This window comes from Rufibacter latericius (assembly GCF_003721515.1).
Taxonomy (GTDB): Bacteria; Bacteroidota; Bacteroidia; order Cytophagales; family Hymenobacteraceae; genus Nibribacter; species Nibribacter latericius.
On record NZ_RJJD01000023.1, the window covers coordinates 55,735 to 171,077 of the forward strand.

Consider the following 115,343-nt stretch of genomic DNA (forward strand, 5'->3'; position numbering starts at 1 on the left):
TAACACCAACAACGGAGGCGGGGCAGCACCTCGCCCTATAAGGGTTGTTTTGAGGCTGTCGCCTCACTGAAGTTGCAAACTTCAGATCAAGGTAGGTCCAAGTCACAGACTTGAACCATGGAAAAAGGATCAGCAGAAGCAATCATCCCCCACCCCTACAAGGGGACTTGAAAAGCCTGCTAACCTTTCCTAAACAAAGCTTAAATTCAAAATAAGCCTTGGCAAATCTCTTTATCCTTTCCTTTTTCCTTCCCCCGTCAACTTCTCCAATTCCTTCCCGCGTTTAAACTCCATTTTCCCGAAACGGTAGTTAAAACTCACCCGCACAATGCGGTTGTAGTTATTGCTGAGGTTGTAATTGTTGGAATTGGCGTTGTTGAAGGTCGTCCGGATGGAATTGTTGCTGAACAGGAAGTTCTCCACGTTGACGCTAATACCCGCTTTGCGCTGCCAGAACTCTTTGCGCAAACCAAGGCTGTAAGAGTAATTGTACGTGCTTCGGCTTTGCAAGGAGAGGCGGGGCGAGGTGAAGGAACCGGCGGTCTGCACGCTGAAATCGTTCACGAACCGGTAAGAGGCGTTGCCGCTCAGGTTGTACATAAACCCCGACCGATGGATGGCGTTCTGGCCCACAAAGCTGCGGAGGTCATTGTAGAACAGGTTCAGGTTAAGGCCGATTTGCCCTTTCTGCTTGAACCGCGTGGTGGCCGAGAGGCTGGTGCCGTACGTAGCGTTTTCGCCCAGATTTCGGAAAGTGGTGTGTAACGTGTCGTTGTTTGGGGAGATAGGGAACTGGTACTGCGAGATGTCATTATTGGTTTGCCGCCAGTACATAGAGGCGTTGAAACTGGTGGATTTCAGAAGCCAGCTGTAGTTCAGTTCAGTGTTGTGGGTGAGCTCGGCTTCCAGATTCGGGTTTCCGTAGCGGATGTTGAGTTGGTTGCTCTCGTTGCGGTACGGGTTCAGTTGGTTCATGCCCGGCCGCTGGATGCGGGTGGAGTAGCTCAGCCGCAGGCGCTGGTCGTTCTTAAACCGTTTCATCACCATGAGGTTGGGCATGAAGTTGTGGAACGGTTTTGCAAGGTTGGTCTCTATCTGGCCGGTGGCCAAATCACCGGAAACAAAGGTGTATTCATAGCGGCCCCCAACCCTGAACGTATAGGTTTTCTGTAACCGCAGGGTGTACGAGAAGTAAGACGAATACACATCCTGCGCGTAATGAAATTGGTTAGAGCGAGCCGGGTCCTGTGCCAGCGGTACCAAGGGAGTTTTGGTGAACAGGAAATCATAGTCGCTCCCGGCATCGCGAAGCACCGCTTTCAGGCCTACTTCAAAATTCCCCAGTTTCTCCAGCGGATGGGCGTAATCGGCTTGGAAGGTGAGCTCACGGTTGGTGCCCAGGTTGCTGCTCTGTTCCAGGCGGGTAATGACATCCTCCCCGTTCTCCTCGGTGAGGGCATAATCACTTTCGCTGGTGTTGCGGTTGTAGATGGCGATGAGGTCCAGTTCCTGGTCCTTGCGGCCGAAGCGCTTCTTGTAGTGCAGGTTGGTTTCAAACCCTTGGTTGCGGTTGAGGTTGTCAATGTCCCGGAAACGGAAGCCTTCTGGTTGCTCCTCGCCCGACGGGGTGAACTGCGACGTGGTGAGGGTTCGGTCACTCAGGTTGCGGGAACGGTTTACCCGTATGCTGGCACTCAGGTTGTTCTGTTCGTTAAAGTCATAGTCGCCGCCCAATTGGGTGAAAAGCGAGCGGCCGTTGTTCTCAAAGGCACTGCTTTGCCTGATCAGTTTGGTAGGTGATTGAATCAGGTTCTCTTCCCGGAAATACACCTGGTCTGACTCTGAATCGCCGAGGCGGTCATTGAAGTTTCCGCCCATGCTGGCGCGAAGGCCAAGTTTGTTTTTGCGCAGGTTCAGGTTGGAGTTGAGGTTGTTCGTGCGATTTCCGGCGGTGGCGGTCACCTGGCCCGTCATGCCTTCCATGGTGCTTTGCTTGGTGATGATGTTGATGACCCCAGCGGTACCTTCAGAGTCGTACTTGGCCGAGGGGCTCGTAATCACTTCCACCGACTTGATCATGTCCGCAGGGATTTGTTGCAGGGCCTCGGCCAGGTTATCAGCGAGCAGGGTAGAGGGCTTGCCGTTGATCAGGACCTTAATCTTGGTGCTGCCGCGCATTTCCACGTTGCCGTCTATGTCCACGGCTAAGGAAGGTACTTTCTTTAGAACATCGGCGGCAGTTCCGCCAATATTGGTGATGTCGTTTTCGGCATTGTACACCAAGCCATCATCGGTTTCCTGGATCAGGTTTTTCTCGCCGGTCACTACTACTTCCTCCAAGGCCTTGCTGTCAGACTCCAGTGGAATCTGGCCCACCTGCAGGGAAGCAGTTCCCTCTGGCACTGTGATAGAATGGCGTTTGGTTTTGTATCCTATGAAGGAGATAACCAGATCATAGGTGCCAGGCGCAACCTGGGGTAAGGTGAATTTCCCCTGAGCGTCACAGGGCGCACCGGTCAGGGTATAGCCGCCTTTGTCTTGCAGGGCTACCGTTGCAAAGTCTACAGGGGCTTTGGAGACCGCGTCTATCACCGTTCCAGTGACCGAAACGCCCGTGGTTTGCCACAGAATAATCTCTGTTGTCAAAGGTGCAGCTTTCAAGGGAATACCGCCCAAGGCAGAACCCATCCACAGGAAGAGGATTCCTGCTACCTTCAGAAAAGAAAGCTGTTTTACGTTAGCCATACAGACAAGATCCGCCAAGGGTGTGCACAATCAAAGGTGAGGCCCCTGGGCAGAAGTCGCGGTATACACGTTCTTCCACCTTAATAAAGGGCGGTTCTTTGACAAAGGCACTCCCTAAAAGTTTAATGCCTGACGAGGGTAAATCTTTTAAGGCCATTTTAATGAAAACAGCCCCAAATCAATTCCCTGGAAAAGGCCCGTATTTAGGTTGGGTTTTAGGTTAGAATTGCCAGAGCTTTTGAGGTGAATTACTTTACCCTGTAACTGGATGTAAGGATTTTCAGTACCTTCAAAGCCATAACTAACAATATTTGCCGTGCCACAATACCTAATCACCGCCTTAGATTACACCGATGCCCAAGCCCTGGACCGCCGGATGGCCACCCGCCCCGCTCACCTGGAGATGGCGAAGCAACTGAAAGCCTCCGGCAACTTCATCTTAGGAGGCGCCATGCTCAGCCCCGAGGAGAAGATGATCGGGTCTACGCTGGTCCTGGAGTTTGAAAACGATGCCGCCCTGCAGCAGTGGATGGACCAGGAGCCGTATCTGCTTCAGAAAGTGTGGGAAAAAGTAGACATCAAACCATTCAGAGTAGCCAACCTTTAGCCGTTTCCCTCAGGCATTCTTTGCTTGATGCGGAAGCTTTAGACTTTTAAAAATTCTTTGCGAAACGTTTCTGATGAGGCGTTCTGGGCCTGTTTTACCAAAACAGGTCCAGAACGCCTTTTGCTTTTTTGGTTCAATTGTGATTAGGCATTCAGATTAGGTAGAAGAAAGCCATTTCACAGAAGCCAGACTTTTTCGGGAGGAAGGGAAACGTGGACGGTATCTCCCTGGGAGAACTTGCCCAGCCCGATTCTTACCAGGATGTCTCCGGAGGGCAGCAGCACCTGCAGTTCATAATGGCTCCCGTAGAAGGTTGCCTTTTTCACTTCGCCGGCAACGGTATTCTGCCCGTCACTTTCCAGGTGAAAGCTCTCTGGCCGCACCATCACCGATTTGCCGTTCAGGTTAGTCTCGGCCCATCCGGGGAAGCTCTGCAGCAGAGCCGGGGAAAGTAGGTTGTATTTCCCGAACAGTCCTGCCACGTACTCATTGGCGGGTTGGTGGTAAATCTGCTCTGGTAAACCTTGCTGCACCAGGTTCCCTTCCTTCATTACCAGAATCTGATCGGCCCAGGAAAGGCTGTCCATCGGGTCGTGGGAGATGAGCAGGCAGGTGATTTCCAGGTGTTCGCTGATGTCTTGGATGATGGTTTTAAGCAGGCTTTTATGGACGGTGTCCAGGTTTGAGAAGGGCTCATCCAGCAACAGCAGTTTAGGGGAAGTTAGGAGCAGCCGGGCCAAAGCAATCCGCTGGCGCTCGCCGCCTGACAATTGATCTGTGCGGCGCTTGAGCAGGTGATTGATGTGGCAAACGGAATAGAGCGCATCGGCTTCTTCCTGTGGGAGGGTGTTGGCGTACCGCAGTACCTGTTCTACCCGCAGAAACTCGGGCAGTTCATACTGCTGGGAAAGGTACGCGATACCGGGGTGTCCGGCTACCAGTTTTTCGGCGGGCCCTTTCACCCGCTCGTCCTCAAAGTTGACGGTACCGGCATCGGGCTGGATTAATCCGGCGATGATTTTCAATAAAGTACTCTTGCCCGATCCCGTTTCGCCGGCAATGGCAATCTTCTGGAACTCCTGTTGGGTGAAGCTGATGTCCTGCAGAATGGGTTCTTTCTCTCCCTGTTTGGATATTCCGGCTACTTGTAAAAATGTCATGGGCTGAAAACGAAGGCCAACCACACCCATACCTTTCTAAGGCGTACTCGGGTAAAAGGTTCTCCTCCGCATTAATAATCCCCGAAAGTAGGCAAATCATCAGGAATTCCGATTAACTCGGGGTTTGTTCGGCCTCTTTTAGAGTGATGGTAGGGAAGAAGGGGCTAATTATCTGACACGTTGGTGGTTTTCACTTTCAGTTAATCTTGATAACGAAAGCCTTTAATTCGGCCATCTTTCCATCGCGAAAACGCCAGACGTCACAATAGGAGTAGTCAGCCATCTTTCCATCACCGTCTTTTAAGCTGATTGTGCCGAGGACTGTAACAAAATCACTTTCAGCGATTAGGGTTTCCACCATAAACTTAGGTGGCTCAACGTATGCCGTGGCCATGTACTGTCTAACGGCTTCCTTTCCTCGCAGGATCTGTTCACCTACAAAAGTCCATTCTGTGTCGTCGGTACAGAAAGACAGAAATCCTTCATTGTCCCCTTTAGTAATAGCTTCGTTTGCCTTTATTAGAATTGCTTTATTATCCTCTACCATAAATATCCTATTTTATATTCTAGTTAATGCTATTAGTAGGGTAAAATGATTTTCTAAACGATTTAAGCCGCTCTTATAAGCCCTTATTAGGGTTTATTTAAATGTTAATTTGGGAGATGATTACAAGATGTTGCTCAACGGTATCATGTATGAAACGGGGTTGGGTTTCAAAGGATTATCCTGTCCTGTGTGGCCAACAGTATTGTGGAAAGTAAAATTAAAATACCTAAAGAATCCCAGCTATGTTTTATACACTTTGTTATGCAATAGGCTTTACTCACTTTTCCAAATAATTACTTTCCCATTATCATCACCTGTAATAATGAATTGTCCACTAGGCGAGAACCCGATACTATTAATTTTACTGAACAATCGGATCTTTTCCCCTCGAAATGTCATCATCTCATTCCTGTCTTTACCGAAAGTTGAAAGCAGGCCTCCATTTTCATTTATAATACGAACAAGCCCATCAACTCCAAGCAATGCAAGTTTGTCATTTGAGCGAGTACCGGTTATTGTGTAAAAATTATTTAAATCGAGTTCCTTTGAATGGGATGTTGCCAAATTGTAAAGCTTTTCCTGCCTACTGTCATTATTATAATTGAAATGAAAATAGATTGCTGACTTAAATGGGATGCTGGAATATCTCTCGTATCCCTTGATTATTTGCGCACTGCTATCTCTGATATTGAGGATAATGTTTGGTTCAATGAAAATCGTAGAATCGGTAGCAAAGTAGATTTTAGTGTCCTTCTTGTTGTTGAGTATTTTAAAAGAGCTCTGAATTTCGTGATTCTGATTCCACGTCTTGAGGATATTAAACTTGTCAATAGATGCGATTGTCTTTTTGTCGGGTGAAACTGAAATTGACTGTACCAGTTCAATATGTGATATTTCCTTACTTACCTGAGGTGCTTCCAAATCTTTCTTTATGTTCATTTCAGGAAATGTAGATTTAATAGAACCAATAGCATTGCGAACACCTGTGACATTTTTCTCAAAAGAAATATTTACAAAATCTTGAACTAGCCTTCTATCTATGAATTCATATTCTATTTTTCCTAAGCTGTTTAAGCATTTTATTGCATATCGATATATATCCTTATTATTCATTTCTGTAACCCCAACTAACAGCGAATTAGAATTTGGGATAAACGATATGGAATTTATTTTTCCTTCGGCTATCTTGTAACTGTAAATGATTTTACCAGTATAGTCCCAAACGTTAACTGACCTGTCATAACTACTAGTAGCAAAAAGAGAATCCGTTGTAGCTATTGAAATTATTTTGTCTTTATGCCTATTCTTTAATTCATGTTTTTTAAAGTCCTGCCCATGAGTATAAGAACAGGTAAAAAGCATCATCAATAGTACTAATATTCTACTCATCTTTTTTTGAGCTTTTGCATAACTACTGTGTATAAAGAATACTACCGGCTATCAGATTGATATTTAAAATTACCTTGGTAAGAAGCCTCCGAGGAAACAGGGGTTAATTGGAGTTCTTCGGCGTGGGGTTGCAGGGCCTGTATGATGAAATCAATATGGGCACCTAAGTCTACCTGGAGCAGCTCAGCTCCTAATCTTACCTCGCCGCGATCAACGGAGGCGGCAAAGCTAGCCTGTTTAAGTTTCTTCAGCACCGATTTGGCTTCCAGACCAGACAGGCGTTGCGGACGTACCTGGGCGCAGGCGACCACAAACCCGGTAATTTCATCGCAGCCCAACAGTGCTTTATCCAGGAGGCTATTATGCGGGACACCCCAGTGGCTGTAGTGGCCCGAGATGGCGTGGGCCATTTCTTCTTCGCCTCGTTCGCGCAGCAGTTCCACTACAACGTGCGGGTGTCGGTCTGGAAAGGCTTCGTAATCGGCGTCATGGAGGAGGCCGGTGTTGCCCCAGAGTTCCGGGTCTTGGTTCAGTTTGTGGGCATAGGCGCGCATCACCAGCTCAACGGTGCGGGCGTGGCGTAATAGGCTTTCGCTTTTAGTATATTGGTGTAGTATCTGGGAAGCTTCTTCTCTGGTCATAAAACTTAGATTTAAACCAGTAAGATAGGCTCCCTGCCGCAGATGCACAAGCCACCAATTGGGGCTTCGCGGTTTTACTTGCCTTTTCCGGAAAACAGCCCCGAAGCAGGGCTTTAATGGGGGAGTAGGTAGGTGTACCGCCGTACCCGGGGAGGCTACGCAAAGAAAAGGGTAGAAGAAGAAAGCGATCAAAGGGATGGGAAGGCCTTAGTTTGGGGTGGAGTGACAGACCTCAGGCAAGGCACTTATTTTTTTACTCTTGTTCAGGAAGTTCTGCTTCTGCTAATGGTGGTGGTGGTGATCATCGTCTTCTGGTTTATGCCGCAGGTTCTGGATAGACCCGAAAACAAAGAGTACTCCCCAGCAAACATACAGGTAATTAAAAGACTCCACTTCTTTGCCCCACAGGTGCAGCAGGAAATGCGCTAATCCCGACATCAGGATTCCGGTGACGGCAATGAACTGGAAGGAGTTCATTGCTTTGGGATTATAGATCTTAAACCATTCCATAGGCTGCGTGTTTTGCCGTTCTAACTGAATTGTCAGAGAGAACGGGTAATGTATTCCTGTATATACGTATAAATGCGCCTAAAGCGATAACTGACTAGGAGTCTTCACCAGCCTAAAAGCACTTTCAGAGTCTTTGGGCCGGAGAAGAATCCTTTATTGGCAGCCTGCCGCATAAGAAAAAAGCATTTCCGCAACGGAACTGCAACTGACCTGAAGGCTTCCGTCCGTCTATTTTTTGCAAAGGTAGGGGTTTTGTTCTGCACATTCGGGTTAGTTAAACGGCAGATCCTCTTTGGGGCTGTTTTTGGAAAATCAAGGGTAAAACGGCTGCTTTGATATGGACACCTATTCGTTAAGTTAGGAACATGGAGAGGTGCATTTACTACCTTGAAGAATGTCGGCTTACTTAGCAAGGTTAACTACGTCTTAACACGGGTATTTTACCATTTCTACAAAGCATATCATCGTTGAGGCCATTTCCTTTTGCTGTTTTTTATATGGAGAAGCTTTGGGCCTACTTTTAAGAAAACGCCATGAGAGCAAAAATCCTAAATTATATAATTAACATAATATTAAAGATAATTGGCAAGCATTCAAAGAGCCCTCCTGATCATAAAGCCTCCTACAACAGAAGAGGACCCCATTACCGAGGTCCTCTTCTGTTGTAGGAGATATAAGTAAATTATCGTTTTTTCTTTGACTTGGGGGATACCTGTTGAACCAGAGACAGAAAGTTTCCCTCGGGCTTCAACTTGAATTCGGCGTAAGCTTCCAACTGGCGGTTAGAGAGAATCCTGAAAAGCTTGGTTTCAAACTCCTCATCAATTTCCCGCAGCGCCGTCTCCAGGCTGGAAGGATCATTGTCGTAAGTTCTGCTGGCTTGGGCAGCTTTCTGCAGGCGCTCCTGGTTCAGGTTGCGTACCTGAATAAAATCCACCTCATTCAAACCCATCTCTTGTACCATCCTTCTGCTGATGGAAACGGATGTCTTCTCAACGGCATCATTCTTCGGAGCTTCCTGGGCCGATGCCGAAAAGGCTAGGGCTAAAAATAAGCAGGTGCTAAACAAAATGGTTTTCATGGGTTTCCAAAATTGAGGTAAGAAGCGTCTTTTAAATTGGAGTCATTCTTGTAAATGTCTAATCGGGTTGTTTGTAGTAGGTACGAGTGAATCTTAGGGGAGTTTTATGAAAACAGCCTTTGTGAGATGAAAACGTTTGAAAATAAAGTAATTACAATAAAAAAATGCAATAATGAAAAATGCTAATGCAGTAGATATGAATCCTGTAATCTGAAAAATATTATATATCTTAAGTAGAATGTTTGTGTAAAGTGATAGAATGACTCTAAAGGCTTGGGGGATGCCGAAACAGGAGGAGACTTAGGAGCAGAGAAAGTGCCTGGGGTGTAAGAAGGCAGAAGAAACATCTCGCTTGAGAAAAGTGCCTTTCTTACCCCAGGAAAGCAGGGCCAAGAATATGAATAAGATAAGGCAAGTTGGCCAAAAAACCAAGGTGCCTTAAAAAGAAAATGCCCGTTTTGCGCTCCTTTTTAGAAAGGAAGGGCAAAACGGGCATTTTGAAAGTGAGTAGAGCTTTATGTTACCAGAGCCACTCAGGGCATAGCATGCGGGCTTTGTTTCTGAGTTTAATCCCCACAATCAGCTCATGGCTTCCGGCGCTGGCGCTGTTCAGGCCAGAGGTCGTCAGGTCGTAGGAGTAACCTACATCCAACACGTGGTTCACGTTCATGCCTGCCAAGGCAGCCACGGCGTCCCCGTGCCGGTAAGACATGCCTGCCCAGACGCGGTTGGCGTACATGGCCTTAAAGTTCACATCCACCGACAACGGACTTGGGCTCGCATATTTCAGCATCACTGAAGGGTCAATGGTGAAATCGTACCTGATCCTGATGCGGTAGCCTCCGGTCATGAAGAAATGGGGCTGTAGTTTCTGCTGGGGTCCCATGCTTCCTTCTTTGTTCGCCACCACGGTGGTAAGTAGCTGGGCGGCCGATGCCCCTACGTAGAAATTGTCTGAGTAAATCCAGGTGCCCAGGCCCAGGTCGAAGTTGGTTTTGCCCATCATGCCCGGCCGGATCGTTGGGTCGTTCTCATTCAACAGATGCAGCTCGTTCGTGTTCAGGCGGGTCTGAATCATGCCCCCGGCCAAACCCACTGACATATTAATGCGGCGGGTAATGGGGTGGTGGTAGGCATAGGTCACATTCAGGTTGGTGGTGCTCAGCGGACCGGTTCTGTCTACCTGCGCCATCGCCCCAAACCCGTGGTGTGGCCGCGACTTGTGGTACTTGGTAGAACGCGGGTTCTTTGACGGGAGCCTGGGGATAAACCCTTTGCCTGCGCCAGGCCCCACAGGGGCGTTCCGGTCACTCATCCCAAAGGAGGAGTGTCCGCTGATGTAGTACGTCACCGGCGCGCCGTCCACGCCCACCCACTGGCGGCGAGTACCCATCCGGACATCGGTGTAACTTTCAATCCCCGAAAGGGCGGGGTTCAGCAGGAAGTTGTTGAACAGGTACTGGCTGTACTGTGCTTTCTGCTGGGCCATGGCCGGAGAAAACATCCCCAAAAATAAGAGAATAGTGGCAAGCTTCTTCATATGGGCTTACTTGATAATGGTGACGTTTCCGGTGATAGGACTCTCTTTCCCGCCCAGGCGGATGATGTAATAATAGGTGGCAGCAGGCAGCGGCTGTCCGTTCATGCGGCCTTCCCACGCTTGTTGGTAACCTCTTGACTCAAACACCTTGTTGCCCCAGCGGTTGAACACTTCCACTTGGCAGTCTGGGTAGCTTTTTAGGTTAGGGAGATCCCACACATCGTTGATACCGTCGCCGTTCGGGGTGAAGCCGTTAGGTACTTCAATAGGCTGCAACACATTGATCGTTACCTGGTCTGAAGAAGTACAGCCGTCCTGCGTGGTCACCGTCACAGTGTAGGTGGTAGTCACGGTTGGCTTTGCCACCGGATTAGGAATCTGGCTGTTATTCAGACCTGTGGCCGGAGACCAGCGGTACGTCAAGCCACCCGTTGCTTCCAGCGTAGCGAAGTTGCCCAGCACGATGTTCTGGTCTGGACCGGCATTAGCGGTTGGCGCCGGAATGTTCACTTTCACCGGAATGCGTACACTGGCGCAGTTCTGCGTCACTGACCGCACGTAAAACGTGGTAGTCTCTTTCAATACCAGAGTGGTGAAAGACAAGCCGGAGCCCAGCATTCTTCCGCCTTCGGGTTGGTCAAACCATTCCACCACGGTACCAGTGATAGCTGGAACGGCGGTTAAGGTGGCGGTAAAGCCGGCGCAAATAGAGGCTTCCTGCACGCTTGGCGGCTGCGGAGCCGTCACCGTTACCTGAATTGCGTTGCTGACATTATCAGCACAGCTACCTGAAACCACTTTTCTGCGGAACCACGTGGTGCGCTGTAAAGCCCCCGGCAAGTAGTTCTGCTCGGTGCTGTTCCCGAAAGCGGTGCCAAACCCGGAGGTAGGACCGCTGGTGCTGCTTTCCCAAACGTATGCATAGGTACCGCTTCCGCCGGTTGGCAAGGTCCCGCTCAAAAGGGCAGGGGCGGTGTTGATACAAATTGTTTGGTTTGTAGAGATGGTGTTTCTGGTTACTGCTGAGAAAACCGTCACCTTCACCACATTAGACACCAGCGTGATGGTGCCAGAGCTAACTTTTCTTCTGAACCAGGTAGTCTGGGTCAAAGCAGGTGAGTTATAGTTTTTAGTAGTGGAAGTACCGCTGGCCGTCACGAACCCTGAAATTGGTCCGCTGGTGCTCATCTCCCAGACATAGCTGAAGGTTCCGTCGCCGCCAATCGGGTCAGTGCCTGACAAGGTCATAGGAGCGGTGCCGGTGCAGATGTTCTGATCCTCGTAAATGGTGTTCTGCGAGATCTCCGCGTTAACGGTCACTTTCACCACGTTGCTGATTACCAGGCATCCGCCAGATTCTACCACTCGTCTGAACCAGGTGGTTTGACTCAACGCTCCCGAAGCATAGGTTTTACTGGTTGCTCCAGAAATGGCGGTGAACGTCACTCCATCCTGGCTGCTTTCCCACTGGTAACGGTAGGTTTTGGTGCCTCCGGTTGGCGTGGTGCCGGTGAAAGCCGCCGGAACCGTGTTAATGAAGATCACCTGGTTGTCCTGGATGAAGTTGTTGATGATGGACTCACTCACGGTCACCTTGATAGGCGCACTTACCTGCGGCACGCACGTCCCTGATTTTACCACCCGTCTGAACCAAGTGGTCTGGAACATGATGCCCGGTGTGTAGTTCTCAGATTGGCTTGCTCCCTGGATGGTGTAGAAAGAAACGCCGTCGGTGCTGCTTTCCCACTGGTAAGTGTAAGTACCGGTTCCGCCCGTAGGCAAGGTGCCGGTGAGGGTAGTGGTGCCGGTGCCCGCGCACACTTCCTGTGCTCCGGAAAGCACATTGTTCGCGATTGGGTCTTGTACGGTCACTAAAACGGCAGTTCTTGGTCCGGCGCAGCCGCCGGTTAAAGCCTGCACATAGAAAGTAGTGCTTTGGGTGAGGGCGGCAGTGGTGAAGGAAGGTCCTCTGAAAAGAGCCGTTCCGCCGGTGTTTGCGGCAAACCACTCATACGTAATATCCGCCTTCGGATTGTTCACCCGGATGATGGATTTTTCTGAGTGGCAAACCGTAGCTGCAATGGCTTCAGGTGCAGCCGGAAGAGGCGTAACCGTTACTTTTACTTCTACCCGGGCCGGGGCAAGACAACCGTTGGTGGTCAAGGCTTGGGCGTAATAAGAAGTATTGGCCTGCAACACCGGTGTGGTGAAAGTAGTCCCTTCGGCCAGTAGGTTGCCACCGGTAGCGGCATCAAACCACTGAATTTTTTGGTTTGTAGTAGACGGAACAGCTGTCAACGTAGCGGTGGCATTCTGGCACGTAGCTACGTCTTTAACAATAGGAGCCGAAGGCAATGGCAACACTGTCACTTTCACGGCGGAACTCACCAGTTGGCAACTTCCTGAGAAGGTGATTCTCCTGAACCAGGTGGTGCTGTGCAGGATGCCCGGGGCATACGTCTCGTTTGTAAAAACGCCATCGGCTGAGGTGAAACCGGCAGTGGCGCTGGTCACGCTTTTCTCCCATTTGTAGGTATAAGTTCCGTTTCCGCCAGTGGCGGCAGGAGCCTGGATGATAGGAGAAGAAGTGTTGTCACACACAACCATATCAGGAGGCATGGCCACCTGGGTGAGAACAGGAGTCACGTCTACTTTGATGGCGTTGGTAATCTCCTCGCAAGGACCCATGCTCACTTTGCGGCGGAACCAGGTAGGCTGGGTTAAGGCAGCAGGAGCGTAGTTCTGGTTTGTGCGGGTGCCAGCGGCAGGGGCAAAGTTCACCCCGTCTACGCTGCTTTCCCAGGTATATACCGGAGTATCGTTTCCGCCAGCCGGTTTAGAGCCAATCAACTGGGAAGGAACACTGCCGGAGCAAACCACTTGGTTTCCAGTGATGGAGTTGTTCGTAATGGCTGGTAGTACCGTCACTTTCACTTCGGTACGGGTCTCAGAACAGTTCCCAATGGCTCTGCTTTGCACGAAATAGGTGGCATTGGCAGTAAGGGCGGGGGTAGTAAAGCTGTCACCGGTGAAGAAAGGCGTGCCGCCGGTGGCGCTGGTATACCACTCATAGGGTCCGCCCGGCGCGGTGGCTGTCAGGGTAGCGGTGCCGCCGCTGCAGATAGTAGCGTTGGCTACGGTTGGAGGAAACGAAAACGTATTGATGGTCACCAATACTGCCGGAGAGGCCTGGGAACATCCGTCAATCGTCACTTTCCGGCGGAACCAGGTGTTGACCATCAAATTACCCGACACATACGACTGGCCGGTGTTTGCACCGTCTGCGGCTTTGAAGCCTGCGGTCGCGCTGGTAGTACTCATTTCCCACAAATAGGTAGGTGCGCCGCCGTTTCCGCCCGCCGGAACGGAGCCGGTGAAGGTGGTGGTTTGTCCGTAGCAAACTACCTGAGGATCCACGGTGAAAAGGTTGTTCGTGATTACTGGAACCACCGTAACCTGTACCGGTTCTGAGATATTGGTACAGCTACCGGAGGTAACCACGCGACGGAACCAGGTGGTTTGGGTAAGGGCGCCTGGAGCATAGGTGGCAGAGGTGCTGGAGCCAGCGGCTTTCTTGAACTCGGTGCCTTCGGTTCTGCTTTCCCACACATAAGTATAGGTGCCAGATCCGCCTTTAGGCGCGGTTCCGTTCAAGGTAGCGGCTGTTTCACCCAGGCATAGGGTCTGCGGGGCGCTGATGGTATTCTCAGTAACCAAAGGCTGAACCGTCACTTTCACCGCTTTGCGGGTAGCCGAGAAACAGCCTTGCGGAGAAAGGGTGGAAACGTAATAGGTAGTGGTGGCAGTCAAGGCCGGAGTGGTAAAACTAGGTCCGGTAGCTAAAGTGTCGGTGCTGGTGGCGGTGGCAAACCAGTACACCTTGCCCGCAGAAGTGCTGGCGTTCAACGTAGCTCTGCTTCCGAAACAGGCCAATACATCTGGGGCGGTAGGAACGGCTGGCAGCGGCGCTACCGTCACGGTCACAGGAGTACGGGTGGGGTTAAAGCAACCCCCGCTGTTCAAAGCAGCCTCTACATAATAAGTGGTGGTGGCTTTCAGAACAGGGGTAGTAAACGTGGCGCCAGTGGCTAACGGAGTAGTGGCAGTAGCCGAGGCGTACCATTTAAAAAGAGGCGCGTCTCCTTCGGCTTTCAAGGTGGCGGTGGTTCCATTACAAATGGTGACCGGCAAAGCCGAAGGTGCCAAGGGTACATCCTGAACCACTACGTTTTTGATGATAGAGTCACCCAAACAGGTGGTGCTGGTGCCCGATGGGGTCACCGCTAACGTGATTTTATAAGTACCTTTCTCCTTGAAGAGAATAGATGGACTCACCGACGAGGCATTGGTGGCGTTGGTGAACTCCCAGCCCACACTAGGGCTGATGCTCCAAAGCCGGCGGTACCCGCTGGTGTTTCCTCCAATGTTGTTTCCGTTGAATCCACCGGTGGTTTGGTCGTTCAGTTTTACTACCTGGCCCGGGCAAAAAGGGCTTTCCGGAGTCATGCTGAAGGCCGGAATGGGTTTGGTGGAAATGATGATCCCGCTTACCTCGGCTTGTTTAGGAATACAGCCATACGCCACCGCGTACATGGTGAACCCTTTGGTTTTTCCCTGTGAAGATTTGGTGAACGCGTGGGTGATGGTAGCCGGAATAGTGGCCTGGGTAAAGCGGAGGGTGTCAGTGCCGTCGTCAAACCAGATGGCGTAGGTGGTGTTGGGGGCATTGCTCTGGGTACCGGTAATCCCGAAGGTAAAGGCCGCCGGAGCGCACTCAGAAGTGTTGTTAGGGCTTTGGATACCTATACCCGGGGTACTGCCATTAAAAACAGAGTACGTTCTGCTGTCAGAGCAGCCGTTCTGGCTTGTGATGGTGTACTTCAGGGTGAAACTGCCCTGGGTTTTGTACGTGTGGCTGGCCGAATTGAAATTTGCCGGGTACGTGTTAGAGGTGCCGTCTCCCCACTCAATGGTGTAGTCCTTGTTTTTGGAGGACGTGGTGGAGATGTTCGCTACCACCAACGTGTACTCAGTAGACCCACCTACCGACGAACAACGGGTGAAGTTTTCCTCATTGGCATCGGCCAGGGAAACATCGGGTTTGTCAGGGCAGTTCTGAGCATAGGAGGCAAAGCTCAACAGGAACAGGATGCCCAATGATTGAAAGAACTTTTGTAAAGGCGACATGGTGCCGGAAAAGAAAAAGTTGGTTACAAGAAGAAGGAAGAAAATGCAAACGCAGGCGCCTTCCCAGATGGGCAGGTAGCGGGCATTTGCTCAATCGGGTGGTTAGGCCTGAGGGTATGTCTGGCCAATAACTACCGAAGAGAAATTCTCTGGAAAACCAATGTTTCTTTTTTGAAGTTGTTTCCTGCTAGTTGAAGAGAAGAAGGAAAAGGAAGGGGAGTATTTTCTTTTCATATATAGTGTTTTTGAATTGTACTAAAGAAATTAATTAAGCTTTGATTCCAGCCGATTCTCTCTTATGTTAAGGTGAAAAAGTGATGTTATAAATAGGCTTTCGAGAGCGGCAACAACCTTATTGTAACCTTTAGTTCAATAATTTCGTTAAAGGTACAATTTTTATGAATTTATAGTAAATATCAATTTTCTTATAAATTCGTAGGAGATAACTTAGGATGTATTTTTAATTGCTAAATTGACGATGTTTTCCGCCGAAGATGTTGGCGGGGTGCCTTGGAAAAGCAACTGGAGATTGGGGAGAAAATAGCCGGGATTGGCCCTTGCCGAAAATCATTCGGCTTAGAAAAGGAAAGGTTCATCCGGTAAAACGGGGTATTAACCGAATACCACTGGCAGGTAGAAAAATACCTATTACCTTTGACACAGTTAAAACAACAAAGACAGTTTGTTGCTCACAACATAGAAGATATAAAGGGGCGGCGGAACACTTCTGCTTGCAGAGGCGTCAAAAGTTCTGGTGCTTATTGGGGGATATGCTACAGATACCCATGACATTGAGCCGCCTGCCCCTTCTTTTTCAGCCTCTTCTTCTTTTGGGAAGGAGAGGCTTTTTTATTTATTCCCTTTTCAGAAGAAATCCTGTGAGTCTCGCTCAGCTTTCGTGCGCACAGGTCTCGGGGCAAGGAAACAGTGGGTTGTTTGGGTTTCCGGCCCTCATCCGTTTTTACCTTGGTTTCTTAAAAACGTACCCAAACCCCTTCTATTGTCTTTCTTTCTCTGATAAGCCTGTTTTTAAGGTGTTTTGCGGAAAACTGGCGGAAAGAACCTCTATCAAAAATATTAGATTACCGCTATGAGAGCCCGGCAGGAGGAAAGCGGCAGGCTGCCCCGGTCCCGAAGCTTTTTCGTATCTTTGGTAAAAAAGGAGTAGCGATCACATGAAGCAGCATATCACCGAAAACGAGAGAGAAGTCATCAAGCTTATCACCTTCTTTAAAAAGCGTGGGGAGCGTTTGGCTGCGGAGGGCACCCTTACCCAGGAGCATGAGGAGTTGAATGCCGCCTGTGAGCGCCTCACTGAGAAAATCTACAGCCACGCCGATTTCCGGCAGCAGGTGCTGGACAAGCACGAAACCCTCAAGGGGATCATTGAAGACCACGCCCAATGCCCTACCTGCGGGAAAGCTGACCTGCTTAAAAAGACCGGCGTGGCCACCAACGAACTGGGCTGGAAATCGAACCGATACAAATGCCGCCGCTGCAACATTGAGTTCACCTGGAACCGGCCCAACAATCCCTGGGACATGATCCCGTTTCTGGAGGTCTGCCTGCAGGAACTGGACAATAACATTACCTCTGAAGGAGTAGAGGAGGAACTGCGCGAACGCGCCCGCGAAGCCCGCGAGCACATGGCCATCAGCCTGGAACAGCTCCGCACCGCCATCCACTCCGCCGATAATGAGAAACACCAGATGGAAGAGCAGGACAAGGAAATGGCCCGCATGCTGCACGAGTTCAAGAAATACCTCATGATTGAGAAAATCAAGATGGAGCCCTTCAGTGAAAACTAGAACACAGTTGAAGTATTTTTGGGAATCCCGCTTTGGGGCTGTTTTCATAAAAACGGCCCCAAAGCGGGATTCTTCATTATTTGGTAACAAACATTTTTGGTTGGGTGCGTACAAATACCATAGAAGCGGCCGCTGTGGCTGTTTTCTTTACTGCCCAAACCTATGCCTATCGAGAACGATAACATCACCAATTCTGACGAGAGCAAGCGCTTGCCAGATGAAAACCCTACCCCCTTCAAGGGAGCCAAGACGGAGTATGACGAAGCGGCCAAGCCAGACCTGGGCGGCTCCCGCCTACAGGCTATTGAAGCCGACTTCCTGGACCAGGAGCCCGAAGGCAGATTTTCTGAGGGAAACGTGGCCGCCGAGGACGAGGAAGATACCACCAACCTGGACGGAAGCAACGCCAATAACCTGCGCACAAAATAACGGGTTTCCTTGAGGGCCTTGCGGTTTTGAGCCTGCTTTCAGAAAGCGGCCTTAAAACCGCAAGGCCTTTCTTGTCGTTAAGAGAAGCTGTTTGTTACACCAAAAGTCTAACACCATGAACAGAAACCAGAGACCAGATGACCACGGTCGTCACCATTCAGATAACCGGCGTGCCGATGAAGACCAATACCGCGGTGCCTACCGCCAGGACCGGGACCATGGCCGGGAATACGAAAACCTAGACCGACGGAACAACTTTAACGACCGCGACATCAGCAACGATTACCGTAGCGGCCAGTACCAGGGTTCCAACGAAGATTTCCGCCGCGAGCGGGATCGTGAGTTGCCGCGTGACTATGGCCGCGACCCTAACCGCCGCGGTGAGCGTTTCGATAACATGGGTGCCCATGAAGACAACAACGGGTTGGAACACTCTACCCGCAACTTCGGGAACATGGGCAGCTACGGCGGAGCCCAGGGCTTTGGCTCTTCCAGGGGCGGGTCGCACAACCAGAGCTCAGGAGATGGTTCCCGCTGGAGCAGTGGCCACGGCCGTGAAGAAGACCGCCACGTGAACCGTCAGGTGTATGGCGCGTACCGCGACCACAACAGCTTTGCCCCCGGCGAACGCGAGCAATATGACGGCTCAGGCCGGGCGGGAAGCCGCGGCGCTGACAACACCAGAGGCTGGGAGCCCGCTGACCGGGCAGGTACCAGAGGCCGCAACATCGGAACCAATGACATTTCCCGCCGCGACGATGACAGCCGTTACGAGATCTATGACGATGCCCAGTCGCACTATACCCGGGGCGAATATGAGCGGGGTCGTCAGTTAGGCAATCTGAGCAGCGGCTTCGACCGCAGAACCCGCGCCGAGGGCGGTGCCAACTTTGATTACAACCAGCCGCATCGGGAACACCACAACCAGCAGGGCGAAGGCGCCAGAAGTGAAAACTACGGAAACATGGCCGGCTCCCTAAGTTGGGGCAATGACCGTGATTATCGCTCAGAAGAAGGGCAGAACCGCCGCTTTGACCCGAGTACCGGGCACGTGAGAGGCCAGGGAACACAACCCCCTTCCCGCGAGGACTTCAGCTGGTAAAAAGGTTGAGCATACTTTGAATATACATAAAGAGCGGCTGCCCAAAAGGTAGCCGTTTTTTTATGCTCAGAGAAGTAATTTGGCTGTTTGCCTGTTTTAGGTTCCTTTTCCTAAAACCAGCTTGTAAGCAGAGTTTCGGTAAACTTTCATCTGCCTCTGCATTTATGAAGAATTGGCTCTAATCTCATCGTTTTTAAATGAGGGGCTGTCCTTTTGGTTGCCCAGAAAAGTCTTCTGCCCCAAGGGCAACTACAAGGGTTTACCCTTGCTTTTCAGAAAGGAGACCCAAAGCGGGATGGTCTCGGAACAGAACTTGTGATAATCTCTCAGAAAGGAGTGCGTTCTAAGGACGTAGGCTCTACCTTTGCACCTGAAAATAAATTCCTATATGAAGACTTCGTGGCTTCCAGTGCTTTCTTTGATGACCTGGTGCTCGGCCTGCGTGCCGTCGCCTGAGAAGAAGGTGGAGGTATTGCAACAGGAGGTGTTGGCGCTCCATGACTCGGCTATGGCCAAAATGGGGGTGCTGTACTCCCGCCGGAAAGAATTGACCTACCTCAAAGATTCAGTGGTGGTGCAGGATTCATCGGCTCAAAAAAGCCTTCGTGGTGGTATCTCTGACCTGGTGCGTGCCGATGAGCGCATGATGCAGTGGATGCGGGCGTACCGTTCTCCCGAGGGCAAAGCCCCGCAGGAAGCCCTTGATTACCTGCAGCAGGAGAAAATCAAAATAGAGGAGGTGCGCCAGGCTATTGCCCAGAGTCTGCAGGCCGCTGATTCCCTGAATTCCCTTTACCGAACCCAATCGAAATGAAGAATACTTTATTAAGTCTCTGTGTGGGCGTGGCGCTGGCAACGGCGTGTACTTCGGCACCAGGGGAGAAAGAATTGCCAATACTGGGGCCACGCGAACCCCAGGTCACTACCGTAGATGGAAAACCGTCTATTGACACGCTCTATCATTCCATCCCAGATTTTGCTTTTCTGGACCAGGACAGCCAAATGGTGACCCAGCAGACAGTGGCCGGTAAAATCTACGTAGCCGATTTCTTTTTCACCTCGTGTCCGTCTATCTGCCCCAAAATGAAAAGCCAGATGCTACGGGTGTACGAGAAGTACAAAGACAACCCAAAAGTGGCTTTGCTGTCTCATTCCATTGACCCCACGCATGACACCGTAGCCGTGCTCCGCGACTACGCCGAGCGCTTGGGAGTGAACAGTAAAACCTGGCATTTCCTGACGGGCAACCGCGACACCATCTTAGACATGGCCCAGAAGCATTATTTTACCAGTGCCATGGTAGACAACGCCGTGCCCGGTGGATTTGAGCACAGCGGCGCCTTTTTGCTGGTAGACGAGCAGCGCCGTTTACGCGGACACTACGATGGCACCAATGCCCAGGATGTAGATAAGCTCCTGCAGGACATGGACGTGTTACTGGCCGCAAAGAAGAAGTAAGGGTATGTCTTCTCTTGTTAAGAAGCTCTTTTTTTTGCTCTGGATGGGAGTTGCGCTTTCGGGCTGTTTTACGGAAAGAGGGGATGAAGGGGAGTTGCTCTACGGCCGGCATTGCGCCAGTTGCCACCTGGAAAACGGCGAGGGGCTCAGGGGGGTGATTCCACCTTTGGTCAACTCAGACTACTCAGAGAAAAACCGCGATATACTGGCTTGTCTCCTGCGGCAGGGAATCAAAGGGCCGATCACGGTGAATGGGCGCGAGTACAACCAAGCCATGCCCGGCAACCCCAACCTGTCTGAGGCCGACCTCACCAACATTATTAATTATCTGCAGAAAGAGTTTAAATCTCCAAGCCGGCGGGTGTCATTTGGAGAAATAAGGGAGCAAGTGAAAAACTGTCCCTGATACAGGAGAGAAGATTAAAGCAAAAGAGCAGCTGGTTTACCGGCTGCTCTTTTGCTTTATAAGAAATCTGTAAAGAAACTAGGCAGAATGCTTAGCGGGAGGTAGTGCCACCTCCGGTTGTGCCGCCAGTAGTTCCAGTAGTTCCGGTGGTGCCACCTGTAGTTCCAGTGGTGCCTGTTGTGGTTCCGGTAGTGCCGGTTGTTCCTGTGGTACCAGTAGTGCCCGTAGTTCCGGTGGTACCTGTTGTTCCAGTTGTACCGGTAGTGCCAGTAGTACCCGTTGTTCCGGTTGTGCCACCTGTAGTACCGGTAGTTCCGGTTGTGCCAGTGGTGCCGGTAGTACCTGTGGTAGTTCCGGTAGTGGTGCCCATGGTGTCTGATCCCATATCAGTAGTGGTGCTGGTGCCATCGTCCATGGTGCCGCTGTCTACTGTGGTGTTGTCAGTTGTTGTGCCATTGGCCTGATCTTCTTTGCTGCCACCACACGATGAGAATGCTATCATGGCCGCAAGAGCGCAAGCAGCGCCCCAATTTAATCCGTTAATTTTCATAGCTAAAGTGAAAGGTTAAGGTTGAATATTGTTCACATGACTCTTCCTACGTGATTGCAATTTATTTAGTCTCACTCCGTTGGAAATATTCTTATAAAGTTTAGAAAAATACGTATTTACCCGTATGGAGGCCTTCGGGAAAACCCGTAGGCGGTGTAGTCTCTCCTTTGCTTTGTAGAAAACCGAAGACGTTTAAATAGCAGAAATCCTAAGCTCCCCTTCAGAAGTAACCTTGAATCTTATAAACTAATAATTTTAGTATTATTTGTGATTGAGGTGAAAAGCTAATAATTTTAGCTATGGAAAAAGACAGTTCAATAGGTGGAAAAGGAGCCCGGCCTTTCCAGGATCAGGGTCTTGCCAAAGGCCGAGGGGCCCAGTATAACCCCACCAATCCCTACCTGAAAAACGAGTATGTGGTAGAGCATCAAGAAGGGTTGGATGAACCTTGGGAGCGGCAAACCGCTACTCAGTTTTTCAAGGAGTTTCCCAAAACCATCGTGAATGAAATCACCTCGCCCGACCTTGGGTTGAGCTATTCCATGAACCCTTACCAAGGGTGCGAGCACGGCTGCATCTATTGTTATGCCCGCAATACCCACGCCTATTGGGGCCTTGGGGCCGGGCTGGATTTTGAGCAGAAGATCATCGTCAAAGAGAACGCCCCCGAAGTTTTGCAGGCCCAATTGGAGCACCCCAAATGGGAGGTTCGCCCCATTATGTTGGCCGGCAACACCGACTGTTATCAGCCCATCGAAGCCAAAAAGAAGATCACCCGCCGCCTGCTGGAAGTGCTCCTGCAGTACCGCCACCCGGTAAGTCTCATCACCAAGAATGCCCTCATTTTACGGGACCTTGATTTACTCACGGAGCTCCACAGCCGCCGCTTGTTACACGTGAATATCTCCATCACCACCCTGGACGAAGACCTCCGGCAGAAGCTGGAACCCCGCACTTCTACTGGGGCAAAACGGTTGCAGGTGGTCAAGAGTTTGTCAGAGGCGGGCCTCCCGGTGAACGTCATGGTAGCCCCCATTATCCCCGGTTTAAACGACCACGAAGTGCCCGCCATCTTGGAAGCTTCTGCGGCGGCGGGTGCCTTGTCGGCGGCCTATACCATCGTGCGGTTGAACGGAGCCGTAGGGGAAACCTTTGAGGATTGGGTCCATAAAGCGTACCCAGATCGGGCCAGTAAAGTGCTGAATCAGATCAAATCCTGCCATGGCGGAACCCTTAATGATAGCCAATTCGGGAGGAGAATGGCAGGGGAGGGGAGATGGGCCGAGACCATTAAAGCGCTTTTCAAGGTCTCCCTGAACAAGCATTTCAAGGGCAGGAGCATGCCTCCTTATGACATGACGGCCTTCACTCCCCGGGGCGGAAAGCAGCTCAACCTTTTCTAGTTCCTTTTTAATATCTGTCTTTGTCGTTTATGACTTCCTCCCGAACAAGATGTGCACTTTATGCTTAAAGCATTACTTTGGGAAAGTGTGCCTAAAATACTGGTAAACAAATTTAGTGTGGTGTAGGTGTGACAGCCTGTCAGTGTGTGGTAAAAGGCCAGAAAGCCCAAATTATCTGAATTTAGCCTAGTACTCAGGGGAAGGGAGGGAATGCTGTTCTTCTAGATCTGCCTCTTATTAGCAAAGCTGCCCAAAAGGCCACTCGTTTACCTGGTTCCCAAGCCACCTTTTGGGTAAAATGGATGTTCCACGGTTTATGTGGCGAGTGAGATGGCGCAGGATATGTAAATAAAAACCAGGTTCTTCGAAGGTCTTATCTGTATTGTGGGTTGAAGTAGGGCTGAAAGAGCCTGTGGGAAAGAATATCTGGGGGTGGGAAAGAAATTCAGGTATGATACGTTACACTAGGTGAACGTGTTACGGGTGACACTTTTCAGGGTTGTTCAAAATTGGTTCTTTCTGAATATAACTATTTCTAAAAAGGGAGGGTCTTTGTATCTTTAGGCATGGGGAATACCCTTACTCAAGCAGGTAAAGTGGCAGGGAAGAAAATCAGGAGAAGCTTCTTGTTTAAACTCATTGTGTTTTTGAACATCGGCGCCGCGGTCCTGTTGATCCTTTCCCATGTGGCCTCTTACATCAGCCCTAGTAGTCTCTGGGTGGCTAGCCTGGTGGCCCTGGCATATCCGGGGTTGCTCCTCCTCAACCTGCTCTTTATTCTGTACTGGCTTCTGGTGAAAAGCAGGGCTTTGTTCATTTCCCTTTTCGCCCTATTGGTGGGCTTCGATAACCTCCGAAACCAGATCCAATTGAACCTGTTTCAGACTGAAGTTCCGGCCAACGCCCAGAGGCTGCGGGTGCTCAGTTTCAACGCCCGGTTGTTTGACCTCTATGAGTGGACGGGGAACCCCAAAACCCGGGACAAGATCTTCAAGATGGTGCAGGACCAAGAGCCCGATATCCTTTGCTTCCAGGAGTTCTATACCTCTTCTAAAACTGGCCGAAATAACCTGGACACGTTGCTGCTCCTGCAGAAAGCGAAAAACCACCATGTGGCCTATACCGAGACCCTGCGCAACAGCGATCACTGGGGTATTGCCACCTTCAGCACGTACCCGGTGGTGGGCCGGGGGAACATCCTTTTTCACGAAGCCACTAACAACCTCTGCATTTTCACCGACCTTAAAATAGGAGAGGACACCGTGCGAGTGTACAACGTCCATTTCCAGTCGAACCGGTTTAAGCGGGAAGACTATGAGTTCCTGGGCAACCCCAATGCCAAGCCCTCTAATGACGAGAAGTTGACCGCTTCCCGCAACATCATCCGGCGGCTGCAGGTAGGGGCCGTAAAGCGCGCGCAACAGGTGAAAGTAGTGGCTGAGCACATCTCCGCCTCTCCCTTTCCGGTCATCGTCTGCGGCGACTTCAATGATCCTCCGGCTTCGTTCACGTATAATAAAATTAGCAAGGGTTTGGAAGATGCCTTCGGGGAAAGTGGCTGGGGCTTGGGCAATACCTACAACGGGTTGTTCTCCGTTCTTCGCATCGATTATCTGCTTCATGATCCGCGCATGGTAGGCACCGGCTACAAAACCATCCGCCAGAACCTCTCCGATCACTACCCCATCGTGAGTGATTTATGGTTGAAGAAGGAGCGGGCTCCTGGGAAGGAATAGTATATTCCTGGGGAATTGCCGTTTACGGAATTTAATATTTTGCCTTTTAGATTCTTTTTGGAATACAATTGAGGAGAGGAAGGGTTTGGTGCTTTTCTTCTTTCGTTCTCCTTTTCAAGCAGGATGCTTCCGGAAATATTTCGGTCTGTAGGTAATTGCTTCTTCAGTGCGGAAGTTACTTCCAAGAGAATGTCTTTTCTGGTAGTTGATGCAGTTCTCACCATCGACTAGAATAGCGTTTCTAAACTGGAGGTCTTCCCTTGTAGGGGGAGGGGGAGGGCTCTTCTGCCAGCCGGGGTGTTCCCATTCATATTGACCTTGTAGAGAAAAGGCACCGACTTGTCTCCTGCGTGTCCTTTGCAATTAACAGTCATTTTCTGAAACGGTACCAAAGGGGCGCACCCACATTTCCCTTTCCTCTCTCCCTAACCCATAACGCCGTTGTTGGTGTTCTCACCAACGACCATAACTGCGTTTTCATTTAGCCTTTACCTTTTACCTTCCATTTCTTTCCAACCAAGCCTCAGGGCTGCAGTTACGCCCTGCCCACGTTTGTCAGGTTGATCCTTGATGCTCAACTTAACCAAAAGAATCAAGAAGAAAAGAAACTTGCTGACGCCCAGACAGTCTTTTCTTCACCTCTTCGTACCACCCCGCTGAGGCCCTCTGTTTCATAGTTGACGTAGGCCATTGCCGTTGGAAAAGCTATTGCTTACAGGTAAATAGGAGCAGGGTACGCAAGCGCCCAGCTCCTATTTAGCTGTAAGAGAAGTAATGGTGTTTGAGCCGTTATAAAGGCCTTCTAAGCTTCGCAGGAACAAGAATTCTTCACTGCTTTAAGGGTGAGCTTTAAATCCTGAGATGCAGATGCACTGGGAGTTTAAGGTTTTTTCTTCAAAGAGGATTTAAAACACTTTATCTAAGCACGATCATATGGCTCAGTTGAGAGGAGTAAAGCTTAGGCTTGACATCCTAAACAGCAACTTACAAGTATGTACAGCCGACTTTCAAGTGAGAAATTTTTTTTAGGGAGAACCCTTAAGCTACCCTTGAGGCAAGGTGCCACCTACGTAGGCTGTTTTAAGGCCGTTTTTGGAGAAGAGAGCATAAAACAGGCAATCCCCTGACTTAACTGAAACAGTTGTTTAAAGCGGTTCGAAACAGCCTTGCAGGGGTACAAGGCGGGTGCTGATTCTTATAAGGCGTGCTTCTCGTTTTCGCTGACGTTGGCGAGGGTCCACTCTACGCGGGAGACGAATTCGTGTTCGCGGACGTGGCAGTCAGATTTGGTGCAGAGGCGGCAACTGGCGGGCGGAAGGCAGGGGTCCAGGTGCACGAAGAGTTCTACCACATCGCCCATTTCGTCGGAGATCATGTCCTGGAGCATTTCCACTTCTTTGTGGGCTTCCTGCAGGTTGAAATACCAGGGTAAGGTCAGGTGGCTGTCTATGTGCAGTTGGCTGCCGTACTTGATTACGCGCATGTTATGGAGGTCAATCCAGTTCTCGCGGCGGCGTTGGTTCAGGACGGTAATAATGCGTTCCATGAGCTCATGGTCGGCCTCGTCCATGACGCCAGAGATGGAATTGCGCACGATGCCGTAGCCGGTGTAGGTGATGAATGACCCGAAGATGATGGCCACCACGGAGTCCAGCCACAGAATCTGCGTGAAATAGATGCAACCCAGGCCAATCACCAGACCCAGACTGGAGTAGGCATCTGAGAGCAGGTGTTTGCCATTGGCGATGATGGTAAGGGAATGGTGGTCGGTGCCTCTCCTGATGAGGTAACGCCCCGCCAGGAAATTGACCAGTCCGGTGGCCAAGGTCAGGAAGATACCCACGTCCATTTTGTGGATAGGCTGGGGGTACAGCAGGTTGTACACCGACTTGAAGATGATTGCCACGCCCGCCAGGGAAATAAGGGAACCCTCCAGGCCCGAGGAAATGAATTCTATTTTGCCGTGGCCATAGGGGTGGTCTTTGTCTTTGGGTTTGGCCGCCAGGTAAACACTGTACAGGGCCACACCCCCGGTCACAAAATTAATGATAGACTCCAGGGCATCGGTGAGGATGGCGTTGGAATTGGTAAGGAAAAAAGCCCCAAACTTTACACTGAGCAGCACCAAAGCCAGCACTAGCATAAGAGCCATGACGCGAATAGAATCCGCCGATGAGGTGGAAGGCATAGCATTGCGGGTTAAAGATACTTTCGCCTTTCAAACGAGTAGAGAGGTAAAAGGGGGTGCAAAAGTACGGCTTTTTTTAACCCGCCGAAAATAATATACAGAAAGAACTGCTACCCAATGGAACATAGGGTAGACCAGAAAGGAAGAGCTGCTTAGAAAAGTTTACCCGAAGAGCAGGGTCAGGGCCCAAGAGATCAGAGAGGCAAGCAGACCCAAAAAGAAAAACAGAAAACCCAAAATTGGTTGCATAAGCAGGAGCATTAACTGAAGTAAAGTTAATTATTTAAAATTAATGCAACAAATACATGGGAGGATTCATATAAGTCTATTGTGGGTCACTTGGGAAAGCTATAATTTAGCTGTCTGTACATGAATTGAAATTAACGTTTGGTGAGACTTTTATGAACTCCTCTGTGAAAAAGGCGGTACCCGGTAAACCAATTGAAAAGTTATTGAAAAACAGTCTGCTCCTGCAAGCAGATCCTACCAGTATAAATGATTCGTTGGCCCGGTTACAGGACTTGCGCCAAAAATACATACAGACCCCTGTAGCCGGTAAAAACGTGCTTAAGTTGCCTGCCTTGAAAAAATAAACTTTCTTTCCACAGAAGGTTCCCCATTTTATTCTAAGTCTTTACCTCAGGCTTTGCTGTTCAACGGCAAGGCCTTTTTTGCTTGTTGAGAAGAGTGGGCGGGCAAATGTACAGGAGTGGGAAATGCCCGTTATATAATGCATTTTTAGGCAGGGAAAAGGGTTTCAGCACGGAGTCCTTACTAGGAACGAAGCCAAGCCACCTTCCCTAGATTTCTGTTATCCCCATCAATCATTCAATCAATCAAGGAAAATGAAAACGGGCACTTTCGTTTTAGGGGCTCTTTTTGAAAAGAAGCCTTTAAACGAAAGTGCCCGTTTTGAGGGGTGTGCTGGCCTTAGTCTATCAATCCTTCCTGGATGGCATACTTGATGAGCGTGGCGGTGTTACGGGCCTTGGTTTTCTCAATCAGGTGCTGCCGATGCGATTCAATGGTCCGTTTGCTGGCGAAGAGTTTGTCAGCGATCTCTGCGTTGGTGTAGCCCTCGGCAATGAGTTTCAGGACCTCCATCTCGCGTTTGGAGAGTTCCGGATTGTTTTTGGAACCGGCGCTTTGGGTAGCCCCCTCGGGGTTGTTGGCTTTGTTGAGTAGGTTAAGGGCTACCTCAGAGGAGATAAAGGAGTTGTCATTGGCCACGGTCTTAATGGCGTGTACCAGTTCATCACGGCCAGCCGTCTTCAAGACGTAGCCCATAGCCCCGGCAGAGCGAACTTTGTGCACGTAGCTTTCTTGGTCCAGCATGGTCAGAATCAGCACCTTTACGTTGGGGTACTTTTGTTGCAGGTGTTGCAGGGTTTCAAAACCATCCATCACAGGCATGTTCAAGTCTAGCATGATCACGTCAGGGGTGGTTGTTTCCAATAGGTCCAAAAGTTGTTGTCCGTTCTCTGCTTCCCCAATGATTTGAATGGTTCTTTCAGATTTCAGTAAAGACTTCAACCCATCTCTGATCAATGTATGATCATCTACTAGAATTACTTTTATCATCGCTTGCTATGGTTAAAGACTGAAAGGGTAAATAAATCAAGAAATTCTTATTAAATCTAATTTCTGGGAGGATTCAATTGGCTACCTTATCAAAGTATAGTATTAGTACGGATAATACTTTATAGGGTACTATGGATAGCCCGTATTGTTTCAGTTTTTTACAAAACTCCGTATTTATACTCAATTAGAAATGGGGTATTAATGACCTTTCTTTGGGAATTGCACCTGCCTAAATTTGGTAAGTTTTGCCTCTAATAGGTTCTCTTACATAAGAATAGGGCTAAATAAAAGCCAATGGAAATCTCTACCCAAATAACGAGTGCCGGATTATTGGTTTTTCTCAAGGGAGCATTGGATAGTCTTGCAGAGGAAAAGGCAAAGCTTCAGTTAAAGGCTCTGTTTCAGTTCAATAGAAAATACCTGTTCCTTGATTTCTCTGGCGTGACCGAGGTGACACCTACCGGGTTACGCAACCTCCTTCCTTATGTGCAACAGGTGCAGCAGCAAAAAAAGGAGCTTATTCTCTTTAATATACAGGAGAATATGCATGCCTTAATAACGTCCTCTGGTTTTGACTCCTTGGTGAAAGTAGTAGATTCTTTAGATTCTGCAATTAAGTATGTAGACAGGAAAAAGGGAGGTGGCAATTAACATAAATTTAATCTGCATTATTGGAAATAATTTACTTACTTTATAAAAAAAGACCATGAACATAACCATAGAAGAAGAAACTTATGCTTATATTCTGCGTCTGAGTGGAGAACTAGATGCCTCTACCTGTTTGGAGGTAGATAATGAAATAGAACGGGCTCTGGGTAAATCTATTGAGCAGTTATGGATTGACTGCGAGGACCTAAGCTACATCTCTTCCGCTGGCCTGGGCGTTCTTATTTCCCATTTGGGTACCTTAGAAGAACGGAATATCAACCTGGTGCTGTACGGAATGAGCGCCCATGTGCGGAACGTGTTTGAGCTGTTAGGCCTTCACCTGATCATGAACATAGTTCCCTCCAAAAAAGAAGCCATTCTGCAGGAAAAATAGTCCTTTTTAAATAAGTCCTTACCAAAACAGAGTAGGTTAACGGTTTGGATTTCCTGCTAAAATAGCATCTTTGAAGTTCTCCCCCTCAGAAAGAATAAGCCGGCCGGTTGCCTTTTGCTGCCCGCCTCAGAACCCTCCTAAAGAAAACGCACCAGAGACAATCCCCCTCTGTTTGGGTTTCCTACTTGCTCCTACAAACATTTTCGTGTAGTAAAACCAGGGCTGCCCTTGTGGCATTCTGGCTGATAACCCTTTCATGGGGTGGTTTTCTGAACGGGAATTCCTGCCAGGTAGAGCCCTGTTCCTTGTGATTCAGACAAAAAGAGCGTGGCGTTTAGGGGCTGTTTCTTAAGAAACAGCCCCTAAACGCCACGCTCTTCTATTCCAATACCTTAATGCGGAATGTCAATGGTAATGCAGGTGCCTTCACCGGGGGCGGAGTCAATGGAGATGGTGCCCTGTAGGAGCTTTACCCGGTTCCGGATGGTGGTGATCCCCATTCCCTTTGAAACCATTTTTTCAGACCAGGTCTGGGGCATGCCTTTGCCATTGTCCTGCACGCGCACGCGTACCGCTGAGCCCTTGTCAACCACCTGCACCAAAGCCTCGGTGGCTTCGGCGTGTTTCATAACGTTGTTGAGCAGTTCCTGCACAAACCGGAACAGGTGGGTCTCCAGGCCATAGTCGGTGGGGCGGTCAAAACCCGTGATGACGCACTGTACGCAGAAGGCGGGGGTAGATAGGCGGGTGGCCATGTCGCGCAGGGCATATTTGAGCCCGAAATCCACCAGGGCCCTGGGAATAAGCTCATGGGCCAGGGTGCGGGTTTCCTTGATGGCCTCTTCCAGAAAGCCCGTGACTTTTTTAAGCCGTTGCTTTTCCTCACCCAGGTCAACTGATTCCAGTTCCTCCAGGTTCAGTTTGGCGGCGTACAGAAGCTGGGCCAGGCTATTGTGAAGGGCCTCGGCAATGCGCTTGCGTTCTTCGTTCTGGGTGGTGAGAATAGCATCCATCACGGCCTTTTGCTGGGTTAGCCGATTCTGGGTTTCCTCTTTTTGGCGTTCCTTCTGGGTGGTAGTGTCCCGCACAAACCCCAGGATGCCTGTTACTTCGCGGGCAGCATTGTACAGCGGCGATAAGGTAATTTCAAAGGATCGCTCCTGGGGCAGGAAGGGGAGGTTGGTAAGGGTAACCTGCTCTCCGTTTAGTACCTGGCTCAGCCGTTTCTGTAACTTTGACTTCGCTCTGATAGGTAAAATGGAAAAGATGGGCTCGCCTATGACTTGCTTGCGGTTAATGCTGGTGATCTGCTCAATGGCCCGGTTCCAGACGTTGATCTGCAGGTCCTGGTTGATGGCCATGATGCCGTGCAGGTGGGTTTCCAGCAGGTTCTCAGAAAACTCTTTTTCCAGCATCAGCTGGTTTTGGGCCTCTTTTAGGTTAGTGACGTCAAAAGCGAAGGAAATGGCAGATTTGCTCTGCTGGTCAAAGAACCCGTAATGGCGCAGGTACACCTCCCGGCCCTGGTGAACAAAGGGGACGGTAACCGTGTCGGGGTGACCTTTCAAGACATCCGCCAGAAAATCTTTCAGGGCCGGGAAGGTCTCAAAGAAGTTTTTCCCGGTGAGTTCATCGTCCTCTTTGCCTATTTTCCTCAGGCCTTTGCCCTTGCTCTCCAGAATGGTGCCGAGCTGGTCTACCATGGTTAATATCAGAGGCAAATGCTCCAGAAGTTGGTCTAACAGCATTTTCTGGTGCTGCGCCATGGCTTCGGCCTGCTTTTGTTCAGTGATGTCAAGGCAGAAGCCAATGGCCTCGCTGGTTTGGGGGTCCTGGAAGAGGTACACCTGCTTATGCACCTCCTCGCCGTCTACCTCAAACCTGATCTGGCTGGTGATTTTATGCCCTTCCAGAGCCTTCCTAATCTGGCGGTCTAACTCGGGGAGAACGGCGGCAAAGGTGTTGCCAATGAGTGAGGCGTGGTCATGCTGCCGATGGGGGGTTAAGTGCGCCCCCTTTGATTCCAGCACCCGGCCATCTTTGCCTACGCGCCAAAGGGTCACCGGCAGGTTGTGCAGAATGGCGGTAACGGTTTCATGTAGTTGCAGGAGTTCCTGTTCTGAGCGCAGGCGCTGGGTGATGTCCTGAGCGATACCCACCAACTGGATGGGTCTGCCGGAGGTGCCGCGTTTGAAAATAGTCTCCCTGAACAGGATGTCACGCCAGGTACCGTCTTTGGCTTTGATGCGCACCTGTGATTTCAAAAAATGGCCGTCTTTCACCTCGCTGAACCGGTTGGCCCGGTCTTGGAGCAGGTGCGCATCTTCTGGGTGGTAGAGGGTGTCCAGTAACTCACGGGGGTGGCCTTTGATGTCAGCAGGGGTGTAGCCCAGGAAAGCGAGAAAGTCACGGTTGTTGTACACGTTGCGGCCCAGAATCAGGTCTTCTACGTAGAGGAAATCAGGCATGGCCTCAGCGGTTTTCTTGATGAGGAGCTGGCTTTCCTGTAATTTCTCATTGGCAATGCGCTGCTGGGTGACGTCTTCAAAAGTAAGCACAAAGCCATCATCTAGTTTCACGGCCACGCAGTTAAGCCACCGTTCGGTCTTGTTTTCTATAAAATGGGCCGTAAACGTAGCGGGTTGTCCATTCTCCACTACATGAACGAACGTGAAAAAGTGGCCGTCTGTAAGAAAACTGGGCAGCAGCTCGGTGAGGCGATGGCGGCGCAACTGTTCCAGGGTATGGTCCAGGAACAGCTCAGCGGTTCTATTGAGCAACACCCACTCAAAGTCAATGAGGGTGCCGTTGCTGTCGCGCACGGCCCTGAATACCTGAATGGCGTTAAGCGAAGAGTTGATAATGGTAGAAAGCAGCGCCTCTTTACTGACCAGTTCAAGGTGCGCCGTTTTGCGTTCGGTGACGTCTATAAAGGCAATGCGGCACTGGTCGGTGTCATTCTCGCGGCGCAGCAGCATGCCTTCCAGTTGGGCATAGAAAACGGTACCTTCATGGGAGACCACCTGCAACTCAACGGTTTGGGTTCTGTCTGAGAGAAGCACCCTTTTGAAGAAACCGTAAAAGGCATCAAGGCTCTCAGTGTGCACAAACTGGCTGAAGCGGCGGGCAATCAGCTCCTTTTTGGTAGAGGCCAGCAGTTCCACTCCTTTAGCGTTGGCCTCTTCAATGACACCGTGTTCATCAAGGGTCACGTAGCCGAACGGCGAGTGCTGGTATAAGTCAAGGTACTTGGCCCGGGCTATTTCCAGTTCCTGGGTGGCCAGTTGGAGCTGGTGATTCTGCATCTCCAGCTCTGTCTGGTGTATTTGGAGCTCCTGTATAAGCAGGCGCACCTCATGGGGCGTCATTTTCTGAACGTCAGTGACACTCACAGGCTTTTGTAATTTCTCTGCCCGTTGCCGCAGCAGGGAGAAATCATGGGCCATTCCAATCGGGCTACTCTTCTCGTCACTCATATGCCAATCAATTCAGTGTCAAAGGAAGGGGGCTTGATAAAGTTGTTATTTCTCAAACACTTCCATGGCCAGCAGTACCTTAAACGGTTTATTTTCTGTTTGTTCTACCCGCCGGGTGTTTAGAATCATTCTGCGGTACCCAATCACGGGAAACTCGTGCTCCAGCGCTACGTTCTTTATTTCCGCTTCGTTTGTCATGAGCTGGGTCATAAGCTTTCGTAGCTCTGGAATGTCCCACTGGCCGTTGCCCAGGTGGTAGAGCCACTGGCCCTTTAACAGCTCTGGAATAAGCTGGAACGTTTGGGCAAAGGCATTGCTGGCGCATTCTACCCGCAGTTGCCCGTCCAGTACTAGCAGCGGTTGCTGAATAATGTCTATGATGTTGGCGGCGTACAGGCTGGTGGCGGCTACGCTGGCCTCCAGGTTTTTGAAATTGGTGATGTTGGTGAACGTAACCACCGCGCCGTCTATGAAGTTGTCTGCCGTACGGTAGGGGAGCACCCGCATAGAGTACCAGTGCTGCTCATCTTTGGTTTGCAGGTGCACTTCTTTGCTGCGCAGGCGGTCCAAGACTTCTTTAATGTCCTCTTCTATGTTCTGGTATTTGAGGTTAGAGGCAATGTGCGTGATGGAGCGCCCTACGTCTGACCTGATGACGTTGAAAATCTGGGTGGCCTGCGGCGTAAAGTTTTTGATGTTGAGCTGGTTGTCCAGGAAGATGGTGGCTATCTCGGTGCTGTCCAACAGGTTCTTCATGTCATTGTTGGAATTGGTCAGCTCCTCGGTTTTGATCTGGTACTGGAGGTTGATGGTCATAAGTTCCTCGTTCAGAGACTGCGTCTCCTCTTTGTTGGTCATGGCCTCCTCGTTGGTGCTTTGTAATTCCTCGTTCGCAGACTGCAGTTCTTCATTGGTAGACTTGAGCTCTTCCAGTGACGAGTTCATTTCTTCAATGGTGTTCTGCAGGCGCTGTTTGGTGTAGAGCAGCTCTTTCTCCAGTTCGGCAATGCGGGCATCTTTCAAAGAAGCTTCATCGGCAGAGTCTTTGCGGCCTTTACGGGGTTTAGGTGCAGGCATGTCCTCCAGGGTAACCATGAGCATGCCCCTAATGGGATCTGCCTCCTGCAAAGGAGTAACCGTGAGTTTCACGTGCTGGATGCCAAGGTCGGTTTTCACGGCTATGTTTTCGGCGGAAACCTTTTCTCCCAGCACTGCTGCCCGGTTTACCAGGTTGTTCATTTCAAAGGTGAGCCCTTCGCGGGCCATGTTAAACACATTGAGCGTGGCCTGGCCTTGGGCGGGTTCCAGGTATTTGCCGGTGCGCCCGTGTACGTAGAAAATTTCTCCTTTTGTGTTGACAATAAGGTAGGAGGGGCAAATTGTTGCAACATGACCCGTTGCACCACCCGGCTCAAACTGGATTCTCTCTTCACAAAGGCCTGGGGCTCTGGGTTAGGTTTCACGGATTCAATGGATTTAAAAGTGAACGGGAATTCTGTAAGGCGGCCCACCGGAAGGATGGTTTCATCGCGCCTAGAAATTTTCCATTTGGTGTCAAGGGTGGTAAATAAATCCGGGAAGCCAGATTGGGTCTCTGAGGAACCTAAGAACAGTAGCCCGTTGGGGTTAAGCGCGTAGTGGAAAACCGGAAACAGCTTTTTCTGCAGTTCAGCGGAAAGATAGATGAGCAGGTTACGGCAGGTGAGCAGGTCCAGCTTGGTGAAAGGCGCGTCACGGTTAATGTTGTGCACGGCAAACACCACCTTCTCGCGTAGTTCTTTCTTGATGTAGTACTGGTTGTCTATTTTAATGAAAAACCGGTTCAGGCGCTCCGGAGAGACATCGGCGGTGATGTTTTCCTGGTAACAGGCGGCACGGGCCCGTTCAATGGCTTCGGGGTCAATGTCTGAGGCAAAAACCTGTATGGTCAGGTTCTTGCCCAATTTCTCCATGCCCTCCTGCAGGAGCATGGCAATGGAGTAAGCCTCCTCGCCGGTGGAGCAACCCGCCACCCAGGCCCGTACGATATCGCCGTCTAGCTTGTGGCGCAGCATCTCGGGCAGGTATTTCTCCTGAAGCAGGGCAAAGGCCTCTGCATCTCTGAAGAACTTGGTCACGCCAATGAGCAACTCCTTGAAGAGCTGTTCCACTTCCAGCGGATTTTCCTGCAGTAACTGTACGTACTCAGAGAATTGAGTGAGCTGGTGGCTGGTCATGCGCCGCTCAATGCGCCGGAAAATAGTATTGCGCTTATACAGCGAGAAGTCATGCCCGGTTTTGCTGCGGATAAGCTCAAAGATCTTCTGCAGCATTTGGGTAGACTTGTGCGCCTCTATCATGTTCTTGGTCTTGATAGGCGGCATCTTGGCATAGGCTACCAGTTTTTGGGGCATTTCTTCCACGGGAAGTACATAGTCCACAAACTCGGTCTTGATGGCATTGCGGGGCATGGAGTCAAACCGGGCGGTGTTGGGGTCTTGCACCATCACCATGCCAAAGTTTTCCATGATCATCTTCACGCCCAGCGTTCCGTCTGCCCCCATGCCCGAGAGAATGGCGCCAATGGCGTGCTCGCGGCGGTTCACGGCCAAGCTCTGGAAAAAGTAGTCTATAGGCATGCGCTGGCCGTTGGGCTGCTCTGGCTCTATCAACCTGAAGTGGCCCCTTTCCAGCGCGGTTTCCTGGTGCGAAGGCACTACGTACACGTGCTCCGGTTCTACTTTCAAACCGTCTGTAATCTCCAGCACGGGCAATGACGTGTACCGCTTGATGATTTCGGTCATCATGCCTTTCTGGGTAGGGTCAAGGTGGGGCACCACCACGTAGGCCATGCCCGTGCCAGAAGGCAGGTGTTGGAAGAACGCCTCAAACCCCTCCAGTGATCCGGCAGAGCCGCCCAAGGCCACAATCTGGAAATCGTGGCTCGGGGTGTCCATCGGAATTATTTCTTTGTGAAACTCCTTCAGCCGGATGTCTTGCGCAGCAGCGGGCCGTGAAAAGGGCGAAGGGTTTTCTGTTTCTGTTCTTTCCATAAAGTTTGTACGTAAAAGGAAGCGCCTGGTCTTTAGCCCCATAGGGTCTGCACAACATCAACAACGCCTTGGAGGCGGGCATAGACCTGTAGCTGGCCTTTCCTTCTTTTTCCAAGGTACAACAAATCCCTTGCTCCTTTTCTACAACTAGTACTTGTTTGGGTGAGAAACCGCATTAATACGGAAGCACCCCAGGCGTTTTATTCCTGATTTTTGGAAAGTGGGGCCAAAACAAATCTGCAGCTTGGTTGTTTTCTCCCGTTTGCACGTAAGCATAGAAACAGGTTGCCTGTATTAACCAACCCAGCTAACCCAACGAACATGAAACTACCGCATCATGATATCATAGTGATTGGCACCTCGGCAGGGGGAATGGCCGTTCTCTGTGAATTAATGGACCAACTTCCGCAGGATCTGCCCGCCTCCATTTTTATAGTGCAACACCTGGCCAGAAACTCCAACTCCAACGTGCTGGTGGAGCGCCTGAACAAGACCTCTAAACTCATCTGCCAGGTGGCCGCGCACGAGCAAACCATTGAAAACGGAAACGTCTACTTTGTGCCCCAAGACCACCACCTGCTGCTGCAGAAAGGCCGCATGCTGGTGACCAAAGGTCCGCGCGAGAACCTGTTCAGGCCCGCCATTGATCCTTTGTTCCGGTCGGCGGCCGCGGCCTATGGTCCCCGCGTGATTGGCATTGTGCTCACCGGCATGCTGCAAGACGGCACCGTGGGCATGGAGATGATCAAGCGCAGCGGTGGCATCACCATTGTGCAGAAACCCGAGGAAGCCGAGTACCCAGACATGCCCCTGAGCGTGCTCAATGAGATAGAAGTAGACTATGTGGTCAACGTAGCCGAGATGGGGCAATTGCTGGAGGAACTGGTGTTTGTGCCCTCCTCCCCAGATGCGGAGGCCCCCGAGGATATTGTCTATGAAGCCAACATTGCCGAGCGCCTCATGCTGGACTCCGGCGAAATTGAAAATACCGAGCTGATGGGGTCACGATCCCATTTCTCCTGTCCATCCTGCGGAGGCGCGTTGTGGGAGGTGAGCAAAGGCAATGTCACCCATTACCGGTGCCATGTGGGGCACGCCTTTACCCCCGAGGCCTACCTGAACGCCAACGTAGAGTCTATTGAAGAGACCCTCTGGATTGCCCTGCGCATGCTGGAGGAACGCCGCACCATGCTCAGCGCCATGGCCGACCAGGACCGCCGCAAAGGCCATAACTACTGGTCAGAAGCCCAGGAAGAACGCGCCAACGAATTAAAGCAGCATATTTCCCGCATCCGGCATTTGCTCATGACCAACGCCAACGCCCGGCACCGGCATGACGGCCCAGACGAGAAAGAAGTAGGCTGATTTGAGGGCCTTTTCAGAAAACCAGGCCTAAAAGACCGGCTTCAAGCTTCTTTTCTTCTTTTCCAATGGCCTTGTAAACGGGCTTTCCAGGTTTATGGAACTGGCTTTTCTTCCATTCAAAAGGGAGGAGCGGTGCTAATCTGGTCGGGGTTTAAACTGCTATAACTCAGTTGAAACTGAAGAGAATTCAGGATTTTGGCTTGTTTTCGGGGTGGTTTCTAGAAGATATGGGGTAAATAACATAAACATTACCGTATTTATACAACCCTGCCAAATGATTTCCGTTGAATTAGGGGAACAAGGAGGACAGGTATGAAAAAGGAAGAGAAGGTTCTGAAAGTGATCTATAAATTAGTACAAGGAGACAGTTCGCCGGTGCATTTGCCCGTTTCACCGGTGGCGGTAAGTGAAACCGCTGACATGGCCATTGACCAGGTGCAAGCCTGCTGCAAAACCCTGGAAACCCACGGGTACCTGATGAGCAGCAAAGGCCCTCGGGAACGTACGTATTATTACATCACCAAAGCCGGGTTGTCTGAAGCCGTGAACCCCACGTTACCCCTGTACGTTAGTTCATCTTCTACCCCCCAGAACAGGACAAGAGCTTAACTCAATACGATATATCCTGAGCAAGGAAAAGCTTCGGTATTAAGGGCGTTTTTACAAAAACACCCTTAATACCGAAGCTTTTTTATGGGCCCTTTTGTCCGTGATTTCCTTCTGGTCTCCCTTTCCTGAAAACAGCTTAAAACCGCTTCAGTCCTCTTTTTCTATTCAGGAGAGAAGGGGTAAGCCCCAGCGCTTTCAGGCTGGTTTTTGAAAAACAGCCTGAAAGCGCTGGGGCTCGATTTTCTGGTTTTATCTTACCGTAAGAGGAAGGGGAGGTACAGCAAAGGTCTGGGCTCTATTCTTTTTCCCAGTTGCCGTCCTCGTCTCTCCAGATGGCCAGGTAAGTGGGGTCGTTGTTTCTCTTGCAGGCCCTGAACATGAGACTGGTTTCAAAGCTGAACTCCACGTTGCCCTCTGGGTCCATGGCAATAAAATTTCGGTCGCCCTCAATTCGGTCTTTGTACACCTCCATGGCTTCTTTGGCGGCCTCTTTCAGCGACAGATTCTTATATTTCATCAGCGCATAGACCTCATGGGCCACGTTGGCCCGCATGATGCCTTCGCCGTCTCCGGTGCAGGAAACAGCCACTACCTCGTTGTTGGCGTAGGTACCGGAACCAATGATAGGAGAGTCGCCTACCCGGCCGGGGTACTGGTTTTCCAAACCGCCGGTAGAGGTGGCAGCGGCCAGGTTGCCGTCCATGTCCAGAGCCACAGCGCCTACTGTGTCTTTCAACAGCTCATCTTTTTCTTTCTTTTTCGCCTTCTTCAGGGACTTTATCTTTTCCTCGGTTTTGAAATAGTCATCGCCTTTCATCTCCAGTTCCTGTTCCCGGGCGAACTCCTCGGCGCCCACACTGGTGAGCAACACGTGTTTGGAGCGTTCCATAATGGTTTTAGCCAAGGTAATAGGGTGTTTCACATGTTTAACCCCAGACACTGCCCCGGCCTGCATATTTTTCCCGTCCATGATGGAGGCATCAAACTCAATGCTCTCGTCTTTGGCCAGGCTTCCGCCACGGCCCGCGTTGAAAAGTTGGTTATTTTCCATGCTTCTTACGGCGGCTTCTACTGCGTCCACCGCGCTTCCACCGGCTTCCAGCACGTGCCATCCGGCCATCAGGGCATTGTCAAGCCCTTGCCGGTAAGCGGCCTCTTTTGCTTCGCCAATGTCTTCGCGGCTTTGGTTTTCAGCGCCTCCATGAATTGCAATCACCCAATTTTTCTTCATAACGGTAGTGTCTTATCGGTTTTATTAAGTTCAGGCCCTACAACCTGGCTGTTTGGATGTACGGGAAGGATAGACCTCGGTTGGCCTGATAAATACTGAAATAAAACTGATGTTTTACGGATACAAGCCCGCCCCTTGGGCTTTGCCGCAGGTTAGGGTATGCCACTTTTCTAAACCGCCTCTCCGAATGCTTTTATTTCTAACTTCTTACCCGTTGGAAAGAAGAGCAGTAGAAAAATCCCGTGTTTTAACCTGTGATTTCCCGTGTTTGTTCAGGCACTTTTAGGGGGCAGTTAAGCGTATGACAAGAACAGGTGCCATCCCTGCAGGATCTATCCCTTTGATGGGATTGGATTTAGTAGGGTCGCCAAAGAGCATTAAAAAATAGGGGTATGGTTTTACATCCAAAACTTAAAAAGGCCTGGCGAAGGATTGCTGGGGCAGCAAAGCTATTGAAACAACACCGGTACTGGTGCTTTCATGCCGGGAATACCCGCCGTATGCGAAAAAGGCTCCGGGCTGCCGCTTAATCTACTTAGAAAGGAAAGAGAACCTATTTAAAGGGCTGTTTTATGCAAAAAATTATAACAGAGAAGATTGGTGAGAAAGTGGTGATCCTGCTGCAGGAAGACCTGGATGCTTCTGACCTCCGGTTAACCAGATGGTTGCAAAACGCCGGTTCCGCTAGCCAGGAATTCCATCTCTGGATAGACTGCTCCAGCCTGGAGTGCATTAAATCTAAAGGTGTCTGCCACTTCATCAATCAATTGCTTTTGCTCAAGAACCAGCACGTACACATCACTCTTTTGAATTTGGGTACCCACTATCGGCAGATGTTAGAACTGCTGGGGGTAAATTCCTTTTTCAAAGAAGTACCAGATTTTGAAGAAGCCTACCATTTGGTTCAGGCCTCTTAAATGCCTTGTAAGTTCAAGGGCCTTCAGAGCAGGGGTGCACGATGCCTACCGTTTTAGAGGTGATTTACAGAAAACGAGATAGATACGGAGGGTAAGAACAGCATGGGCCTTGAGCAATTCAAAGACCTGAAAGAGGCGCTGACCTTTTTACAAGAGCAAGGGTATTCCCAGTCATTTAGTTGCTGCCCGGAAGGGTGGCAAAGCCCCGAAACCAAAGAAGTGTTCTCGCCCGAGGACCTTCAGGTAGAGATGTGCCAACGGTTTCAGGTTTACCTGGGTGCCCACCACCTGGCGGTTCTGTACGTGGTAAAAGCACCCAACGGAACCAAAGGTGTCATCATTGACAACTGCACCACCTACGGAGATGCCCTATTTGGTGAGTTTCTGTTGCGCATGAAACTCCACAAGACCGTTCGTTCCTCCCAACAGCCTAAGTAAGCCAACAGATAACCTGGTCCCGCTTGGATATACCCAAACCCTTTCCATTTACCAGGCTTCTTTAATAAAGCAATAAAGCGCCTAACAAGCACAGAATTTTTTCGATAAAAACAGAATGGAATTATTGTCAGAAGAAAGGCTTCTGTGGGTTTAATGATTTGCATTATACGAATTCTAAGTAAGTGCCAGGGGAAACTTGGAAAAATTATTTTTATAAAAAGGTTGTTTTTGTAAAACTTGTGCCCTTACCTTTAGGGCATCTTTATTGGAGATTTATAAAGAAGAGGCGAGAGAGCAGGCTCCAAGACCCTCTAGCAACCTTCGGCCCGGCCGAAAAGGTGCTAACACCTGCCCATTTGTTGGGAACTATAAATAATTGACCATGCAACCACAGATTTTGCAACCTCGCTTGACCTCTGACAGCCATCCTGCCTCCCGGCAGTTCCTGCACATGCAGGCTTGTTGTTGCTGTTAGAGCTGGCGCCACCTCCTTCTTTCCTGGCGTAACCTTGGTCACCTTTCGGTGAGGCACGCCTATGTATTCCTGTTTCTTAACACAATTACCCCTATGAACCATTCTTTACCTTCCTCTTCCCCGGAAGACCATGCTCTCACCGGAGCATTTTACTTGTCTTCCGCTGCTGCTCTAACCAGAAACACTGTGCCTGCCTGCACCCGAATGTGCTGTTGTTGATACAGGTTTCTCTAGGGCTAAAACCATAGTTTCCTTTCTGTCTTGAAATCACCGGTATCGTCCTGAGGCCGGGTAGAAATAATCTTGTCTTTATTATTTTATAAAAATGAAAACGTATACAAGTAGTACTCTAAAAAGTCTAGTAAGTCTAGGGGTATTATTAGCAATATTGCTGACCCATGCTGCTTTTGCCCAGGCGCAGACCGTTACCGGGCAGGTAACGGGTGCCAAAGGCAATGAAGCCCTGGCGGGCGTAAGCGTGGTCCTGAAAGGCACTACCAGCGGTACCTTCACCAACGCCGAGGGGCGCTTCTCCATCCCAGTCAAATCCGGCCAGACACTGGTGTTTTCCAGTATCGGGTATACTTCTCTAGAGGCTGTGGTGAATGGAAGCACCGTGAACGTGACCTTGAAAGAAGACACCAAAAGCCTGGAAGAAATTGTGGTGGTAGGCTACGGAACGCAGTCGCAGCGGGCGGTTTCCAGCTCGGTGAGCACCGTGAACGTGGAAGACCTGCGGGGCTTACCGGTTACTTCCCCAGACCAATTGATCCAGGGGAAAGCGGCCGGGGTGCAGATTTCCTCAGCCAGCGGTGCGCCGGGCGGTGGTATCAGCGTGAGTGTGCGCGGGGCTACTTCCATTAACGCCAGCAATTCTCCTTTATATGTGATTGACGGAGTGTTCATCAACAACCAGTCGCTGAGCAACCTGGGCCTGGGCGGACAGACCTTCAACCCGCTGGCGGATTTGAACCCGGCGGATATTGAAAGCATCCAGGTACTGAAAGATGCCAATGCCACGGCTATTTACGGGTCAAGGGGAGCCAACGGTGTGGTATTGATCACCACTAAGCGCGGCAAACTGAACGCGGGCTCCAAGATTAGTTTCCAGACCTACTTCGGTTGGGCCAAGGCGCCTAAGCTCTACGAAACCGTGAACGCTCAGCAGGAGGCCGAACTCATCAACGAGGCGTTCCTGAACGATGGCGGCGCTTTCGCTTCCCGTCCGTTTCGTCCCAAAGCCGAGGGTGGCCGCGGTTTGCCTGAGGAGCAGACCACATATTCCCGTATTCCGGATGTGTTCCAGACCGCCAAAACCCAGAGCTATGATTTGTCGGCTTCGGGTGGGTCAGACAAAAGCCGGTACTTTATTGGCGGCAGCTATTTCTCGCAGGAAGGGATTGTGAAACCGGCCCAGTTTGAGCGTTTCAGCGGTCGGTTTAACTTTGACCATAACCTTAGTGAGAAACTGACGGTGGGCATCAGTGCCTCGGGAGCGTACAGCCACCGCAACGTGAGCCGCAACGACAACAGCGCGCAGGGCGTGATCAACTCTTCTTTGTACGTGCAGACGTTTTTGCCCGTGTTCAATGAGGACGGCAGCTACGCCCGCCACAGCATCTTTGACAACCACCTGGCGCTTATTGAGAACCTGAACATGCAGGGGCACAGCAACCGCCTCATCGGGAACCTGTACGCCGAGTACGAGATTCTGCCGGGCTTGTCATTTAAATCCAGCTGGAGCCTGGATTACAACAGTTACATTGACAAGGTCTACAACAACACCCAAATTAGCGTGGGCCTTCCCGCCGGGAACGGCAGCAACACCCAATCCAGCCTAGTGACACTTATCAATGAGCAGGTCTTGACCTACAACAAAGCCCTTGGCGATGACCACCGTTTGAACCTGGTTTTGGGAAATACCCTCCAAAGCACCAAATACAACTTCCTGACGCTCTCAGGCCAGAAATTCCCGAGCGATAATTTCCAGGAAATCGCTTCTTCGTCCATCCAGACGGGCAGCACCAGTTCCAGCCAGAATGGCTTGGTGTCTTTCTTCGGGAGGGCGAGTTACACGTTCAGAGACAAGTACAGCCTGGATGGTAGCCTCCGCGCCGATGGTTCTTCTAAGTTCGCTGCGGGCAATAAATGGGGCTACTTCCCGTCGGTAGGGGCAGCCTGGATTATCTCAGAAGAGGCCTTCGCGAAAAGCCTGCCGTTTGACCAGATCAAGCTGCGCGCCAACATCGGGTTGTCAGGTAACCAGAACGGCATCAGCGATTTCCCCTCGCAGAGTTTGTGGAGAGCCGGTAGAAACTACCAGAACAACCCAGGCATCAGCCCGAGCCAGTTGGGCAACCCCGATCTGACCTGGGAGACTACCCGCCAGTGGAACGTGGGTCTGGACTTGGCGTTCCTGCAGAACCGCATCAAAGTGGAGGCCAATTACTACAGCAAATACACCAAAGACCTGTTGATTCAGGTGCCGGTGCCGTCCAAACTGGGCTACTCCAGCGTGTATGAGAACCTGGGCGAGGTGAGCAACAAAGGGGTGGAGCTGAGCATTTCCTCGGTGAACATCCAGAAAGATGATTTCCAGTGGTCCACGGACTTCAACATCGCCAGAAACAAGAACCGCATTGAGAAACTGCCTACGCCTATCACCGCCCACTCCCGCGACTGGGTGCGGATGGAGCAAGGCAATTCGCTCTTCGCTTTCTGGGTGTATGACCAACTGTATGTAGACCCGCAGACCGGCGATGCCGTGTACGATGACGTGGACAAAAACGGCACCATCACCACCGCCGACCGCAAGATTCTGGGCAATGGCGCCCCGGATTTCTTCGGGAGCTTGAACAACACCGTGCGCTTCAAGCGGTTCGATTTAGGGGCCCTTTTGTATTTTCAGTCCGGAAACGACATCATCAACCTGAACCGTTTCTTTCTGGAGCACGGCGGTACCCAGAGCGGCATCACCTTCTTCCCGAACCAGCTGAACAGATGGCAAAAGCCCGGCGACATCACGGATGTGCCCCGTCTGACCAAGAAGGGCAACAACTACACCCTGCCCAGCAGCCGCTACTTGGAAGACGGTTCCTTCCTGCGCCTGCGCTCCATCACCCTGGGCTACAACGTGCCTACCGAGCTGGTGAACCGCTTCAAAATCTCCAACCTGCGCCTGTACGCCCTGGCCACCAACCTCTGGACGCTCACCAACTACAGCGGCCTTGACCCCGAGGTGAACGTAGCCGCGAACAACCAGAACGTGCTGGGCATTGACCACGCCGTGGTGCCGCAGCCCAGAAGTTTCCAAATAGGTGCCAATGTTACTTTCTAAAAAACAGCCATGAAAACGATTCTTACTTCCTATAAAACCTTTGTCTTAGCCGCCGCCGTCCTCTTCTCTAGTTGCGATTTGCTGGAGCCGGATCCGGCCACCGAGGTCTTGTCTTCCACTGCCCTGGTAGATGCCCGTGGTGCCCAGGCTGCCTTACTTGGTACTTACAGCGAGCTCCAAAGCAACAGCTACTATGGCCTGGATTATCCGGCTTTGTCTTACCTGTCCTCAGACGAGGCAGAGTCCATCGGGTCCTTTGACTTCTACCGGCAGTTTGACCGCAACGGCATCCAGTCAGAGAACAGCTCTATCCTGAGCACCTGGCGGCAGATTTACCGCGTGATCAACCTCGCCAACAACCTCATTGCCGATGTGCCGGCCATCCAGGACCCAGCCTTAACCGATAACCTCCGGAAAAGCATCCTAGCTGAAGCCCATTTCCTGCGCGGCTTGGCGTACTTTGACATCGCCCGGGCCTGGGGCGGCGCCCAGTTGGTTCTCACACCAACAGATTCTAAACTGGACGGACAAGGCATCGGGCGGTCCACCAAAGCCGAAACCTACGCCCAGGTGCTGTCAGACTTGAACCAAGCCGAGCAGTTTTTCACCGAGGTGGAGAACGGAGCCGTGGGAGCTTCCTACACTACACCCGCCCGTGCCTCCTTGCTGGCCGTCTGGGCCCTGAAAGCCCGCTTCTACCTCTACCAGGAAAACTGGACCGAGGCCGAGAACTACGCGACCAAGGTGATTGAAGTGAAAAAAGCCCAGCTGGTGTTCCCGTACGAGCAAACCATCCAGGGTCTGCTCACCCCGGAAAGCATCCTGGAACTGGCCTACACCACCGCCAACGGCAACAGCCACGCGTCTTATTGGCTGCCCAGCTCAAGCGGCGGTCGCCTGGAGTGGATTCCTGGCCAAACTATCACCAGCGAGTTGCGCAACCCAGCCGTGGGTGGAGCCCGTAGCATCCTCATCGGGACCTCCGGTGCCATTGTCTACGGCAAAAAATACTTCCGGAACGGTACCAGCGATGACCCTGCATTCCTGCTGAGAATCTCCGAACAGTACCTCATTCGCGCTGAAGCCCGCGTGAAGAAAGCCGCTCCTGACCTGGCAGGCGCCCTAGCCGATGTGAACGCCATACGGGAAAGAGCCCGCCTAGAGAAACTGACCTTGACTGATGCACCAGGGCTGTTGCTGGCCATAGAGCAGGAACGCAAACTGGAACTCGCCTTTGAAGGCCACCGCTGGTTTGACCTCATCCGCACCGGCCGCGCCCAAGCCGTGCTAGGCATCACGGACCCCAACAAGTTCCTGTACCCCATTCCTAATGCTGACATTGTCGCTGACCCAGACCTGGGACCGGAAGACCAGAACCCAGGATATTGATTGTAATTCTTTCTTTGCTTGTGAAAAGGAGTGCCGCCCTGCGGTACTCCTTTTTTTTTACGATGTTTTGGGACTGTTTTTAGGAAAAGGGGTTTAAAGCAGTGTTGTATTTGAGGGTTTGAACAATTAAAGGGGTAGACTTGGAGTAGGTTGGAGCTTTGGATTGATGTGTATTCTATTGATACCTTATTTGTGAGTAAATTGTGGTTGTATAATGATCTAACAAAAGCATAATGATTAGATTAAAAGTTATAGAATGCAGTTTTACTACTGAGCATGGTTGGTTATTTAGTTTACAGGACGGTGAAGGTAAATGCCATTATCTAATGGATAGTAGTTTTTACGCTGAACACAATCTTAAAGCACCAATTACAAGACATCACTTGGATTCACTTGACATTGGTCATTCCCTGCTTTCCGAATCTACTATCATTGGAGGGTTGCACATTGTAACAACAGTAAAGTGAAAGTGCATTGCTCTTCCAGAGTTTCCTCTTGAAGAAAACTGCTGGGGAGTTCAACTCCCGAAGAGCTGTACTTTTGTTTTTCGGCATTTTACTTCCTCGCGATTAAAAGACAAATGTGGTGATGCGTTTTGTGGTCATTTTCCCAAAAAGAGGCTCTAAACATCCTATTGCCACTTGATGATTTACCTACTTTGCCGACATGCTGATAGTCTTTTCTGAAGTTCTAGCGAGTTACCCGTACTTCCTTTCACAATTAGAACAGCACAAAAAAGCGGCTACCGAAGGGTAGCCGCTTTTAAATAAATAATCCTGTAAGTATAACCCTGTTGTCATCCTAGAAGGATCTTGTGGGCAAGCTAGAAAGTCGTTTAGTTGACGCTATTGCCGTTCGCCACCAAGATCCTTACAGGATGACAATAAAACAAAGTATATCTGTTTTGATGCCTTGTGCTTAACAGGTCAGGCTCTATTCCTCTTCCTCTGCCCCAGCAGGTACACCACCAACGGTTTTAATAATGTTGCCAAAGAACAGGGCGTTGAAGAACAGGCGGTTGGTGCCGTACCAGCTTCCCCGGAAATTAGGGTTGTCAGCAAAAAGCACCACGGTGCCCTGGCCTTGGTTCTGCGCTAACAAGGAAGCGGAGTTGGCGATTTTCTTCAGGTTGGCTTTAGACACGTACCCACTTTGTAGCGGATTAGCGGTGTACTGGGCCACCGTTTCATACGAATTCTTGCTAGGAGCCAGGAATACGCTGCTGTTGCGGTACACGCTCAGTTTACGCGAGGTGTAGCCGAAGGCCAGCGGGTGGGTGATATCCAAGTCAGTCTCGTAAATAGAGCCGCCTACTGATTTGGCGCCTTCCAGTTCACGGGCGTTGACGTAGCCCTGGCGCACAGTTTTCGTGGCAGTATCAGCGGGAGAGATAAGGCGGGCATTGGCGATGCCTTGTTTGATGGCCCACTCAGAGGCGGTTTTGAACGTAATCAAAGTGCCGCCTTCGGTCACCCAGCGCTTCAGCTTGTCCACGGTGTTTTTGTCCAGGCTATTGTAGGATCCGCTCACCAGCACGATGGTGTTGTAACGGGCCAAAGGCAGGCGTGGGAAAGAGCTGAACTCGGCTTTGGTGATAGGCATCTTCAACTGCGAATCCAACAGGAACCACACCTCTCCGGCCTCCGGGCCCATCACGCCGTTGCCTACCAGCATCAGCGCCTCGGGTTTGCGGATGGTCTGGATGTTGCTGCTGCCTAAGTCAATGCCTTTCGCGCTGAACCCGCTGTTCACTGAGGCGATGTTGATTTTGCGGTCCGCAACTACTTTCTGGATGGCTTTGTACAGTGAATCACCAGAGATTTTCTGAGAAGCTACCGGAATGGTGATGGCACCCGGCAGATAGTCTTTGGCTCCGGCCGTTGTGTTAGCCGTGAAAGGTTTCAGAGCGGTTTGGGCGATTACGCCCAAGGATTGCAGTTGGTACAGGGCACCGGCGGTGTTGTAATCGGTCCAGTCTAGCAGGTAGGCGTAGTTGCTTTTTGGAGGAGCAGTGGCGGTGAGAGCGGGGAGCGTAGCTACACGGCTTCCGCGGTTCACGGGTTTGGTCGCGCCCACGTGTGGCAGGCCATAAGCCAGGGCCAGGGTCCAGGTGGAGGCATCGTAGAACACGCTGTCGGGGAGATTGGTGTTCTTCGCGAAGATGGATTCTACCAGGCGGTACTGCGGTTGCTCGGTGGGCACTACAAAGGATTTCCCTTTCTCAAAGGCGGTGCCGTTGATGGTCTGGTTACCCGGCAGTTCATACACCTCAATTTTGTGGGCCAGAAGCAGTTCCGTGAAATTACGCAGGCGGGTGGCATCGTGCTTCTCGCCGTACACGTAGGCTTTCACCGGGTTCTTACGGCCATCGGCGATGCCGGATTTATAGAACTCTCGCTGGTGTTTCAGGAAAGTTTCCCGATTCTCCACGGCGCCTTTCACGGTAGCCAAACCGGTGCTCAGGTGGTTCCGGATCCCGAAGGCGAAGGTCAGCACGCCAGTGGAGTTCTCCTGGCGGTTGCCGCGGGAACTGGCTTGCTCAGTGGTGATGCCCACGCCACCCTGGAAATCAGGATAAGTGGAGCCGTAGCCGGGATAGATATTGTCGTACTGCTCTTTGGTGAAATACAGCGACCCGATCTCGTCCAGCGCGGCGGCGTGGTACTTGGCGATGATCACGTTTAGGTTGTCATAGGTGCTGCGGGGCACCAGATAGTTCTCAGAGCCGTAGGGTTTGCTGGGCTCAAAGTAGTAGGTGGAGTTGGTGCCCATCTCGTGGAAGTCGATGACTACGTTAGGCAGCCACTCATGGTAAAATTTCAGGCGGTTTTTACTTTCCACGTGCGCAATGGGTAGCCAGTCGCGGTTCAGGTCAAACCAGTAATGGTTGCCACGGCCGCCGGGCCACACCTCGTTGTGCTCCCAATCGGCGGGGTCAGCTACGGATGGGTCGCTCTGGTGCACGTTGATCCAGTTGGCGTGGCGGTCACGGCCATCGGGGTTATGAGCAGGGTCGAGCAAAATAACGGCCTCTTTCAACGCACGTTGCGTTTCCGGGTCTTGGTTGGCGGTGTAGTAGTAGGCGGTGAGGAGGGAGGCTTCCAGGCTGGAGGCCTCGTTGCCGTGCACGCTGTAGCCCAGGTTCACGAACACCGGCGCAGTGCCCAGGTTAGGCAGTGGTTTGGAAACATCGGCGAGTTGCAGGTGTTCTTTGCGGATGTCCTCCAGGCGGGTGTGGTTCTCAGGCGAGGTGATGATGGCCACCACCTGCGGCCGCAGTTCATAGGTAAACCCAATGGTCTGCACTTTCACTTTGTCTGATAACCGGTCCAGTTCTTTGAGGTAAGCCACCGATTGCTCGTAGCGGCTGTGGCGTTCACCTATGCCGTAGCCCAGAAACTGCTCGGGCGTAGGAATGGCGGTGTCAAAATTCTTCGTCTTCGGGAAATAATAGCTGCTTTGCGCCAGGGCTGGAACGATGGTCAGAACCCAGGCGGCCAGGACCAGAAGTGGCCTGTAAGTACGTAAGGATGATTTCATGTTGTTTTAAAGGTGATTTTCAAAAAATGGGTTAAAAGCGTAGCGGTGAGGAAAGACATTTCCGCAACAGCAAAGGGAGAGGAAGCGGAAGAGCGCCGCCAGGGTAGAGGAGAGGCAGGCGTGCAAAGAGTGCGTCCAGGCAAAGGCCGGTTTCTTTGCCCTTGCCTCCGCAAGTGCCGTGTACATAAGGAATGAAACTGAAATTGAGTCTTAGAAAATAGAGCTGCGCTGCATCAGCGCAGGATGGTAGAAGCCCGGGAGCCCGGAAAATCTAAGGAAACTAACAGTAACAACAAGAAGGCATACAGGCAGTGGAGTCGCCTGAAGCAGTAGAGAATGAAAGAAGATTTGCGCTGTAAAGGTTGTGGCTGCTGCTACTCATGGTCTGAAAACTTATATTTCCCATTTGGCTGGGCAGGAGTTAGCACCTTTTTAACTTAGTTAACGGTTGCTAGAGGTTCTCAGAGCCTGCTCTCTCCCCTCTTCGGTATAATTTCAGGGGCTAAGGTAGAAAGCAGGTGGTTATATAGCAAAAGAAATATAGAATATTTGAAGTTTGCGGACCGATCAAGCAAAGGCTTGGTGAACAGCTGTTTTGGAGAGCGTTTATTAGCCCTTTCTGTAAAAAGAGGCAGAAAACCCCGGGGCTGATGCACCAAACCCCGTGGAAGTAAAGCAAAGGAAATCCCTTGTTAACTTATAAGAGATGCCTCCAGGAAGAAATGAATCCCCATGCTGGAACCAGGCTGGATTTAGGTTAAAAATGTCATCTCGTTCCAAAGCCGGGTAAATTCCCGGGCATAGCCTGCCACTACTTGCGGGTCTGAGGTAACCAGCACGTTTTCGTGGTTGTAAAGTGCTGCGCTGCGGGTCCAGTTGTAGGAGCCGGTGAGGACCTGGGTATTATCCACGAGGACAAATTTATGGTGCATGTGGTTGGTAGTGTTGTCCACCTTTACTTTGATGCCCGCCTGGGCCAGTTGTCGGATGTCTGAGCCCTTATCAAACAGTTTCTCGTTGTCGGTGAGCAGCTGAATCTTGATGCCCTTGCGGTGCGCCGCCAGAATGGCCTGCGTGATGCGATCATCGGAAATGGTGAACACGCAGATTCTCAGGGACGATTTTGCGGCCCTTAGGCATTCCTGAATCGCGGATAAACAGTCTTCGCCGGGGCTGAAGTAGGCGGCGCTTTTTCCTTTGGGAGCACTCTTGAACAGAGAAAAAACAGATTTCACGCAGGATAGGGTTAGGGGTTCAGATGGGAAAGATACCCTTTTAGCGGCTATTGGGTTGCGTCCCTAAGAGAAAGCCTCCATTTAACCTTGTTTTAAAGCTGATTTTCAGAAAGAAGGCCAAAAGCCTGTGGGCGTACCGGACAGCCTGTGGGTTGTTTGGACCTGAAATCGGCTTGTAAAACCTGTGGTCGGCTTGATTTAAGGCTAAGTAACTGGTTGTTATATAGGGTTAAATCTATAAATGGAAAGTAGCTGAGAATGAAAGAGAAGTGAGCAGTTGCATCGGGAATGAGCCGAAAATTCAAGATTCCTGCATGAAACTCTTTCGTTTTTGTCTTTCTCCCGTGGCCGGAAATCATTAATTTTAACTTTATCCGTTAGATGATTGAAGCAAACCGATCTTATATGAAAGCTTTTTTCCTTTCCCTCTTTTTAAGTGTATTCGTGTTGATGACCGGTCAGGCCCAGACGCCTGCGCCCGCCAAAGACAGAACCAGATACACTTTGCAGCAACAATTCAGCGCCCTGAAGTTCAAGTCTTCCACGGAGATGAAATACAACCAGCCGCACAAGGTGGTGAAGCAAGCCAACCTGGATGCCTTCTTCAAGAATGTGCAGGACACCCTGCGGGCGCGGAAACAGAGCATTAAGAACGCCGGAAAGGAGACAGCCGTGAAACTGGCCCAGACCCAAAAGGAACTCGCCGATCAGAAGTTGCAGGTGCAAGCCTTGCAGGAGGTGAACGCCCAAAAGGAAAAACAGATTCAGCAGGGCGCACATGACGTGGCTAGCCTGTCGGTGCTGGGCATTGACATGGACAAGCAGGTGTACGTGATTGTGAGTTTGGTGATTATTTTGGCGTTGGCAGCTATTGCGGCGGCGTTCGCCTTTATGTACAAAAACAGCAACCGCGTGACCGAAGAGAAAATAAGGGCCTACGATGAACTCACCGAGGAATTCAAAACCCACAAACAACTGGCCCGCGAAAAAGAAATCAAACTGAAGCGCGAGCAGCAGTCTGAGGCCAACAAGGTGGAGGAACTGAAGCAGCAACTGGCCCAACTGAGACACTAAGCAAAGCTGCAGCATAATTTGCGATAGGCGCCGAAGCGCTTCGTTTAGAAAGAAACGGAGCGCTTCGGCGCCTTCTTCGTTTAGGGCCTCTTTTCCGTAAATCGGCCTGAAAACAGAATTTGATCGTCTTGCCTTGATTTCCGGCAATAACCCCTAAATTGTCCGGTCAATAAAGCGAAAAAAATTCCGTTTAGCACCTGATATGGATTTAACTGAACCACGAATCCCCGAGGCGCCGGCCTCTAAGGGACACCCTAAGCAGCTCTACATGCTCTTCTTCACCGAGATGTGGGAGCGCTTCTCTTTCTACGGCATGAAAGCCCTGCTGCTGGCTTACATGATCACTGAACTCAAATTTGATGAACCCAAAGGCTACGCCATCCTGGGCTCGTACGCGGCGCTGGTGTACACCATGCCCATGTTCGGGGGCATGATGAGTGACCGGTTTCTGGGTGGGCGCAAGGCCGTGATGTACGGCGGAATTCTCATGACCATCGGGCATTTGGTGTTGGCGGTGCCGCAGGACTGGAGTTTCTTCTACGGAATGGCTTTCATCATCTGCGGAAACGGTTTCTTCAAACCCAACATCTCCAGCCTGGTTGGCACCCTGTACTCAGACAATGATCCCCGCAAAGACAGCGGGTTCTCCATATTCTACATGGGCATTAACATTGGCGCGGCCCTGGGCGGATTGCTTTGTGGGTACGTGGGGCAGCAGATAGACTGGCATTATGGCTTCGGGTTGGCCGGGCTGTTCATGATCCTGGGCTTGGTGGTGTTTGCCATAGGCAAGAAATCTTTGGGTGACCGGGGGCTTCCGCCTAATCCCGCCGATTTGAAGGCACCGGTGTTTGCGGGCATCAGCAAGGAAGTGGTGATTTACGTGGCTACCCTGGCGGTGATTCCGGTGATCGTGGCGCTTTTCAACCGCTATGAGATCATGGACTTCATTATGTTCGGGTTGGGGGCGCTTTCTATTCTGTACATCCTGTTCATTGCGTTTAAAATGGAGGCGGCAGCCCGGTTCAAGCTGTTTGCGGCTTTGGTGCTGATTGTGTTTTCGGCTTTGTTTTGGGCATTCTATGAGCAGAATGCCGGTTCTCTCAATCTCTTCGCCATGCGCAACGTGGACATGCACGTGGGCGGGGTAGAGCTTCCGGCCCTGGCCGTCAATAACTTTTTGCCTCCGGCCTGGGTGGTGATCCTTAGCTTTTTCTTTGCTTGGTTGTGGCCAACCCTCAACCGCCGGGGCATTGAACCGAATACTCCTACCAAGTTCGGGTTGTCGTTTGTGTTGGTAGGGTTGGGCTTCTACGTGTTCTACCTGGGGTGCGTCACTAGCCAGGGCAGCGGCCTCATTCCGTTGATCACTTTTGTTGCCGGGTACTTCTTCATTATCTGCGGGGAGATGTGTATTTCCCCCATCGGGTTATCCATGATCACCAAGTTGTCGCCCGCCCGCATCGTGGCCATGATGATGGGAATCTGGTTTTTCGCCAGCGCGGTAGGGGAGTTCCTGGCCAGCAAAATCGGGGCTTTGATGAGCGTGCCCGAGAACGTGGTTGATAATCCGGTGCTTTCCTTGCCGTACTATGCCCAGATCCTGAACCAGATAGGGCTTTGGTCTTTGGGCATTGGCGTGGTGTTGATTCTGTTCAACCGGGTTATCCGGAGGTGGATGGGCGAGGTGCGGTAAGCCTTCAGCCAGTACCTGCAAAAGAACGGGAGCCGGGATATTTCCTGCTCCCGTTCTTTTTTTTAACTTACCGCTACACACCTTAACCCGAACGAAACATGGAGTTAAACCAAAAGCTATTACGCCAGTTTGAGCAGGAGGCCGCCAACACCAGAAAGATGCTGGAACGGGTACCCGAAGAACACTTTGACTGGAAGCCGCACCCTAAAAGCATGTCTTTGAAAAGGCTGGCGGCGCATGTGGCCGAGTTGCCGGGACTGTTCATTGCCTCAGTGTTGAAGACGGACGAGTTGGATTTAAGTCCCGAGACTTATACCCCGTTTACCGGAACCACGCACCAGGAGTTAATGGCCCATTTTGAGGAAAACTACCAAAAAGCGGTAAAGGCCCTGAATGATACCAACGTGGTAGAGATTGGTAAAACCTGGACCCTACGCAGCAGCGGCCACGTCATAGCTTCCATGCCCAAGCAGGTCGTGATAAGGAACCTGGCCATGAACCACCTCATACACCATCGGGGGCAATTGAGTGTGTACCTGCGCCTGCTGGATGTTCCGGTGCCCGGCATGTACGGCCCCACCGCCGACGAGAAATTTGGAGGGTGACCCCCTGTCATGCTGAAGGTAAATCAATGGGCTGCTTTGAGGGTGTTTTAGAAAAACCGGCCTCAAAGCAGCTTTCTATGTGTTGAAACGTACTTGTCCATGAAAAAACTGTTACTGTTGTGGTCCTTGGTGGGCCTTTCTATTACCGCCGCCAGTCAATCAAAACCGATGGAAATACCACTGTACGAAGGCAAGATCCCCAACGAGGTGCCCGGCCCCAACCAGGAGAAAAAGGAAGTGAACCAGGACCGGGTGGAGATTATTTCACAGGTGCGGCAGCCTACGCTTACCGCCTATTTACCGGCCAAAGAGAAAGCGAACGGCACTGCCGTGGTTATCTGCCCGGGCGGAGGCTACGGCATACTGGCCTCGGGGCACGAGGGGGCAGACGTGGCCCGCAAATTCGCGGCCAATGGGGTGGCGGCTTTCGTGCTGAAGTACCGCCTGCCAGATCCAGCCATCACCTCCCAGCCCGAGATCACGCCGTTGCAGGATGCCCAACAGGCCTTGTACCAGGTGCGCAAACGAGCCAAAGAGTACAACATCAATCCGCAGCGGGTGGGCATCATGGGCTTTTCGGCGGGCGGACACCTGGCCTCCACCGCCGGCACCCACTTCACCAGACCGCAGATTCCAAACACGGAAAACGTATCCCTTCGGCCCGATTTCCTGGTGTTGATTTACCCGGTCATCAGCAGTGATCCTGCCCTTTGGCACCAGGGCTCTTTTGAGCGGCTTTTGGGAAAAGAGGCTTCAAAAGAGAAACTGCAGGCTTATTCCAATGAGTTGCAGGTGACGGCCCAGACACCGCCCACGTTCCTGGTACATGCCTCAGACGATGGTGCGGTGTCCTCAGAGAACAGCATCGTGTTCTACCAGGCCCTGCTTAAGCACAAGGTTCCCGCTGAACTGCACATCTATCAGGGAGGCGGTCACGGGTTCGGGATGATCAACAATACCACCAAAGACCTTTGGTTTGACCGTTGCCTGAATTGGCTGGGCAGCAACCAGCTTTTGGCACCCGTGAAGAAGTAAGTTCGGGCTGGCAGGAATAGAAGGATAGTATTTCTTCGGATTATTCTATCTCCGTATAAGCCGAATGCGTATACAGAAAATAAATAGTTGTTTTGCCGGTTTTCTGAATGAAATCGTACCTGGAAAGCGTTACCTTTCTAAGATGTTATAGATTTTGATTGACGATTTTCCGTTGAGATGGCTCTGTAGCTTATTTTCAACCTAATTGTCCTTCATGGCCACACCTAAATTCATTGCCCCTTCCACCACGTTTTACGCTGAGCTGAAACGCCGCACGAACGCCTACTTTGAGGAGATTGGAAGTCATCCTTCCGGGAACTATAAACTATACATCAAAGCCGCCGTGCTGCTTTCCAGCCTGGTGTTTCTGTACGTCCATTTAGTGTTTTTCACGCCGCCGGTTTGGCTGGCTCTGATAGAATGCGTTCTCATTGGCGGCGTTACCGCGGCCATTGGGTTTAACATCATGCACGATGGCGGCCACGGCAGTTTCAGCCGCAAGAAGTGGGTGAACGAACTCGCCGGCCTTACTCTGAACGTTTTGGGCGCCAACATCCACATGTGGACCACCAAGCACAACATCATCCACCATACCTACACCAACATTGATGGCGTAGACGATGACCTGGATGCCAGACCTTTCCTGCGCCTCTGTGAAAACCAGGAGCACCTGAAAATCCATAAATACCAGCATTACTACTTCTGGGGGGCGTATGCCATGCTTTATATTTACTGGATCTTCTTCACCGATTACGCGAAGTACTTCACCCAGAAAGTAGGCGATATTCCCATTAAGAAAATGACGGGCAAAGACCATTTTTCCTTCTGGGGATTCAAGGTGATGCACTTTATTCTGTTTGTGGTGGTGCCTATTTACACCGTAGGTTTCTTGCCTTGGTTGGTAGGGTTCTTAGTATATGGCATGTTTACGGGCTTGGTGCTGAGCATTGTGTTCCAGTTGGCCCATACGGTGGAGTACGCGCATTTTCCAATGCCTACTGAGTCTACGAACCGCATTGAAGATGAGTGGGCCTTGCACCAACTGAAAACCACGGCTAATTTCGCAACCAAGAACAAGATAATTTCCTGGTTAACCGGTGGCCTGAACTTCCAGATTGAGCACCATTTGTTCCCCCGGATTTCGCACGTGCATTACCCGGCCATCAGCAAGATCATTAAAGAAGCCTGCGCCGAGTTTGGCGTCACCTACCACGAGTACCCAAAAACCAGAACGGCTATCATGTCTCACATTTCGCATCTGAAGCAACTGGCGCTTCAGCCCGTTTTGGTACAGCAATAAAACAATACGTAGGCTTGAGGGTTTACCTTTTAGCTGACTGTTTAAAAGAAGAATCCCGCCCCGGTCTCCAGGGCGGGATTCTTCTTTTAAGGCTGTTTTATGAAGAGTAGGCGCTAAACGGAATTAGAAACAATTAGATGATTTTACGCATTCTGTCCCCTTCAAAGGGGACGGAATGCGTGGTTCTGATTGTGGACGTTGTTGGTGTTCTCACCAACAACCGAATCTGAAGTGGCAAGCACAAGGGCAACCACAAGGGATTGCCCCTACTTTTCCATTACTTAGCCTGCTGGTTCGTCTGCAGATACCGCTCAAAGAACTCATAGGTGCGCAGCATCTGGTCGATGCGCTGGCGGTTGTTGCCGGCCCGGGTGATCTCGTGGGTAGCGCCCGGGTGACGGACGTACTCTACAGGACGGTTCAGGACTTTCAGGCTTTTGTAAAGCATCTCGCTCTGGATAACGCCGGTACGCAGGTCGTTCTCGCCGTGGAAGATGATGAGCGGCGTGGTGATGTTCTGCACATACGTCAGCGGCGACTCGCTTTGGATGAGGCCTTTGTGCGCTTCTTCCCACGGATAGCCACCGAAGTAATTAGGCACCAAACGCCACGCATTGCCCTCCCCGAAGAACGTGCTCAGGTCATACACACCGCGCTGCGAGCAGGCGGCTTTGAACCGTTTGTCATGGCCCAGAATCCAGGAAACCAGGTAACCGCCGTAGGAACCACCGGTAATCGCCAGGCGGGAAGTGTCGGCCCAGCCTTGGGCAACAGTTTTATCAAGGGCGGTGAGTACGTCACTGGCCGGACCGGCGCCCCAGTCTTTGATGTTGGCGCGCATGAACTCCTCGCCGTAGCCGCCAGAGCCGCGGGGGTTGGCGTACACCACACCGTATCCGCGCGAAGCGAAGTACTGGTACTCATGCCACATGCTGTTTTCGCCGGGACCCCACATGGCGGTGGGGCCGCCGTGTATTTCCAAGAGCAGCGGGTATTTCTGGCCCTCCACAAAGTTGGTGGGTTTCATGACCCAGTATTCCACGGTCTGGCCTTTGGCGTTGGTGAAGGTGTGTTTCTCGGGTTTGCTCAGTTTCTTTTGGCTTACCCATTCCTGGTTGAAAGTTGTCAGGCGTACCGGCTTTTTGGCATCGGGGGAAGCCGCGTAGAGTTCGTTGGGATTAGCCACCTCGGTGCTCACGTACACCAATTGGTTTTTCTTCACATCAAAAGAACCCACGCCTTTGGTGATGTCAGTGAGCGGCTCAACTTTCCTTTTCTGGACATCGGCGCGGTTCAGCAGGATGCCACCGTTGGAAGGCGAGGTGAAATACACGTACTTCTCGTTATCGCTCCAAACCAAATTGCTTTTGTTGCGGTCATAGGGAATGGTGATCAGATCCGTGGCTTTTCCGGTTACCGGCAAGATTCCCAAAGCCGGGATGTTTACCTGGTTGGAAGAACTGTACTGAAAAGCGATCCACTTGCCCGAAGGAGAAACCGTGCTGCCAGTGTACGAGGTGCCTTTCTTGCCCAGCAGTTGTTTCAGGCCGGAGCCATCGGTGTTTACCAGGTAAATGGCGTTTTCCTGCGAGCGGGTAGGGTTCTGGGTTTCGTCGGCATCGGCGTCAAAAATGATCTGCTTGCCATTGGGCAGGAAACTTGCGTTAGAGCTGGACACAAAACCAGCGGTAAGGTCTTTGGGCGTGGCACCGGGCTTGGCGTCAATGAGGAAGATGTGCGACAGGTTTAGGTTAGACGAAGTGGTGGATTCTTCCTGGAACCGTAGCTGGTTAATCACCTTGGCTTTGTTGTCTTTCTCGTTCTGGTCCAGGTAGCCCCTGATCTCGGCCAGGGAACCGTCTGGGTTGGGTTTGGCGGGATTGGTGCGCAGATTTTCGTTCTGGAAGAAACCGGGTTTCTCATACGACCATTTAGGCAAGTCCCGGGCTGGGTTCAGGGTAGAATCAGAGAGCAATTCATTCAGGGCGATGCCCGAGGTAAAAAGCAGCTGCTGCCCGTTGGGGCTCCAAACCGGATTTCCGGCACCGTACTTGAATTTGGTAAGTTGCACGGGCTCGCCGCCGGCAAAAGAAAGCAGAAAGATTTGCGGCTTGCTTTCTACCACGCGCACAAAGGCCAGTTGCTTCCCATCGGGGCTCCAGGCGGGCTGGGTGGCATTGCTGTTGCCGTAGGTGAGTTGGCGCGGAGCCTGGCTTCCATTAGCTGGCTGCAGGTGCAGTTGCGTGTTGTAGCGGAAGTCGCTTTTCTTTTCGGGGTCTGGCTCAATGGAAGTGACGGTGAACACCGCCTGCTTGCCATCGGGCGAAAGGGCCACCGCGCCTACCTGTTTGATTTTCAGGAGATCGGTGACCTGAACGAGGTTGTTTGATTGCTGCGCCTGCGCCCAGGAGAGACTTGCCCACAATAAAAGCAGGAAAGCCGCGAGTTGTTTGTTCATATAGATAGAGAAAGGAATGGGAATAGCATTAAAACAGGTGAGTCACTGCCTTAAAGCTAAAAATTTATTCCTTCATGAACGCAGGCTTTTTGCATGTACCAGCACAACCGAGGTTTTTCCTAATTGCGGCAAGCTGTTTTGAGGTTGATTTCCGGTTTTAAGGTGGTTTCTAACCTGTGCAGATTGAAGACCTGGAATTGACGGAACTCCTAACATAAGTGCCTACTGCCGGAAAACCAGAAAAGCTGCCTATTCCAATTCTTTTTACGATCCGGGTAATTTCTGGAGAGGAGAATAACATTGACCGAAACTTCTTTTTTGATCTTTAATCTCAACTCACAGTATTTATAAAGGAGCTCCCTCAGCAAAGATGCAGAGTAGGTCGCTCCATAAACTTTGGTAGGGGCAATCCCTTGTGGTTGCCCTAACGGTTCTCAAACGCGTAAGGCAACCACAAGGGATTGCCCCTACCTATCCATTATAGTTTGGGGTTACCGTTCCTGGCTTATCTTTTTCACCAACTCTTCGTCTGAGGTTTCTTCCAGCCAGTTAGAGGGAAGTTCCAGCCGAACGGTTTGGGCCTGGCCGCTGGGCGTGCAGACAACGGTAACGGTGCCTTCCTCGGTTTCAGCGAGTTCAGTGGCTTTTTCGGCGGCATCGCCCTGCAAACCAGCGTAAGCCTGCACGCAGGTCCAGGTGAGGTTGTCTTGATCGGTTACTTCGCGTTGCGTCATTTCAATGAGGTGTTAAAAATGAAGGATAAGTTTGAGGTGTAACGGATTTCGCGGGGAAAGGGTAGGAAAAGCAGTTAACTCCTTTATCCTCTGAATCACTCATTCTCTCAATCATTCAATCCCTCAATCCATAAAAGAAAACGCCTGAATGTATCCTTTCATCTGTTCTAGAAACAGGTGCACGTGGTAGCCATCGGCTAGGGCGTGGTGCAGGGCGACGCTGATAGGCAGGGTGACTTTTGCAGGCGAAACGTCCATCTGTCCGAAGGCGATTTTAGGTACGCCCGCTTCCTGTGGGTTCACCGAATGCGCGTGTTCTATGCCTTTGGAGGGAAACCACGGCAAAGCGGTGAGGTGCAGCAGATCAGGACCCTGGTGCCCCACGAAAAGCTGATTGCCTGCCTGGGCGTTTTGGATGAGTTTTCGGGAATTCAGGCTGAAATCGCGCAGCGTAGGTTGGTAAGGGAGGCTCACAAACGAAATGGAGTGGTCGTGCCGAAGGACGGTGGTGGAAAGGTCAAGGCCTTCGTACAGCACTACTTTTTCATCTTCCAGGCGCAGCCGGAAACTCTCGGTGGCGCGGGCGGCTTCCAGGGTGACGTACAGGTACGCCAGAAACACTGACTCGTTATGTTGTTTGCAATAGCGGTACAGCGGGGTAATGTCTACCTCGGTGTGCACGTTGAAGAAGGGTTGGGTAAAGGTCTTGAAGAACCGGAACTGCTCCTCACGGGCCCAGCCTTCTACCGGGAAAGATTGTTTAGTGTATTTCGAAGTCATAGGTTTCAATTCTCTTTTCAATTTCTTTTCGGTCTGTCTGCACCACCAAGGAGCCTTTCACCTGTAACAGGGATTCTTCCTCCAGTTGGCGCAGCAAACGGTTCAGGTTGCGGGACGAGGTGCCCAGCAGTTCGGTGAGCAGGGGTTTGGAGATCTGTAGTTCATTCAGCCGCGAAAGCTCCCGAAGCACAATCAGTAAGGTATAATACAGCCGGTTGGTGCTCTGGATGGAAGACTGCAGCGAGGTATTCAGCATTTTGGAAGCCATGGACCGGTGCATGAGCAGATTGAATTCCTGCTCTCGGGCCAATAACTCAAGGAACCTCTCGCTGCTGAGGTGGTAGAACCGGCAGGGGGTAAGCGTCTGCACGGTGCAGAAATAAGGCATCTGCATGAGCGCTTCCACATCGCCCTCCACCTCACCAGGGCCAAACACGCCCAAAGTGAACAGTTGGCCGGCTGCGGTAGTACGGGTTACCTTCACCAATCCTGACGTAAGAATGTACACGCCCTTGGGTGCGGTGCCTTGCTTCAAAAGTATTTCCTGGGTCTGTATCTGGACCTCTTTTAGATGGTACCGCTCCAACAGGGCCGCGTTCGTCTGAAGGAACACTGAGGTCTTGGTGCGGTACTCGGTATAGAAATGCTCTTCCATGCCACAAACTTACAGCCTTCTGGCAGGGCAGGAAAGGACATTTGTCTTTCTGGAATAATTCGGTTAAAATAAGGAAGAATAGATTCCTTTGTAAAAGTAAAAGGCCGGAATAAAGCTATTCCGGCCCTAGAAGAAGAAGTTAGTTTTACCCCTGTTTTTGGGAAAAGGAGGCTAAAACGATATTGGAATAAAATGTTTTACTCGGCAAAAGGTTTGGCAGAGCAGGTGCCATCTCCATAGTTAAGCGTTGTTTTTTCGCCGGTGGTCATCTCAATCAGAATCTTGCCTTGGATGGGCCTGATGTTAGCCGGAGCCACACAGGACTTCTTCACCAAAGCAGGAGCCAGGAGGGAGGCTTCAAAAGCGCCGTTTTGTTTTAGGCAGCTGTATTCGGCTTCGTAGAGTTCCACCACATCGTCTGAGGCATCTTGCGGGGTACCAGCACCTTCTTTCAGGTGAGTTACCCGGTTCAGGGAATAACGGAAACTACCTCCGGTGGCCGGAATTACCTGGGCATTGCTGCTCACCATTCTGATGGCCGATGTTTTCCCGGGTACCTGAATCATCTGGAACGCAAAGGCCCCTTCCAACTTGGCGCCATTCACCTGGTAGTTATCCAGGTAAATAACCACTTCCAGGTTCGGCTGGTTTTTGGTGTACATGATGATGTTGCCGGTTCGGGTTTTTCCGTCCAGGCAGGGAGAGGCACCCGAAAAGGTGAAAGTGGTTTCCAGTCCCTCGGTGGTGTTCTCATTCTGAACAGAGGAACAAGCCAGGAAATTGCTGCCATTAGGATGGATGCCGCGGGCCAGGAGTTCCATTTCGGTGGCAATCTGTTCTATCTGCAGCATAGACTGACCCCATTCATTGATAGTTTTGCCGGGTTGAGGCTGCTCAGCACCGTCTTCTGAACACGCGAAGGTGAAAAAGGCAAAAGCTAGGAGGTAGGCCAGGGTTTTAACAAGAGCTTTCATACACGTAAAGAATATAAGTGGTTGGTTTCAGGATAAAGACCGATGCCCATCTGTGGGGCGGTGGTCTGGTTTAAATTCCCCTAACTGACAGGAAGCTTGGAAGCTGCCCCTATGCACTTTCTCCTTTTCGGGCTGTAAGGCTGTTTTTCAGGAACCAAGCCGGAAATAGCCCTACTCAAAGAGAAGACTGATTCTTAGCCAGGAAAGCGTTGGCTCTGTTTTCTGCTTATTTGGAATGGGTGTTCCTGAAGTACATGAAAAGGAATCCAGGGCTTGCCAGGCTACTTAGCCAACAGACAGTTCCTTTTTCTCTATACCTTCCATTGCCCCTGAAGCTTTTACCCGCATACCGTCCTCCTTGGAAGGGGGTATCAATCCTGTGGAGTATTAGGGACAAGGAAGGGTGTAAACCAGATTCAAGGGAGTACGCCTGTAAACAGAAAACCCGTTTAGGGGCTAGTTTACCTAAACCAGCCCCTAAACGGGTTTTCTTTCTGCAACTATGAAGTTACTTTGCCTGCTCTGAAAGAGCAGTGGCATCTTGAATGAACTGGTCTACATATTCCTCGGGCGTAGCCCAGGATGTGATGATCCTGATAGCAGAATAGCCTTCCTGCATTTTCTTCCAGACAAAGAACCCGTACTTTTTAGAGAGCTCCTGAATCAAGGCATCTGGCAGGATAGGGAAGATCTGGTTTGTCTCAGACTGCGTCAAGAAGGTGAAGCCCAACGTCTGGAAATGCTGTGCGATGCGCTGGGCCAACGCATTGGCATGGTTGCCCAATTCAAACATGAGGTTGTTTTTCAGTAATTCGGCAAACTGAATCCCGAACAACCTTCCCTTGGCCATGAGGGCGCCCCGCTGTTTGATGAAGTATTTGAAATCCTTCTGCAGGCTGGTATTCGCGATCACGATTGCCTCGCCGATGAGTCCGCCGCACTTGGTGGCTCCCAGGTAGAAAATGTCAGTTAACCGGGCGATGTCCGCTAAGGTAAGGTCGTTGCTCTTGGCGGTGAGGCCCATGGCCATGCGGGCACCGTCCATGTACAGCAACAGGTTATTCTGGTGGCAGAAAGCCGATAGTTCTTCCAGTTCCTGCTTTTTGTAGATGGTGCCTATTTCGGTGGAGTTGGAGATATAGACAATCCGGGGCTTAACAGTATGGTACTCCGGAAACTTATTCACGAGCGGCCGGATATCCTCGGGACGAAGTTTGCCGTCTGGCGTGGCTACCGTCTCTATTTTGTGTCCGGTGGCTTCAATAGCTCCGGCTTCGTGGTTGTTGATATGCCCCGTCTCCGCGGCAATTACCGATTCATACGATTTCAGGAAAGCGCTCAGCACAATCAGGTTCGCCAGGGTACCGCCGGCCACCAGATGCACCTCCACCTCGGGTTTCTGGCACAACTCCCTTATGGCCGCCACCGATTCCTGAGTGAATGCATCGTTTCCGTACCCGGGCTGTTGCGTGAGGTTTGACTCGGTTAACCGTTGCAGGATGTTGGGATGACAACCCTCGCTGTAGTCATTGGTGAAACTGTAAAGCATGGTGGTTTGGTAAGGTGCTACGAAAAGCCCCAAAGATACTGGTGTAAGGCTATAAGGCCTATACCTACACCTTGCAATTTTGTTCCTCAGAGACCATTCCATTCATCCACCGAAACCCCAGCCAAAAACACTCTTTGGGAAGGATACACCCTAAAAGGGAAAAGATGCTAATCTTTTTAAGGAGCCTGGCCTACCGACCAAAAGGCAGGGGTGAATTTTAGAGTTTATAAACCTTCACCGAAGGTTTCGGTGAAGCCGCCAAGGTTTGCTTGAAGGAAGAAGCCAAAGAAAGGGCAAGCAGGGAGTAAGCTATAAAAACAAACTCTAAAGAGGATTCCCTGCCTATAAAAAAGGCCGCAGAGAGGAAAAGAGCCCACAAGAGCAAGGTGATTCGGGATGAAGGGGATGAGGCTTGTCTCCAAAGAACCATGGCTATGGCGAAGGATGTTAAAGCCATGAAAGCCCTGAAGAGCAGACCAAAGGTCAACCCCGTTCCCCAAAAGAAGTAGTACTGAAAGACATTGCTCCCATAGAACGCAGAAATGCCCATGCTTAAAATAGCCAAGGCAAGGTAGATACTTCCCGAAATCGTTTTCAGGGTACCCTTATGGAAACAAAATAGAGCAACGGCAAACGCCAAAGCACTTGGAAACCAGTTCTCAAGAATGCCCGCCTCCGCATCCTTCGGGCCTTGGTCATAGGCAAGGACGGTTGCCAGAATCAGGCTTAGGGCACAAACCACTAGAAGAATAGCCCCAAGGAATTGCTTCCGCGAATAAGGCAGGGGTAGGAAAGCCCCCAAAACGGACCCTGTTTTCTTTTCGCCGGTTGTTCTTTGAGAACCAGACATATAAACGAATGTGGCCAACATAAAGCTCCAGGACCCGAATAGCTCTGTACCCTCCTCCAGCAGAAGTAAACCAATAGGCCGGTGCCACGATGCTGGGTTGGCGGCTTCCTCATAGGCCTTGATTTCAATGTATTCCTGAAAGGGGTTGCTTAAAAAGAGCAGAACTCCCACGGCGGAGGCAAGAAAGGCAATATTGTTGCTCCTTAGCCGGATGAGTCCAAAGCCTACCATGTACAGCCCTACCAACGCAATCAGAAAGTAAAAAGCGGCCCAAACGAAGTCATTGCCGAATACGCTAAACACCGCCGAATCTCCAATGGTCTCATGGAAGGACCCCACTTCATCAACAGAAAGAAGGATAAAAATGAAACTTAGCCCCAGCCATCCGTAGCTGAGAGCCTTTTCCTTGGCCTGGGTGAAGGAAACCGTATCGGAAATAAAACAGAGCAGGCAGCCTAGGCCACTTATCAAAAGAAGCATAGAGGAGTACCAGGTGGCAACAACGTTCTCGCTGGCCAAATTGAACTGGCTTAAAACCAGGAAGGTGGGTTTCTGGAAAACTACCTGAAATTCTTCTCTGGAGACGAACGTAAATGAATTGTAGTACCAGGTAAAGACCCAGGTTCCGGCAATAAAGACAAGATTCAGAAAAAAAATCAGAGCCAGGAAAATAACCAACTGCCGCTTAGGAAGGCGAATCTCAGAAGATGATGTTTTCATACCGGGTACTGTTTTCCTTTTGAAATACTAGTTCTTGGTACTGGGATATTTAATAAATTTAACAATTTATTAACATAGTTCTATAGTAAAGTTTAAGGAATAAGGATTTTGTTCTGTCAAGTAGCCTTTAAAGGCTCTGATTCTTTTCTGGAAAGTCTTTTTGGTAATGAAGGGAGAACTAAAGCGGAAGAAGATTCAGGACTTACTCTGGGCAACCGGGTAGAATAGGATTTCTCGATCTTAACAGGTGCTTTGGGGCTGTTTTCCCCAAAAGGGCTCCAAAGCACCTGTTCTTATTTCATAGGCTTGGGGCTTTTGGCAAACAACATCAGGCAATGTGTTATTGTAGAACGTACCCTGGTAGGTAAGAAGCTCTAAAGCATCTATAATAAGAGTGTAGGAACTTAGGCTTGGTTTTACTTTCCTACGATTATCTTTGAGGAAGTAAACCCGTTGGCTGTTGGAAGGACCCGGGAAAACGGCAGCAGTTACCCTGAAAACAGCTTTATTGGATTGTAAGCCCAAAACTTAATTACTTCCTGAAATGATCACCATCTACCATAACAACCGATGCGGCAAAAGCCGACAGGCCTTGGAACTGCTTCAGGCCAGTGGTCAGGAAGTACAGGTTGTTTCCTACCTTACAGAAACGCCCTCGGTAGAAGAACTAAGGGAAGTATTGGCAAAACTGAACCTGGGACCCGAAGACATCATTCGGAAAGGGGAGAAGCTGTACAAGGAAGTATACGCCACCCAGCACCTAACCCAGGAAGAGTGGCTGCAAGTGCTGGTGCAGAACCCCATCCTTATTGAACGGCCCATCGTGGTGAACGGAGAGAAAGCCGTCATTGGCCGTCCGCCGGAAAACGTCCTGACTATTCTTTAAGGCCAGTCGCCATGGCCGGAGCTTCATCCGGGGATGGGCCAATAGGCTCGGCAGGGGCTACCGTAGTCAGTTGCAAGTCATGCTGAGACAATGACCTGACGGCCAGTACTACGCTGATAAGGGTAAGCCCGGCACCCATGAGAAAAGGCGCTCCCGGGAAATACACCGGAGTTTCCTGGCTGGTGAAATACGCGAAAAGATGTGTCATAAGCGGAGGACCCACAATAGAGGTGGCGCTCACCAAACTGGTAAGGCCGCCCTGCAACTCGCCCTGTTCATTGGCCGGGACCTGCGTGGAGATGATGCCCTGTAAGGCCGGTCCGGCAATTCCGCCCAGGCAATAGGGCACCAGAAAAGCAAACATCATCCAGGACTGGGAGGCAAACGCAAAAAGCAGGAATCCCAACGCATAGAGCCCCAACCCATAGTACACCGACCGTTTAGGCCCCAGAGCCGGGTTGATAAACCGAATGAGCCCGCCCTGCACAATGGCCACCATCAACCCCACCGCGCCCAAGGAGTATCCTACCCAAGCCTCGTTCCACTTGAATTTCTCCATGGTATAATAAGACCAGGTGCTCTGCGTAGAGTGCGCCGCGATGTACACGAAAATAAGGGAACCCACCAACCCTGCAATAACGGGGTACCGCTTGAGTTGCAGCAAAGAGCCCACTGGGTTAGCGCGTTTCAGGTCAAACGGTCGGCGGTGCTCCTGGGCAAGGGATTCCGGTAGAATGAAGTAACCGTACAACCAGTTGAGCAGCGTGATGGCCGCCGCGGCATAGAACGGCACCCGCGACCCAAACTGCCCCAGCACCCCGCCAATCACCGGGCCAATGATAAAGCCTAACCCGAAAGCCGCGCCCACCATCCCGAAGTTCTGCGCCCGTTTCTCGGGAGTACTGATGTCTGCGATATACGCCGTGGCCGTGGTCATGCTGGCCCCGGTGATTCCGGCAATAATCCTTCCCACAAATAGCCAGCCTATGTTTGGGGCCAAAGCCAGCAGAATGTAATCTATCCCGAAACCGAAAAGGGAGAAAAGAAGCACCGGCCTACGCCCGTACCGATCAGACAAGTTGCCCAGCACCGGCGAGAACAGGAACTGGGTCATGGAATAGGCGAACATAAGCCAACCACCATACAGAGAAGCCTCGCTCAGGCTGCCATTGATCAGTTCACTGATGAGTTTGGGCAACACCGGAATGATAATCCCGAACCCGATGACATCTATGAGCAAGGTCACGAAAATGAACCCTAAAGCCGCTGGTTTTTTCTCTTTCATACCAATTCAATGTTCCTTAAAAGTGCGATTAAAGATCAGGGATTCAGCAAAGAAACGGAATAAAAACAAACTGAAAACAGGAAGATGAGCCCTGCCGAACAGGCTTGGTAGAAAACTTTAACCGGTAAATAGAAAGGTTAAACTTGTTTATATAAACATTTGACTAAAATTTTATATCATATCAAGTAGGGTCTACATATTTGTGTAAACAAAAGAAAAAAACCACATTAAATATTGTATTATGAAAAACTATCTACTATCCTTAGCCCTTTTCTTAGTATGCACCGGAGCAGCACTAGCTGATAACCAAACTACAGCCATTCAGACTGCCCGCGAAATTGCCAATTGCTTAGAGCTACATGAGGCCCAGTATCTAAAGATCAGACTTCTGGAGGAAGCAAGATTAAAAGAGACTCAAACTTCTTCGGTGGAGGTTGCTGCCATCAACAAAAAGTACACGGCGGCGGTGTTGGAAGTTTTAAATGACAGACAAAAAGTGGCGTTCCAGGTGTTTGCCAAAGCGCATCCGTCCATACAAATAGCCCAGGTAAACTAGGACCTCCCTTTCCAAATGAATGACAGACCTGTTCAAAAGAGCAGGTCTGTTTTTTTATGGCAAAACGTGAACGTGCCTTTAAACCAATTTCTACCCTTTAGGTAAGGCTACGGTTTTACTGCCTTTTCAGGAAAAGAGCCGGAAAGCAGGTTTTAGTTTTTCTCCAGAAGCCACTGAAAAGCTTTTCCTTCATTGGGGAAAGTCTCCAAGACGAAAGGGGCGTAGAGTTCCTGTTTTAGGGTGGAGGTGATCCTGGCAGAACGGTCTTCATGGGAGGCGGTAGAAGTACCCACCCGGGCTATTCTTTGCAGCCTGGTTCGTTTAAGGTCTGTAAAGAACTTGGCCACCACTTCGCGGTAGGAGGCGTCATCCAGGTCATGGAGCACGGTGTTGGAACTGTTAAGCAACAACTTCTTCACATCATAGCTCTGAATGTAGCTGGCGATGGTGTCCAGGGAGCGTTGCAACTCAGAGACCCCAAAGAGGTGGGCACTGGGCAAGGTCACATGCAAGACATCGGTGGCCGGTTCATAGTCTAACTGCAGTAGACCGTTCTGATATAGAATCATGGGTAGCGTTTCGGGAAGCAAAGAACCAGATTTCAGGGCATTTTCCCATCAGCTTGAGGCTGAAATTTCTATAAATTCTGCACATCTGGAAAATGATAGTAGTATCAGAAAAGAAGTTTTGTAGCAGAGGTTTGTTTTAGGGCCAGATTAGCGAAATCGGGGGGGAAACGGGGGAAGTCCTTGGGGTTAAAAGTAAAAATCCCCGCTCTACCGGACAGGCTGAGCAGGGGATTAACACATTAGATTAAACTTAGAGAGAGTCAATCCAGGACTTTAGTTCATGTTTTGCCTTCCCTATCTTCTGCTGGAGCTTGCCCAGCCACTCATCCTCCTGACCTTCGTCATAGGCGAGATCGTCATCGGAAAGATCGCCATAGGCCTGTTTCATTTTGCCTTTGACCTCGTTCCAGTTTCCGCGTGTTCTATATTCTGCTTCGTGCATGGTGACAGTATTTAAAGGGTGACATATAGAGATGTATGTATATACGCAGATAATAGAAAGGAAGTTGGTTCCTCGTGGTTTCTGCGGCTATAAACCCTTCAACCTTCTGGTCTGCTGCGCCACTTCGCGCAGTTTCACCTAAGATAAGTATTTTTGGTACAGCTACAACCCGTTTTACAGGCGTTTTAAGAAATCCCGCACTGAATCAACCTCCTTGAAATCGGTGAGGGCAAAGTCCAGTTGCTGGATCTCCTCCCGGAGCCCTTTCTTGGCGTTTCTGAACTTGGCTTCCATTTGCTTGGGCGTGCCGCCGAACTCCTGGTACAGCTGCGCATCTGGGCTCATGTAGTAGTTGCTGTGCTCGTCTTCCATATCCTGAATCTGTTCCCGCAGCAGGTGCACATAGTACGTCAGTTGGTCTTCGGGCACCTGGGCCAACAATTGTTCCTGCTCGTGCATGAACTCCATCTGTAGCCGCAGCAATTCAAAAAAATCATCCTGGTGGTAAGCGATGGTCACTTTCTTCATGGCCTCTTCTTTCCAGACCTGGGCGGCGGCATCCCGTTCGCGGTCGGGGTGCAGGAGTTTGGCCAGGGTGGTATAGAGCCTTCTGCTGGCCTTGCTGATGTTCTGCAGCTGGGCTTTCAACTTGGCTTCTTTGGCCTGCTGGGCCTTTGATTTCTGCCGATGCAGGCGCTGGGCCTCTCGTCTGTCCTGTTCTTCCTGCATCTGCTGCTCTAACCGGGCCTGGAACGACTGCAAATCTGAAAGGTCTTCCAGGTTCACGTCTAGGCCCAGCACGTTCTTGAGCAGGTTCTGGGTTTCTGCCTTAGTTGCGTTGTTTTCCTGTTCTGAGGTAGGTTGAGGATGGGTGTAGCGTTGCAGAAGCTCGGTGAGTTCCTCTGCGTGGTAATTATGCACCAGCGTAGAAGCTTGGTCTTTGATAAAGCCAGTTAACTTTTCTTTCTCCAGCCTCGGAAAATCCTCCTGATGCAGCGCTTCGTCCAGGAGATGCACCAGAGCTACCCGGCGTTTTACCATTTCCTGCACCAAGGGCTGCACCTCTTTCTGCACCCGCACCCGCGCCATTTCTATGATTTTAGCCCGCTCCGCTAACTGAGCCTTAAGGTGGTCAATGGTCTGGATGCTGGCGTTGAACTGCTGCTGAAGCTCAGAGAGGGAGACTTTCTCCTGTGGCGTGAACTGCGGCAAGTGCGGGGACTCAGGGTTTTCCTTTTCGGACATTGGAAGGTAAGGTAAATGCTTTACTAGAAAAGACCTCACAGATATTGGGTCTATGAGGTCTTTTCGAAAATAGAACTGTAGGTTTAATCTACGCTTTCACCGGAATCTGCTTCAGGGTCTCCAGCAGGAAAGCCCAGTACTTTTGTACCGAACTAATCTGTACCTTTTCATCGGGTGAATGCGCCCCTGTGATGTTAGGGCCGAAGGAAATCATTTCCATCTCCGGGTAATTGGTGCCCAGAATACCGCATTCTAGACCGGCGTGGCAGGCGTTCACGTGCGGAGCTTCCCGGAACATCTGCTGGTAAAGGTCCGTCATGGTCTTGACGATAGTAGCGTCTGGGTTGGGAGTCCAGCCGGGGTAAGAACCTTTCTGGGTGACGGCGGCGCCCGCCAGTTCAAACGTGCTCTGGATGGCCTGGGCCAGATCGGCTTTCTCGGTGTCTACTGATGAACGGGTGAGGCACTGAATGGAATAGGTTCCGTCTTTCACCAGCACGCGGGCCAGGTTGTTAGACGTCTGCACCAAACCAGAGATAGCCGGGCTCATGCGGTGGATGCCGTTAGGGCAGGCGTACAGCGCGCGCAACAGCTGATTCTGGAAATCATAGGAAATAGCGAACTCAGGCAAGTCAATGGGTTCGGCCTGCAGTTGCAGGTTGGCATCAGTGAGGGCGTACTCGGCTTGCAGGATTTCGGCCTGTTTTAAGATAAACTGCTCAAAAACGTCGGCTTTGGCTTCGGGAAGGGCAACCTCCGCGAAAGACTCCCGTGGAATGGCGTTGCGCAGGCTTCCGCCGTCAATGCTGTACACGCGGGCGTTGAATTTAGATGCGGCCTGGTACAGAATGCGGTTCATGAGCTTGTTGGCGTTGCCTCTTCCTAAATGGATATCCATGCCCGAGTGGCCGCCGGTCAGGCCGGTGATGCTGAGGCGGTAGCCCGCAAAATCAAAAGGAATGTGTTCTTCATTGTAAGAACCAGTGGCAGTCACATCCACGCCGCCGGCACAGCCAATGGTCAGTTCACGGTCATCTTCGGTATCCAGGTTCAGCAGGATGGTGCCGGTGAGCAGTCCGCCTTTCAAGCCCATGGCCCCGGTCATGCCGGTTTCCTCGTCAATGGTAAACAAACATTCCAGCGGCGGGTGTGCAATGTCACGGGAGACCAGCAAGGCCATGAGCGTGGCTACGCCAATGCCGTTATCGGCGCCCAGCGTGGTGCCTTTGGCGCGTACCCAATCACCATCCACGTACATCTCTATGCCTTGGCTGTTGAAATCAAAGTCGGTATCGGCGTTTTTCTGGTGCACCATGTCCAGGTGACTTTGCAGTACCACAGTCTGGCGGTCTTCCATGCCCGGCGATGCCGGTTTCCGGATGATGACGTTTCCCACCTCATCGGTGATGGTGTCAAACCCCTGGCTGTTCCCGAAGTCCTGGATGAATTTGATGACGCGTTCTTCTTTTTTAGACGGACGGGGCACGGCGTTCAGGGCTGCGAAGTTTTGCCACAGGGATTTTGGTTCTAAAGATTCTATCTGAGTGCTCATATAGTCATGTGAATTCGCCCTGAGGGAAGCAGGAAGGCCTCGGTCTGGAGCGGTGCGGGTAGTCTTCTTAGGGTAAAGGTAATAAACAGTACGGATTCCTGCCGGGCAAAGGTGCCAATATTCCTGAATCGGTTTGCAGGCTGTTTTCTGGAAAGTAGGGCCAAAACCCACCTCTTCTCCAACCTCTCGGCTCCGCCGATGTTCAATTCAGTAGAACTACTTCCCGGGATTAAGGGTAAACCAAGAGAATACAAACACTCTTTTTATCATTCATTACCCCATTGAAGTATGGCAAAAAAGATGAAAGCAGCCTATTACGAAGCTTTTGGCGGGCCAGATCAAGTAAAGATCGGGGAACTGGAGATTCCGGCCCTGCAGGAAGGCGAAGTTTTGGTGCGCGTAAAAGCCGCCGGCGTGAACCCCGTAGACAATGCGGTGCTGGCCGGTTGGCTAAGCAGCAAATTACCCATGCAGTATCCGGCTATTCCAGGGTGGGATGTGGCCGGCGTGGTAGAAGACCGCGGGTTCAGTTCCCGGCGGTTCAACGTAGGCGACGAAGTCTACGCCTATGCCCGAAGACCCACCGTACAGCACGGAACCTTCGCCGAGTACCTTGTGATTCCGGAGAGTTACCTGGCCCATAAACCCAAAAACCTGAGCTTTGAGGAAGCAGCCGGCATCCCGCTGGTTGGCCTCACGGCGTACCAATCCATGTTTGATGTAGGCCAACTGCAAGCCGGGCAAACCGTGCTTATTCTGGGCGCTTCGGGCGGAATAGGGAATCTGGGTATTCAACTGGCGAAATGGAAAGGAGCCACGGTCATCGGCGTAGCCAGCCAGAAAAACCACACCTTCATGAAAGAATTGGGCGCTGACCACACCCTTGATTATAACGGTACGCACGTTGGAGAGGCCGTGAAAGAACTCTTTCCAGACGGCGTTGACCTGATTTTTGACGCAGCCAGCGGCGAGACCCTGCAACAAAGCCTCATCGCCCTGAAATCTGGCGGTAAGCTGGTCTCTATCCTGAACACCGGCGAAAACCTGGACAAGAGCATTGACTTTACCTATGTCTTTGTAGAACCCAACTCCACTGAACTGGAACACCTGCGCGAACTGGCCGAGGCCGGAATCCTGAAAGTGCATGTGAGTGACACCTATCCTCTGGACCAGGCCGTTGAAGCTTTAAACCAGATTGCCAGTCATCATACCAAAGGCAAGATTGTGGTGGTGCCGTAACCTACTTTATTTTAGGTGTGTTTTGGTCAAAACACACCTAAAATAAAGTAGGTTAATTATTTACCAACTTGTATTGATCTGGATTGTAGCGTTCGCCCACGTGCGGGTATTTGGCCAGGAGATCTTCCAACCCTTTGATATCGTCCATGGAGAGTTGCACATCTAGGGCAGCGGCGTTTTCCTCCAGGTACTTTCTGCGTTTGGTGCCGGGAATAGGAATGATGTTCTCGCTTTGAGATAGGACCCACGCCAAGGCCAACTGAGCCGGAGTACAGTTCTTGTTTTGAGCGAACTCTGCGAAGGCTTGGGCCAGTTTCTGATTGTTGTCCCAGTTCTCCTGGTTCTGGAAGCGGGGCAAAGATTTGCGCATGTCACCCTCGGGCAGGCTTTCCAGTTGAACGGTGTTCGTTACCAATCCGCGCACTAAGGGGCTGAAGGGCACAAACGCCATATCCAGTTCCTGGCATAGTGGAATGACTTCTTTCTCGGCTTCCCGGGTAAGCAGCGAGTACTCAGATTGCACCGCCGTAATAGGGTGCACGGCGTGTGCCTTCCGGATAGAAGCGGCAGAGGCTTCAGACAAACCCAGGAAACGTACTTTTCCTTCCTGCACCAGTTGGGCCATGGCGCCTACCATTTCCTCTACCGGCACGTTGGGGTCAATGCGGTGGGCGTAGTACAGGTCAATGACGTCTACCTTCAGGCGTTTGAGGCTACCTTCCACGGCGGTGCGCATGTAGGCCGGTGAACCATCAAACCCCATTTTTCCGTCGGAGGATTGGATGAACCCGAATTTGGTGGCGATGAAGATTTTGTCGCGGTTGGGCACCAGCACCTGCGAGATCAGTTCCTCGTTGTGGTGCGGACCATAGACATCGGCGGTGTCCCAGAAGTTGATGCCCAGTTCCAGGGCGCGATGCAGGGTGGCAATAGACTCGGCATCATCGCGGGTGCCGTAGGCCTGGCTCATGCCCATGCAGCCCAACCCGATTGCTGATACGCTTACTCCGGTATTTCCTAGTTCTCTAAAGGTCATAGCAGTTTTGGTTTCCTCTGTTTAGAACCTCTTTTTACGAAAAGAGCCCAAAACCGGACAGAAAAGCAACCTTAAGAACGGGACTGAGTTTCAAATTCCTGATCTGATGCGTTGGCTTTAAATGGCCATTCGCTTTTCAGTTTCGCTTTGATGAAATAGACCACCGCCCCCAGCGAAATCACCACCAGCCCCGAAATCACCATGGTAGTACCCGTAGAGAGTAGAATGGCCGCCCACATGAGCAACGCTACAATGACTGGAACCGGGAAAAGGGGCATTTTGTAGGGGAAATCGGCTTTGCTTCGCTGTTTCCGGAGGATCAGCAAGCCCACGGCCTGCCCCATGAATTGAATGAGAATCCGCATAGCCAGGATAGCGCTGATAACATCGCTCAGCCGGAACAGCATGCTGAACACAAACGCCACGCCGCCCAGAAACAGCAACGATATGTGCGGAAAATGCTTGGTAGGGTGCAGCCGGGCGAAGACCTTGAAGAAAGCCCCATCGGCGGCAGCCGCGTACGGAATGCGGGTGTAGCCCAAGGTGGCCGAGAAAACCGAGGCGAAGGCCACCCACAGAATCAACACCGTGACCACGGTGGCGGCAGTGTTTCCGGCGAGCCGCTGGATGAACAGACTCACCACAAACTCGCTTTCCTTTGCTTCCTGCCACGGTACCACGCTCACCACACTGATGTTCATGAGCAGGTACAGCGCCGCAATGCCCGCAATAGAGTAAAACATGCTGCGCGGGATGTTTTGGGTCGGGTTTTTGATTTCGGCCCCTAAATGGCAGATGTTGTAGTAACCCAGGTAACTGTACACCGTCTTTACGCTCGCAAACCCGATAGCTGCCACAAAGCCGTAGTTCACCGTTAGCCCCTCGTTCATTTCGCGGAGGGGTTGCAGGAAGTTTCCGTTCGCCAGGCCGCCCCCAATGATCCAGGCCATGGTGAGCAGCACCCCCACCCACAGCAGCACGCTGATCTTGCCAATAGATTCAATCTTTCGGTAAAGCAGCACTACAATCATAATCACCACTCCGCCACTTACTACTTTGGAAGTGATATCTGTTAAAGGCACCAAATACGAGAAATAAGAGGCGAACCCAATGGCCGCCGAGGCAATCACCAGCGGGGCCTGGATCATGGTCTGCCACACAAACAGGAAACTCATGAACCGGCCCGCGCCGCGTTCGCCGTAAGCTTCTTTCAGGAAATTGTAGCTTCCGCCCGCCCTTGGGAAAGCGGCCCCTAATTCACTCCAGATCATGGCATCCACAATGGAAAGCACCGCGCCCGCAATCCAGGCATACAGAAAGTAGGGCCCGTTCATCATGCCAATAACCATGGGCAAGGTGATAAACGGCCCGATGCCCACCATGTCAATCATGTTGATGGCGGTGGCCTGGGCCAGACCCAAGCGGCGTTCTAAGTGAGGAGCAGACATGTAATCGTTGAATCAGATAAGAGGAAATCAGGGCCTAAAGATGCATATTTTACGAGCTATCCGCACGGGTAGTCTGGTATCCATCAGGAAAGCTTAGGGTGTTTAAGGGGTTGTTTCCAGAAAGTAGCCCTTAAACCCAACGGTTCGGTTTGATTCTTTAGGGTATGCCCAAGTTACCTATCCATGCCGCAAGTTTGAGCGCAGCGGTAACTTGTGGCTTTTTTTACAGCCAGTTTGTAACTGGCGCCAGTTGCAAACTGGCCAAGAGGTACCCACAAGTTACCGCTGCACTCAAACTTGCGGGATAGAAATGGAAACCTGCAGGTGAGAAAGGGGAGGCAACCCTTCCCGTTTTTCACCTGGTTTTCAGAAAGTAGGTCGAAAGCAGCTGACGGCTTTGTGCTTCCTAAAACTCTCTTATCTTTGAGAACCTATTAAGTACTAAAACGCTTTAGCAAACTTCTTCCACCCACATGAGAAAACTCCTGCTGCTCGCTTTTCTGCTTTGTCAGTTCTCCTCCTTCGCTCAGAAACCACCTTTTGATTTAGTCCGTTGGGTGAATCCGCTGATCGGGACGCATAAAATGGGGCATACGTATCCGGGGGCCACGGCTCCGTTCGGGATGGTGCAGCTCTCGCCCGACACCGACACTATTCCGTATGAGGTGAACGGCAAATACAACAAGGACGTCTACAAGTATTGCGCGGGTTACCAGTACGATGACCCCACCATTGTGGGCTTCAGCCACACGCACTTCAGCGGCACCGGGCACTCAGACCTCGGCGATTTCTTGGTCATGCCTACCACTGGAAAACTGCAACTGAATCCGGGTACCGAGGCACAACCAGAAACCGGCTATCGGTCTAAATTCTCGCACAACAACGAACGGGCTGAGCCCGCTTACTACAGCGTGAAACTGGACGACCACAACATTCAGGCGGAGCTCACGGCCACCAACCGTGTGGGCATGCACCAGTACACGTTTCCCAAATCAGACGAGGCCCACGTCATTCTGGACCTGATGCACGGCATCTACAACTACGAAGACAAAAACACCTGGACTTTCCTGCGCATCGAGAATGATACCCTGGTGACCGGTTACCGCCAGACCAACGGCTGGGGCCGCACGCGCACCGTGTATTTCGCGATGGCGTTTTCCAAGCCTTTTTACCAATACGGCAACAAAGACTACTCCAAGGCCCAGGTGTACAAAGGTTTCTGGCGCAAATTCGACCAAAGCAAGAACTTCCCCGAGATGGCCGGCAAGCAGCTCCGGGCGTATTTCGATTTCAAAACACAAGAAGGGGAGAAGGTGAAGATCAAGTTCGCGTTGTCGCCGGTGAGTACCGAGGGAGCGTTGGCCAACATGCGCGCCGAGGTGCCGCACTGGGATTTTGACCGCGTGAAACAGGAAAGCCAGGCCCAGTGGAACAAGGAACTGGGCAAGGTACGGGCCAGCCTTCCTACCAAAGACGATTACATCAACTTCTACACCGCGTTGTACCACACCTTCCTGGGACCCACCACCTACATGGACGTGAACGGCCAGTACCGCGGCATTGACCAGAACAACCATCAGGCGCAGAATTTCACCAACTACACGTCTTTCTCGCTCTGGGATACCTATCGGGCGCTGCACCCCTGGTTCAATATTGTGCAGCCCAAACGCAACACCGACATGGTGGAGTCCATGCTGGCGCATTATGACCAAAGCGTCCATAACATGCTACCCATCTGGTCGCATCACGCAAACGAGAACTGGTGCATGATCGGGTATCACAGTACCTCGGTGATTTCGGATGCCATCATGAAAGGCACTTACCCAGGTGATGCTAATCGGGCGTTGGATGCCTGTGTGGCTACGGCCCGCCAAGGCTATTATGACGGCCTGAACTTCTATATGCAGTTGGGGTACGTGCCCGAGGACAAGAACAGTTCCTCCGTTTCCAAAACCTTGGAGTACGCCTATGATGATTGGTGCATCGCGCAGGTAGCCCAGAAACTGAACCGCCAAGACATCTACCAGGAATTCAGCAAACGGGCCCAGAACTGGCGTAACGTCTATGACAAAAACATCGGGTACATGCGGCCCAAACTGAGCGACGGTACGTTCAAAAAGGAGTTTGATGTACTGAGTACCCACAACCAGGGCTTCATAGAAGGCAACGCCTGGAACTACAGCCTCTACGTGCCGCAAGCGCCGCAGGAAATGATCCAGCTCATGGGCGGAAACGCCAAATTCGTGCCGCACCTGGACTCGCTCTTCACCATGCACCTGCCTGATGAGTTCTTCGCCGATACGGAGGATATTACCCGCGAAGGTATCATTGGGAACTACGTGCACGGCAACGAACCCGCCCACCACGCCGCCTACTTGTATAACTGGACAAACCAACCCTGGAAAACGCAGGAACGCGTCCGGATGATCCTCAAGAAACAATACCAGGCCACCCCAGATGGTTTAGGCGGTAACGATGATTGTGGTCAGATGAGCGCCTGGTACCTGTTCAGTTCCCTCGGGTTCTATCCGGTAGCGCCCGGCTCGGAGCAATACGCCCTGGGTAGCCCGGCTGTAAAAGAAGCCATCCTAAATCTGGAGAACGGTAAAACCTTTCATATAGAAGCGAAAAACCAGAGCGAGAAAAACGTGTACGTGCAGAAAGTAGAGCTGAACGGAAAGCCACTCAGCCAACCATTCCTGAACCACTCTGATCTGGTAAAAGGCGGCAAGCTCACCTTCTTCATGAGTAGCAAACCCAAAAAGTAGTAGTTTTCCTTTTCCGGTTCGCTTCCAAAGCATTTTAGGCCTGTTTCCTGAGAAACAGGCCTAAAATGCTTTAAGGCTCTTCCTATCCATTCCAAAATCTCTATTTGAATAATTGCACTAATTAGTTATGATATTGATGAGCCATTCTTCGGGTTCCTCCTGAAAAGGCAAAGTCGTTATTTCCACCATTGGTCTTCCATCTGGTAGGAGTATGTGGAAGCCATTTGAAAACTAGAAGTATTCTTTTCTGTTAGGTAAGACCCCGGAGTAAAAAGGCTTATTTTGCATATTTGAGGGTTTTTGTCAAGCTCGGGTATTTTGTTCTTTTCCCTTCCGATTCTTTCCTGTCATAACCATAAAATAGGGTGTAGTCAAATAAAAAGGTAGATCTCTGTTGTCTATCAGATGTTTGTGGTTTAAGGGATTAGCGGTTTACCACCTGAAGGAACATTCGGGTAATTCGGTTTATACGGTTATTTTTCAAAACATACTTAAAAAGACACCGTTAAGATTCTAGTGGCAAATATGAATTTACCGCCACCGGTTGCCTTGGTTGGCTGCTGCCTTTCCCAAACCTTTCACACAAAATAAAACGATGGCCGATTTAGATGTACAACCCAAAAGCAGCAGGCCCTGGTGGCTATGGCTTTTAATAGGTTTAGTAGCGCTTGCCTTGTTGTTTTTCCTTCTTCGCGGATGTGACAATACCAGAGATGAAGTAAACAGCGCCACAAATGAAACCACCTCTGCCGTTTCTGAAGCGGGAGATGAAGTAGCGGGTGCCGCTGCCACTGGTGCCGCCGCAGTTTCCGATGCCTGGGACAACGTGAACCTGGATGCTCCTGCTGTAGCTTATGATGAAATCACCGACGAGGACATTGAGGTACGCGGCAATGAAGATTATGCCGTATACAGTGTAGATGAAACCGTTCTTTTTGGCAGTGACAAAGCCGCGATTCAGGTGCAGGCAAGTCAGAAACTGCAACAGATTGCGGGCTCCATGGGGAAACGCTTCAACGGAGGACAGGTACGCATTTATGGCTACACAGATGCCCAGGGCAGTGCCAGTTACAACAAAGAACTAGCCGAGGAGCGCACGAAGGCGGTGCAGAACTGGCTGGTAGAAAACGGAAATATCTCTAAAGAGAGCATTTCCCTGCACCCCGTGGGAGAAGCCAATCCAGTGGCCTCCAATGCCACGGCAGAGGGTCGGCAGCAAAACCGAAGAGTTCAGATTGTGGCCCGCCGGTCTGAGTAGGCTTTCTTAGTTTACCAGCGCACGTATGTTTTCATAAAGTATCAATTGGTGCTGCCTTTTGCACCTTAACTAAGAATTAATCATGGAAAGAGATAATAATTATAACCAACAGAACAATTTGCAGGAGTTGGGCGGCAGTGACTTTGAGATCGCTGACAACCAACCCAACATCAAAGGCTGGACCGTCAAAGACAGCAGTGGCCAAACCATTGGCGAGGTAGACGAACTCATCTTTGACGTACAGGCCAGGAAAGTGAGGTACATGGTGGTAGACCTGGAAGGAAACGTCCTGGACCTGGATACCCGCGATGTGCTGGTTCCCATTGGCATCGCCGAATTGCAGGACGATGGGAACAATGTGATTCTACCCAACGTGACGGCAGACCAACTCAGGTCGTTACCCACCTACGAGAAAGGACGCTTCGACCGGGAGCATGAGTCCTCCATCAGATCCATTTTCTCTGGCGCAGGGGCAGCCGCTGCGGGAGCCGGGGCAGCCTTGACAGGATCAAACAGGGCCACTGACCGCGATGGCTTCTATGAGCACGATCACTTCTCAGACCGCCTGTTCAACCGCGGCACCACCACAGACACTGGATATACTGCGCCAACCACTACCACTGGCTCTAACCAGGATGAAACGGTCATTCCCATCATTGAGGAGAACCTCCAGGTAGGAAAAGAAGAAGTGGAAACCGGAGGCGTACACGTAAGCAGCCGCATTGTAGAGCGTCCCGTGGAAGAACATGTGCGCCTGCGCGAAGAGCGGGTGGTGGTAGAGCGTACCCCGGTTGACCGTCCGGCCTCAGAAAGGGACCTGGACAACTTCCAGGAAGGGGAGATCGAATTAACCGAGCACGCCGAGGTTCCTATTGTAAACAAAGAGGCCCGCGTGGTAGAGGAGGTTTCCCTGGAAAAAGAGGTGGAGGAACACGATGAGGTCATCAGAGACTCCGTGCGGTCCACCGAAGTTGAGGTAGATGACCTTCACTCCGATACTACCAACCGCACCGGCTATATTCCTGATACCAACCTGGATGACGATCTGGACCGTGACCGCACCCGTCGCTCAGGGCTGGATAACGACCCAAATACTACCCTGTAATAGTTTTTTGTTTCAGGAAAGGCGGCTGCTCTCAGGGAGTAGCCGCCTTTTTTATTATCTCTCAGAAACCTCTTCCAAAGGGCAGGAGGCCTGGCAAGGAACTGATGTTTTAGGCGGCCTTTCTGGAAATCGGCACGAAAACAAACCCTTAATGGCTTCCTTTGGAAATGGGAAATGTGCCGGCTATCTTCTATATTCCCTCAAACAAACCAAACCTATGGACCAGCGCATCATCAACCTGTTTGACGAGTACACCCACGTACCGCTCACCCGCAAAGAGTTCATTACCAGACTGGCCAAACTGACGGGCAGCCTTACCCTGGCTATGTCGCTGTTGCCCATGCTGGAGAACAATTACGCCCAGGCGGCCACGGTAGAAGACAAGGACATCCAATCGGAAGATATTACCTATCAAGGGGCCGAGGGCGTGACCATGAAAGGTTTTCTGGCACAGCCTAAAAAAGGGAAAAAGCTGGGAGCGGTGATGGTAATTCATGAAAACCGGGGACTGAACCCGCACATCCGGGACGTAGCCATGCGAGTGGCGCAGGCGGGATATCTGGCTTTGGCACCTGATGCCCTATCGCCGCACGGCGGAACACCTGCCAACGAAGACGAGGCCCGTGCCTTGTTCTCCAAACTGGATGCCCCACAGAACCTGACCAACTTCCTGAAAGGCTTGGACTACCTGCAACACCATAAAAACAGCAACGGCAAAACCGGGGCGGTAGGCTTCTGCTGGGGCGGAGCGCTGGTGGGTCAACTGGCAGTCCATTCCCCTGATCTGGATGCTGCCGTGGCCTACTATGGCCGCCAACCCGAAGCTGCCGATGTGCCCAAAATAAAAGCCGAAATGCTGCTTCACTACGGCGGACTGGACGAACGGGTAAACGCTGGAATCCCGGCGTTTGAGCAGGCCCTGAAAGCGGCCAACGTGAAATACCAACTGTACGTCTATGAAGGAGCCAACCACGCCTTCAACAACAATACTTCACCCGCCAGGTACCACAAGGCCGCAGCCAAACTAGCCTGGGACCGCACCCTGGAACTGTTTTCAAGAAAGCTGAAGTAAACCAGAAAGGAACATCCTTTTAGTTAGTCCAACAAAGGAACGTGAGACGCAGTAGATGGTCTCCCTTTCCCCTGTTGCGTTTTAAGCTTGTTTCCTGCAAATGCCCTTTAAAGCAGGAGAATAAAGCAGGAAAACAGTTTTAAGACAGGACAAAAGAAACAGCTTTCAGCTTCCCTTTCCCAAATCATAGTTAAACCCGATGGTGAGGGAGTGAAGTGCCTTTTACCCAGCCTTCTGCCCAATAATGGTCAAAAGGTTTATCGGCAGAATTACACTTTTATTGTTTGAAATAGACCGTGAAGATTGATCCTTTTCCTTCCTCGCTTTCCACTTCAATGCGGTCACCAGAGTTGTCCAGGATCTTTTTCACCAGGAACAAGCCCAAACCCGAGCCCTCCACGTGGTCATGGCTGCGCTTGAACATCCCGAAAATTTTGCCCAACTGATTTTCCGGAATACCCAGTCCGTTGTCTTCTACCACAATAGCGTGCTCTCCCTTATCAGATAAAAACGTTCTTATGCTGACCTGAGGCGTTTTACTAGGATCTGCGTATTTAATTGCGTTGGAAATAAGGTTATGCAGGATGCTCCGCAGGTTTTTACGCGAGTAGAACAACTCCTGGAATTGAAAATCCTGCAGGTTGATCTGGGCTCCGGCGTTTTGGATAAGGGAACGCAGGTTCATTTGCACCTCGGCCACTAACCCAGGAATATGGACCTGCTCTGAGTTCTGTTTTTCAGGTTCAAGCTTGGTAATTTCGCCCAGGTCTGAAATCACTTTTCTGAGGGATACCAATGACCCATGCATAAGCGAAAGGATTTGGGAATGCTGCTCAACGGCAGAACCCAGGTCTTCCTGCAACGCAAAAAGCAAACCCTCCAGATTGCTGATCGGGGATTTAAGGTCGTGCGAGGCGGTATAGACAAAGGTGTCCAGGTCGTTGTTGATACGAATCAGTTCCTGGTTTTTCTGGGTCAGTTCCTCGTTACGGCGGCGCTCGGTGAGGTCGCGGGTTACTTTGGCATAGCCCAGCAGGCGGTGGTCTGAGTTGTACACCGGTGATATGACAACGTTGGCCCAAAAGGGAACCCCGTTTTTCCGGATGCGCCAACCTTCGTCCTCAAACCGGCCATTCTCCAGGGCTTTCACCAATTCAAACTGGGGAAAACCTCTTTCAATGGCTTCGCGGGGGTAAAAGGTGGAGAAATGCTTGCCCAGGATTTCCTTGGCGGTATATCCTTTGATACGTTCGGCCCCGGCGTTCCAACTGGTGATGTAGCCTTCGGTGTTCAGCATCAGGATGGCGTAGTCTTTTACGCTTTCAATGAGCAGACGGCTTTTCTCCTCGCTTTCCTTTAACTCCTCGTGGGCCTGGAAGAGTTGCTGTTCCAGCTTTCTTTTCTCGGTAAGGTCACGGGTAATCTTAGAGAAGCCGATGAGCTCTTTTTTATGGTTGTAGATGGCGGTGATGATCACGTTGGCCCAAAACGCCGATCCGTCTTTCCGGTAGCGCCAACCTTCGTCCTCAAAACGGCCGTCTTCCTTCGCTTTTCTCAGCTCGTACTCGGGGTATCCCTCTTGAATGGCTTCGCGGCTGTAGAATTTAGCGAAGTATTTGCCAATGATTTCATGGGCCTCGTAGCCTTTGATGTTCCGGGCACCCTGATTCCAGGTGGCAATGTGCCCAGCGGGATCCAACATGAAAATGGCGTAGTCGGTTACGCCTTCCACCAGCAGCCTGAACCTTTCCTCGCTTTCCTTCAGTTCTTCGTAGGCTTTGAAGAGATCATCCTCGGCCTTTTTGCGCTCAGAAAGGTCACGGGTAATCTTGGAGAACCCGAGGAGTTCTTTCTGTTGGTTAAAGATAGCAGTGATGATCACGTTGGCCCAAAAGGCGGTGCCGTCTTTGCGTACGCGCCAGCCTTCGTCCTCAAAACGTCCTACCCGTTTGGCTTCCCTAAGTTCAAAATCTGGGAAGCCGGTTTCACGGGCTTGGGCGGTGTAAAACGTGGAGAAATGCCGCCCTATGATTTCATTCGCTTCGTATTGTTTGATGCGTTTGGCCCCGGCGTTCCAGGTGGCAATATGGCCCGTGGCATCTAGCAGGAAGATGGCGTAGTCCGTTACATTCTCGACCAATAATCTATATCGGTCATCGATTTGGGTAATCGAGACCTGAGCTGAAACGACTTCTGAATCCTCTGTATCCATGTTAATTGCTGAAAACCAATGAAAATTGTGTTTTATGCCGGAGTTCCAATTTGGAAAGATATCCCAATATCCATTTTCTTGCTATGAAAACGGGCCTATTTATTTATTCTACTATGCTTTTCTTCTTTTAGTTAAACAAAAAATAATCCTCTACGAACATCAATGTCTTAGGTTATACCTTAAACAAGGTTTGGCGGATGTCTGCAGATGCCGTATTTTACACCCTGAACCACGACCAAAACCAATGACGTATACCCCTTCCACCCAGCGTTACGCCTCTATGGAGTACCGGCGCTGCGGTACCAGCGGATTGAAATTGCCCGCCCTTTCTTTAGGGCTTTGGCATAATTTCGGGCATGTAGACGTGCTGGAGAATTCCCGCCAGATTCTGCGCGATGCCTTTGATGCCGGTGTTACCCATTTTGATTTAGCCAACAACTACGGACCGCCGCCCGGCTCTGCCGAAGAGAACTTCGGGAAGATCCTGCACGAGGACTTCCGGGGCTACCGCGATGAACTGATCATTTCCTCCAAAGCCGGATACAAGATGTGGGAGGGACCGTACGGCGAGTGGGGTTCCCGCAAATACCTTATCTCTAGCCTGGACCAAAGCCTACGGCGCATGAAACTGGACTACGTAGACATTTTCTACAGCCACCGCCCAGACCCAAATACGCCGTTGGAAGAAACCATGGGCGCGCTGGACTCCATCGTTCGTCAGGGCAAGGCGCTTTACGTGGGCATCTCTAACTACGAAACCCCGGAGGCTACCCGTGCTATCGAAATCCTGAAGGAATTGGGCACGCCGTGCTTAATCCACCAACCTAAGTACTCCATGTTTGTGCGTTGGGTAGAAGAAAGCCTGCTGGACTTATTGGAGCAGGAGGGGGTAGGCTGCATTCCGTTTTCGCCGCTGGCGCAGGGGCTGCTTACCAACAAGTACCTCAAAGGCATTCCTGAAAATTCCCGCGTGGCCAAGCCCCACGGCTTTTTGCAGGAAGGCGACCTTACGGAAGAGCGGCTGGAGCAAATCAGGTCACTGAATACCTTGGCTGAAAGCCGGGGGCAGTCACTGGCGCAGATGGCCTTGGCCTGGCTTTTGAAAGACCCACGGGTGACCTCGGTGCTCATTGGTGCCAGCACCCCGGCCCAACTCGCCGATTCGCTCAAGTGCATGCAGAACACCCAATTCAGTCAGGACGAACTCACCCAGATTGAAACCATCTTGAAGTAAGTCATTTGTCGTTTTAGGCCTGTTTTCCTAAATGCAGGCTTAAAGCGCTAAACCTGTGAGGTTTCTAAAACCTCACAGGTTTTTGTTTCTTTGGAAGGAAGCCTCAGCCCGAAGTTCTTTCCCATTGCCTTTGTGTTTTGTCATCCTGTAAACTTCAAACCGTTTCTATGTATTTCCAGAAAAGAAAAGGAAGCTTCCTGCTGCTGTTGGTGGCTTTCTTCAGTTTTGCTTGTGCCGTTCAGGTGATGGCTGCGCCCAAGCGTGAGTTTTACCAGCTTAAGATTTACCACCTCAAAGACCAATCCCAGGAAGACCGCCTGGATTCGTTTCTGAAAAATGCCTATCTGCCTGCCCTGCACCGCGCCGGAATTGGCAAAGTAGGAGTCTTCAAACCTGTTGCCGGCCAAGGCGCCAACGCCGCTGCACCAACTGAAAAACTGGTGTACGTGTTTGTGCCTTTTACCTCTTCCGAGCAGATTTTCAAAGTAGAGGAGGGCTTGGCCAAGGACAAGCAGTTAGCCACTACCGGGAAAGATTACCTGGAGGCGACCCATGATAAACCCGTGTACCAGCGCCTGGAAGTGGTGTTAATGCAGGCCTTCACCGGAAAACCTGTTTTTACCGCTCCAACCCTAAAGTCCCCCACTGCGGAGCGGGTCTATGAACTGCGTAGCTACGAGGCCGCCACCGAAAAGCTGCACGAAAACAAAATAGCCATGTTCAACAACGGCGAGATGGAGATTTTTCAGCGCCTTGGTTTCAACCCCGTGTTCTACGCACAGGTGAAAGCCGGCAGCAAAATGCCCAACCTCATGTACATGACTTCTTTTGAAAACAGGGAATCCCGCGAGGAAAAATGGAAAGCCTTCGGGGCTGATCCGGCCTGGAAAAAGATGAGCGCTGACTCGCAATACGCCAACAACTTCCTCCACGCCGATATCTACCTTTTGCACCCAACAGCCTACTCAGAAATCTAAGGGATTTCCCTTAAACCAAAACCACAGCCTTTTTAGGTTGATTTCTCTAAAACAGGCTTAAAACAGCAAGGCCTTCCTCTTTTCATTAGAGGAAGGCCTTGCTGTTTACGGGGCAATTTCTGCAAAACGGCTCCTAAACGGAGGTTGGTTTAGCTATTCAATGGCTTTGATGAAGCGTTGGACCGCTCGGTACGTGGGGCCTTTGCGGGCCATCAGGTAATTAAACAAGGCAATGCCCGAGGCGGCGCACAGAATCCCGAACAGCACGTCCAAAATGTAGTGGTGGGAGGTGTACACGGCCGCAAACCAGATGCCCACCATGATGACCCCAGCTACCAAGGTAGCGGCTTTCAGGCGGTTTTTGAAGGCGTAGAATACCACAATCAGGGGATAGGCGGAGTGCAGCGAAGGCATGGCGGCAAAAACATTGGAACCCTTGGCGTACATCCCCCGGAACAGGTTAATCTGGAAAAAGGCATCGAAGCGGAAAAGGCCGGCCATGTTGCCGGGTGTTTTCGGGATGAAATCGAAGCCGTACAATTGCACGTACCAGGGCGGCGCGGCAGGGTACAGGTAATAGGCCGCAAAACCCAGCAGGTTGACCAGCAGGAAAGTAAGCGAGAAATAGGTGAACTGAGTTCGGTTCCGGAAGAATAGAAAGGCGGCGAACCCCATGGGCACGGGCACCCAGCTGAGGTAGAAAATCCCCGAGAGTACATCTAAAACGGTGTGGTGATGCTGTGCCCAGTATTCATTAGGGGTGAGGCGATCGCCATGGGAAACCACCCCGAAGATGGCCTTCTCTGCTTCGTACAGGTCTTTGATATGGACTTCGTTGAACCAGTAGTTGGGAAAGGCCTTCATGTAATCATACAAGACCCAGAAGACCATGAAAATAGTGAACCCAAGGGCGAATTTCCGGGTGATAGGCGACAGGTAATACAAAGAGGAAAACAGCCCCACCAGCAACAACTGATCGGTCTTGAACCCCACCAGGACATACGAGAGCAGCAGGTAGCCCACCGAAAGGCCGATGATCCAGAGGGTTGCTTTCAGGGAAACGCTTTTTTCTTTTTGAGGGGCTACCGTGGAAGTAGTACGCATGTTATTTTTTAATGAAATCAGATCCAAAAACCTTGTCCCACAGGGCAGAGCTTACCCCGTAGCCTTTGGTGGCATCTGAGTAATGGTGCAGCATGTGGTGTTTCTTCAGGTTTTTCCAGAATTCGCTCTTGAAATTGAAATGGTGCAGGGCATAGTGCGAGATATCATACACCAGGTACCCGGTCAGGAAAGCGGCAAAGAAGGCGTGGAGCGACCCTCCGTTCAGGAACAACCCGAAGAACAGGTACAAAACGGTGGCCATGGGAATACTGGCCGACGGCGGCATCACCAGCCGTTTGGCATCGTTGGGGTAGTCATGGTGCACGCCGTGGAAGATGAAATGCAGCCGCAAAGCCCAGGGCGCTTTGGGCACGAAATGGAACACAAACCGATGCAGCAGGTACTCAGACAAGGTCCAGACCACCAGTCCCAACGCGTAATACCCGGCAAATGAAAGAGGGGAAAGGTGCTGCCGGAACAGGGCATCCCAGATCAAAAAACAGATCACCGGCACGTAGATGTACAGAGGTACGGTGAAATGAACCTTGGAGAGCGCTTCCATCCAGTCGGCCTTGAACATTCTGGTTGACTCTGTGGAATTAGAGACATAGTTCTTTTTCATAAAAGAGAATTTATGGTTTGAACCGTTCTACAATTTCTTTTCCGGTGGCGGCTTCCCGCCCTTTTAACTCAGCATAGACTACGTTGGGTACCCAGAAGGAGCCGCCTTCAATCCGCACAAAAATGCGGTCCAGCTGGGCCTGTTTCTTGTTAATGGTGGCGTACACATGGAACCTGCCATCGGGGCCTTTCTGGAGGTAAAACGCGCGCTTGGAATAAGATACAAACTTGAGTTCGTACTTCTCGTCATTTATCTTTTTTACGTTCAGGCCGTAGGCAAATTTCCGTTGAATGAAGTTAAGGTCCTGCTTCTTTCCGCCGTCAGCGTACCTGATCCAGTAGATCTTTACCGGCTCATCCTCGTTGGGCACGCCTTTGCTGTTCAGGTTCCATTCGTACACAATGGTGTTGGTGTTGGGGTCGCGTTGCACGAAAAACAGCATGTTGGAGATGCCTTTAGGCGTGGGCAGTTCCTGGCCAGTACTGGTTTTTACCGTTTCCTGCGAAAAGACCGGTAAAACGCCACCGAACCCCAGCAGCAACATCGCCAAAAAGGAAAAAAGAAATCTGTTCATAGTCTAATAGGTCTACCTCCTTAACACTTTTTCCTTTTGTTCCAGTGCCTTTTTCGCTTCCAATAACCGGTTAAAAGCCGTGATATTGGTCAATACCGCCAACACCGCCAGCGGAAACGTGAACACAGACATGGTCTCAAACACCTGAATACGGGTTCCAGGGATCAATACTTTGTAATCGCCGCCAATCCAGGTTGCCAGCAGGCCGCACGCCATAGAAGACAAACCGATGAGCACCACCCGCTCGGGGCGCTGCATCAGGCCGCCTTTGCATTCTACGCCCAATCCCTCGGCGCGGGCCCGGGTGTAGCTCACCATCATGGACCCGATCATAGCAATGAAGGCCAGAAGCGAGCTCAGGAAATAATGGTGCGCCACCAGGTAAAAACAGATGCCCAGGAACATGATCAGTTCAGAGTATCTGTCTACCACGGAGTCAAACAATGCGCCGTAGGAGGAGCTCATCTTCCCGATGCGGGCCACCTGGCCGTCCAGCATGTCAAACAACCCCGCGAACAGAATCAGGAAACCGGCCCAACCCACATAACTGAGATCGCCACGGTTGCCTTGCTCGCCGCCCAGGATGAAGATAACCGCTACGCCTACATTCAGCAAGAATCCGGTGACCGTGACGGTGTTAGGGGTGAACCCCAAGGAGATGATAAACTTAACAAACGGCTTGATAATCTTGTAGATGCCTTGCTGTAAGGCCTCTCTTGCGGTGTTTTTACGCAGGGTACTCTCCATGCTTTGGGCTTACTTTTTAGAAATCGAACTTAAAACGGCCTCTGATGCCTACCTCAGAAACCTCGGGGTGATCCAGGTAAGTCAGGCGTTTCACCACATCTATCCGGAAGAACTTGAGCAGGTTGCCTACGCCCACGCTGGCCTCCATATAAGGTTGCTTTTCCAGGGAGTAAGTAGTGGGCAAGCCGGTGCTGTAAGCCGGAAAAGCCAGCAACTCCTTGTTTTGCTGCGGATCGTTCTCATCACGCACTTTGCCGTACAGCACCTTTATCGTGGCAAACTCGCGCAGTTTGGTGTTTTTGATAATGGGCAGTTTGTTGAAGATGAACCCGTTGAAACAATGGTCAATGTTGATGCTGGCGTACTGGTCGCTCACAAACTCCAGAAAGTTCATGAGGTTGTACGACTGGATCTGGTACGAATACGTCTGGTTGGCGCGGTGAATGGCCAGCAACGGAAACGGCACCTTCCCGAAGATATACCCGCCCTCGGCGATCACGTCTGAAAACCCTAACTGTGACAGGTAAAACCGTTTGGCCACATTCAGTGTCAGGTTCTGGTAGTCGTACTCCCCGTTAAAAAGTCCTTTCACGCCGGCCGCCGCCCGCAAGGTAAAGACCGGATAGCGGTTCACGATGGGGAACCGGTATAGCTTGCCCTGCACGTATTCTTCATGCGGCGCCCAGCGCAACTCCAGCCGAGCCTCAGAGGTGGTGAGGTGGTCTACTTTCACGGGGGCCTCTGGTTCGCCCTCCAGCGGCGGTGTGGCCGAGGCTTTCAGGTATTCCAGGCTTCCGGCCGGGGTTTGTCTCCAGTTTCTAAAGCCCACCCGCACCGAGAACCGGCTTTGGAATTCATGCAGGTACTCCAGGTTATAGGTCTCGTTGTAGAGCCACTTGTCATTGGTGCCTCGTTTAAAGGAAAGCAGGAAATTGTCTTCCTGCACAAACTGCAGGTCCTGCCCCGGGATTTTGGTGTCTTTTTGGAAACTCGCCCGCAAAGCCCGGATGGGGAACTGGAAGATGGATCGGTCTGAAAGCGAGTATGTGCCGCCAAGAAAGTATTTCCATTTCTGGTCTTTGAAACCGTACGCGGCATAGGTCTCAAACATGGTCTTCTTGCTGAAGGTGGTGGTGGTTCTGCCGCCCGCCCGCAACCGGAAGCCTTCTACCGGGTTAAAGCTATAAAACGTATTCACCGGCCCGATCTCGAAGTTTGGGCCCGCCTGTTTGTAGCCAGCAATGAAAAGGGTAGCAATGTCCAGGGTTCTTTTGAACGACCGGGTGTTTCTTAGGCTGTCAATGCTTACATAGGTATTGGCCTCGGAGAAAGTCAGGCTGTCGTGGCGGTGCGCCGCTAAGAAAGCCTCGTTTTGCCTTTTCCCGATCGGGTTTTGGCTTAGGGGATTCTCCTCATACAAGTGGGTCGGAGGGGCCTGGTTTACCTTATAGTCTTTGTAGGAAACCGTGCGCTCGCCGTACACGCCCCCCTTGCTTTTGTCTACCACCGCAAACTCGGTTTTCATGACGCTTTTGCTCAGGTTGTAGCGGCCATTAGGCAGTCGGTCAAAGTCCAGGTTGATGTGCAGGTCCCGCACCCAGTTGATGTTCACTTTCTTGCCTACTTCCATGTCTACTTTCTGTACCGCGTAATTCCCGTCCATGGTCACGTAGAGCTTGCCGGTGAACAGGAAATCGGTCTCGTTTTTGGGGTTGAAGGAAAGCTCCGTCAGTTTCTGGCCTTCTACAACCACCGTATCGGTGACATAGAACCGGTAGAACGTAGGGGCCAGGTCCGCGATGGGGCTCAGGAACTGGTTCGTAAGAATGGTGATGTTGTTTTTGTAGATGTCAATGTCCTGGTACATGTGCTTCACGTAGGAATTGATCACCACAAATTCTCCAAAATCCACCTTCTTCTCGGCCTGCACCACGGTTTTCTTCTTTTCGGGGTCTTTTTGGAAAAACCGCTGCGAAATAGACTCCTGCATGTACAGGGGCAGAATGGCAGTTCCGGGCAGGGTAGTGGTATCTATGTTCTTGGTCACGAAGTCATACTTCCTGAACAGGATGTTGTTCCTCAGTTTCTCTGGGCTATTGCTCAAGGCCAGTTGCAGCTTGTCATACTGCTGGTACTGCACGTAGTCATAGCTCTCCAGGCGGTTCTTGTTTTTGTTGTCCACCACCAGCCTGATGAGGTCCACCGCGGGGTTGTTCTTGTTGCTGTAGTTCCGGCTTCGGCCTTTGATCACTACCTCTTTCAGCCTTTTGGACTCACTTTCCATTTTCACGCTCAAAACGCGGTCTTCTCCCGGCGTGAGCTCCACGGTTTTGGTTTTATATCCCAGGTACGTGAACTGAATCTTGCTGATGGCCTGGCTGGTCCTTAGCGCGAAGTTCCCCTCAATGTCTGAACTGGTGCCCAGGCTGGTTCCAGGAATAAAAATAGACACGCCAATAAGCGCCTCGTTGGTGACAGCGTCCTTTATGGTTCCTTTGACGGTAATAGCCGCGCTTTGGGCTTGAGCAGGGGTGAAATTTGCTCCTATGGCTAGAAAGGCCAAATAGCAAACCAATAAATGTAAAGGTTTGATATATACATTCTTAACTGAATACATATCTCTTTTGTAAGATGAAATTGTAGAAAAAGCCCACCAGCAGAGAAACGGTGACTTTTGAATAGATATAGTTAAAACCCAGGTAATGGGTCAGCATGAAAACCCCTGACGCATTCAGGAGAAGACTTCCGTTCCAGACCAGGAAGTACTTGGAGGCTTGGGTGGGGATGGTTCTATGGGCGGCCTGGAAAACCCAGTTCCGGCCAATGGAGAAGTGGGTGATTCCTCCGCAGATGGTTCCCAGAACAGTGGCGGCCACATACCAGAGCCCGCCCAGTTCCACGGCAATAATCGTCACCAGGTAATCCACCCCCGAGGCAAGCAGGGAGGCGAACTGGGACCGTAAGAAGGTAAACATTTAGAATAAGTCGAAGAGTAGAAGGAGTTGTAAAAGCACGTTCGCGTAGATCCCGGAGAGTACATCATCTAGCATGACGCCCCAACCGCCGGGCAGCCGCTCGGTCTTCCTGATGCCGAGGGGTTTTACGATGTCAAAAAAACGGAACAACACAAGTGCCGCTAAAACTGATTTAATTGTCACTGGTATAAACAGCAGGCTGATGCACATGCCGGCCACCTCGTCGATGACCACCTTCTTGTCGTCTTTGCCCCAATAGGGTTCCACTTCATTGGCAGACCAGACGCCCAGGGCGGTGACCAGAAAAGTCACACTGGCTTGCCAAAGCACGAGCCCCTCCCCACCGCCGGACCAGAGGTACCAGCAAAGGCAGGTGGCCACTGCGGCCACGGTACCTCCGCCTTTGCCCACGTACCCTATTCCTAAGCTGGTGGAAATGAGTTTGTGCAGTTGAATCATAGGGTAATTACAGCGTGTCGACCAGGTCCTGGTAGTAGTCCAGGCCCAGGTGGGTGATCAGGTCCTCGCCCATCATGTGGCGCAGGGTGTTCTGCAGCTTCATGAGCTGCTTGAAGATGTCGTGCTCCGGGGCCAGGCCCTCCGCGGTCTGCGGTGACTTGTAGTAGAAGCTCAGCCACTCCTGGATGCCGCTCATGCCCGCCCTCTGCGCCAGGTCGGTGAACAAAGCCAGGTCTAATACAAGGGGCGCGGCCAGGATGGAGTCGCGGCACAGGAAGTTGATCTTGATCTGCATCTGGTAGCCCAGCCAGCCGAAGATGTCGATGTTGTCCCAGCTTTCTTTGTTGTCACCATGAGGCGGGTAGTAGTTGATCCTGACCTTGTGGTACATGTCCCCGTACAGCTCGGGGTTTGACTCCGGGCGGAAGATCTCGTCCAGCACGCTCAGCTTGGAAACCTCTTTCGTTTTGAAGTTCTCAGGGGCATCCAGCACGTAGCCATCACGGTTACCCAGGATGTTGGAGGAGAACCAGCCCTTCACGCCCAAGGCTCTGGCGTGCAGGCCCGGGGCCAGGATGGTCTTCATCAGCGTCTGCCCGGTCTTGAAGTCCTTGCCCGAGACGGCGATGCCGTGCTCTTTGGCCAGCTCCACCAGGGCGGGGATGTCCACCGTCAGGTTCGGGGCGCCGTTGGCGAAGGGCACGCCCATCTTGATGGCGGCATACGCGTAGATCATGCTCGGGGCGATGGCCGGGTCGTTGCCCCGCAGTCCTGCCTCAAAAGCCTCAATGGATTGGTGTACCTCAGACTCCTCGGTGTAGATCTCGGTGGAGCCGCACCACACCATCACCAGGCGCTCGCAGTTGTTGGCTTCCTTGAACTCGCGGATGTCGTCCATGAGCATCTCGGCCAGGGCCATTTTGTCGGCACCCTCTTTCACGTGGGTACCGTCTAGGTTACGGGCGTAAGCTTTGTCAAACACTGCTTTCATAGGCTTCAGGGCCTCCAGCTCAGGTTTGATGGCGTGCAGCAGCATCGGCTCCAGCACTTTAGCGTTCACGGCTGCTTCAAACACGTTATCGGCGTACACGTCCCAACCCCCGAACACGATGTTTTCCAGGTCAGCCAAAGGCACGAATTCCTTGATGAGGGGGAAACGGTCATCGGTACGTTTGCCCAACCGGATGCGTCCCATTTGGGTGAGGGAGCCTACTGGTTGCGAAAAACCTTTCTTAATCGATTCAACTCCGGCAATGAGGGTAGTAGCCACAGCTCCTAAGCCGGGCATCAAAATGCCTAACCGGCCGTCGGCGTTCTTAACTTGGAAATCCATAGTTTTTATTAATGTAAATCAATTGTTTATAACCACTTATTCTCCTTATACCACCTAATAGTATGCGAAAGCCCTTTTTCAAGGTCATACTCTGGGGTATAGTGTAAGTCTCTTTGAAGGCGATTGATGCTGCAGTTCCAGTTCTCAGCTACCAGTTCGCTTAGTTTTTCCCGGTTCAGGGCCGGGGTTTTGCTACCGGCCATTTTCTCAGACAGCGTCGCCATGATTTTGACCAGACTCAGGGGAAGATGGAACCGGAAAGCTTTCTTCCGGAGGGCCTTTTTCGTGAAATCTGCCAGGGCATAGCGGTCGTAGCTTTTGCCATCTGACACGTTGAAACTGGCGTGCGTAACCTCAGACGTCAACGCCTGCATGACCGCCTTGGCCAGATCCTTCACATACACGAAACTCAGCTTCTGGCTTCTTTTGCCTATGTAAGGATCCAGCCCTTTGCTGATGGTGGAGAACAGAATGAAAATATCCTTCTCTCTTGGTCCATATACAGCGGTAGGCCGCATCACCACCAGGGGGAGTTCTTTTATGTCGGCCAGATATTTCTCCGCCAGCAGCTTGCTTTTGCCGTAGTTCGTCACCGGTTTGGCGGTGCTTTCCTCAGTGATGGGTTGGGCTTCTTTATAGGAAACCGGCCCCAAAGCCGCCAAGCTGCTAATGAAGACAAACTTCTTAAGAGGAATAGCCGCTTGAACTGCCGCCAAAGCCAGGTTCCGGGTGTACTCGGCGTTGACTTTGTTGTATTCCTGCGCGTCTTTTGCTTTGGTGATACCGGCAGCGTGGATGATGTAACTGTATTGCTTTTCCTCCAACTCCTTTTGCAAGGTGGCCACGTTGGTGAAATCAAGGTGCGTGTACTGAATAGGGAAGGCCTTTAAGTGGCCTACCTCGCTGGAGGGGCGCACCGCCGCAAAGACCTCTAGTCCTGCGTTCAGCGCTGCCTCCACCAGGTGATAGCCCACAAAGCCACTGGCGCCCGTTATCAGTACTTTTTCTTTCATATCGCCTTTTCGTAGATGCGGTATTTCTTGTAAGGTTTGGCATCCATGTTCAGGAGGCCCTGGTTCATGAGAGTGTTGTTCTCCAGAATCCAGGAGGCCTCGGCCACTTTCATTTTTTTCTTCTTGAACTCCTCCATGGCATGGCCGTAGAAGCAGGCCTCAATCCCTAATTTCCGGTAGCCTTCCAGCACGCCCAGGGCAACAATGCGCAAGCCGTTTATCTTCTTCTTTTGGAAAAGTAGCCTAAAAATGCCCGTAGGCAGAAGGCGGCCTCTCTTCACGTTGATCAGGATCTGGTTGATGTCCGGCACCGATAGGGAGAACCCGATGATCTCGCCGTCATGCTCGGCCACCATGCAGAAGTCGGGGTCCAGGATCATTTTCATGTCCTTGGCCATGTGGTCAAACTCGTGGGGCGTCATGGGCACAAATCCCATGTTCTGGTCCCAGGCCTTGTTGTACACCTCCCGAATCTTGGTGACCTCTTCCTTAAAGTTCTTCAGGTTGATCTTCCTGATCTTAATGCCTTTCCGCTGCAGCCGTTCTTCCAGCATCTTCGTCATCCGGAAGGGACGTTCGTTGAAGTTCTGGGTGAACTGGTAAGCAATCAGATCCACCTGTTTGGTTAATCCCGCCTTCTCCAGCAACTCCAGGTAATAGGGTTTGTTGTAGGTCATCATCACCACGGGCGGACTATCGAAGCCTTCCACCAGCATGCCGCAGGTTTCGTTTGTAGATGGGTTCACCGGTCCGATCATGGTTTCAGCGCCTTGTTCCTTCAGCCATTTTGCAGCTTGGCCAAATAATAGGTTGGCTATCTCCTGGTTGTCGATACAGTCGAAGAACCCGAAGAACCCGTCTTTCTGGCCATTCGTCTGGTTGTGGTTCCGGTTAAGCACCGCGGCAATGCGGCCCACCACTTTGTTTCCATTGTAGGCCAGGAAAGGCTGCACGGTGGAATGCTCGTGGAAAGGGTGCTTGCCGGGCGTAAGTAAATCACGTTGGGCAATGAAGAGCTCCGGGACATAGTTGGGGTCCCCCTTGAAAAGCTCATGCGGAAAGTCAATAAAGGCTTTGAGCAGTTGCTTGGAGTTAACGGGCACTACTTGCCACATACACTTCTTGCTTAAGGGTGATCTCAAGTTCTTTGAAGGCCTCAGAAAGTTTACAGACTGCTTCCTCTATCTGGGGGAAGGTGTGGGTAGCCATCACCGACAAGCGGATGAGCGTGGAGTCTGCGGGTACCGCCGGGGCAACCACCGGGTTCACGAAAATGCCTTTGTCTTGCAGAAGCTTGGTTACCAGAAAAGTTTTGTAATTATCCCGCACATAGATAGGGATAATGGGCGACTGGGTAGGGCCCAGTTCAAAGCCTTCTTCCTGCAAAAGCCGGGTCATGTAATGCGTGTTGGCCCACAGGCGGTCCATCCATTCTGGTTCGGTTTCAATAACGTCCAAGGCAGCCAAGGTGCTCGCCACCGAGGAAGGTGACATGCTGGCACTGAAAATAAGCGACCGGGCATGGTGTTTCAGGTACTGGATGGTTTCCAGGTCTGCGGCAATGAACCCGCCCAGAGAGGCCAGTGACTTGCTAAAGGTTCCCATGATCAGGTCCACCTGATCGGTGAGGCCGAAGTGGGACGCGGTACCGGCTCCTCTTTCGCCAATCACGCCCAGGCTGTGCGCATCGTCTACCATGATGCTGCCACCATATTGCTGGGCAATGGCGACCATTTCAGGCAGTTTCACGATATCGCCCTCCATGCTGAAGATACCGTCTACCACAATCAGTTTGAGGGCATCGGCGGGCAAGCGGCTGATCTTACGCTCCAGGTCTTCCATGTCATTGTGCCGATACTTGAGCACTTTGGAGAAAGAAAGGCGGCTTCCGTCAATGATGGAGGCGTGGTTGAACTCGTCCAGCAGGATGTAGTCATTGCGGCCCGTGAGGCTGGAGACTACGCCCAGGTTCACCTGAAAACCGGTACTGAACACCAGGGCGGCTTCCTTGCCCACAAAGGCGGCCAGCCTTCGCTCCAGTTCCAGGTGGATGTCTAAGGTGCCGTTCAGGAACCTGGACCCGGCGCAACCGGTGCCGTAGTCATCAATTGCCTTTTTGGCGGCTTCCTTAATTTTTGGGTGATTGGTTAAGCCCAGGTAGGCATTAGACCCAAACATTAGTACTTTTTTCCCTTCAATGATGACTTCAGTATCCTGGGCAGATTCAATGGATCTGAAGTAAGGATAAGCACCCAACTCCCTGGCTTTTTCCCCGGCTTTTTCGGTCGCGCTCTTCTCCCGATTTGCCAACTTCTCGCTTAATTTACTCTTCATGTTCCTAGACATTTACTGGTATCTTTTTCGCCGCAAGTGCAGATCTCTTTCAACAGGGAATCAATGGAAACTCAGGGGATGTTGAGTCAGTTTGCGTGTAGGTAGTTGATGTGGTCAACTACTCGTGTGGGGGGCGAAAATTTTAGTTGATAAGGTCAACTAAATATACAAAAAATTTTAAATATTGTCTCTTAAGTGCAATGCTACTTTTATAAAAGTAGAAACTTCTTCTTTAGAAAGCCCTTCCTGCATTCTAGAATTAACTTTGGTTTCAATCTGCAGGGCTTGTTTTAACAAAGCTTTTCCTAAAATGGTCAGGTGCAGGGTCTTTTTTCGTCGGTCACAGGTGTCACCCGTTCGTTCTACCAGTTTTTTCTCCTCAAGGGCGGCAATCACCCGTAGCACCGCAGATTTGTCAATCTTCACAATGTCTGCCAGGTCTTGCTGGATCAGTTTGTTGTTCTTGGAAAGAAGGTTCAGGAAAATGAAATGCTGGTACGTAAGCTCCAGGCCTGATTTCTCAAACTCTCTTTCTACTGCCTTCCCCAGAACCAGTCCGGTTCTGGCAATCAGTAAGCCAAGATGTGATGCATCATTCATTTCTTTCGCATTAACTGAGGCAAAGTTGATAATAATAGTTGATGAAGTCAACTATTATCTGGTATCCTTTACGATAGTACAGGCATGGTTTTTAACTTGTTATTTGGAGAAGGGAAATTGGTTTTCAAGCTTCTGTTTCTACCAGTTTATCAGGTAGGTAGCAGTAGTCAATCACTAAAATGACTTTACTCTATCTGAAACTTTCAAAGCTTATCGGCGCTGGAGGGATCTCCAGGAGAAAGCTAAAAAGGGGAGGGCTGTTTAAGGCTTCTTTTCAAAAAAGAGGGCCGAAAACAGGAGAAGCGTTTTGGTGCTGTTTTCCTGTTTTCGGCCCTAAAAAGTAACCCTAGCCCACTTTCTCGGTTTGGGTAGATACAAATTCCACGAAGTCGCCCACGGTATTCAGGGGGACTTCATCCGGAATGACAATCTTGAAGCTTTTCTCCAGCTCCCAGATGATATTGACCACATCCAGGGTGTCAAAGTCAAACTCTTTGTTCAGGTTGGAGGATGTTCTAAGCCGCGAAGGCTTGATTTCCCCAACTTTGCTGATAATATTTAGAACCTCCTGGCTTACAGAAGGGGTGGCTACGGCTATCATACTGTTTTGTAAACGTTTTCTTATAGAGGATGCTTTAAAAGGGTATCCTTCGGATGGCTACTTTTCGGGCTTTCTTTCCAGAAACTTGCCTCAAAAGGGCGAAAGACAATTGTAGGTACAAATGTACAACACTCCCGGGTTTATCTGCTACGCCTGCCGGTTTCCTATGGGTAAGTGATAAAAACGGGCGCAAAATGCGCCCGCCTTTACATCATTCATTATTGTAGGTTATTACACAAGGGCTGGTTGCCCGTGATGTTCTTTCTTGCCTTCCAGTTCAGCGGTTTCGCGCTCTAGTTCCTCGGCGGTTTTGTCAATCAAGATGATCTCGGTCTGCTTGTCCCAGCCAAACTTAGCCAGGATGCGGTCGAAACCATAGTAGATGATAGGTACCACAATCAGGGTCAGGAACATGGAGGAACTCAGACCCCCGATCAAGGCCCAGGCCAGGCCGTTCTTGGTCGCGGCTACTGATCCGCCCGCTAACGCAATCGGCAACATACCGATCACCATCGCCAGGGTCGTCATCAGGATAGGTCGGAAACGGATTCTAACGGCTTCCAGCAAGGCGTCTTTCACGTGGTGTCCTTCTTTCTTCATCTGGTTCGTGAAGTCCACCACCATGATGGCGTTCTTGGCTACCAGACCAATCATCATGATGATACCCAGGATGGAGAAGATGCTCAGTGACTGGGCGGCCAAGGCCAGGGCTAATAAGGCCCCGATGATCGCCAACGGAATAGAGAACAATACCACCAATGGGTACACATACGAGTCATACAAGGCCACCATGATCAGGTACACGAAGATTATAGAAGCCAGCAAGGCAATCCCCAACGTACCGAAACCTTCGCTCTGGTTTTTCAGGTCTCCGGCGTAGTCAATGGTCACTCCGTTCGGCACTTTCACCTCGGCCATCTTGGCCTGGATATCAGCACCCACGGAACCAGACGGACGCCCGATTACCTGTGAGTTCACGTTCAAAGACGTCACGCGGTTGGTACGCTCTAACTGTGATGGACCCGTAGACTGCTTCACATCGGCGAACTGACCCAAACGAACTACCTTGCCCTGGTTGTTGATGAAGGAAAGGTTGGCGATATCGGTTACGTTGCGGCGGTCAAACTCATCCAAACGGATGTTGATGTCGTAGTCCTCGGTACCGGAGCGGAAGGTAGCGTCTGTGTTACCGGAGAACGCCATTTGCATACCGGCACCCACACTTTCCAGGGACATGCCTACGCTCGCCATCTTGTCACGGTCCACAATCACTTCAATCTCAGGGTTACCGCCTTCTACAGACACTTCCACGTCCACGGTTCCTTCCACGCCTTCCACCACGTTGGTGACGCGTTTAGAGAAAGCAATTAAGGTATCCAGGTTAGAACCCGAGAGCACTACTTGGATAGGCGCCTGAGCGTTCCCCACCAGACCCACCGGTACAGGGGAAACCTCTACGTTTGGTAATCTGCTTTCAATATCGGCTTTGGCCTGCCGGCTGAATTGCTGCGTACTGAACGCCCGCTCTTTCACATCCACCAAGGCTACTGATAATTCAGACTGATAAGCAGAGGTTTGACCTTGCTGGGAAGAAGCCGTGGTACCTACGGTGGTAAACACGCGCTTCACTTCCGGGATAGTGCGCAGGTATTCTTCCACCTGTTTCGTGGCGAAGTTGGTTTGCTCCACGGTTGAGTTTTTCGGCAATTCAAGCTGTAAGCTCACCTCGCCACGGTCACCCGCCGGGATAAACTCAGAACCGATAAAGCCAAACGGCACCAGCATAAACGAGGCAATCAACAACAGGAAGGTTACGCCTAGCGTGATAAACTTATGGTTGAATGCCCACTTCAGCGTATCGGTGAAACCTTCAATGATTCTGTCCAGCAAACGCTCAAACCACAGGATGAACCGCCCGAACATGTTTTTGTCAGACACGTGCTCCAGTTTAGAGAAACGGCTGGCCAGCAACGGAATCAGGGTAAAGGCTACGAACAGGGAGATCATGGTCGCAATGGCTACTACCACTGCAAACTGGCGCAAGATGTCAGATACCAGACCAGTTGATAAGGCAATCGGCACGAATACTACCACAATTACCAGGGTAATGGAGGTAACCGTTGCCATGATTTCTTTGATACCATCGTAAGCCGCCTGGGCTGGGGTTTTTCCCATCTCCATGTGCCGGTAGATGTTCTCAATCACCACAATGGCGTCATCCACCAGAATACCCACCACCAGCGAAAGAGCCAGCAGAGACATCAGGTTCAACGAGTAGCCCAACAGGAACATGGCAATAAAGGTAGCTACCAAGGAGGCCGGGATAGACACCATTACAATCACGGCATTACGCAGCGAGTGCAGGAACAGCAGCATTACCACGGCAACCAGCACAACGGCAATCACCAAGTCATGGATCACGGAGTCAGCGGCCTCTAACGTAAAGTCAGAGCTATCTGAGGCAATGTTGAACTTCAGGCCTTCTTTGGCATAGATTTTCTCCAGGTTAGCCAAGGCGGCTTTGGTCTGGGCACTCACCTCTACGGCGTTGGCATCTGACTGCTTCTGGATAGTGATCCCCACCGATGCTTTGGAGTTGATACGGCTCAACACGTCCACGTCTTTCTGGGTATCCTGCACTTCGGCTAAGTCAGACAGACGCACGGTACCATTCTGGTCCGATTTGATGACCAGGTTACGCAGTTGGTTCAGGTCCTGGTATTTACCGGCCAAACGAAGCTGGGTCTGTCCGTTCTCGTTTTTGATTCTACCGGTAGGGAAGTCCAGGTTGGAGTTCCTGATCTTCTGCTGTACCTGCAGGATGGAGATACCGTACGCTTCCAGTTTGTCAGCCTGGATGTTCACTTTGATCTCCCGCTCAGAACCACCCAATACCTTGATCTGGGCCATACCTGGCACGCGGGAAAGCTCAGGCTTAATTTTGTTGTCGATCAGGTCGAAGAACTCGGTGGCAGGCATGTTGGCCGTGGCCCCCATCTTGATGATAGGCAAATCGTCAAAGTCAAACTTGTTCAGGGTAGGAGGATCTGCGTCTTCGGGCAAACGGGCCAGAATGGCGTTAATCTTCCGCTGGGCATCCTGTAAACTCAAGTCCACGTTGGTTCCCTGGTTCAGCTGAATGGTGATGATAGAGAAACTCTCCAAAGAGGTTCCTTTCATCTCCTTCACGTTCTCCAGGGCAGAAAGCGCGTCCTCAATCTCTTTGGTCACCGAGTTCTCCACCTCGTTGGGCGAAGCACCGGGATAAAGGGTGGTGATCGTCAACACGGGCGGGCTGAACTTAGGCAGCAACTCGTAGTTGAGGGATTTATAGGAAACAACACCTAGCAGGGTCAGGATGGTGAAGACCACCACCACTAAGGTTGACCGCTGGATAGATAATTTGGTTATGTTCATGTTCTAAACTTCTTCTGTAAAAAGAAAAGCGAATTGATTACTTAAGGGCAGTTACCTGGATGCCTTCGCGCAGGTTGATCTGACCACTGCGTACCACTTTCTCACCTGGCTGTACGCCCTCCAGGATTTCAACCTGATCTTGGGTCACAATACCCACTTTCACTTTTCTGAGGTTGGCTTTGTTGTCGTTCACCACGTACACGCTTGGATCCTGGATGCTACCCACAATGGCTTCACGCGGTAACAGCAGAGCGTCGCGCTGGGCGTTCACCGGGAAGAAAGCCGTGCCGTACATACCAGCCCGCAGGTTGTTGTTGGCGGTGTTTTTCACTTCAATCTCCACGTCAAACTTCAGGCTGGCGTCAGCGGATGCTCCGATGGCGGTCACCGTACCTTCGTATTCCTGGGCACCGCCGGCATTGGCAGTCACCTTCACTTTCTGGCCACGGTTGATGAGCAACACTTCCGCCTCAGACACCTTCACGTTCAGTTTCAGGCGGTCAACGTTCACGATGTCATACATTCTGGTGCCGGCATTGGCGTTCAGGTAAGAACCTACCTCAATGTACATTTCGTTGATCTCGCCGTTGATGGGCGAAGTCACACGGGTATTGGATTGGTTCTGGCGGGCGGCTACTAACTGCGCGCGGGTGGCGTTCACGTTGATCTGGGCATCTTCTAACTGGCGCTTGGTCACGGCGTCACCGGCAATCAGGTTTTTCATGCGCTCTAGGTCTTTCTGGGCCTTCTGGTAGTTGGCTTGGGCAGTGGCCAGGTTGGCGCTCATGGTATTGTCCTCTACCTGGATCAGCAACTCACCGGCACGTACCTTGTCACCTTTGCGTTTGAGTACGCGTTGGATCTGGCCGGAAATCTCAGACACCAGCGTAAGGCTCTGCACCGGTTTGAAATTCCCTTGGGCAGTGAAAGACTTATCCAGTTTGGCAGATTGCGCTTCAGTCAACGTCACCGGAATGGCTTCACTCTTGATCTCGGCCACGGCGGCCTTCTCGGTCATTTCCTTCTTGTTCTTGTTGAGCGTATAAGCTACCGCGCCTACCAGGACTACAACAACGAGGATATAAATCAGTTTTTTCATTTTAGTGGTTGTACAGAATGGGTGTTATTTGATAAGGTTCTTTAATTCGCCGCGGGCTTTCACGAAGTTGAGCTGCGCGATTTTATACTTCAGGCGTTCGTTGTTTAAATTGGTTTGGGCATCGCGTAAACTCACCTCAGCCTCCAGCAAATCTGTCAAAGGCGAAAGTCCTTCTTTGTAAAGGTTATTGGTAGTGGTGTACACCTCCTGCGCCAGCTTCACGTTTCGCTCCTGGTTCTCTATGGCCAATTGGCTCGTGGAGATTTGTTTCACTGCGTTGTCTAAGCCCATCTGGGTGTTGAGCGCCAGGTTCTGCATAGACAATTCTGTTTTCTGCACTTCAATCTGGGCCTGTTTCACTTGGTTTCTCCGCTGGAAACCATCAAAAATGGGTATGTTCAATCTAACTCCCAGCACAAAGGTGTTAAACCAGGGTTGGTTGGTGTCAAAGAAGTTAAACTCGCCGCGTTGCGCGTTGTAGATGTATTGTCCGAAGCCCGCCAAAGTAGGGAAGGCCCGGCCTTTGATGTTTTCAACATTGAGGCCATACAGCTTCTTCTGGGTTTGCAGGGCCTGGTAATCGGACCGCAGTGCCAGAACCTCGTTCACGTTGGTTTCAGCCGGAAGTGCCACATTGGCTAAGGTGGTGGAGTCTGATATCTCAAATTGCTGGTCTATGGGCATGCCCATGAAGAACTTCAAGGCGTTTTTCTGCTGCTCGTAAGCAGAGGCTAACGTCTGGCGCTGATTTTCCAGGTTGGTTTTGTTTACCGTAATTCGGTTTACATCTACCTTCTTGGCAAAATCATTCTTGTATTGCAGCATCAGGATCTTCTCCAGCTGCACCAGGCGGTTGTAGTTGGCCTCAATGGTGTTGAACTGCTCTTTAGTCTGGAGCGCCTGCAAATAAGCCGAGCTCACGTTATAAATCACATCTTCCTGGCTCATCTGGGTACGCAGACGATACAAATCACGGGTAGTAGCGGCGGCTTCCAGGCCTACAAAGTAAGACTTACTGAAAATAAGCTGAGAAAGCTCCAACCCTCCAGAGGCATTGTACTTCTGACCGAACTTCACGGGGATGTACGTTCCAGGCTGGTTGAAAAACTCACCCGGCAGCAACTGGGTCGCAATGGAAGGCGACACGCTAACCTGTCCGGTTCCATTCACCTGGGGCAGGCCAGATCCCTTGGTTTCGTTGATCTTGTATCCGGCACTCTGCTCATCTAACTGAGCTTGCTTGATGGAGATATTGTTGCTGGTGGCAAACTTCAGGGCCTCCTGCAACGATAGCACCTGGCCTTGAGCCGGGGTTTGTGCATAACTGAACCTCACCAAAAATGTAAGGAGAAAGCTCAGTAATAAATGCTTCTTATTCACGGTTTTACTTTTATTATTTGGTTTTTATATGTATGGTTAGTTCTGAATAAAAAGAACCAATTGGGTAAAAAAATTATGCTTTTCTTTCCTTAATCCATCTCTGTAAAAGACCTGGTACCTCTTTGGAAAGAAATTCCATGAACTCAATGCGTTCCAGCACCTTTTCATTCATTTCGGGGTTCTTGTCGCCCCTTAGTTCATTGGCTTGCCTGAGCAATTTGCTGAAACCCAGAATGGACTCCATCTTGTTCACTACCTCATCGTGCCAGTTTTCCAGCAGCGCCCCAAAATACCGTTTCCGGTCACCAGGGTAGGTAGTATATTCTATCAGGCGCATCTGCTGCAGAAGCTGGAGAGCATTGCTGGTAGCACTTTTGCTGATGTTCAAGGTCTCCACGATCTCCTCAAAACTAAGGTGCGGCCGGTCTGAGACATAAAGCAAGCCCATGATTCTGCCAGTCACGGGCGGAAAGCCCTGCTGCTCATGGTAAATGCCCATTTTCTCAATCAGTTTTTTTTGTTCTTGCGTTAACTCTGCCACGGTTGTTCCTCTCATTTGTTTAAGAACAGCACAAAGGTATTAGTTAGTTTCTTTAGTTCATAATTTTGAGAACTAAAAATTGTGAATATTTTCTGAACTATAGGAAAGGGGTTTTCCGGCGTTTAGAGGCTGTTTATCGAAAAGAATGCCTAAACCATACTAAGCTAATGAGGTAAAAAAAGAAGGAAAACTTCAAGCATCGTTCTCAGCCGCAGTAAGCAGGGGCCTTGGGAGTGGTCTCCCCGAGGATAGGCTTTCCGCCGAAGGGCAAAGGGTCAAGTCAGGGTAGGAAAGTCGGCTTTCTATAAAAAAGTATCCCGTTTAGGCGCTGTTTTCATTAAACAGCGCCTAAACGGGATGAGCCTTCCCAATTGACAAAGCTTATTTCTTGTATCGGCCTCCGAAAAAGTCGTTTGCGTTCCAGGAAGGGCGCTGACTGGCCTGAGCCACTTGGTAGCTGATCAGGAAGTTCAGTTGCACGTAGCGCTTGCCCGCTTCAAAATCAAAGGATTCGTTGAGTTCATCCTGCGGTTTGTGGTAAAACGCGGCACGCCAAACCTCTACCTGCTTGTTCAGGTTGTTCTGCCCGTCTTTGGTCTTGTTGCCGTATTTGATGTGCAGCGCCGGAATGCCCTGGCTTACGAAACTGAACTGATCGCTTCTGATGAATCGGTTCTGATCTGGTTCCGGATCAGCCTCTACCGCAATGCCCAGGTGACCAGCAGCCTTGGCCACCGGTTGGGCCAGCGACGAATGCTCGGCCCCCAACGCCACCGCAGACAGCAGGGGAGCGATGATGGTAGGCATATCGGTGTTGATGTCGGCAACGATTTTCTCCTTCGGAACGGTGGGGTACCTGGCGAAGTAGGCTGAGCCCAGCAGGCCCATTTCCTCACCCGTCACCAACACAAACAGCAGCGAGCGTTTTGGTTTCTGCTTTAATTGGGAGTACACCTTGGCAATCTCCAGCACGCTGGCTACTCCTGAGGCATTGTCATGGGCTCCATTATATATGGAGTCGCCTTTCACGGGTGTGCTGATGCCCATGTGGTCTAAGTGAGCGCTGTGCACCACGTACTCTTCTTTTAAGGTTGCATCTGAACCTGTGATTTTCCCCGCCACGTTGTAGGAGTCGAAATCCTGGTAGGTGGAAGTAAACCTAGCCTGCAGTTTGGCCGGAAGGGCAGCAGAGTTAGGGGTACCTTTCTGGAGGTTGGCCACTACCTGGGCAGTGTCAAGCCCGGCACCTTGCAGCAAAGAATGGAAAGTAGCAGCGTTGATGTAGGAAAACAGTTTGGACTGATCAGACACAAAACTACCCGATGCGGCTACTTTACCCTCGGCGGTCATCACACTGTTCGCGCCTCTGGATAGATTGGGCAGCATGGCCCGAGGGCTGGCGTTATTGGTCCCAACTACCACACCCACCGCTCCATGGTTCACCGCATTCTGCAGAATGGTGGAGAAGTGCATGCTGGCAGCGGCAATGGTAGAATGGAAATTCTTGGGCGCTCCCCTCAGAATCACCACCACTTTGCCTTTCACGTCCAGGTTGGCATAATCATCATAGCCTACTTCTGGGGCAGTGATGCCATAGCCGGCAAATGCCAGCGGGGCCTCAAGGCTTACCGAAGGGTTCTGCGGATTAGGGTAGAAAACGAAATCGGTGCCGGGTACCAGGGCTTTCGTACCCTGAGCGGTGGTGAGCGAAAGCGCGGCATCTTTGCCCGTGAACGCTTTCCTGATCCTTACCTTTTGCAGGTACGTTCCGTTCTCCCCCCCTGGCTGTACCCCTAGCTTCTTGAATTGGTCCACCACGTAATCCACGGCCATCTGGTAACCGGGCGTGCCGGGCAGCCGACCCATCAGTTTATCGTCGGCCAGGTATTGGATGTGGGCTCTGAGAGCCTCGGGTTTTACTTTTTTCAGCTGCTGGTCCACGTCTTTCTCAAGCGTGAGCGATTGGCCAAACGCAGTACCTGACAAAAGCAGCGCACCAACTAGGAGGGAGTTGAATTTCATATAAAGGCAAAGATTATAAAAAGTGTACCAAGAATCCCTTTGTCCCCGGAAAGGTGCCGGGCCTGGGTTATCCATCGGATCAGGTCGGGAAATTACTAAATTAACGGGAACTCGGGAATCAAATACAAAAGCGACTTTTGATTGTCACTCTACTTTGCAATGCACACATACCGTCCCCCTTGAAGGGGGTAGGGGGATGATTTCACGTGCAGATGAGGCGTTCCCGAGAATCATGCTGTACTTCAACTAGGCTGGAGCAGATGGTTCTTTTGCCTCCCTTGTCATCCCCTGCCCCCTTCAAAGGAAGACGATTTGCGTGTGGATTCCATTCTAACTTCAGATTAAGTTCAACAGAGACATCTCCTAATCAAAGTTGTAAGTTCACTATTATGTTTTGGGGTTGTTTTAAGAAAATCAGCCCTGAAACAGAATTTGGTCACTATCCCGAAAGGATTCTCTTGGTCAGGGCCAGTTCCTCACATCAGCATGGCGTTTTACCTTCCTTTTGGAGAAAACTTCCATAAATCGAAAGGAGGAAAAGCCTCACAAAAAAATCCCTGCTCCTAAAGGGGGCAGGGATTAAGGGTATGTTCTTGTAGGAATCTTGGTCAGTGGATGAAGGCTTCTGTTACTCCCGGCAGGGTGCGCCCCGGTTATTAGCGTGATTGCTGACGAACGGGTACGGGAACCGGCTGCAGGGTAGGACCAGTCAATCTTGAAATCAACTCTTTCAGTAACGAAGCGATGGAAGAAACTGTGTTGCTAGTCATGGGTTTAGATAAAAAATTAGCAGGGTAAAGCACCTTTTTAAGATACCAGAAGATCATAGAGCCTGTTCTCTCCCTTCTTTGAAATTTTATACTCCTTGTAACGCCGAAACGGTTTATTCATTTTACGACGATTACATGAATATAGGAAAAAAAATCAGAAAAACCTTCCTGAAATCATTCTTGTATCTACAACGATCAGAAGTGCAAAATCTGTTCCACTCTTGGAAAAATTTTGTTGCGGGTCCAAATAAAACTTCGGGCAAGCGGGAAGGAAAAGTACATCCATAGAGAATCTCAGGACCAACGCCAGGAAAAGACCTGCTGTTTATAGGCTTCTTTCCGCAAAATGCCCCTGAAACAAGGCGCTTCTTTTTCTTCCATAAACTTTCCAATCTAAAGCGTTCACCTAGAAAACCCATTCGCCGCCGTTATGTTTACTACTGCCTTATCCTGGGATGACATTCAGCCGCAAGACCTGTATTGCCGTTTCACCCGTAAGATTGTCCGCTTTACCTTTTTTCCCGTTGTTCCAAACTGCGCCTATCCGCATGTTTGTGGAATAGGGGCGATTGTTACTAATTCTTCATTAGTTTATTTGGGTAGAAGACAAGGGTAGTCAGCGAGGACCTTGCTTAAGAATAGTGAAGTAACTTTAGCCATGTTGCAGACAGATTCATACAGGAAAGGATTGTGGAGGATTGCGGTCATCACCTCGTTGGGTTGGGGGGTGTTGAGCTTTTTTCCCATGATCAATGCCGGCAGGCCGTTCTTTTTTAGGGGCCGTTTTCCCCGAGAGGGCATGCGGGAATTCCGTATTCCCACGTCAGAAAACCACTTGTACGCGTTCATGGGCATTGTGCTGCTCATGCTTTGCCTGTGGTTTTTCAATATCTATCTGTATGGCCGCCTGGGCAAAGTAAACCTGAGCGAGAAGACCCGAATGATCAGCCGGTATGTCCTCAGTTATGTGTTCACGACCTTCGTGTATTATGGCATGATGGCCTTGATTTACGTGGCCTCGGACGGAGCCCGGGTGCGCATCTTCCCCCTTATTGTGGCGCTCACCAACAACACCATTATTTTGGTACTGATGGATTTGATCTTCCTGCAGCGGAAAAGCGACCAGATTGCGGTGGAAAACAGCCAGCTGAAGATGAACCACGCCATCGCGCAGCATCAGCACCTGAAGCACCAGTTGCAGCCGCACTTTCTCTTCAATTCCCTGACCACGCTTAAATCACTAATCAAACGGCAGCGCCCCGAGGCCGAGGAGTACCTGGTGCGCCTCTCTGACTTGCTGCGGGCTTCCATCTCCACCCAACAGGAAACCACCATCCCCCTGAAGGAGGAACTGAAGCTGTGCGTAGATTACCTGGAGATGCAGAAAGTGCGGTTCAAGGATTCGTTTCAGTACCAGATGGAGGTCCCCGAGCGTATTCTCACCACGGGGTGCCTGCCGGTTTTCTCGCTGCAACTGCTGGTGGAGAACGCTATCAAGCACAACGCCTTCACCGTGGAAGAGCCCCTCACCATCCGGATTTCCTTCCAAGAACCTAACTCTATTGTGGTTTGGAACAACCGGAGAGCCAAACAGACGCTGGAGCCAAGCTCGGGCATCGGGCTGAAAAACCTGGCGGAGCGGTACCGGGTGATTTCAGGGGACGGGATTAACATTACAGAGGCTGAAGAGTATTTCTCAGTGGAACTTACCTTGTTGTTTGATGAACATTGTCATAATTGAAGACGAACCCCTCACGGCCGAAGACCTGGCAGATACGTTGGTAGAAGTGGAACCCTCGGCGCGCATCGTGGCGGTACTGGCCTCGGTGAAAGCCGCGGTTGCCTATTTCAGGGAGAATCTGCAGCCTGACCTTATCTTCTCCGATATCCAACTAGGCGATGGCCTGAGCTTTGAGATTTTCCAGGCCATTGACATCACCAAACCGGTGGTGTTCTGCACGGCCTACAACGAATACGCCCTGGAGGCTTTTCGGGCCAACGGCATTGACTACATCCTGAAGCCCTTCAACCGAGCCACTATCCAGAAAACGCTCCTGAAATACAAACAGTTGCAGGAAAGCCTGGCCCCCGCCAAACCCGATTACCAGGCGCTGCTGCAACTTCTGGACAACCGCCAGGGCCAGCAGAAACCACAGTCGGTGCTGGTATTTCAGCGTGACAAGATCATCCCGCTGCCCATTGACCAGATTGCGGTCTGTTACTCGCAGAACCTGTTTACACATGTGCTCACCTTCGACCAAAGGAAGTTCACGCTCAACCAGAACATGGAAGAGATGGAGGCAATCTGCGGGGCTCAGTTCTTCAGGGCCAACCGGCAGTTTCTGGTGCACTACAAAGCCATCAAAGAGGCCTCGCAGTACTTCGGGCGGAAACTCTCCGTCGCCCTCACCATTCCTTTCACCGAGGAAATCATCATCAGCAAGGCCAAAAGCCCGGTTTTCCTTAACTGGCTGGGAAGTAAATAATACATAAGATAGTCTGCCGGATAGGGGAAATCCGCCCCGAAATCATCTACTAACCATGGAACTACAAAATGCCGCCGCCCAAAAACTGGAACAAAAGGTGAACCTCATGAAGAAGTGCCTGCACCAACCCGATTTCAACCGGTTGAGCAGACACAACAAGGTTCTCTTTATTCAGGAACTCAACATACTTCAGAGCCAGCTCAAGTCTTTGAAGAAACAGAAAGTGAAGGACACCCAGCGGAAGATGTATTCTGAATAGGGGCTTCTCACTCCTTCTTTTCTCACATCCGTTTTAAGCCTGTTTTTCTAAAAACAGGCCCAAAACACCCATCGATTTTGTAATATCCTTCCGGTCGATATTCTCCGCCGCATCAGGAGGAATGCAATCCATATTTTCCTTCCTCCTAACCCAATTCTAAAGCAAATCTGATACGCTTTCTGTTTCGGGGCCGTTTTTATAAAAACTGGCTTAAAACAGGAAGCGTTTCCATTTTTATTTATACCGATTTTCTTCAAACCTATGAAAAAGATACTCATTTTAGCAGCGTTCGGCCTGATGGCGCAGGATGCCTCTGCTCAGATCAAACTGGATAAGATCAAAGGCGCTATTCTCTCCGGCACCAAAGGCCAACTCTCCTCTGACGAAGTTGGGGCCGGTCTGAAGGAAGCTTTGATCAATGGCGCCTCCAAGGGCTCTGATCTGGTTTCTCAGGTGGACGGTTATTTCAAGAACCCCGAGATCAGGATTCCCTTTCCGCCGGAGGTGAAGAACGTGGAAACCCGGCTTCGGCAGATAGGCATGGGCGCAGAGGTAGACAAGTTCGTGCTGGCTTTGAACCGGGCCGCCGAGGACGCCGCCAAGGAAGCCAAACCCATCTTCGTGTCGGCGATCAAACAGATGACCATCCAGGACGCCTTTGCCATTTTGAAAGGGGAACCCGATGCAGCCACCCAATACCTGCAGCGCACCACTTCCCAACAACTCACCGAGAAGTTCAAGCCCATCATCCAGACGTCGTTGAGCAAGGTCAACGCGACGCAATACTATTCCAACCTGATCACGACCTACAACAAGATTCCGCTGGTGAAAAAGGTGAACCCCAACCTGGATGAGTACGCCACCCAGAAAGCCATGGACGGTTTGTTTGTGATGGTGGCCAAAGAGGAGAGAGCCATCCGGGAGAATCCGCAGGCCAGAACCTCAGAGTTGCTCAGGAAAGTTTTCGCGGAGCAGAGATAAGGAGGCCAAGTGTTGCTTCTGGGCCATCTTGGGCAAGGTAATGACGGCTTTTATAAGAGATAGAAAGCGCTTTTGTTTATCGGCAAAGGCGCTTTCTGTTTTAGGCCTGTTTTTCTGAAAACAGCCTTAAAACAGTTTGTCCGTTTCGTAGTCCGGTTTTGTCCGTTTCACTTAGGGCTTTGGTCGTTTGGCCAATATGGAGAGTAATGGGGCAGTTTTTGGCATCTGCTTTGCAATTGGAGAGTCAAGCAGGTGATACTACCTGAAAACCTAGAAAACTTAAACCCTTATAGTAAAACGAAGATGAAAAAGTTAGTAGCAATGATCGCCTTAGGATTGGCAGTAGCCGGAACTTCTTACGCCCAAACTACTCCGCAGCAAAACAGAAAATCTGAGAACAGAGTAGAGCAGGGAAGAAGAGTGAAAGGCGAAGGCCGCAGAGGAGGCGAAAGACGCGAAAAGTTGTCGCCGGAGCAGCGCGCCACCAAACGCACCCAACTGCTTACCCAGAAGTTAGACCTGAACAATTCTCAGGAGCGGAAACTACAGGCCCTTAACCTGAAACACGCCCAGCAACTGGAAAGCTTCAAAGGCCAATACGCCCAAAAAGGCCAGCGGAACGAAGGCGGCGAGCGCTACAAGGAAGGTCGTGAGCAAATGAAACAACTTCGGGCCTCCTGGGAGAAAGAGTTCAAAAGCATCGTGAGTAAAAAACAATACGCCCAATACGAAACCGAGCGCAAGCAAATGCAAGCTAACCGCAGCAACCGCAAGGGAAGAGAAGAAGGAAAAGAGAACCGTGTCAGAAGACAACAGAACGGTTAATCAACCTGATTCCACACGAAAAGAGCAAGCCCGCGGGCTTGCTCTTTTCGTGTGGAGGGGAAGGAAGTGCCCTTAGACTTTACCTTTCAGCCAAAATAAAAAGGCCCTCTTATTTCTGATAACAGGGCCTTTTCTGTAAATACAAGGAAAACGACTTAGGCCGTCACCTGTATCACGGATTCAGAGAAACGCTCCATCTCTTCCAGTTGCGGGCTGCACTGAAGCAGGAAGAAATCAACACCTACTTTCTCGTACTCGCCAATTCTATCCTGAATCTGGGCCGGAGTTCCGGTGAGCCCTGTGCGCAGACCGCGGTTAGAAACCGAGTAGTCCTGCAAAGAAACCTGTTGCTCCAACTGCGTTCCGGCCAACCATTGCTGATAATTGCCATATCCCGCCGCCGAGGCGTTTACATCAGTGATGCGCTCCAGTTCTTTCTTCACCTCCTGCTCCGTGTCGCGCACGATGGAGTAAGCGGCCACGCCATATTTCATAGGCGGCAAACCGGCTTTCTCGCGGCGCTCATGCATGTCTGAGATGCGGCTCCCGATGGTCTCGGGTGTGTCGCCGTGCATCACGTAACCGTCGCACTGGTTGGAGATGAGTGTTTTGGCTGCTTCAGATTCGCCGCCGGCGTAGATGAACGGCTTTTTCTTGGGCTTGGGTTGCAGCACGTTGTCGGTAACCTGATAGTACTTGCCTTCATAGGTGAAATGGTCTTTCTCCCAGAGGTTCGTCACTACATCCAGCCACTCCTTGGTGCGGGCGTAGCGGTCATCGTGCTGCTCAAACTGGATACCGTACTTGGTGGCTTCGTCTTTCCACCAGCTGGATACCACGTTCAGAGACAGCCGGCCGTTGCTGATGAGGTCAATGTTGGCAGCGGCTTTGGCCAGCAAGGCAGGGTTATGGAAAGTCGGCCGAACGGCCACCATGATCTCCAGTTCCTCGGTCACGGCAGCTAAAGCTGCGGCGGTAGACCAAGCATCCAGGGCCGGAGCTTCCTGGCCTTTGATGTCATTCAGGTACAACTCCGCGATGAGGGAGAGGCTGTAGCCCCATTCCTCGCTGCGCTGCGCCAGTTTCTTCACGTAGTCCCAGGAGGTGGCCATATTTTCCTCGGGCACGTTGCGGAGCCAGCCGCCAAATACAGGTAACCAATATCCGAACTGCATCTTTATACCTCCTCCGTTACTAGTTGGGCTTTTTTCTCCAGGAAGTCTACCAACTTCTTGTGCGGGTTGAACCCGATTACGTTCACGGCATCGGCCACGAAGTTGGACAGCGCGTTCACGTCATAGTAATAAATCTGGCCGTCGCGGTCGTCAATGATGTACTCAATACCGCCCACGTCAATGCCGGAGTTCTGCATGATGGCCTCAATGGCATCAATCACTTCCTGCTCGGGGGTATAGCCTTCTACTTTCAAGCCATTTTTAGGAGCATCCAGTGCACAGGCGTTGCGCACCAGTTCTACACCGGTAGTAGTCTGGCAGATATCGGCGGGGCACAGGTTGAAGCTCTCGCCGGTGGTATATACTTTGATGGCGTACAGGTACTTGCCGCCCAGGGTCTCCACCCGATGGATGTAGCCACCGCGGGCCGGGATGAACTCCTGCACCAACGCGGTGTGGTCAATACCCAGATCAATCTCGTTGTTCGCTACGGACTGCGCCAGAGACTCTACCGAATCATACTTCACAATACCTGCGCCGCTGCCCCCGATGTTGGCTTTCACCACCACGGGGAAACGAAGTCCTTCGGCGGCTTTCACGGCCTGGGAAGCGTGGTTAATCACGCGGGCCTTCGGGTAAGGCAAGCCCAAAGACTGAAGCAGGGATAACTGCAGGGCTTTGTTGGTCTCGTACTGGAAAGCTTTGTGGCCGTTCACGGTTGGCGTGCCGGTGCGCTCCAGGTGGCCCAGTAAGCCTAGGGTATAGAAAATGCCGTTCTCATTGCCGCGCAGGTAAGCGCTGGGGCTCATGCGGTTGAAGAACAGGCTGTAAGGGGTTTCGTCTTCGGCCAGGTCATAGGTATGCTCGGCGGCGTTCAGGCGCACGTAAGGAATGCCTCTGGCGTCTAGTTCTTCAAATAAAGGCTTGAACCAATCTGGGTGTTCGTGGTAAATGGCGATCGGTTTTGTGGATGCGGAAGTTGACATATCTGTTCGTGTATTACGTGTTGTAAGTTAATGAAACTAATCTCTATAGAGTTAGAGGAGTAAATCAATGCAAAGGTTTAAAAGCGTTTTAAGGCCGTTTTAAGAAAATCAGGTTAAAAACGGGAGTAATGATTTTGCACCGAAGTGCGGCTGGTAGAAGGATTAATTTGGAAATCAGGAGGGTCTGGGTCCATTGGGATAATTTCCAGACAGGTTTCTCATACCTTTACCAGCAAAGGTAGCCTCAACAACAACAGCGGGAGGGATTGGAAACCTTCACAGGAATAGGCTGCAACGTTGGACCGATCAATTTGGAGATCAGATCGTTCAGAAAAGAGGCAATAGAAGAAAGGGTGTTACTCGTCATGGGTTTGTTCACGTTTATATTTCCTAAATTCTTTAGGCAGGAATTAGCACCTTGTCTTTGTAGGTTGCTAGAAGTTCACAGAGCCTGTTCTCTCCCTTCTTCTTTATAAATCAAAACCCTGGATAGGGATAATCGACTTTACAGGGCAAATGTGGCGGCGAAAAAGTTACCATCCAAATTTTAAGGCAAATTATTGTACCTACAGGAACTTGGGTGCCGCTTAGAAAAAGTAAAAACGGTTGGTTTTCCTTTCGGTGGAAGATGACCTGTTCTTTGTTTTAAGCCTGTTTTTCGAAAATCAGGCCTAAAACAGGAGCCCTTCGCCCAAGCTCTGGAAGAGCGGAAAACGGACCCTAGACAGCCGCAGGTAAGGTGATCTGGAAAGTGCTGCCTTGGTGCTCCTGGGTTAGCAAGTCTATGGAACCGCCGTGCTGCTCTACCAATTGGCGGCAAATGCTCAGGCCCAAGCCCGTGGATTTCTCGCCTTTCAGCCCGCGCCTCCGGGCCTTGGAGAAACGGTCAAACAACATGGGCCGCATCTTCTCGGGAATGCCAATGCCTTCATCCGATACCTCCAGCAGAAGTTTTTTCTTTTCCTCCCGTATTTTGATTCTGATGTTGCCCTGAGCCGGAGTGAATTTTACGGCATTGGAAAGCAAATTGTCCATAACCCGGTGGAAGCGTTCCTTGTTCAGGTTGGCGTACAGCGGGGTATTTGGGTGGGAGAGAAGCAGGCTGCGGGAGCCTTGCAATTGGGTTTCCCATTCTTCCTGCACTTCCTGCAGCCACGTACACAAATCCAGTTTCACCAGCGGAATGGTTTCCTGCTGTTCCTCGCGGGCTATGTACAACAGTTCATTGATGGTATGGCGCGAGGTCTGGCAACTGGTAAGAATCAGCCCCAGGTACTGCTGCTCTTGCTCCGGTGTAAGATTCTTCTTCTGAAGCAGGGAGGTGATCATCTCAATGTTGTTGAAGGGACTTCTCAGGTCATGGGCCACCACCCCCAGGATCTCAGATTTGGCCTGGCTTATTTTCTGGATCTGGCGGTTCTTTTCCTCAATCTCCTGCAGTTGGGTAAAGTGGCTGGCCCGGTAACTGTACATGGTGCGGGAAAGCACAAAAAAGCAAAGCAGAATCAAACAGGAGACGCACTGGTTCAATACAATCTGCTCAGGGCTGAGGGAGGAAAAGGACAGGACCAA

General features: G+C 51.0%; 90 protein-coding genes and 3 riboswitches (1 of these 93 running past the window's edge). Of the genes, 36 read left to right on the forward strand and 54 right to left on the reverse strand.

From position 1 onward, the window contains the following. Positions 1 to 231: 231 nt before the first annotated feature. On the reverse strand, positions 232 to 2,745 hold the full coding sequence (locus EFB08_RS21915) for a TonB-dependent receptor domain-containing protein (RefSeq protein ID WP_123129131.1): 2,514 nt from the start codon (positions 2,743 to 2,745) through the stop codon (positions 232 to 234). A 316-nt stretch (positions 2,746 to 3,061) separates the two neighbouring features. Here EFB08_RS21915 and EFB08_RS21920 point away from each other — a divergent pair, with 316 nt between their 5' ends. Further along, positions 3,062 to 3,352, forward strand: a complete 291-nt coding sequence (locus tag EFB08_RS21920) for a YciI family protein (protein ID WP_123129132.1) — start codon at positions 3,062 to 3,064, stop codon at positions 3,350 to 3,352. Between the two features lie 176 nt (positions 3,353 to 3,528). Here EFB08_RS21920 and EFB08_RS21925 read toward each other — a convergent pair whose 3' ends face one another. The 8 genes from EFB08_RS21925 to EFB08_RS21960 form a co-directional block, all read right to left on the reverse strand. Next, positions 3,529 to 4,512 (reverse strand): ABC transporter ATP-binding protein, encoded by a 984-nt coding sequence (locus tag EFB08_RS21925; RefSeq protein WP_123129388.1) that lies wholly within the window; start codon positions 4,510 to 4,512, stop codon positions 3,529 to 3,531. 196 nt (positions 4,513 to 4,708) lie between these two features. Continuing rightward, a complete protein-coding gene (locus EFB08_RS21930) occupies positions 4,709 to 5,059 on the reverse strand; it encodes a nuclear transport factor 2 family protein (RefSeq protein ID WP_123129133.1) in 351 nt (116 codons plus the stop codon). Between the two features lie 273 nt (positions 5,060 to 5,332). Further along, positions 5,333 to 6,448, reverse strand: coding sequence for a WD40 repeat domain-containing protein (locus tag EFB08_RS21935; protein WP_123129134.1), 1,116 nt, complete (start codon positions 6,446 to 6,448; stop codon positions 5,333 to 5,335). A gap of 41 nt (positions 6,449 to 6,489) precedes the next feature. Continuing rightward, on the reverse strand, positions 6,490 to 7,089 hold the full coding sequence (locus EFB08_RS21940) for an HD domain-containing protein (RefSeq protein WP_123129135.1): 600 nt from the start codon (positions 7,087 to 7,089) through the stop codon (positions 6,490 to 6,492). Between the two features lie 282 nt (positions 7,090 to 7,371). Beyond that, positions 7,372 to 7,599 (reverse strand): hypothetical protein, encoded by a 228-nt coding sequence (locus EFB08_RS21945; protein ID WP_123129136.1) that lies wholly within the window; start codon positions 7,597 to 7,599, stop codon positions 7,372 to 7,374. A 682-nt stretch (positions 7,600 to 8,281) separates the two neighbouring features. Next, positions 8,282 to 8,680 (reverse strand): hypothetical protein, encoded by a 399-nt coding sequence (locus EFB08_RS21950; RefSeq protein WP_123129137.1) that lies wholly within the window; start codon positions 8,678 to 8,680, stop codon positions 8,282 to 8,284. Between the two features lie 520 nt (positions 8,681 to 9,200). Continuing rightward, a complete protein-coding gene (locus EFB08_RS21955; protein WP_123129138.1) occupies positions 9,201 to 10,220 on the reverse strand; it encodes a PorP/SprF family type IX secretion system membrane protein in 1,020 nt (339 codons plus the stop codon). A 6-nt stretch (positions 10,221 to 10,226) separates the two neighbouring features. Beyond that, positions 10,227 to 15,407, reverse strand: a complete 5,181-nt coding sequence (locus EFB08_RS21960) for a gliding motility-associated C-terminal domain-containing protein (protein ID WP_123129139.1) — start codon at positions 15,405 to 15,407, stop codon at positions 10,227 to 10,229. 1,175 nt (positions 15,408 to 16,582) lie between these two features. Between EFB08_RS21960 and EFB08_RS21970 the strand changes: the two genes are divergently transcribed. The 6 genes from EFB08_RS21970 (at position 16,583) to EFB08_RS22000 (ending at position 20,610) form a co-directional block, all read left to right on the forward strand. Beyond that, entirely contained in the window at positions 16,583 to 17,215 is a 633-nt protein-coding gene (locus tag EFB08_RS21970) for a hypothetical protein (RefSeq protein WP_123129141.1), read from the forward strand. Positions 17,216 to 17,377: 162 nt separating this feature from the next. Continuing rightward, on the forward strand, positions 17,378 to 17,644 hold the full coding sequence (locus EFB08_RS21975) for a hypothetical protein (RefSeq protein ID WP_123129142.1): 267 nt from the start codon (positions 17,378 to 17,380) through the stop codon (positions 17,642 to 17,644). 115 nt (positions 17,645 to 17,759) lie between these two features. Then, positions 17,760 to 18,746 (forward strand): hypothetical protein, encoded by a 987-nt coding sequence (locus tag EFB08_RS21980; RefSeq protein WP_123129143.1) that lies wholly within the window; start codon positions 17,760 to 17,762, stop codon positions 18,744 to 18,746. 388 nt (positions 18,747 to 19,134) lie between these two features. Next, positions 19,135 to 19,560: a hypothetical protein gene (locus EFB08_RS21990; RefSeq protein ID WP_125077835.1), complete on the forward strand. Its 426-nt coding sequence runs from the start codon at positions 19,135 to 19,137 to the stop codon at positions 19,558 to 19,560. Then, positions 19,557 to 20,204 carry an SCO family protein gene (locus EFB08_RS21995; RefSeq protein WP_123129146.1) on the forward strand — a complete coding sequence of 216 codons (648 nt, stop codon included), beginning with the start codon at positions 19,557 to 19,559 and terminating at the stop codon, positions 20,202 to 20,204. Before EFB08_RS21990 ends, EFB08_RS21995 begins: the two co-directional genes overlap by 4 nt. A gap of 4 nt (positions 20,205 to 20,208) precedes the next feature. Then, on the forward strand, positions 20,209 to 20,610 hold the full coding sequence (locus tag EFB08_RS22000; protein WP_123129147.1) for a c-type cytochrome: 402 nt from the start codon (positions 20,209 to 20,211) through the stop codon (positions 20,608 to 20,610). Positions 20,611 to 20,701: 91 nt separating this feature from the next. On the opposite strand, the gene EFB08_RS23700 is transcribed toward EFB08_RS22000, so the two are convergent. After that, positions 20,702 to 21,112, reverse strand: coding sequence for a hypothetical protein (locus EFB08_RS23700; RefSeq protein WP_193553989.1), 411 nt, complete (start codon positions 21,110 to 21,112; stop codon positions 20,702 to 20,704). 347 nt (positions 21,113 to 21,459) lie between these two features. Here EFB08_RS23700 and EFB08_RS22010 point away from each other — a divergent pair, with 347 nt between their 5' ends. Next, positions 21,460 to 22,563 (forward strand): PA0069 family radical SAM protein, encoded by a 1,104-nt coding sequence (locus EFB08_RS22010; RefSeq protein ID WP_123129148.1) that lies wholly within the window; start codon positions 21,460 to 21,462, stop codon positions 22,561 to 22,563. 566 nt (positions 22,564 to 23,129) lie between these two features. Beyond that, the gene (locus EFB08_RS22015; RefSeq protein ID WP_123129149.1) at positions 23,130 to 24,299 is read left to right on the forward strand and encodes an endonuclease/exonuclease/phosphatase family protein; all 1,170 of its coding nucleotides are present in this window, start codon (positions 23,130 to 23,132) and stop codon (positions 24,297 to 24,299) included. Between the two features lie 1,195 nt (positions 24,300 to 25,494). Here the strand turns inward: EFB08_RS22015 and EFB08_RS22020 are convergent. Both EFB08_RS22020 and EFB08_RS22030 read right to left on the reverse strand, forming a co-directional pair. Beyond that, positions 25,495 to 26,487: a cation diffusion facilitator family transporter gene (locus EFB08_RS22020; protein ID WP_123129150.1), complete on the reverse strand. Its 993-nt coding sequence runs from the start codon at positions 26,485 to 26,487 to the stop codon at positions 25,495 to 25,497. 930 nt (positions 26,488 to 27,417) lie between these two features. After that, the gene (locus EFB08_RS22030) at positions 27,418 to 28,068 is read right to left on the reverse strand and encodes a response regulator (protein ID WP_123129152.1); all 651 of its coding nucleotides are present in this window, start codon (positions 28,066 to 28,068) and stop codon (positions 27,418 to 27,420) included. Between the two features lie 294 nt (positions 28,069 to 28,362). On the opposite strand from EFB08_RS22030, the gene EFB08_RS22035 reads away from it, so the two are divergent. Next, positions 28,363 to 28,719, forward strand: coding sequence for an STAS domain-containing protein (locus EFB08_RS22035; protein WP_123129153.1), 357 nt, complete (start codon positions 28,363 to 28,365; stop codon positions 28,717 to 28,719). 55 nt (positions 28,720 to 28,774) lie between these two features. Beyond that, positions 28,775 to 29,110, forward strand: a complete 336-nt coding sequence (locus EFB08_RS22040) for an STAS domain-containing protein (protein WP_123129154.1) — start codon at positions 28,775 to 28,777, stop codon at positions 29,108 to 29,110. A 392-nt stretch (positions 29,111 to 29,502) separates the two neighbouring features. On the opposite strand, the gene EFB08_RS22045 is transcribed toward EFB08_RS22040, so the two are convergent. Genes EFB08_RS22045 through EFB08_RS22055 form a run of 3 tightly spaced genes read right to left on the reverse strand, consistent with a single transcriptional unit; the run spans position 29,503 to position 35,618 of the window. After that, positions 29,503 to 32,586: a PAS domain-containing sensor histidine kinase gene (locus tag EFB08_RS22045; protein WP_123129155.1), complete on the reverse strand. Its 3,084-nt coding sequence runs from the start codon at positions 32,584 to 32,586 to the stop codon at positions 29,503 to 29,505. A 45-nt stretch (positions 32,587 to 32,631) separates the two neighbouring features. After that, a complete protein-coding gene (locus tag EFB08_RS22050; RefSeq protein ID WP_123129156.1) occupies positions 32,632 to 33,852 on the reverse strand; it encodes a PAS domain-containing protein in 1,221 nt (406 codons plus the stop codon). Further along, positions 33,822 to 35,618 (reverse strand): CheR family methyltransferase, encoded by a 1,797-nt coding sequence (locus tag EFB08_RS22055; protein WP_165864999.1) that lies wholly within the window; start codon positions 35,616 to 35,618, stop codon positions 33,822 to 33,824. The genes EFB08_RS22050 and EFB08_RS22055 overlap by 31 nt, the downstream gene beginning before the upstream one ends. A 321-nt stretch (positions 35,619 to 35,939) precedes the next feature. Here EFB08_RS22055 and EFB08_RS22060 point away from each other — a divergent pair, with 321 nt between their 5' ends. Continuing rightward, positions 35,940 to 36,983: a chemotaxis protein CheB gene (locus EFB08_RS22060; protein WP_123129158.1), complete on the forward strand. Its 1,044-nt coding sequence runs from the start codon at positions 35,940 to 35,942 to the stop codon at positions 36,981 to 36,983. 312 nt (positions 36,984 to 37,295) lie between these two features. Then, positions 37,296 to 37,592, forward strand: coding sequence for a hypothetical protein (locus EFB08_RS22065; RefSeq protein ID WP_123129159.1), 297 nt, complete (start codon positions 37,296 to 37,298; stop codon positions 37,590 to 37,592). 295 nt (positions 37,593 to 37,887) lie between these two features. On the opposite strand, the gene EFB08_RS22070 is transcribed toward EFB08_RS22065, so the two are convergent. After that, positions 37,888 to 38,823 carry an isoaspartyl peptidase/L-asparaginase family protein gene (locus EFB08_RS22070; protein ID WP_123129160.1) on the reverse strand — a complete coding sequence of 312 codons (936 nt, stop codon included), beginning with the start codon at positions 38,821 to 38,823 and terminating at the stop codon, positions 37,888 to 37,890. Positions 38,824 to 39,395: 572 nt separating this feature from the next. On the opposite strand from EFB08_RS22070, the gene EFB08_RS22075 reads away from it, so the two are divergent. The 4 genes from EFB08_RS22075 to EFB08_RS22090 all read left to right on the forward strand — a co-directional run bounded on the left by EFB08_RS22075 (position 39,396) and on the right by EFB08_RS22090 (position 45,379). Continuing rightward, positions 39,396 to 39,740: an STAS domain-containing protein gene (locus tag EFB08_RS22075; protein ID WP_123129161.1), complete on the forward strand. Its 345-nt coding sequence runs from the start codon at positions 39,396 to 39,398 to the stop codon at positions 39,738 to 39,740. Positions 39,741 to 39,842: 102 nt separating this feature from the next. Then, positions 39,843 to 40,178 (forward strand): hypothetical protein, encoded by a 336-nt coding sequence (locus EFB08_RS22080; RefSeq protein ID WP_123129162.1) that lies wholly within the window; start codon positions 39,843 to 39,845, stop codon positions 40,176 to 40,178. Between the two features lie 270 nt (positions 40,179 to 40,448). Further along, positions 40,449 to 40,553: riboswitch (SAM riboswitch) on the forward strand. 488 nt (positions 40,554 to 41,041) lie between these two features. Beyond that, on the forward strand, positions 41,042 to 43,990 hold the full coding sequence (locus EFB08_RS22085; protein ID WP_227006436.1) for a SusC/RagA family TonB-linked outer membrane protein: 2,949 nt from the start codon (positions 41,042 to 41,044) through the stop codon (positions 43,988 to 43,990). A 9-nt stretch (positions 43,991 to 43,999) separates the two neighbouring features. Beyond that, entirely contained in the window at positions 44,000 to 45,379 is a 1,380-nt protein-coding gene (locus EFB08_RS22090; protein ID WP_123129164.1) for a RagB/SusD family nutrient uptake outer membrane protein, read from the forward strand. A gap of 933 nt (positions 45,380 to 46,312) precedes the next feature. On the opposite strand, the gene EFB08_RS22095 is transcribed toward EFB08_RS22090, so the two are convergent. Together EFB08_RS22095 and EFB08_RS22100 are read right to left on the reverse strand one after the other, a co-directional pair. Further along, positions 46,313 to 48,919 carry a M14 family metallopeptidase gene (locus tag EFB08_RS22095; RefSeq protein ID WP_123129165.1) on the reverse strand — a complete coding sequence of 869 codons (2,607 nt, stop codon included), beginning with the start codon at positions 48,917 to 48,919 and terminating at the stop codon, positions 46,313 to 46,315. 390 nt (positions 48,920 to 49,309) lie between these two features. Beyond that, positions 49,310 to 49,415, reverse strand: a riboswitch (SAM riboswitch). Between the two features lie 256 nt (positions 49,416 to 49,671). After that, positions 49,672 to 50,154: a phospholipase D-like domain-containing protein gene (locus EFB08_RS22100; protein ID WP_165865000.1), complete on the reverse strand. Its 483-nt coding sequence runs from the start codon at positions 50,152 to 50,154 to the stop codon at positions 49,672 to 49,674. 405 nt (positions 50,155 to 50,559) lie between these two features. On the opposite strand from EFB08_RS22100, the gene EFB08_RS22110 reads away from it, so the two are divergent. The 5 genes from EFB08_RS22110 (at position 50,560) to EFB08_RS22130 (ending at position 55,864) form a co-directional block, all read left to right on the forward strand. Next, positions 50,560 to 51,228, forward strand: a complete 669-nt coding sequence (locus tag EFB08_RS22110; protein ID WP_123129168.1) for a hypothetical protein — start codon at positions 50,560 to 50,562, stop codon at positions 51,226 to 51,228. Between the two features lie 202 nt (positions 51,229 to 51,430). After that, positions 51,431 to 52,924, forward strand: a complete 1,494-nt coding sequence (locus tag EFB08_RS22115) for a peptide MFS transporter (protein WP_123129169.1) — start codon at positions 51,431 to 51,433, stop codon at positions 52,922 to 52,924. A 98-nt stretch (positions 52,925 to 53,022) separates the two neighbouring features. Continuing rightward, positions 53,023 to 53,529, forward strand: a complete 507-nt coding sequence (locus tag EFB08_RS22120; RefSeq protein ID WP_123129170.1) for a DinB family protein — start codon at positions 53,023 to 53,025, stop codon at positions 53,527 to 53,529. A 99-nt stretch (positions 53,530 to 53,628) separates the two neighbouring features. After that, positions 53,629 to 54,564 carry an alpha/beta hydrolase gene (locus EFB08_RS22125; protein ID WP_123129171.1) on the forward strand — a complete coding sequence of 312 codons (936 nt, stop codon included), beginning with the start codon at positions 53,629 to 53,631 and terminating at the stop codon, positions 54,562 to 54,564. 214 nt (positions 54,565 to 54,778) lie between these two features. After that, positions 54,779 to 55,864: a fatty acid desaturase family protein gene (locus EFB08_RS22130; RefSeq protein ID WP_123129172.1), complete on the forward strand. Its 1,086-nt coding sequence runs from the start codon at positions 54,779 to 54,781 to the stop codon at positions 55,862 to 55,864. 277 nt (positions 55,865 to 56,141) lie between these two features. Here the strand turns inward: EFB08_RS22130 and EFB08_RS22135 are convergent, their stop codons facing one another. The 7 genes from EFB08_RS22135 to EFB08_RS22170 all read right to left on the reverse strand — a co-directional run bounded on the left by EFB08_RS22135 (position 56,142) and on the right by EFB08_RS22170 (position 64,584). Further along, positions 56,142 to 58,322, reverse strand: coding sequence for a S9 family peptidase (locus tag EFB08_RS22135; protein ID WP_123129173.1), 2,181 nt, complete (start codon positions 58,320 to 58,322; stop codon positions 56,142 to 56,144). Between the two features lie 491 nt (positions 58,323 to 58,813). Next, a complete protein-coding gene (locus EFB08_RS22140; RefSeq protein ID WP_123129174.1) occupies positions 58,814 to 59,056 on the reverse strand; it encodes a hypothetical protein in 243 nt (80 codons plus the stop codon). Between the two features lie 123 nt (positions 59,057 to 59,179). Beyond that, positions 59,180 to 59,836, reverse strand: a complete 657-nt coding sequence (locus EFB08_RS22145) for a CatA-like O-acetyltransferase (RefSeq protein WP_123129175.1) — start codon at positions 59,834 to 59,836, stop codon at positions 59,180 to 59,182. Further along, a complete protein-coding gene (locus EFB08_RS22150; protein ID WP_123129176.1) occupies positions 59,817 to 60,491 on the reverse strand; it encodes a Crp/Fnr family transcriptional regulator in 675 nt (224 codons plus the stop codon). The genes EFB08_RS22145 and EFB08_RS22150 overlap by 20 nt, the downstream gene beginning before the upstream one ends. Positions 60,492 to 60,688: 197 nt before the next feature. After that, the gene (locus EFB08_RS22155) at positions 60,689 to 61,465 is read right to left on the reverse strand and encodes a hypothetical protein (RefSeq protein WP_123129177.1); all 777 of its coding nucleotides are present in this window, start codon (positions 61,463 to 61,465) and stop codon (positions 60,689 to 60,691) included. 508 nt (positions 61,466 to 61,973) lie between these two features. Next, positions 61,974 to 63,014: a threonine aldolase family protein gene (locus EFB08_RS22165; protein WP_123129179.1), complete on the reverse strand. Its 1,041-nt coding sequence runs from the start codon at positions 63,012 to 63,014 to the stop codon at positions 61,974 to 61,976. A 217-nt stretch (positions 63,015 to 63,231) separates the two neighbouring features. Continuing rightward, positions 63,232 to 64,584: a hypothetical protein gene (locus EFB08_RS22170; RefSeq protein ID WP_123129180.1), complete on the reverse strand. Its 1,353-nt coding sequence runs from the start codon at positions 64,582 to 64,584 to the stop codon at positions 63,232 to 63,234. A gap of 544 nt (positions 64,585 to 65,128) precedes the next feature. Between EFB08_RS22170 and arsC the strand changes: the two genes are divergently transcribed. Further along, complete coding sequence (gene arsC, locus EFB08_RS22175) at positions 65,129 to 65,470, forward strand: arsenate reductase (glutaredoxin) (protein WP_123129181.1); 342 nt, start codon at positions 65,129 to 65,131, stop codon at positions 65,468 to 65,470. On the opposite strand, the gene EFB08_RS22180 is transcribed toward arsC, so the two are convergent. Beyond that, complete coding sequence (locus tag EFB08_RS22180; protein ID WP_123129182.1) at positions 65,460 to 66,755, reverse strand: TCR/Tet family MFS transporter; 1,296 nt, start codon at positions 66,753 to 66,755, stop codon at positions 65,460 to 65,462. The two genes, arsC and EFB08_RS22180, sit on opposite strands and share 11 nt — an antisense overlap. Positions 66,756 to 66,996: 241 nt before the next feature. On the opposite strand from EFB08_RS22180, the gene EFB08_RS22185 reads away from it, so the two are divergent. Next, on the forward strand, positions 66,997 to 67,311 hold the full coding sequence (locus tag EFB08_RS22185) for a hypothetical protein (protein WP_123129183.1): 315 nt from the start codon (positions 66,997 to 66,999) through the stop codon (positions 67,309 to 67,311). Positions 67,312 to 67,463: 152 nt separating this feature from the next. Here the strand turns inward: EFB08_RS22185 and EFB08_RS22190 are convergent, their stop codons facing one another. The 4 genes from EFB08_RS22190 to EFB08_RS22205 form a co-directional block, all read right to left on the reverse strand. Next, positions 67,464 to 67,880, reverse strand: a complete 417-nt coding sequence (locus EFB08_RS22190; RefSeq protein ID WP_123129184.1) for a hypothetical protein — start codon at positions 67,878 to 67,880, stop codon at positions 67,464 to 67,466. A 250-nt stretch (positions 67,881 to 68,130) separates the two neighbouring features. After that, positions 68,131 to 68,322: a CsbD family protein gene (locus tag EFB08_RS22195; protein WP_123129185.1), complete on the reverse strand. Its 192-nt coding sequence runs from the start codon at positions 68,320 to 68,322 to the stop codon at positions 68,131 to 68,133. Positions 68,323 to 68,496: 174 nt separating this feature from the next. Then, on the reverse strand, positions 68,497 to 69,567 hold the full coding sequence (locus tag EFB08_RS22200; RefSeq protein WP_123129186.1) for a coiled-coil domain-containing protein: 1,071 nt from the start codon (positions 69,565 to 69,567) through the stop codon (positions 68,497 to 68,499). 88 nt (positions 69,568 to 69,655) lie between these two features. After that, positions 69,656 to 71,119, reverse strand: coding sequence for an aminoacyl-histidine dipeptidase (locus tag EFB08_RS22205; protein ID WP_123129389.1), 1,464 nt, complete (start codon positions 71,117 to 71,119; stop codon positions 69,656 to 69,658). A 288-nt stretch (positions 71,120 to 71,407) separates the two neighbouring features. Between EFB08_RS22205 and EFB08_RS22210 the strand changes: the two genes are divergently transcribed. Beyond that, entirely contained in the window at positions 71,408 to 72,358 is a 951-nt protein-coding gene (locus EFB08_RS22210; protein ID WP_123129187.1) for an NADP-dependent oxidoreductase, read from the forward strand. Positions 72,359 to 72,410: 52 nt separating this feature from the next. Here EFB08_RS22210 and EFB08_RS22215 read toward each other — a convergent pair whose 3' ends face one another. Continuing rightward, positions 72,411 to 73,394, reverse strand: coding sequence for an aldo/keto reductase (locus EFB08_RS22215; RefSeq protein ID WP_123129188.1), 984 nt, complete (start codon positions 73,392 to 73,394; stop codon positions 72,411 to 72,413). Positions 73,395 to 73,465: 71 nt separating this feature from the next. Next, complete coding sequence (locus EFB08_RS22220) at positions 73,466 to 74,842, reverse strand: APC family permease (protein ID WP_123129189.1); 1,377 nt, start codon at positions 74,840 to 74,842, stop codon at positions 73,466 to 73,468. A 473-nt stretch (positions 74,843 to 75,315) separates the two neighbouring features. Here EFB08_RS22220 and EFB08_RS22225 point away from each other — a divergent pair, with 473 nt between their 5' ends. The 4 genes from EFB08_RS22225 (at position 75,316) to EFB08_RS22240 (ending at position 81,045) form a co-directional block, all read left to right on the forward strand. Further along, complete coding sequence (locus EFB08_RS22225) at positions 75,316 to 77,610, forward strand: GH92 family glycosyl hydrolase (RefSeq protein ID WP_123129190.1); 2,295 nt, start codon at positions 75,316 to 75,318, stop codon at positions 77,608 to 77,610. Positions 77,611 to 78,205: 595 nt separating this feature from the next. After that, on the forward strand, positions 78,206 to 78,868 hold the full coding sequence (locus tag EFB08_RS22230; RefSeq protein WP_123129191.1) for an OmpA family protein: 663 nt from the start codon (positions 78,206 to 78,208) through the stop codon (positions 78,866 to 78,868). Positions 78,869 to 78,950: 82 nt separating this feature from the next. Beyond that, positions 78,951 to 79,973 (forward strand): DUF2382 domain-containing protein, encoded by a 1,023-nt coding sequence (locus EFB08_RS22235; protein ID WP_123129192.1) that lies wholly within the window; start codon positions 78,951 to 78,953, stop codon positions 79,971 to 79,973. A gap of 217 nt (positions 79,974 to 80,190) precedes the next feature. Next, positions 80,191 to 81,045 carry a dienelactone hydrolase family protein gene (locus EFB08_RS22240; protein ID WP_123129390.1) on the forward strand — a complete coding sequence of 285 codons (855 nt, stop codon included), beginning with the start codon at positions 80,191 to 80,193 and terminating at the stop codon, positions 81,043 to 81,045. 277 nt (positions 81,046 to 81,322) lie between these two features. Here EFB08_RS22240 and EFB08_RS22245 read toward each other — a convergent pair whose 3' ends face one another. Next, positions 81,323 to 83,257: a PAS domain-containing sensor histidine kinase gene (locus tag EFB08_RS22245; RefSeq protein ID WP_123129193.1), complete on the reverse strand. Its 1,935-nt coding sequence runs from the start codon at positions 83,255 to 83,257 to the stop codon at positions 81,323 to 81,325. A gap of 244 nt (positions 83,258 to 83,501) precedes the next feature. Between EFB08_RS22245 and mgrA the strand changes: the two genes are divergently transcribed. After that, complete coding sequence (mgrA, locus tag EFB08_RS22250) at positions 83,502 to 84,491, forward strand: L-glyceraldehyde 3-phosphate reductase (RefSeq protein WP_123129194.1); 990 nt, start codon at positions 83,502 to 83,504, stop codon at positions 84,489 to 84,491. A gap of 167 nt (positions 84,492 to 84,658) precedes the next feature. Next, positions 84,659 to 85,468 (forward strand): NIPSNAP family protein, encoded by an 810-nt coding sequence (locus EFB08_RS22255; protein WP_123129195.1) that lies wholly within the window; start codon positions 84,659 to 84,661, stop codon positions 85,466 to 85,468. A 153-nt stretch (positions 85,469 to 85,621) separates the two neighbouring features. Here the strand turns inward: EFB08_RS22255 and EFB08_RS22260 are convergent, their stop codons facing one another. The 18 genes from EFB08_RS22260 to EFB08_RS22345 form a co-directional block, all read right to left on the reverse strand. Next, the gene (locus tag EFB08_RS22260) at positions 85,622 to 86,572 is read right to left on the reverse strand and encodes a phosphatase PAP2 family protein (RefSeq protein ID WP_123129196.1); all 951 of its coding nucleotides are present in this window, start codon (positions 86,570 to 86,572) and stop codon (positions 85,622 to 85,624) included. 1 nt (position 86,573) lies between these two features. Then, positions 86,574 to 87,194, reverse strand: a complete 621-nt coding sequence (locus EFB08_RS22265) for a sterol desaturase family protein (protein ID WP_123129197.1) — start codon at positions 87,192 to 87,194, stop codon at positions 86,574 to 86,576. Between the two features lie 10 nt (positions 87,195 to 87,204). After that, on the reverse strand, positions 87,205 to 87,768 hold the full coding sequence (locus EFB08_RS22270) for a DUF4833 domain-containing protein (RefSeq protein WP_227006437.1): 564 nt from the start codon (positions 87,766 to 87,768) through the stop codon (positions 87,205 to 87,207). A gap of 12 nt (positions 87,769 to 87,780) precedes the next feature. After that, a complete protein-coding gene (locus EFB08_RS22275; RefSeq protein WP_123129198.1) occupies positions 87,781 to 88,515 on the reverse strand; it encodes a CDP-alcohol phosphatidyltransferase family protein in 735 nt (244 codons plus the stop codon). 16 nt (positions 88,516 to 88,531) lie between these two features. Then, positions 88,532 to 91,078 carry a DUF5686 and carboxypeptidase-like regulatory domain-containing protein gene (locus tag EFB08_RS22280; RefSeq protein ID WP_227006438.1) on the reverse strand — a complete coding sequence of 849 codons (2,547 nt, stop codon included), beginning with the start codon at positions 91,076 to 91,078 and terminating at the stop codon, positions 88,532 to 88,534. 40 nt (positions 91,079 to 91,118) lie between these two features. Further along, positions 91,119 to 91,490, reverse strand: coding sequence for a GtrA family protein (locus tag EFB08_RS22285; protein WP_123129200.1), 372 nt, complete (start codon positions 91,488 to 91,490; stop codon positions 91,119 to 91,121). Then, the gene (locus tag EFB08_RS22290) at positions 91,491 to 91,949 is read right to left on the reverse strand and encodes a phosphatidylglycerophosphatase A family protein (RefSeq protein ID WP_123129201.1); all 459 of its coding nucleotides are present in this window, start codon (positions 91,947 to 91,949) and stop codon (positions 91,491 to 91,493) included. It lies immediately after the preceding gene. Positions 91,950 to 91,956: 7 nt separating this feature from the next. Further along, a complete protein-coding gene (locus tag EFB08_RS22295; protein WP_123129202.1) occupies positions 91,957 to 93,282 on the reverse strand; it encodes an inositol-3-phosphate synthase in 1,326 nt (441 codons plus the stop codon). Positions 93,283 to 93,308: 26 nt separating this feature from the next. Next, entirely contained in the window at positions 93,309 to 94,295 is a 987-nt protein-coding gene (locus EFB08_RS22300; RefSeq protein WP_123129203.1) for an NAD-dependent epimerase/dehydratase family protein, read from the reverse strand. After that, positions 94,292 to 95,410, reverse strand: coding sequence for a GNAT family N-acetyltransferase (locus tag EFB08_RS22305; RefSeq protein ID WP_123129204.1), 1,119 nt, complete (start codon positions 95,408 to 95,410; stop codon positions 94,292 to 94,294). Before EFB08_RS22305 ends, EFB08_RS22300 begins: the two co-directional genes overlap by 4 nt. Beyond that, positions 95,388 to 96,629: a serine palmitoyltransferase gene (gene spt / locus EFB08_RS22310; RefSeq protein WP_123129205.1), complete on the reverse strand. Its 1,242-nt coding sequence runs from the start codon at positions 96,627 to 96,629 to the stop codon at positions 95,388 to 95,390. The genes EFB08_RS22305 and spt overlap by 23 nt, the downstream gene beginning before the upstream one ends. A gap of 177 nt (positions 96,630 to 96,806) precedes the next feature. Continuing rightward, a complete protein-coding gene (locus tag EFB08_RS22315) occupies positions 96,807 to 97,229 on the reverse strand; it encodes a MarR family winged helix-turn-helix transcriptional regulator (protein ID WP_123129206.1) in 423 nt (140 codons plus the stop codon). Positions 97,230 to 97,575: 346 nt separating this feature from the next. Then, a complete protein-coding gene (locus EFB08_RS22320) occupies positions 97,576 to 97,830 on the reverse strand; it encodes an acyl carrier protein (RefSeq protein WP_123129207.1) in 255 nt (84 codons plus the stop codon). Positions 97,831 to 98,061: 231 nt separating this feature from the next. Beyond that, positions 98,062 to 101,247 carry an efflux RND transporter permease subunit gene (locus EFB08_RS22325; protein ID WP_123129208.1) on the reverse strand — a complete coding sequence of 1,062 codons (3,186 nt, stop codon included), beginning with the start codon at positions 101,245 to 101,247 and terminating at the stop codon, positions 98,062 to 98,064. A 37-nt stretch (positions 101,248 to 101,284) separates the two neighbouring features. Continuing rightward, entirely contained in the window at positions 101,285 to 102,346 is a 1,062-nt protein-coding gene (locus EFB08_RS22330; RefSeq protein ID WP_123129209.1) for an efflux RND transporter periplasmic adaptor subunit, read from the reverse strand. A gap of 24 nt (positions 102,347 to 102,370) precedes the next feature. Then, positions 102,371 to 103,726 carry a TolC family protein gene (locus EFB08_RS22335; protein WP_227006439.1) on the reverse strand — a complete coding sequence of 452 codons (1,356 nt, stop codon included), beginning with the start codon at positions 103,724 to 103,726 and terminating at the stop codon, positions 102,371 to 102,373. A gap of 73 nt (positions 103,727 to 103,799) precedes the next feature. Further along, complete coding sequence (locus EFB08_RS22340) at positions 103,800 to 104,282, reverse strand: GbsR/MarR family transcriptional regulator (RefSeq protein WP_123129210.1); 483 nt, start codon at positions 104,280 to 104,282, stop codon at positions 103,800 to 103,802. Between the two features lie 366 nt (positions 104,283 to 104,648). Then, on the reverse strand, positions 104,649 to 106,289 hold the full coding sequence (locus EFB08_RS22345; protein WP_123129211.1) for a M28 family peptidase: 1,641 nt from the start codon (positions 106,287 to 106,289) through the stop codon (positions 104,649 to 104,651). Positions 106,290 to 107,717: 1,428 nt separating this feature from the next. On the opposite strand from EFB08_RS22345, the gene EFB08_RS22350 reads away from it, so the two are divergent. From EFB08_RS22350 to EFB08_RS22370, 5 genes are all read left to right on the forward strand, one after another. Further along, entirely contained in the window at positions 107,718 to 108,800 is a 1,083-nt protein-coding gene (locus EFB08_RS22350) for a sensor histidine kinase (protein WP_123129212.1), read from the forward strand. Then, positions 108,781 to 109,545 carry a LytR/AlgR family response regulator transcription factor gene (locus EFB08_RS22355; RefSeq protein ID WP_123129213.1) on the forward strand — a complete coding sequence of 255 codons (765 nt, stop codon included), beginning with the start codon at positions 108,781 to 108,783 and terminating at the stop codon, positions 109,543 to 109,545. The genes EFB08_RS22350 and EFB08_RS22355 overlap by 20 nt, the downstream gene beginning before the upstream one ends. 55 nt (positions 109,546 to 109,600) lie before the next feature. Beyond that, entirely contained in the window at positions 109,601 to 109,804 is a 204-nt protein-coding gene (locus EFB08_RS22360) for a hypothetical protein (protein WP_123129214.1), read from the forward strand. A 261-nt stretch (positions 109,805 to 110,065) separates the two neighbouring features. Then, complete coding sequence (locus EFB08_RS22365; RefSeq protein WP_123129215.1) at positions 110,066 to 110,785, forward strand: DUF4197 domain-containing protein; 720 nt, start codon at positions 110,066 to 110,068, stop codon at positions 110,783 to 110,785. Between the two features lie 303 nt (positions 110,786 to 111,088). Beyond that, positions 111,089 to 111,610, forward strand: a complete 522-nt coding sequence (locus EFB08_RS22370; RefSeq protein WP_123129216.1) for a DUF4890 domain-containing protein — start codon at positions 111,089 to 111,091, stop codon at positions 111,608 to 111,610. Positions 111,611 to 111,765: 155 nt separating this feature from the next. Here EFB08_RS22370 and EFB08_RS22375 read toward each other — a convergent pair whose 3' ends face one another. The 3 genes from EFB08_RS22375 to EFB08_RS22385 all read right to left on the reverse strand — a co-directional run. Beyond that, positions 111,766 to 112,785: an LLM class flavin-dependent oxidoreductase gene (locus tag EFB08_RS22375; RefSeq protein ID WP_123129217.1), complete on the reverse strand. Its 1,020-nt coding sequence runs from the start codon at positions 112,783 to 112,785 to the stop codon at positions 111,766 to 111,768. A gap of 2 nt (positions 112,786 to 112,787) precedes the next feature. Beyond that, entirely contained in the window at positions 112,788 to 113,771 is a 984-nt protein-coding gene (locus tag EFB08_RS22380) for an ATP-grasp domain-containing protein (protein WP_123129218.1), read from the reverse strand. A gap of 378 nt (positions 113,772 to 114,149) precedes the next feature. After that, positions 114,150 to 114,250, reverse strand: a riboswitch (SAM riboswitch). Between the two features lie 241 nt (positions 114,251 to 114,491). Next, positions 114,492 to 115,343 carry the 3' portion of a sensor histidine kinase gene (locus EFB08_RS22385; RefSeq protein WP_123129219.1) on the reverse strand. It continues 477 nt past the right edge of the window, so only the last 852 of its 1,329 coding nucleotides appear in the window; the start codon falls outside the window, past its right edge — the gene reads right to left on this strand; the stop codon is at positions 114,492 to 114,494.

What these genes read in the sequence shown, in the direction of transcription:
- EFB08_RS21915 (WP_123129131.1), bottom strand. Translation starts at nt 2,745, where the DNA reads ATGGCTAACGTAAAACAGCTTTCTTTTCTGAAGGTAGCAGGAATCCTC.
- EFB08_RS22245 (WP_123129193.1), bottom strand. Translation starts at nt 83,257, where the DNA reads ATGGATACAGAGGATTCAGAAGTCGTTTCAGCTCAGGTCTCGATTACC.
- EFB08_RS22305 (WP_123129204.1), bottom strand. Translation starts at nt 95,410, where the DNA reads ATGTGGCAAGTAGTGCCCGTTAACTCCAAGCAACTGCTCAAAGCCTTT.
- EFB08_RS22255 (WP_123129195.1), top strand. Translation starts at nt 84,659, where the DNA reads ATGTATTTCCAGAAAAGAAAAGGAAGCTTCCTGCTGCTGTTGGTGGCT.
- EFB08_RS22180 (WP_123129182.1), bottom strand. Translation starts at nt 66,755, where the DNA reads ATGAAAGAGAAAAAACCAGCGGCTTTAGGGTTCATTTTCGTGACCTTG.
- EFB08_RS22320 (WP_123129207.1), bottom strand. Translation starts at nt 97,830, where the DNA reads ATGATAGCCGTAGCCACCCCTTCTGTAAGCCAGGAGGTTCTAAATATT.
- EFB08_RS22220 (WP_123129189.1), bottom strand. Translation starts at nt 74,842, where the DNA reads ATGTCTGCTCCTCACTTAGAACGCCGCTTGGGTCTGGCCCAGGCCACC.
- EFB08_RS21995 (WP_123129146.1), top strand. Translation starts at nt 19,557, where the DNA reads ATGAAGAATACTTTATTAAGTCTCTGTGTGGGCGTGGCGCTGGCAACG.
- spt (WP_123129205.1), bottom strand. Translation starts at nt 96,629, where the DNA reads ATGAAGAGTAAATTAAGCGAGAAGTTGGCAAATCGGGAGAAGAGCGCG.
- EFB08_RS21925 (WP_123129388.1), bottom strand. Translation starts at nt 4,512, where the DNA reads ATGACATTTTTACAAGTAGCCGGAATATCCAAACAGGGAGAGAAAGAA.
- EFB08_RS22080 (WP_123129162.1), top strand. Translation starts at nt 39,843, where the DNA reads ATGGGCCTTGAGCAATTCAAAGACCTGAAAGAGGCGCTGACCTTTTTA.
- EFB08_RS22345 (WP_123129211.1), bottom strand. Translation starts at nt 106,289, where the DNA reads ATGAAATTCAACTCCCTCCTAGTTGGTGCGCTGCTTTTGTCAGGTACT.
- EFB08_RS22190 (WP_123129184.1), bottom strand. Translation starts at nt 67,880, where the DNA reads ATGATTCTATATCAGAACGGTCTACTGCAGTTAGACTATGAACCGGCC.
- EFB08_RS22340 (WP_123129210.1), bottom strand. Translation starts at nt 104,282, where the DNA reads ATGAGAGGAACAACCGTGGCAGAGTTAACGCAAGAACAAAAAAAACTG.
- EFB08_RS22170 (WP_123129180.1), bottom strand. Translation starts at nt 64,584, where the DNA reads ATGAAAACATCATCTTCTGAGATTCGCCTTCCTAAGCGGCAGTTGGTT.
- EFB08_RS21930 (WP_123129133.1), bottom strand. Translation starts at nt 5,059, where the DNA reads ATGGTAGAGGATAATAAAGCAATTCTAATAAAGGCAAACGAAGCTATT.
- EFB08_RS22370 (WP_123129216.1), top strand. Translation starts at nt 111,089, where the DNA reads ATGAAAAAGTTAGTAGCAATGATCGCCTTAGGATTGGCAGTAGCCGGA.
- EFB08_RS22110 (WP_123129168.1), top strand. Translation starts at nt 50,560, where the DNA reads ATGAAAGCTTTTTTCCTTTCCCTCTTTTTAAGTGTATTCGTGTTGATG.
- EFB08_RS21955 (WP_123129138.1), bottom strand. Translation starts at nt 10,220, where the DNA reads ATGAAGAAGCTTGCCACTATTCTCTTATTTTTGGGGATGTTTTCTCCG.
- EFB08_RS22030 (WP_123129152.1), bottom strand. Translation starts at nt 28,068, where the DNA reads ATGATAAAAGTAATTCTAGTAGATGATCATACATTGATCAGAGATGGG.
- EFB08_RS22155 (WP_123129177.1), bottom strand. Translation starts at nt 61,465, where the DNA reads ATGAAAGCTCTTGTTAAAACCCTGGCCTACCTCCTAGCTTTTGCCTTT.
- mgrA (WP_123129194.1), top strand. Translation starts at nt 83,502, where the DNA reads ATGACGTATACCCCTTCCACCCAGCGTTACGCCTCTATGGAGTACCGG.
- EFB08_RS22235 (WP_123129192.1), top strand. Translation starts at nt 78,951, where the DNA reads ATGGAAAGAGATAATAATTATAACCAACAGAACAATTTGCAGGAGTTG.
- EFB08_RS22125 (WP_123129171.1), top strand. Translation starts at nt 53,629, where the DNA reads ATGAAAAAACTGTTACTGTTGTGGTCCTTGGTGGGCCTTTCTATTACC.
- EFB08_RS22295 (WP_123129202.1), bottom strand. Translation starts at nt 93,282, where the DNA reads ATGGATTTCCAAGTTAAGAACGCCGACGGCCGGTTAGGCATTTTGATG.
- EFB08_RS22140 (WP_123129174.1), bottom strand. Translation starts at nt 59,056, where the DNA reads ATGACGCAACGCGAAGTAACCGATCAAGACAACCTCACCTGGACCTGC.
- EFB08_RS22205 (WP_123129389.1), bottom strand. Translation starts at nt 71,119, where the DNA reads ATGAGCACTCAGATAGAATCTTTAGAACCAAAATCCCTGTGGCAAAAC.
- EFB08_RS22210 (WP_123129187.1), top strand. Translation starts at nt 71,408, where the DNA reads ATGGCAAAAAAGATGAAAGCAGCCTATTACGAAGCTTTTGGCGGGCCA.
- EFB08_RS22000 (WP_123129147.1), top strand. Translation starts at nt 20,209, where the DNA reads ATGTCTTCTCTTGTTAAGAAGCTCTTTTTTTTGCTCTGGATGGGAGTT.
- EFB08_RS22290 (WP_123129201.1), bottom strand. Translation starts at nt 91,949, where the DNA reads ATGATTCAACTGCACAAACTCATTTCCACCAGCTTAGGAATAGGGTAC.
- EFB08_RS22215 (WP_123129188.1), bottom strand. Translation starts at nt 73,394, where the DNA reads ATGACCTTTAGAGAACTAGGAAATACCGGAGTAAGCGTATCAGCAATC.
- EFB08_RS22230 (WP_123129191.1), top strand. Translation starts at nt 78,206, where the DNA reads ATGGCCGATTTAGATGTACAACCCAAAAGCAGCAGGCCCTGGTGGCTA.
- EFB08_RS22315 (WP_123129206.1), bottom strand. Translation starts at nt 97,229, where the DNA reads ATGAATGATGCATCACATCTTGGCTTACTGATTGCCAGAACCGGACTG.
- EFB08_RS22065 (WP_123129159.1), top strand. Translation starts at nt 37,296, where the DNA reads ATGAAAAAGGAAGAGAAGGTTCTGAAAGTGATCTATAAATTAGTACAA.
- EFB08_RS22265 (WP_123129197.1), bottom strand. Translation starts at nt 87,194, where the DNA reads ATGAAAAAGAACTATGTCTCTAATTCCACAGAGTCAACCAGAATGTTC.
- EFB08_RS22090 (WP_123129164.1), top strand. Translation starts at nt 44,000, where the DNA reads ATGAAAACGATTCTTACTTCCTATAAAACCTTTGTCTTAGCCGCCGCC.
- EFB08_RS22035 (WP_123129153.1), top strand. Translation starts at nt 28,363, where the DNA reads ATGGAAATCTCTACCCAAATAACGAGTGCCGGATTATTGGTTTTTCTC.
- EFB08_RS21990 (WP_125077835.1), top strand. Translation starts at nt 19,135, where the DNA reads ATGAAGACTTCGTGGCTTCCAGTGCTTTCTTTGATGACCTGGTGCTCG.
- EFB08_RS22115 (WP_123129169.1), top strand. Translation starts at nt 51,431, where the DNA reads ATGGATTTAACTGAACCACGAATCCCCGAGGCGCCGGCCTCTAAGGGA.
- EFB08_RS22015 (WP_123129149.1), top strand. Translation starts at nt 23,130, where the DNA reads ATGGGGAATACCCTTACTCAAGCAGGTAAAGTGGCAGGGAAGAAAATC.
- EFB08_RS22375 (WP_123129217.1), bottom strand. Translation starts at nt 112,785, where the DNA reads ATGCAGTTCGGATATTGGTTACCTGTATTTGGCGGCTGGCTCCGCAAC.
- EFB08_RS22010 (WP_123129148.1), top strand. Translation starts at nt 21,460, where the DNA reads ATGGAAAAAGACAGTTCAATAGGTGGAAAAGGAGCCCGGCCTTTCCAG.
- EFB08_RS22060 (WP_123129158.1), top strand. Translation starts at nt 35,940, where the DNA reads ATGAAACTACCGCATCATGATATCATAGTGATTGGCACCTCGGCAGGG.
- EFB08_RS22365 (WP_123129215.1), top strand. Translation starts at nt 110,066, where the DNA reads ATGAAAAAGATACTCATTTTAGCAGCGTTCGGCCTGATGGCGCAGGAT.
- EFB08_RS21960 (WP_123129139.1), bottom strand. Translation starts at nt 15,407, where the DNA reads ATGTCGCCTTTACAAAAGTTCTTTCAATCATTGGGCATCCTGTTCCTG.
- EFB08_RS21950 (WP_123129137.1), bottom strand. Translation starts at nt 8,680, where the DNA reads ATGAAAACCATTTTGTTTAGCACCTGCTTATTTTTAGCCCTAGCCTTT.
- EFB08_RS21975 (WP_123129142.1), top strand. Translation starts at nt 17,378, where the DNA reads ATGCCTATCGAGAACGATAACATCACCAATTCTGACGAGAGCAAGCGC.
- EFB08_RS22330 (WP_123129209.1), bottom strand. Translation starts at nt 102,346, where the DNA reads ATGAAAAAACTGATTTATATCCTCGTTGTTGTAGTCCTGGTAGGCGCG.
- EFB08_RS22300 (WP_123129203.1), bottom strand. Translation starts at nt 94,295, where the DNA reads ATGAAAGAAAAAGTACTGATAACGGGCGCCAGTGGCTTTGTGGGCTAT.
- EFB08_RS21970 (WP_123129141.1), top strand. Translation starts at nt 16,583, where the DNA reads ATGAAGCAGCATATCACCGAAAACGAGAGAGAAGTCATCAAGCTTATC.
- EFB08_RS23700 (WP_193553989.1), bottom strand. Translation starts at nt 21,112, where the DNA reads ATGATAGCATTCTCATCGTGTGGTGGCAGCAAAGAAGATCAGGCCAAT.
- EFB08_RS22135 (WP_123129173.1), bottom strand. Translation starts at nt 58,322, where the DNA reads ATGAACAAACAACTCGCGGCTTTCCTGCTTTTATTGTGGGCAAGTCTC.
- EFB08_RS22120 (WP_123129170.1), top strand. Translation starts at nt 53,023, where the DNA reads ATGGAGTTAAACCAAAAGCTATTACGCCAGTTTGAGCAGGAGGCCGCC.
- EFB08_RS22095 (WP_123129165.1), bottom strand. Translation starts at nt 48,919, where the DNA reads ATGAAATCATCCTTACGTACTTACAGGCCACTTCTGGTCCTGGCCGCC.
- EFB08_RS22260 (WP_123129196.1), bottom strand. Translation starts at nt 86,572, where the DNA reads ATGCGTACTACTTCCACGGTAGCCCCTCAAAAAGAAAAAAGCGTTTCC.
- EFB08_RS21980 (WP_123129143.1), top strand. Translation starts at nt 17,760, where the DNA reads ATGAACAGAAACCAGAGACCAGATGACCACGGTCGTCACCATTCAGAT.
- EFB08_RS22145 (WP_123129175.1), bottom strand. Translation starts at nt 59,836, where the DNA reads ATGACTTCGAAATACACTAAACAATCTTTCCCGGTAGAAGGCTGGGCC.
- EFB08_RS22055 (WP_165864999.1), bottom strand. Translation starts at nt 35,618, where the DNA reads ATGGAAAGAACAGAAACAGAAAACCCTTCGCCCTTTTCACGGCCCGCT.
- EFB08_RS22075 (WP_123129161.1), top strand. Translation starts at nt 39,396, where the DNA reads ATGCAAAAAATTATAACAGAGAAGATTGGTGAGAAAGTGGTGATCCTG.
- EFB08_RS22150 (WP_123129176.1), bottom strand. Translation starts at nt 60,491, where the DNA reads ATGGAAGAGCATTTCTATACCGAGTACCGCACCAAGACCTCAGTGTTC.
- EFB08_RS22270 (WP_227006437.1), bottom strand. Translation starts at nt 87,768, where the DNA reads ATGAACAGATTTCTTTTTTCCTTTTTGGCGATGTTGCTGCTGGGGTTC.
- EFB08_RS22070 (WP_123129160.1), bottom strand. Translation starts at nt 38,823, where the DNA reads ATGAAGAAAAATTGGGTGATTGCAATTCATGGAGGCGCTGAAAACCAA.
- EFB08_RS21940 (WP_123129135.1), bottom strand. Translation starts at nt 7,089, where the DNA reads ATGACCAGAGAAGAAGCTTCCCAGATACTACACCAATATACTAAAAGC.
- EFB08_RS22380 (WP_123129218.1), bottom strand. Translation starts at nt 113,771, where the DNA reads ATGTCAACTTCCGCATCCACAAAACCGATCGCCATTTACCACGAACAC.
- EFB08_RS22020 (WP_123129150.1), bottom strand. Translation starts at nt 26,487, where the DNA reads ATGCCTTCCACCTCATCGGCGGATTCTATTCGCGTCATGGCTCTTATG.
- EFB08_RS22200 (WP_123129186.1), bottom strand. Translation starts at nt 69,567, where the DNA reads ATGTCCGAAAAGGAAAACCCTGAGTCCCCGCACTTGCCGCAGTTCACG.
- arsC (WP_123129181.1), top strand. Translation starts at nt 65,129, where the DNA reads ATGATCACCATCTACCATAACAACCGATGCGGCAAAAGCCGACAGGCC.
- EFB08_RS22350 (WP_123129212.1), top strand. Translation starts at nt 107,718, where the DNA reads ATGTTGCAGACAGATTCATACAGGAAAGGATTGTGGAGGATTGCGGTC.
- EFB08_RS22325 (WP_123129208.1), bottom strand. Translation starts at nt 101,247, where the DNA reads ATGAACATAACCAAATTATCTATCCAGCGGTCAACCTTAGTGGTGGTG.
- EFB08_RS21945 (WP_123129136.1), bottom strand. Translation starts at nt 7,599, where the DNA reads ATGGAATGGTTTAAGATCTATAATCCCAAAGCAATGAACTCCTTCCAG.
- EFB08_RS22275 (WP_123129198.1), bottom strand. Translation starts at nt 88,515, where the DNA reads ATGGAGAGTACCCTGCGTAAAAACACCGCAAGAGAGGCCTTACAGCAA.
- EFB08_RS22045 (WP_123129155.1), bottom strand. Translation starts at nt 32,586, where the DNA reads ATGAGTGACGAGAAGAGTAGCCCGATTGGAATGGCCCATGATTTCTCC.
- EFB08_RS22225 (WP_123129190.1), top strand. Translation starts at nt 75,316, where the DNA reads ATGAGAAAACTCCTGCTGCTCGCTTTTCTGCTTTGTCAGTTCTCCTCC.
- EFB08_RS22355 (WP_123129213.1), top strand. Translation starts at nt 108,781, where the DNA reads ATGAACATTGTCATAATTGAAGACGAACCCCTCACGGCCGAAGACCTG.
- EFB08_RS22050 (WP_123129156.1), bottom strand. Translation starts at nt 33,852, where the DNA reads ATGGCCCGCGAAGGGCTCACCTTTGAAATGAACAACCTGGTAAACCGG.
- EFB08_RS22185 (WP_123129183.1), top strand. Translation starts at nt 66,997, where the DNA reads ATGAAAAACTATCTACTATCCTTAGCCCTTTTCTTAGTATGCACCGGA.
- EFB08_RS21935 (WP_123129134.1), bottom strand. Translation starts at nt 6,448, where the DNA reads ATGAGTAGAATATTAGTACTATTGATGATGCTTTTTACCTGTTCTTAT.
- EFB08_RS22240 (WP_123129390.1), top strand. Translation starts at nt 80,191, where the DNA reads ATGGACCAGCGCATCATCAACCTGTTTGACGAGTACACCCACGTACCG.
- EFB08_RS22130 (WP_123129172.1), top strand. Translation starts at nt 54,779, where the DNA reads ATGGCCACACCTAAATTCATTGCCCCTTCCACCACGTTTTACGCTGAG.
- EFB08_RS22285 (WP_123129200.1), bottom strand. Translation starts at nt 91,490, where the DNA reads ATGTTTACCTTCTTACGGTCCCAGTTCGCCTCCCTGCTTGCCTCGGGG.
- EFB08_RS22195 (WP_123129185.1), bottom strand. Translation starts at nt 68,322, where the DNA reads ATGCACGAAGCAGAATATAGAACACGCGGAAACTGGAACGAGGTCAAA.
- EFB08_RS22165 (WP_123129179.1), bottom strand. Translation starts at nt 63,014, where the DNA reads ATGCTTTACAGTTTCACCAATGACTACAGCGAGGGTTGTCATCCCAAC.
- EFB08_RS22040 (WP_123129154.1), top strand. Translation starts at nt 28,775, where the DNA reads ATGAACATAACCATAGAAGAAGAAACTTATGCTTATATTCTGCGTCTG.
- EFB08_RS22360 (WP_123129214.1), top strand. Translation starts at nt 109,601, where the DNA reads ATGGAACTACAAAATGCCGCCGCCCAAAAACTGGAACAAAAGGTGAAC.